At 46.7% G+C, this 115343-nt stretch carries 101 protein-coding genes, 1 tRNA gene, 3 pseudogenes and 1 other annotated feature (1 of these 106 running past the window's edge); of the genes and pseudogenes, 37 read left to right on the top strand and 68 right to left on the bottom strand.

What is annotated here, in order from left to right; genetic code table 11:
* Positions 1-111, top strand: the 3' end of a protein-coding gene (locus tag QZZ36_RS03580) for a sigma-70 family RNA polymerase sigma factor (protein ID WP_295076839.1). The gene continues 441 nt to the left of window position 1, outside the view; the window shows 111 of its 552 coding nt (coding positions 442-552); the start codon falls outside the window, past its left edge; the stop codon is at positions 109-111.
* Entirely contained in the window at positions 108-1100 is a 993-nt protein-coding gene (locus QZZ36_RS03575; protein ID WP_295076836.1) for a hypothetical protein, read from the top strand. The genes QZZ36_RS03580 and QZZ36_RS03575 overlap by 4 nt, the downstream gene beginning before the upstream one ends.
* Positions 1101-1153: 53 nt before the next feature.
* On the opposite strand, the gene QZZ36_RS03570 is transcribed toward QZZ36_RS03575, so the two are convergent.
* From QZZ36_RS03570 to QZZ36_RS03510, 13 genes are all read right to left on the bottom strand, one after another.
* On the bottom strand, positions 1154-2497 hold the full coding sequence (locus QZZ36_RS03570) for an FMN-binding protein (RefSeq protein ID WP_295076833.1): 1344 nt from the start codon (positions 2495-2497) through the stop codon (positions 1154-1156).
* A gap of 183 nt (positions 2498-2680) precedes the next feature.
* The gene (locus tag QZZ36_RS03565) at positions 2681-4174 is read right to left on the bottom strand and encodes a hemoblobin-interacting domain-containing protein (RefSeq protein WP_295076830.1); all 1494 of its coding nucleotides are present in this window, start codon (positions 4172-4174) and stop codon (positions 2681-2683) included.
* A gap of 12 nt (positions 4175-4186) precedes the next feature.
* Positions 4187-4591: a flavodoxin gene (locus QZZ36_RS03560; RefSeq protein WP_295076827.1), complete on the bottom strand. Its 405-nt coding sequence runs from the start codon at positions 4589-4591 to the stop codon at positions 4187-4189.
* A gap of 13 nt (positions 4592-4604) precedes the next feature.
* Positions 4605-5168, bottom strand: a complete 564-nt coding sequence (locus tag QZZ36_RS03555; protein ID WP_295076825.1) for a DUF3793 family protein — start codon at positions 5166-5168, stop codon at positions 4605-4607.
* On the bottom strand, positions 5155-5454 hold the full coding sequence (locus tag QZZ36_RS03550) for a DUF2325 domain-containing protein (protein ID WP_019680047.1): 300 nt from the start codon (positions 5452-5454) through the stop codon (positions 5155-5157). Before QZZ36_RS03550 ends, QZZ36_RS03555 begins: the two co-directional genes overlap by 14 nt.
* A gap of 88 nt (positions 5455-5542) precedes the next feature.
* Positions 5543-5713 (bottom strand): FeoB-associated Cys-rich membrane protein, encoded by a 171-nt coding sequence (locus tag QZZ36_RS03545; protein WP_295076820.1) that lies wholly within the window; start codon positions 5711-5713, stop codon positions 5543-5545.
* Between the two features lie 12 nt (positions 5714-5725).
* Positions 5726-8137 (bottom strand): ferrous iron transporter B, encoded by a 2412-nt coding sequence (locus tag QZZ36_RS03540; protein ID WP_295076817.1) that lies wholly within the window; start codon positions 8135-8137, stop codon positions 5726-5728.
* A 72-nt stretch (positions 8138-8209) separates the two neighbouring features.
* Positions 8210-8431, bottom strand: a complete 222-nt coding sequence (locus QZZ36_RS03535; RefSeq protein ID WP_295076814.1) for a ferrous iron transport protein A — start codon at positions 8429-8431, stop codon at positions 8210-8212.
* Positions 8432-8445: 14 nt separating this feature from the next.
* On the bottom strand, positions 8446-8655 hold the full coding sequence (locus QZZ36_RS03530; protein WP_365685541.1) for a FeoA family protein: 210 nt from the start codon (positions 8653-8655) through the stop codon (positions 8446-8448).
* 210 nt (positions 8656-8865) lie between these two features.
* Entirely contained in the window at positions 8866-9639 is a 774-nt protein-coding gene (locus QZZ36_RS03525; protein ID WP_295076807.1) for a hypothetical protein, read from the bottom strand.
* Positions 9640-9896: 257 nt separating this feature from the next.
* Positions 9897-11777 carry a heavy metal translocating P-type ATPase gene (locus QZZ36_RS03520; RefSeq protein WP_295076804.1) on the bottom strand — a complete coding sequence of 627 codons (1881 nt, stop codon included), beginning with the start codon at positions 11775-11777 and terminating at the stop codon, positions 9897-9899.
* Complete coding sequence (locus tag QZZ36_RS03515; RefSeq protein ID WP_295076801.1) at positions 11699-12112, bottom strand: hypothetical protein; 414 nt, start codon at positions 12110-12112, stop codon at positions 11699-11701. Before QZZ36_RS03515 ends, QZZ36_RS03520 begins: the two co-directional genes overlap by 79 nt.
* The gene (locus tag QZZ36_RS03510; RefSeq protein ID WP_295076877.1) at positions 12109-12492 is read right to left on the bottom strand and encodes an MptD family putative ECF transporter S component; all 384 of its coding nucleotides are present in this window, start codon (positions 12490-12492) and stop codon (positions 12109-12111) included. The genes QZZ36_RS03515 and QZZ36_RS03510 overlap by 4 nt, the downstream gene beginning before the upstream one ends.
* A gap of 12 nt (positions 12493-12504) precedes the next feature.
* On the opposite strand from QZZ36_RS03510, the gene thiS reads away from it, so the two are divergent.
* From thiS to QZZ36_RS12925, 4 genes and pseudogenes are all read left to right on the top strand, one after another.
* A complete protein-coding gene (gene thiS, locus QZZ36_RS03505; RefSeq protein WP_365685556.1) occupies positions 12505-12645 on the top strand; it encodes a sulfur carrier protein ThiS in 141 nt (46 codons plus the stop codon).
* Positions 12645-13457 carry a molybdopterin-synthase adenylyltransferase MoeB gene (moeB, locus tag QZZ36_RS03500; protein ID WP_295076799.1) on the top strand — a complete coding sequence of 271 codons (813 nt, stop codon included), beginning with the start codon at positions 12645-12647 and terminating at the stop codon, positions 13455-13457. Before thiS ends, moeB begins: the two co-directional genes overlap by 1 nt.
* Positions 13454-13867: a M67 family metallopeptidase gene (locus QZZ36_RS03495; protein ID WP_295076793.1), complete on the top strand. Its 414-nt coding sequence runs from the start codon at positions 13454-13456 to the stop codon at positions 13865-13867. Before moeB ends, QZZ36_RS03495 begins: the two co-directional genes overlap by 4 nt.
* A 6-nt stretch (positions 13868-13873) precedes the next feature.
* A pseudogene (locus QZZ36_RS12925) lies at positions 13874-14011 on the top strand (FAD-binding protein); the annotation flags it as partial.
* A 72-nt stretch (positions 14012-14083) separates the two neighbouring features.
* Here QZZ36_RS12925 and QZZ36_RS03485 read toward each other — a convergent pair.
* The gene (locus QZZ36_RS03485) at positions 14084-14806 is read right to left on the bottom strand and encodes a tRNA threonylcarbamoyladenosine dehydratase (protein ID WP_295076790.1); all 723 of its coding nucleotides are present in this window, start codon (positions 14804-14806) and stop codon (positions 14084-14086) included.
* A 162-nt stretch (positions 14807-14968) separates the two neighbouring features.
* On the opposite strand from QZZ36_RS03485, the gene QZZ36_RS03480 reads away from it, so the two are divergent.
* Complete coding sequence (locus QZZ36_RS03480; protein WP_295076787.1) at positions 14969-15211, top strand: hypothetical protein; 243 nt, start codon at positions 14969-14971, stop codon at positions 15209-15211.
* Positions 15212-15220: 9 nt separating this feature from the next.
* On the top strand, positions 15221-15430 hold the full coding sequence (locus QZZ36_RS03475) for a hypothetical protein (protein WP_295076784.1): 210 nt from the start codon (positions 15221-15223) through the stop codon (positions 15428-15430).
* 34 nt (positions 15431-15464) lie between these two features.
* On the opposite strand, the pseudogene QZZ36_RS03470 reads toward QZZ36_RS03475, so the two are convergent.
* The 3 genes and pseudogenes from QZZ36_RS03470 to QZZ36_RS03460 form a co-directional block, all read right to left on the bottom strand.
* A pseudogene (locus QZZ36_RS03470) lies at positions 15465-15665 on the bottom strand (GNAT family N-acetyltransferase); the annotation flags it as partial.
* The gene (locus tag QZZ36_RS03465; RefSeq protein WP_295076781.1) at positions 15583-16212 is read right to left on the bottom strand and encodes an MBL fold metallo-hydrolase; all 630 of its coding nucleotides are present in this window, start codon (positions 16210-16212) and stop codon (positions 15583-15585) included. The pseudogene QZZ36_RS03470 and the gene QZZ36_RS03465, both read right to left, overlap by 83 nt.
* Positions 16212-16943: a DUF134 domain-containing protein gene (locus tag QZZ36_RS03460; protein ID WP_295076778.1), complete on the bottom strand. Its 732-nt coding sequence runs from the start codon at positions 16941-16943 to the stop codon at positions 16212-16214. Before QZZ36_RS03460 ends, QZZ36_RS03465 begins: the two co-directional genes overlap by 1 nt.
* A gap of 131 nt (positions 16944-17074) precedes the next feature.
* Here QZZ36_RS03460 and QZZ36_RS03455 point away from each other — a divergent pair, with 131 nt between their 5' ends.
* From QZZ36_RS03455 to QZZ36_RS03440, 4 genes are all read left to right on the top strand, one after another.
* Complete coding sequence (locus QZZ36_RS03455; protein ID WP_295076776.1) at positions 17075-17353, top strand: DUF1905 domain-containing protein; 279 nt, start codon at positions 17075-17077, stop codon at positions 17351-17353.
* A gap of 75 nt (positions 17354-17428) precedes the next feature.
* Entirely contained in the window at positions 17429-17737 is a 309-nt protein-coding gene (locus QZZ36_RS03450) for a metalloregulator ArsR/SmtB family transcription factor (protein ID WP_295076773.1), read from the top strand.
* Between the two features lie 74 nt (positions 17738-17811).
* Positions 17812-18255, top strand: a complete 444-nt coding sequence (locus tag QZZ36_RS03445; RefSeq protein WP_295076770.1) for a C-GCAxxG-C-C family protein — start codon at positions 17812-17814, stop codon at positions 18253-18255.
* A 35-nt stretch (positions 18256-18290) separates the two neighbouring features.
* Positions 18291-18803, top strand: a complete 513-nt coding sequence (locus QZZ36_RS03440; protein WP_295076767.1) for a permease — start codon at positions 18291-18293, stop codon at positions 18801-18803.
* A gap of 1075 nt (positions 18804-19878) precedes the next feature.
* On the opposite strand, the gene QZZ36_RS03435 is transcribed toward QZZ36_RS03440, so the two are convergent.
* The 4 genes from QZZ36_RS03435 to QZZ36_RS03425 all read right to left on the bottom strand — a co-directional run bounded on the left by QZZ36_RS03435 (position 19879) and on the right by QZZ36_RS03425 (position 22399).
* Positions 19879-20961: a CagZ protein gene (locus QZZ36_RS03435; protein ID WP_295076764.1), complete on the bottom strand. Its 1083-nt coding sequence runs from the start codon at positions 20959-20961 to the stop codon at positions 19879-19881.
* On the bottom strand, positions 20958-22082 hold the full coding sequence (locus QZZ36_RS03430; protein WP_295076759.1) for a YaaC family protein: 1125 nt from the start codon (positions 22080-22082) through the stop codon (positions 20958-20960). The genes QZZ36_RS03435 and QZZ36_RS03430 overlap by 4 nt, the downstream gene beginning before the upstream one ends.
* 109 nt (positions 22083-22191) lie before the next feature.
* Complete coding sequence (locus QZZ36_RS12920; RefSeq protein ID WP_365685553.1) at positions 22192-22236, bottom strand: hypothetical protein; 45 nt, start codon at positions 22234-22236, stop codon at positions 22192-22194.
* A complete protein-coding gene (locus QZZ36_RS03425) occupies positions 22217-22399 on the bottom strand; it encodes an HNH endonuclease signature motif containing protein (protein WP_295076751.1) in 183 nt (60 codons plus the stop codon). Before QZZ36_RS03425 ends, QZZ36_RS12920 begins: the two co-directional genes overlap by 20 nt.
* A gap of 182 nt (positions 22400-22581) precedes the next feature.
* Here QZZ36_RS03425 and QZZ36_RS12915 point away from each other — a divergent pair.
* Positions 22582-22689, top strand: a pseudogene (locus tag QZZ36_RS12915) (transposase); the annotation flags it as partial.
* Positions 22690-22867: 178 nt separating this feature from the next.
* Positions 22868-25441 carry an ATP-binding protein gene (locus tag QZZ36_RS03420; RefSeq protein ID WP_295076748.1) on the top strand — a complete coding sequence of 858 codons (2574 nt, stop codon included), beginning with the start codon at positions 22868-22870 and terminating at the stop codon, positions 25439-25441.
* A gap of 55 nt (positions 25442-25496) precedes the next feature.
* Here QZZ36_RS03420 and QZZ36_RS03415 read toward each other — a convergent pair whose 3' ends face one another.
* From QZZ36_RS03415 to glgB, 4 genes are all read right to left on the bottom strand, one after another.
* Positions 25497-27059, bottom strand: coding sequence for an AAA family ATPase (locus QZZ36_RS03415; RefSeq protein ID WP_295076745.1), 1563 nt, complete (start codon positions 27057-27059; stop codon positions 25497-25499).
* Between the two features lie 318 nt (positions 27060-27377).
* Positions 27378-27680, bottom strand: coding sequence for an ArdC family protein (locus QZZ36_RS03410; protein ID WP_295076743.1), 303 nt, complete (start codon positions 27678-27680; stop codon positions 27378-27380).
* Positions 27681-28292: 612 nt separating this feature from the next.
* Positions 28293-28381, bottom strand: a tRNA-Ser gene (locus QZZ36_RS03405).
* Between the two features lie 105 nt (positions 28382-28486).
* Entirely contained in the window at positions 28487-30277 is a 1791-nt protein-coding gene (gene glgB / locus QZZ36_RS03400; RefSeq protein WP_295076739.1) for a 1,4-alpha-glucan branching protein GlgB, read from the bottom strand.
* A 264-nt stretch (positions 30278-30541) separates the two neighbouring features.
* Between glgB and aroC the strand changes: the two genes are divergently transcribed.
* From aroC to QZZ36_RS03370, 6 genes are all read left to right on the top strand, one after another.
* Positions 30542-31633: a chorismate synthase gene (gene aroC, locus QZZ36_RS03395; protein ID WP_295076736.1), complete on the top strand. Its 1092-nt coding sequence runs from the start codon at positions 30542-30544 to the stop codon at positions 31631-31633.
* A 142-nt stretch (positions 31634-31775) separates the two neighbouring features.
* Positions 31776-32012: a DUF3343 domain-containing protein gene (locus tag QZZ36_RS03390; protein ID WP_295076734.1), complete on the top strand. Its 237-nt coding sequence runs from the start codon at positions 31776-31778 to the stop codon at positions 32010-32012.
* The gene (locus tag QZZ36_RS03385; protein WP_295076732.1) at positions 31999-33135 is read left to right on the top strand and encodes an aminotransferase class V-fold PLP-dependent enzyme; all 1137 of its coding nucleotides are present in this window, start codon (positions 31999-32001) and stop codon (positions 33133-33135) included. Before QZZ36_RS03390 ends, QZZ36_RS03385 begins: the two co-directional genes overlap by 14 nt.
* A 130-nt stretch (positions 33136-33265) precedes the next feature.
* Positions 33266-34168 carry a diadenylate cyclase CdaA gene (gene cdaA / locus QZZ36_RS03380; protein ID WP_295076730.1) on the top strand — a complete coding sequence of 301 codons (903 nt, stop codon included), beginning with the start codon at positions 33266-33268 and terminating at the stop codon, positions 34166-34168.
* A complete protein-coding gene (locus QZZ36_RS03375) occupies positions 34165-35505 on the top strand; it encodes a CdaR family protein (RefSeq protein WP_295076728.1) in 1341 nt (446 codons plus the stop codon). The genes cdaA and QZZ36_RS03375 overlap by 4 nt, the downstream gene beginning before the upstream one ends.
* 255 nt (positions 35506-35760) lie before the next feature.
* Complete coding sequence (locus QZZ36_RS03370; RefSeq protein ID WP_295076725.1) at positions 35761-37974, top strand: D-alanyl-D-alanine carboxypeptidase family protein; 2214 nt, start codon at positions 35761-35763, stop codon at positions 37972-37974.
* A 551-nt stretch (positions 37975-38525) separates the two neighbouring features.
* Here the strand turns inward: QZZ36_RS03370 and pncB are convergent.
* The 11 genes from pncB to pyrR form a co-directional block, all read right to left on the bottom strand.
* Entirely contained in the window at positions 38526-39731 is a 1206-nt protein-coding gene (gene pncB, locus QZZ36_RS03365) for a nicotinate phosphoribosyltransferase (RefSeq protein ID WP_295076722.1), read from the bottom strand.
* A 19-nt stretch (positions 39732-39750) separates the two neighbouring features.
* The gene (locus QZZ36_RS03360; RefSeq protein WP_295076720.1) at positions 39751-40275 is read right to left on the bottom strand and encodes an isochorismatase family cysteine hydrolase; all 525 of its coding nucleotides are present in this window, start codon (positions 40273-40275) and stop codon (positions 39751-39753) included.
* Between the two features lie 247 nt (positions 40276-40522).
* On the bottom strand, positions 40523-42868 hold the full coding sequence (locus tag QZZ36_RS03355) for a cellulase family glycosylhydrolase (RefSeq protein WP_295076718.1): 2346 nt from the start codon (positions 42866-42868) through the stop codon (positions 40523-40525).
* A gap of 65 nt (positions 42869-42933) precedes the next feature.
* Complete coding sequence (locus QZZ36_RS03350; protein ID WP_295076716.1) at positions 42934-44838, bottom strand: cellulase family glycosylhydrolase; 1905 nt, start codon at positions 44836-44838, stop codon at positions 42934-42936.
* A 162-nt stretch (positions 44839-45000) separates the two neighbouring features.
* Positions 45001-46962 (bottom strand): excinuclease ABC subunit UvrB, encoded by a 1962-nt coding sequence (gene uvrB / locus QZZ36_RS03345; RefSeq protein WP_295076714.1) that lies wholly within the window; start codon positions 46960-46962, stop codon positions 45001-45003.
* Between the two features lie 308 nt (positions 46963-47270).
* Positions 47271-50462 carry a carbamoyl-phosphate synthase large subunit gene (gene carB, locus QZZ36_RS03340; protein WP_295076712.1) on the bottom strand — a complete coding sequence of 1064 codons (3192 nt, stop codon included), beginning with the start codon at positions 50460-50462 and terminating at the stop codon, positions 47271-47273.
* 142 nt (positions 50463-50604) lie between these two features.
* Positions 50605-51702 (bottom strand): carbamoyl phosphate synthase small subunit, encoded by a 1098-nt coding sequence (locus tag QZZ36_RS03335; RefSeq protein WP_295076709.1) that lies wholly within the window; start codon positions 51700-51702, stop codon positions 50605-50607.
* 121 nt (positions 51703-51823) lie between these two features.
* Complete coding sequence (locus QZZ36_RS03330) at positions 51824-52180, bottom strand: four helix bundle protein (RefSeq protein WP_295076706.1); 357 nt, start codon at positions 52178-52180, stop codon at positions 51824-51826.
* Between the two features lie 40 nt (positions 52181-52220).
* Positions 52221-53147 carry an orotidine-5'-phosphate decarboxylase gene (gene pyrF / locus QZZ36_RS03325; protein WP_295076703.1) on the bottom strand — a complete coding sequence of 309 codons (927 nt, stop codon included), beginning with the start codon at positions 53145-53147 and terminating at the stop codon, positions 52221-52223.
* 17 nt (positions 53148-53164) lie between these two features.
* On the bottom strand, positions 53165-54433 hold the full coding sequence (locus QZZ36_RS03320) for a dihydroorotase (RefSeq protein ID WP_295076700.1): 1269 nt from the start codon (positions 54431-54433) through the stop codon (positions 53165-53167).
* Positions 54434-54467: 34 nt separating this feature from the next.
* Positions 54468-54989, bottom strand: coding sequence for a bifunctional pyr operon transcriptional regulator/uracil phosphoribosyltransferase PyrR (gene pyrR, locus QZZ36_RS03315; RefSeq protein WP_295076697.1), 522 nt, complete (start codon positions 54987-54989; stop codon positions 54468-54470).
* 340 nt (positions 54990-55329) lie between these two features.
* Here pyrR and trmB point away from each other — a divergent pair, with 340 nt between their 5' ends.
* The 9 genes from trmB (at position 55330) to QZZ36_RS03270 (ending at position 64806) form a co-directional block, all read left to right on the top strand.
* Positions 55330-55992 carry a tRNA (guanosine(46)-N7)-methyltransferase TrmB gene (gene trmB / locus QZZ36_RS03310; RefSeq protein WP_295076694.1) on the top strand — a complete coding sequence of 221 codons (663 nt, stop codon included), beginning with the start codon at positions 55330-55332 and terminating at the stop codon, positions 55990-55992.
* 2 nt (positions 55993-55994) lie between these two features.
* Positions 55995-56207: a hypothetical protein gene (locus tag QZZ36_RS03305; RefSeq protein ID WP_295076692.1), complete on the top strand. Its 213-nt coding sequence runs from the start codon at positions 55995-55997 to the stop codon at positions 56205-56207.
* A 264-nt stretch (positions 56208-56471) separates the two neighbouring features.
* Complete coding sequence (locus tag QZZ36_RS03300) at positions 56472-57461, top strand: diaminopimelate dehydrogenase (RefSeq protein ID WP_295076688.1); 990 nt, start codon at positions 56472-56474, stop codon at positions 57459-57461.
* A 172-nt stretch (positions 57462-57633) separates the two neighbouring features.
* Positions 57634-58776, top strand: a complete 1143-nt coding sequence (locus QZZ36_RS03295) for a leucine-rich repeat protein (protein ID WP_295076683.1) — start codon at positions 57634-57636, stop codon at positions 58774-58776.
* 95 nt (positions 58777-58871) lie between these two features.
* Positions 58872-59690 carry a hypothetical protein gene (locus tag QZZ36_RS03290; protein ID WP_295076680.1) on the top strand — a complete coding sequence of 273 codons (819 nt, stop codon included), beginning with the start codon at positions 58872-58874 and terminating at the stop codon, positions 59688-59690.
* 46 nt (positions 59691-59736) lie between these two features.
* Positions 59737-60756, top strand: coding sequence for a hypothetical protein (locus tag QZZ36_RS03285; RefSeq protein WP_295076677.1), 1020 nt, complete (start codon positions 59737-59739; stop codon positions 60754-60756).
* Positions 60757-60796: 40 nt separating this feature from the next.
* Positions 60797-62371 carry an SEL1-like repeat protein gene (locus QZZ36_RS03280; RefSeq protein ID WP_295076674.1) on the top strand — a complete coding sequence of 525 codons (1575 nt, stop codon included), beginning with the start codon at positions 60797-60799 and terminating at the stop codon, positions 62369-62371.
* A gap of 233 nt (positions 62372-62604) precedes the next feature.
* Complete coding sequence (locus tag QZZ36_RS03275) at positions 62605-63609, top strand: SDR family oxidoreductase (protein WP_295076671.1); 1005 nt, start codon at positions 62605-62607, stop codon at positions 63607-63609.
* An 18-nt stretch (positions 63610-63627) separates the two neighbouring features.
* The gene (locus QZZ36_RS03270) at positions 63628-64806 is read left to right on the top strand and encodes an iron-containing alcohol dehydrogenase (protein WP_295076668.1); all 1179 of its coding nucleotides are present in this window, start codon (positions 63628-63630) and stop codon (positions 64804-64806) included.
* Between the two features lie 4 nt (positions 64807-64810).
* Here the strand turns inward: QZZ36_RS03270 and QZZ36_RS03265 are convergent, their stop codons facing one another.
* Positions 64811-65383 (bottom strand): hypothetical protein, encoded by a 573-nt coding sequence (locus tag QZZ36_RS03265; protein WP_295076665.1) that lies wholly within the window; start codon positions 65381-65383, stop codon positions 64811-64813.
* Positions 65355-65645: a hypothetical protein gene (locus tag QZZ36_RS03260; protein ID WP_295076662.1), complete on the bottom strand. Its 291-nt coding sequence runs from the start codon at positions 65643-65645 to the stop codon at positions 65355-65357. Before QZZ36_RS03260 ends, QZZ36_RS03265 begins: the two co-directional genes overlap by 29 nt.
* 130 nt (positions 65646-65775) lie before the next feature.
* Between QZZ36_RS03260 and QZZ36_RS03255 the strand changes: the two genes are divergently transcribed.
* A complete protein-coding gene (locus QZZ36_RS03255; protein ID WP_295076660.1) occupies positions 65776-66510 on the top strand; it encodes a polysaccharide deacetylase family protein in 735 nt (244 codons plus the stop codon).
* Positions 66511-66541: 31 nt separating this feature from the next.
* Here the strand turns inward: QZZ36_RS03255 and QZZ36_RS03250 are convergent, their stop codons facing one another.
* The 6 genes from QZZ36_RS03250 to QZZ36_RS03225 form a co-directional block, all read right to left on the bottom strand.
* Positions 66542-67399: a hypothetical protein gene (locus QZZ36_RS03250; protein ID WP_295076658.1), complete on the bottom strand. Its 858-nt coding sequence runs from the start codon at positions 67397-67399 to the stop codon at positions 66542-66544.
* Positions 67400-67500: 101 nt separating this feature from the next.
* Positions 67501-67914 (bottom strand): peptide deformylase, encoded by a 414-nt coding sequence (locus tag QZZ36_RS03245; RefSeq protein WP_295076656.1) that lies wholly within the window; start codon positions 67912-67914, stop codon positions 67501-67503.
* A 49-nt stretch (positions 67915-67963) separates the two neighbouring features.
* Entirely contained in the window at positions 67964-68776 is an 813-nt protein-coding gene (locus QZZ36_RS03240) for an amidohydrolase family protein (RefSeq protein WP_295076653.1), read from the bottom strand.
* 98 nt (positions 68777-68874) lie between these two features.
* Complete coding sequence (locus QZZ36_RS03235) at positions 68875-69672, bottom strand: GNAT family N-acetyltransferase (protein ID WP_295076650.1); 798 nt, start codon at positions 69670-69672, stop codon at positions 68875-68877.
* Positions 69669-70685, bottom strand: a complete 1017-nt coding sequence (locus QZZ36_RS03230; RefSeq protein WP_295076647.1) for a M42 family metallopeptidase — start codon at positions 70683-70685, stop codon at positions 69669-69671. The genes QZZ36_RS03235 and QZZ36_RS03230 overlap by 4 nt, the downstream gene beginning before the upstream one ends.
* Entirely contained in the window at positions 70682-71698 is a 1017-nt protein-coding gene (locus tag QZZ36_RS03225; protein ID WP_295076645.1) for a M20/M25/M40 family metallo-hydrolase, read from the bottom strand. The genes QZZ36_RS03230 and QZZ36_RS03225 overlap by 4 nt, the downstream gene beginning before the upstream one ends.
* A 240-nt stretch (positions 71699-71938) precedes the next feature.
* Between QZZ36_RS03225 and QZZ36_RS03220 the strand changes: the two genes are divergently transcribed.
* The gene (locus QZZ36_RS03220) at positions 71939-74791 is read left to right on the top strand and encodes an insulinase family protein (protein ID WP_295076643.1); all 2853 of its coding nucleotides are present in this window, start codon (positions 71939-71941) and stop codon (positions 74789-74791) included.
* An 86-nt stretch (positions 74792-74877) separates the two neighbouring features.
* On the opposite strand, the gene QZZ36_RS03215 is transcribed toward QZZ36_RS03220, so the two are convergent.
* From QZZ36_RS03215 to QZZ36_RS03170, 10 genes are all read right to left on the bottom strand, one after another.
* Positions 74878-75951: a radical SAM protein gene (locus QZZ36_RS03215; protein ID WP_295076640.1), complete on the bottom strand. Its 1074-nt coding sequence runs from the start codon at positions 75949-75951 to the stop codon at positions 74878-74880.
* 1 nt (position 75952) lies between these two features.
* Positions 75953-76789, bottom strand: a complete 837-nt coding sequence (locus QZZ36_RS03210) for a dockerin type I repeat-containing protein (protein WP_295076637.1) — start codon at positions 76787-76789, stop codon at positions 75953-75955.
* 318 nt (positions 76790-77107) lie between these two features.
* The gene (locus tag QZZ36_RS03205; protein WP_295076635.1) at positions 77108-78265 is read right to left on the bottom strand and encodes an FtsW/RodA/SpoVE family cell cycle protein; all 1158 of its coding nucleotides are present in this window, start codon (positions 78263-78265) and stop codon (positions 77108-77110) included.
* Positions 78266-78345: 80 nt separating this feature from the next.
* The gene (locus QZZ36_RS03200) at positions 78346-79872 is read right to left on the bottom strand and encodes a YifB family Mg chelatase-like AAA ATPase (protein WP_295076632.1); all 1527 of its coding nucleotides are present in this window, start codon (positions 79870-79872) and stop codon (positions 78346-78348) included.
* Between the two features lie 11 nt (positions 79873-79883).
* Positions 79884-80693, bottom strand: a complete 810-nt coding sequence (locus tag QZZ36_RS03195) for a hypothetical protein (protein ID WP_295076629.1) — start codon at positions 80691-80693, stop codon at positions 79884-79886.
* A gap of 154 nt (positions 80694-80847) precedes the next feature.
* Entirely contained in the window at positions 80848-81378 is a 531-nt protein-coding gene (locus QZZ36_RS03190) for a S1 RNA-binding domain-containing protein (RefSeq protein ID WP_295076626.1), read from the bottom strand.
* 45 nt (positions 81379-81423) lie between these two features.
* A complete protein-coding gene (locus QZZ36_RS03185) occupies positions 81424-81726 on the bottom strand; it encodes a hypothetical protein (RefSeq protein WP_295076623.1) in 303 nt (100 codons plus the stop codon).
* Positions 81716-82264 carry a spore cortex biosynthesis protein YabQ gene (gene yabQ / locus QZZ36_RS03180; protein WP_295076620.1) on the bottom strand — a complete coding sequence of 183 codons (549 nt, stop codon included), beginning with the start codon at positions 82262-82264 and terminating at the stop codon, positions 81716-81718. The genes QZZ36_RS03185 and yabQ overlap by 11 nt, the downstream gene beginning before the upstream one ends.
* The gene (gene yabP, locus QZZ36_RS03175; RefSeq protein WP_295076617.1) at positions 82261-82539 is read right to left on the bottom strand and encodes a sporulation protein YabP; all 279 of its coding nucleotides are present in this window, start codon (positions 82537-82539) and stop codon (positions 82261-82263) included. The genes yabQ and yabP overlap by 4 nt, the downstream gene beginning before the upstream one ends.
* Before the next feature lie 99 nt (positions 82540-82638).
* The gene (locus tag QZZ36_RS03170; RefSeq protein WP_295076614.1) at positions 82639-83835 is read right to left on the bottom strand and encodes a hypothetical protein; all 1197 of its coding nucleotides are present in this window, start codon (positions 83833-83835) and stop codon (positions 82639-82641) included.
* 216 nt (positions 83836-84051) lie between these two features.
* Here QZZ36_RS03170 and QZZ36_RS03165 point away from each other — a divergent pair, with 216 nt between their 5' ends.
* Positions 84052-85146 carry a DUF3810 domain-containing protein gene (locus QZZ36_RS03165; RefSeq protein ID WP_295076611.1) on the top strand — a complete coding sequence of 365 codons (1095 nt, stop codon included), beginning with the start codon at positions 84052-84054 and terminating at the stop codon, positions 85144-85146.
* A 46-nt stretch (positions 85147-85192) separates the two neighbouring features.
* Here the strand turns inward: QZZ36_RS03165 and QZZ36_RS03160 are convergent, their stop codons facing one another.
* The 4 genes from QZZ36_RS03160 to QZZ36_RS03145 are packed head-to-tail and all read right to left on the bottom strand — an operon-like array spanning position 85193 to position 89833.
* A complete protein-coding gene (locus QZZ36_RS03160; protein WP_295076608.1) occupies positions 85193-85786 on the bottom strand; it encodes a hypothetical protein in 594 nt (197 codons plus the stop codon).
* Between the two features lie 54 nt (positions 85787-85840).
* Positions 85841-87547, bottom strand: coding sequence for an NAD(P)H-hydrate dehydratase (locus QZZ36_RS03155; RefSeq protein ID WP_295076605.1), 1707 nt, complete (start codon positions 87545-87547; stop codon positions 85841-85843).
* Between the two features lie 37 nt (positions 87548-87584).
* On the bottom strand, positions 87585-89309 hold the full coding sequence (locus QZZ36_RS03150) for a hypothetical protein (RefSeq protein WP_295076602.1): 1725 nt from the start codon (positions 89307-89309) through the stop codon (positions 87585-87587).
* Between the two features lie 2 nt (positions 89310-89311).
* Positions 89312-89833 carry a hypothetical protein gene (locus tag QZZ36_RS03145; protein WP_295076599.1) on the bottom strand — a complete coding sequence of 174 codons (522 nt, stop codon included), beginning with the start codon at positions 89831-89833 and terminating at the stop codon, positions 89312-89314.
* A 677-nt stretch (positions 89834-90510) separates the two neighbouring features.
* Here QZZ36_RS03145 and pheS point away from each other — a divergent pair.
* Entirely contained in the window at positions 90511-91539 is a 1029-nt protein-coding gene (gene pheS / locus QZZ36_RS03140; RefSeq protein WP_295076596.1) for a phenylalanine--tRNA ligase subunit alpha, read from the top strand.
* A gap of 78 nt (positions 91540-91617) precedes the next feature.
* On the top strand, positions 91618-94074 hold the full coding sequence (gene pheT, locus QZZ36_RS03135) for a phenylalanine--tRNA ligase subunit beta (protein WP_295076593.1): 2457 nt from the start codon (positions 91618-91620) through the stop codon (positions 94072-94074).
* Between the two features lie 198 nt (positions 94075-94272).
* Here the strand turns inward: pheT and asnA are convergent, their stop codons facing one another.
* Together asnA and asnS are read right to left on the bottom strand one after the other, a co-directional pair.
* Positions 94273-95283 carry an aspartate--ammonia ligase gene (gene asnA / locus QZZ36_RS03130; protein WP_295076589.1) on the bottom strand — a complete coding sequence of 337 codons (1011 nt, stop codon included), beginning with the start codon at positions 95281-95283 and terminating at the stop codon, positions 94273-94275.
* Positions 95284-95497: 214 nt separating this feature from the next.
* Complete coding sequence (gene asnS, locus QZZ36_RS03125) at positions 95498-96868, bottom strand: asparagine--tRNA ligase (protein WP_295076587.1); 1371 nt, start codon at positions 96866-96868, stop codon at positions 95498-95500.
* Positions 96869-96936: 68 nt separating this feature from the next.
* Positions 96937-97235, bottom strand: a binding site (T-box leader).
* A gap of 233 nt (positions 97236-97468) precedes the next feature.
* Between asnS and QZZ36_RS03120 the strand changes: the two genes are divergently transcribed.
* Positions 97469-99058 (top strand): carbohydrate-binding domain-containing protein, encoded by a 1590-nt coding sequence (locus QZZ36_RS03120; RefSeq protein ID WP_295076583.1) that lies wholly within the window; start codon positions 97469-97471, stop codon positions 99056-99058.
* 60 nt (positions 99059-99118) lie between these two features.
* On the opposite strand, the gene QZZ36_RS03115 is transcribed toward QZZ36_RS03120, so the two are convergent.
* The 5 genes from QZZ36_RS03115 to QZZ36_RS03095 all read right to left on the bottom strand — a co-directional run bounded on the left by QZZ36_RS03115 (position 99119) and on the right by QZZ36_RS03095 (position 107223).
* The gene (locus QZZ36_RS03115) at positions 99119-100999 is read right to left on the bottom strand and encodes a leucine-rich repeat domain-containing protein (RefSeq protein WP_295076580.1); all 1881 of its coding nucleotides are present in this window, start codon (positions 100997-100999) and stop codon (positions 99119-99121) included.
* Between the two features lie 260 nt (positions 101000-101259).
* Positions 101260-104553: an AAA family ATPase gene (locus QZZ36_RS03110; RefSeq protein ID WP_295076578.1), complete on the bottom strand. Its 3294-nt coding sequence runs from the start codon at positions 104551-104553 to the stop codon at positions 101260-101262.
* Positions 104550-105686 carry an exonuclease SbcCD subunit D gene (locus QZZ36_RS03105; RefSeq protein ID WP_295076575.1) on the bottom strand — a complete coding sequence of 379 codons (1137 nt, stop codon included), beginning with the start codon at positions 105684-105686 and terminating at the stop codon, positions 104550-104552. Before QZZ36_RS03105 ends, QZZ36_RS03110 begins: the two co-directional genes overlap by 4 nt.
* Before the next feature lie 120 nt (positions 105687-105806).
* Complete coding sequence (locus tag QZZ36_RS03100; protein WP_295076572.1) at positions 105807-105974, bottom strand: hypothetical protein; 168 nt, start codon at positions 105972-105974, stop codon at positions 105807-105809.
* Positions 105975-106017: 43 nt separating this feature from the next.
* Entirely contained in the window at positions 106018-107223 is a 1206-nt protein-coding gene (locus tag QZZ36_RS03095) for an RtcB family protein (protein WP_295076567.1), read from the bottom strand.
* Between the two features lie 533 nt (positions 107224-107756).
* On the opposite strand from QZZ36_RS03095, the gene QZZ36_RS03090 reads away from it, so the two are divergent.
* Both QZZ36_RS03090 and QZZ36_RS03085 read left to right on the top strand, forming a co-directional pair.
* Positions 107757-109334 (top strand): SPFH domain-containing protein, encoded by a 1578-nt coding sequence (locus QZZ36_RS03090; RefSeq protein WP_295076563.1) that lies wholly within the window; start codon positions 107757-107759, stop codon positions 109332-109334.
* Positions 109335-109624: 290 nt separating this feature from the next.
* Positions 109625-110485: an AraC family transcriptional regulator gene (locus tag QZZ36_RS03085; RefSeq protein WP_295076560.1), complete on the top strand. Its 861-nt coding sequence runs from the start codon at positions 109625-109627 to the stop codon at positions 110483-110485.
* A gap of 38 nt (positions 110486-110523) precedes the next feature.
* On the opposite strand, the gene QZZ36_RS03080 is transcribed toward QZZ36_RS03085, so the two are convergent.
* The 3 genes from QZZ36_RS03080 to QZZ36_RS03070 all read right to left on the bottom strand — a co-directional run.
* A complete protein-coding gene (locus QZZ36_RS03080; protein ID WP_295076557.1) occupies positions 110524-112074 on the bottom strand; it encodes a hypothetical protein in 1551 nt (516 codons plus the stop codon).
* 1 nt (position 112075) lies between these two features.
* The gene (locus QZZ36_RS03075; protein ID WP_295076555.1) at positions 112076-112555 is read right to left on the bottom strand and encodes an RNA polymerase sigma factor; all 480 of its coding nucleotides are present in this window, start codon (positions 112553-112555) and stop codon (positions 112076-112078) included.
* A gap of 193 nt (positions 112556-112748) precedes the next feature.
* On the bottom strand, positions 112749-115343 hold a 2595-nt coding region (locus tag QZZ36_RS03070; RefSeq protein ID WP_295076552.1), incomplete at its 5' end, for an endo-1,4-beta-xylanase.

Here is a 115343-nt window from a genome sequence, read left to right as displayed (position 1 = left end):
GCCGAAATTGCAAGCAGAAATCACATTACGGAAGGTTCGGTCAGAATGATACTTCAGCGCGTAAGAGACAAGCTGAAAAAGTATTTGGAAAAGGAAGGTGCAGGTGTATGAAAAACATAGATATTCTTCTTGATTCAATCGGAGACGCCGGTGAAAAGTTTGTACCGGAGCTCTCCGGAAAAAAGAAAAAAATCAGTATATCCAGATCGGTTTCATTCGGCGGTGTGTGCGCAGCTGCAATTGTCTGTGCTGTTATCCTGCCGATAATAAAGCATTCCGGAACACATATCAACAAAAGCGCAAGCATAGCAGCTAACCAGGAGGATAATGCAGTCAATAACCCTGATAATGGTTTGCATATCCCTGCAATTAAATTGCCGGAACCGTCTGAATCCGCTAACATGGATATGATCGGACTTGTTGTGTATCAAGGACGCATTTACACTCAGTCAGAGTTTTATGATGGTGATGAAGCCCGGAAGATACTGCCTCTTTTGGGTGAACATCTCGGAACTGCAAAGGGTAATTTAGACGAATGGTCTTCTCAGGATGATTACGCATCGGAATTTGCATCATCAGTTGCAGGAGAGGTCTATTCAGTGAACGGATATGACACAGATTTCCGTATTTGCACATATGCAGAGACAGAGGACGAAAATCATAATAAAAATGACTGGGTTCTTTTCCTTGATTGCCTGAATGATATCACTCTGAAAAATGGTTCAGAGCTTTTTGAAGACAGGCTTCATGTCAGAGAAAGAACAGATACGATACAATTCCAGACTCACAGCGACTGGGACAAAGGCTTGAATAATATTCAGACTGCAGATATTGAACCCGATATATGGAATGAGTTCGTGGATCAGGTAGATAACGGCGAGTTCATATATACATGGGAGCCCGGTTTAAAAGGAAATAATACGATATATGACACCCCAAATCAGGCTCACATTGTATTGTCCATGAATGACGGAACTGTAGTCAGACTTCGTCTGATAGACGGTGGTTATGTCGGATATGATGCAATGGCATGGTACTTTGTGAAAATACCTGAAGACATATTCAATACTGTGTATGATATTTGCGGCGGAACGCACTGATCCTGAATCAAACAGTTCCTGCCATTCAGCTTATTTGATCTGCACGTCTTATATCAGTTCATCGCCTGTTCAAGTGCTTTCCGTGCCGCTTCGATGATACCGTTGGAGCTGTATGTAGCGCCTGAGCAGGCGTCAATGTTTTCGGCGCTGACCTTTGCTCCTATCTGAGGGATAACTGTATTCATTGCATCACTAAAATACTCAGGATCATCTTCGTCAGCCCATGCGGAAATGCTGGTAACAGAGTCGTTTTCAATTGACAGCTTAACGTGTACCTTTCCTGCATAGCCTTCGGATTCACCCTCATATTCTCCGTTGCGGTATTTGAAGCTTGGCTGAGGTTCAGCCGCAGGAATTTCCTCATGCTGCTCCTGTCCGGGCTCGTTATTATCGGACCGTTCTTCCTGTGCTTCGTCATTGACTGATGATGTTTTTTCATCATTTTCATTTGAAGTTACAGGCTCCGCAGATGTAGTTACTGATGCTGTACCCGCAGCTGCTGTGGTCTCAGAAGTCTTTTTGATGTCCTTTCCGGTAGTCACAGCGGCTTCAGTAGCAGCTGCAGTTCCGGGAGAAAATGTAAATGTTGCTGCGTTATTTTCAGTAACAACTGCCATATCTGCAGAACCTGTACCACTGTTATGAGCAAAAAATCCTGCAAGAGCTACAGGCAGAACAAATGCGCAGGCGCATACAGTGTTGGGAACAAGCTTCTTTTCAGGCTTTTTAGCTGCAATGTAATACTTTCTGACACGCATTACAGCATATCCGGCGAAAACAGCGCTGTATACAATGATACTGAGGAAGTATCCCTCCCTGCCCTTCTGAGCCTTAGGGATAAACAGTACAAGGATATGGATATAGACAAGAGCATAAAAAATATAAGCAAAGCGCTGTATCTTCTTCCATGTTCCGGGGTTCATCTTCCTGCGTATCTTCTTGAACGACATGACAGTCAGCGGCGTCATAATTAGCACCATCGCAATACATATGACACTTGTAAGAACAAAGTCCGGACCTGTTCTGCCCTTGATGAGATTTGATATATACGTCATACCGTATGTGATGATATGTGAAAACGTAAGTATAGCCGCAGTTATTGACAGCTCACCGCGTACCGGCATCAGCTTCTTTATGGGAGAAGAACCGTTCGGCAGAGCTCCTGCCCACATAACGACCGCCCAGAATGCAGTTCCGAGAGCACCTCTGGCGAATATACCGAGAACATAGTCGCAGACAAATCTGCTTGATACATTCACATCTGACTGTGTTACAACGACAGAAACAGCTGTGAGTACAGCTGCCGTGATATAAAATGCCCCAGGACATTTCTTCAGCGGCTTGCCAAGCAAAAATGCGACTATAAGCGCAATAGCAAGTGAAATAAGAAATAGCATAAAATTACCTCTTTGCAGTATTTGACCTCCGCAGCATAAGCACATTGCTTATATAGAATTTTTATGTGAACTATTGAGGAAGAACCCTTTTGAAAAAGGGTTCCTCCGATATTTCCGTATAAAGTTTCTATATTTGTATTGTGCTTTAACCGCAGAGGTCATTTTTATAGAATGGAGAGTTTATCAGGATCTCTTTTTTCTTAACGCAAATGCAGATGCACCTGCAAGCGCAAGGAACGCAACAGGCAGTGCAATGCCGTCTGTGCCTGTATTCGGGCTGTTGGAGCTTGTAGTCGTTTTTGCTGCTGTAGTAGTTGTCTTAGTTGTTGTAGTCGTATTTGAAGATGTTGATGCAGTAGTAGTTTCAGCAGCCTGCTCGTTTATCTCAAACTCATAATTCTTCTCATAGCCTGTTGATTCGACCGTGAGCTTGTATTTGCCTGAGCCGTCGAATACATTTTCTTCACCCGACTTTGCATCAAGCTTGATCTCGCCAGTCTGCGAGTCGATGATCGTTGCTCCGCGTCTGCCTGCGGCGTATCTTTTATCGCCAACAGTTACCGCTGAGATATTTTTCAGATAGTTTGCGGCGTCAGTCAGGGAAGCTCCGTCAGCTGCCACAAGCTTGCCGTCGGAATACTTTACAGGAATAGCGTCAGTTGTCAGCGCAAAGCTTCCTCTTACACCGGAGTATTTACCGCCCTCGTCCGAAACAGTGAGTGTGTAATTTCCGGGCTGAGCGTTGTTGTAACTTACCGTATTTCCCGATACGGTAAAGCCGTCAGCGACCTCGCCCTTTGCCTTGTAATCTGACGGAAATGCTGAATTGTCAAATGTTACAGAGCCCTTGCCCGACTTGCCGTTTTCAACACTGATGCTGTCGGCAAACTTTAAGGGGAGATATCCGTTCTGTCCCGAAAGTGTACTGTAACCGTTGAGTGTAATGAATGTTACGTCAGTGATAGTCTGTCCCTGAGAGGTCTTGTAGTGCTCCGATGAAAGAACATTACCGTGAGGTTCTTTCTCCTTGACACCTGCGCCCCATGATATAGCGCCGTTTCGCCATATGTTTTCAAGAGCGCGCATACCGTAGTCAGTGCCCTCCTTGGTCTTTACGATAACGCCGTAAATATCGCAGTTTGCGGGTATGCCCTTAACATTTATCTGATAGTCACCCCAGCTTGAAAGGCTTGATACTGTCATCTCACCGCTGAGTGCTTCCTCGCCGTCGGTATCTACCAGCTTGCCGAAGGCCGCCTTTCCGCTTTCAACTGTAACAGGCTTATATGCCTTCGGCTTCTCTGAAAGCTCCGTAAATCCCATTTTATCACCGAGGGCGTCAAGATCAGCCTTGGAAATCTCAACAGGATAGGTAACGCCGAGTATTTTTCCGCCGCCGTTTTCAGTCTCGGTATTGAAGGTGCCTGCGGCAAGTCCGCCGTTCTGCCATTTTCCGTCCTCGCCCATGCTGCCTGTGTTGTTGCCCTTCCACTTGTTTGTAGTTGCGGAGGAAACCGCGTCTACGGGAACGCTGTTGTTAAGCTCTGCTGCGTAGAAATCAGCATAAGGGATATTCATGGTGCCGTATACCTTGTCGCCGTCAGCTGCAGCAGCTGAGAACGGAGCCGCTGCCGTCATGCAGGCTGCGGCGCATAAAAAAGCTGTGATCTTCTTCATTGCCCTGTCTCCTTATGCAAGCTGTGAAGCAAGCTCTTTAAGCTTTGCAAGGTCATCGTCAGAAGCAGCTTCGTTTACGATAAAGCCCTCCTCGCCGATAAGCTCTGCTCCTGCTGCCTTTGTGCGATCGTACCAGTTGCGCATCCATTCACCGTCGCCCCAGCCGTATGAGCCGAAGAGAAGCACCTTTTTTCCGCTGAGCGAAGCCTCGATGTCTGTGAAGAAGGGCTCAAACTCGTCCTCCTCAAGAACCTCCGCTCCCATTGCGGGGCAGCCGAAGGCAAATGCGTCATAGTCCGCAGCGCTGCCCTTGAACTCCGATACCGTGAAGAGCTCTGCATTCGCACCCTCAGCTGCTGCCTTTGCCATAGCCTCGGTATTGCCGGTGCCGCTCCAATAAATTACTGCTGTTTTCATAAAAGTCCTCCTATTATTTTATGGCTTGAAATAAATTCATGCCGTGATTTAATCTATCGAACAGGATATTCCTGCAGCGATCATAGGTTTTAAATGTCTGCCGTGCTGTTTCGGCGTTTCCATACACTTTCCAGTAACCGCACAGCAGGCAGTTTTTGCCGCGGTTGCTTATAAAGCCTCTGACGTCCTCAACGGGATAACCGAGAAACGCTCCTATCTCATGAGGGAAGCTGCCGCAGCTGATACGGCATGAGAGCCTGAGGAGCTTTGCTTCGACGCTCAGGTCAAAGGTATAGCCGTACTCCGAAAGGAACTCTCTGACCTGTGGCATACTCAGCCATGCGGTCAGCATTTTCGTGTTGTATATATATACAAGTGTGCGTTCACGGCATTTGCAAAGCTGTATTGCTTTAAGTCCGCTTTTGAAAAGCTTGTACCTGAACTCATTCAGGTACTCCGCAATTGTTCCCTCGCACATATCAAAGGAAATAAGATTAGCACATTTTACTCCCATAAGTGTGGGTGCGCTGTGAAATGCAATGTCTTTGTCAATACTTCTGCGCTCAACTTCGGACATATTTTCTCCCCTTAATATCAGTAAGAAGCTGCTTCAGCGCACTTACGCTGGAGCTGTGAACGTGCTCGACAGGCACGCCGTTTTTCTCGGAGCTCTTCTTTACAGCTCCAAGCATTTTGTGGGAACAGGTCCCTGTGAAAACCACCATAAGATCAGGAGTACCAAGCTTGTTCTCGAAGTCCGCAGGCATCTGAGTAAAGACCTTGGACTTGTGATTGAATGATTTGCAGATATCCTGATAACGTGTTGCCATGCGGTCATTGCCGCCAACGATAACTATGCTCATTTTTACCTCCTTGTATTAGCTTATACTAACATAAGTGTTTTTGTATGGGGCGATGCGAGCATCGCCCCGTTATTTTGAATATTGGTGCTTATTTTGTATGACATTTTCCGTGCATAGCACAGTGCTCACAGCCGCAGCCGCATGAACCCTTACCCTGTTTTTTCCCTCTTACCATGCCTGTGATGACGACTGCCACCACACATATCAGTATCAGGGAAACAATGACAGTTCCAAGATTGTCAGCTAACCATGCGAGCATATTACCACTCCTTTACGCTTTTACCTTTACGTTGCCCTTAAACTTTGAAGCTTCATGATACTTTTTGATAAAGAGCATATAGCACATGAATGCAAGGATCAGAGCTGCCGCGATAACGCCGATGATGTTCGACTCCCCTGTGAAAAGTCCACCGAACTGTGTTATCATAAGCGCTATGGCATAAGCAAAGCTGCACTGATAAATGATAGCGAATGCCGTCCACTTTGCGTTGTTCATCTCACGCTTGATAGCTCCGATCGCTGCGAAGCACGGTGCGCAGAGAAGATTGAATACCAGGAACGAGAAGCCAGTAATACCTGTAAACTTTGAAGCAAGAGTCTGCCATACCGTACCGTCGCCTCCGCTGTAGAGAACACCCATCGTACCAACGATATTCTCCTTTGCAACAAGACCTGTAATAGATGCAACTGCAGCCTGCCAGTTTCCCCAGCCAAGAGGTGCGAATATCCATGCAATAGCCTTACCGAAGCCTGCAAGAAGCGAACTGTCAAGCTGATCCTCCTCAAGCATACCAAAGCTGCCGTCAACTGTTCCGAAGCGTGACAGGAACCATACAACAATAGTTGAGAGAAGTATGATAGAGCCTGCCTTCTTGATGAACGACCAGCCGCGCTCCCACATTGAACGGAGAACATTGCTCATCGTCGGCATATGATATGCGGGGAGTTCCATAACGAATGGGGCGGGCTCGCCTGAGAACATTGCCGTCTTTTTCAGCATGATACCTGATATGATTATTGCTGCCATACCGATGAAGTAAGCCGATACCGATATGAGCGGTGAGCCGCCGAAGATAGCTCCTGCTATCATCGCAATGAACGGTACCTTCGCACCGCAGGGAATGAATGTGGTAGTGATGATAGTCATACGCCTGTCGCGCTCATTTTCGATAGTTCTTGAAGCCATAATGCCGGGAACTCCGCAGCCCACGCCTACAAGCATAGGTATGAAGGATTTGCCGGACAGTCCGAATTTACGGAACACACGGTCAAGCACGAACGCGATACGAGCCATATATCCGCAGGCTTCAAGGAAAGCAAGCAGGAAGAACAGAACTAACATCTGAGGAACGAAACCGAGAACGCTTCCCACACCTCCTATGATACCTTTAATAATAAGTCCCTTTAACCATTCAGCTGCCCCTATCTTGTCAAGACCGCTTTCTGCAAGTGCAGGGATACTGGGCACAAACACGCCGTAATCGGCAGGATCAGGCTCATCGCCTATTCTTTCAACTGTGCTCAGCGCTTCATTGTAATCCTCAAGAGAAGCTGTTTCCTCTGTTGTCTCAAGAGTCTCCTCGTCCTCCACAGTATATGTGAACTCGCCTTCGGGAGCACTCCCATTTTCTTCAACGTAAGCGTCATAGCCGTCGATTATCTGCTGTGCGCCTGTATACTCGTCATTTATGTCATTATAATCTGATGTTCCTATGCCGAACAAATGAAAGCCTTCATCAAAAAGGTTGTCATTGGTCCAGTCCGTAGCCCATGCTCCGGGGCCCTTCATTGCTATAAGGTAAACAAGGGTCATGATGACCGCAAAGATTGGAAGTCCCAGCCAGCGGTTGGTAACGATCTTGTCTATCTTGTCGGAGGTCGTTAGGCTGCCTGCGTTTTTCTTCTTGTATGAAGCCTTAATGACATCAGCTATGTAGATGTAGCGCTCGTTTGTGATAATGCTTTCCGCGTCGTCGTCAAGCTCTTTTTCAGCGTCCTTTATGTCGTTTTCAATGTGCTTCAGAATGCTTTCCGGAATATCTAGCTTTTCAAGGACCTTTTCGTCACGCTCAAAGACCTTGATAGCGTACCAGCGCTGCTGCTCCTCAGGCATATCGTGAAGCACCGCTTCCTCAATATGAGCGATAGCGTGTTCAACAGGACCGCTGAATGTATGCTGTGGGATAGTTTTACTGTTTTTTGCGGCACTGATAGCCGCCCCCGCCGCTTCGTCAACGCCTGTGCCTTTCAGAGCGGATATCTCGACTATCTTACATCCCAGCTGCTTCGAGAGCTGAGAAATGTTTATCTTGTCACCGCTTTTCTGCACCACGTCCATCATATTTATGGCGATAACAACGGGTATGCCGAGCTCTACCAGCTGTGTGGTAAGGTAGAGATTGCGTTCGAGATTAGTTCCGTCGATTATATTCAGTATTGCGTCAGGTCTTGTTTCGATCAGATAATTTCTTGCAACAACTTCTTCAAGGGTGTAGGGCGATAATGAGTAGATTCCCGGCAGGTCGGTGATGATGACATCACTGTGCTTCTTCAGCTTACCCTCCTTCTTTTCAACTGTAACGCCCGGCCAGTTTCCTACGAACTGGTTCGAGCCGGTAAGCGCATTGAACAATGTGGTCTTGCCTGCATTCGGGTTTCCTGCAAGTGCTATTCGCAGTTCCATTTATATCTTCCTTTCAAGTTATTTGTAGCTAACAAGATATCAAAAACATAAGGACTGAAAAGTCCTTATGTATCATTCGACCTCTATAAGCTCGGCATCTGCCTTGCGCAGTGAAAGCTCATAGCCGCGAACCCTTATCTCGATAGGATCTCCGAGAGGAGCGACCTTACGGACAAACACCTGCGTACCCTTTGTAAGTCCCATATCCATTATACGGCGCTTTATCGCGCCCTCTCCGTGAAGCTTTTTAACCTTTGCCGTCGAACCGACAGCTGTTTCTCTAAGCGTTTTCATTATCCTCACTCCTGTCAGACCATTATTCTCCGCGCCATATCCGCACCTATAGCGATACGTGACTCCTTGACCTTGACAATGACGTTTTCACCAAGCACATTTATGAGCCTGACTGTTCCGCCCACGGTAAATCCGAGATTTTCCAGGTGCTGACGTATTTCGGGAGTACCTCCCAGCTTCTTGATAATCAGCTCTTTTTCAGGTTCTGCTAAACTAAGCGGCATCATTCTTCATCCTTCCATTCAGTTTATTATTATCATCATATTTTACTGTGATATAATCCTAAAAAAGTTAGTGCTTTATAACGATTAAATAATAGCACCTCAGCATTGATTTGTCAATGATTTGAAAAGATGCGTGATAAAAGTTTGTATACAATAACAAAATGTGAGTATATACTAACAGATGTTTTGTTTATAACCTGATATTTTATATCATTTATCCATTTCAGTAAGATTTTCCTCAACGAAAAGACTGATGCAATCATCTATCATCTTCTCATCGCAGTTTGCGGGAATACCAGCCGCAAGCCAGTAAGCATAAGCTCCTTTGCTATACTCCGCAAGATCATCCAGGTCGCTGCCATAGCGGAATTCTATGTGATAAGTTGTCGAAGGTGTATCCGGCATCATCAGAAAATACCTGAACTCTCCCGCATCGTTATCTGTAGTCTCATAGAGATATCCGTCCATTATTCCGCCGAAGGAAAAGTCCTCAACGTACTTGTATTCATGCTCAAACAGTTTTTTACCGCTATTATCGATACCTGAGATACTGCTGCCGTTAAATACGAACTGCTTTACGCCGTTGATGAAATAGCAGTCAAATCTCATATTCTCAGCATTGCTGTAAGCATTTACTGCGTCCTCACCGTAAATAGTTGCGGTGCAGGAGCCTTTGAGCATTTCGGCTGTGCTCTCAGCCATGTCCTTACCTGTAAAAGCTTCGCACCTGTCAAGCCATATCTGATCGTATTTCGTATCGCATATAACAGTAAACAACTCATAGTATGTGCCTTTTATATCTTCAAGAAGCTGTTCGGCAGGTGTGAGTTTTTCAGAAACTGTCGCAGGCTCCGTATTGGCGGAATCATAAGAGACAGTTTCTGATTTCGTTTTTACAAAGCTTGATTTGCCGCTCTTTGAACCGCAGGCACATAATGATAATGCCATTGAAAGAGCAAATGATAAACTAAGAATTCTTTTCATTTTAAATTCTCCTTTTAATGTTATATTATACTAACTCATTTGCAAAACAAACTGCAAGAAGCATATTTTTCTCCTTGCAGGATTTGCACTGTTGTATATGTTATCATACAATTTTTTTATTGTCAATAATGTAAAAGCAAATTTGTTATTACATACAAACAAAATTTCTTTTTAAAAATTATTTTGTTCCTTTGAAGCTTCAGGCTTTACCGTCGAAAAATCTGCTGTTTTTTTCTATGTACAAAGGCAGTGCATATTTATTTCAGCTCCGTCATGCTTTTTAGTCCTATAGCAAGCGTTGAGGCATTATGCAGCAATGCAGAAGCCGCAGGCGGCAATACGCCAAGCACACCAAGTCCGATAAGTCCGCCGTTAAAACCTATTATAGTTCGGTAGTTCCAGCCGATACGGGACATAAGCGCATTGCTCAGCCGTTTCAGCTCAACAAGTGAGTATAGATCATCTGCTGAAATAGTAATATCAGCTATTTCACGGGCAATAGCAGCTCCTGTGCTTATGGCTATGCCTGCATCTGCTTCACTCAGCGCAGGTGAATCATTTACGCCGTCGCCAATCATTACGACCTTGCGGCCTGCCTCATGCTCGGCACGTATGAACGCAGCCTTGTCCTCTGGAAGAACCTCCGCGTGATACTCGTCAACTCCTACTTTTTCAGCGACCGCTTTTGCTGTCCGCTCATTATCACCTGTCATCATTACTACCCGTGATATACCGTATTCATGGAGCTTTTTCACCACGTCAGCAGCTTCATCACGCAGCGGATCCTCTATGCAGATAACGGCTGCGACCTCGCCGCCAATGGCAAGATAAAGGTGTGAATACTCCTTTGGCAGATGCCTGAAAATGCGCTCATCAGGAGGAGTACAGCCCTCGTCCTCAATTATGAAATGGTGACTTCCGATGAGTACGCGCTCATTCTCGACCATACTTGATATACCATGTGCCACCACATATTCCACCTTCGAGTGGAACTCCTCATGCTCAAGCCCTTTTTCAGCCGCAGCAGCCACAACTGCATTTGCTATAGAGTGAGGATAATGCTCCTCAAGGCAGGCTGCCAGACGCAGCATTTCTTCCTCGTCGCGTCCACCGAAGGTTATGACCTGAGCAACTCTCGGACTTGAATGAGTGAGGGTTCCGGTCTTGTCAAAAACAACTGTATCGGCTTCCGCAACAGCTTCAAGAAAACGTCCGCCTTTAACGGTTATTCCCTCACGGCTGCAGTCACGCATGGCTGAAAGCACTGATATAGGCATTGCAAGTTTAAGGGCACAGGAGAAATCCACCATAAGTATGGACAGCGCCTTTGCTGCGTTCCTTGTCAGCAGCCATGTGAGCAGTGTTCCGCCAAGGCTCCATGGTACAAGCTTATCAGCAAGGTGTGAAGCCTTGTCCTCTGCGGAGGATTTCAGCTTTTCAGACTCCTCTATCATCTTGACGATACGGTCATAGCGACCGCCGCCTGCGGTGTTCTCGACACTTACAGTACACTCGCCGTCCTCGACCACTGTTCCTGCATAAACATACGCTCCCTCACATTTGTGGACAGGCACGGATTCTCCCGTCATGGAGGACTGATTTATCATTGCGTCACCAGATATGACCTTGCCGTCAAGGGGTATCATGGAACCTGTTCTGACTACTATAATATCACCCTTATGGACCTCGTTCACTGACACAAGGACTTCCTGTCCGTTGGCAGCTTTAGTCCAGACATGTTCTACTCCGAGAGACATAGTACGAGCAAGGTTGTCAATGGACTTCCTGTGCGTCCACTCGTCAAGGATATCTCCCATGTTCAGCAGGAACATCACCGAGCCTGCGGTCTTGAAATCGCCGCGGAGAAGCGATACTCCGATAGCAGTTGCGTCAAGTACCGACACTTCGAGCCTGCCCTTCAGCAGACATTTCAGTCCTCGGAATATGTACCTTGCAGCTTTGATAACAGCAATTATCCTGCGTATCGGCTGCGGCAGTATCAGCTTGTTTATAAATCTTCTTATCACAACAGCCGTCAGCTTTTCCTCATACTGCTTATTCAGTTTTCTGCCTGTCTGTTCGGGGACAATAGAGGTATTCCTTTCATCATCGAAAGAGAAGCATGAGAGCTTCTGCACGATTTTTTCTCTGTCACAGGTATATGCAATGCGGTTATCAGTGCGGGCATGAACTGTGCCACTATTCCGCAGTATCCAACGAGAAGGGCGGACAATATGCCTGTTGAGTTTTCCGATATGCAGAATCTCAGCAAAACCAGAGCTGCTCCGTAAAATATCAGGAATCGGAAAGCGGAAGCATATTTCCCCTCGGTCATAAGCAGGAATATCGGTATCAGAGTTACGATAATACGAATCGCCCATTCCAGGGGTGTGACAGCGTTTACCATGACGATAAATGATACCGCGAATATCATAAACAGCTTTGTACGGGGATCAAGGTTTATTTTCATCATACTATCCCGGCTTTTTCAAAGTGCTTCTTCACAACAGCCTTGCCGAGATGAGCTCCGATAACACCGAACACAAAACACAGGATCACCAGTACGCCAATGGTCTTTCCGTTTATGGCTCTGAACAGATTGTCACAGTATTCAGCGGAATATCCACCTTCAAGCATATTTTTGCGATAGCTTGACGCTGTAACGATAACAGGGAAATAATTCGCGCAGATCCACAGGCAGAATACTCCGTGACTAAGTGCGATAAGCTTGAAGCTCTTGTAATTTCCTTTTTTTGCGAGTATATCTGCGATAAATCCGGCTGTAACTATAAGAGGTGCGCCGAGCCAGCCCATGCCTGTCACAAACATGATTATCGCCAGTAACACTGACATGATTGTCAGCATATAGACGAAAAGGTCGAAACACCCGAATATGTAACTGTTACCGTCAACGATGATTTCGTAGATCACGGTCAGTTTGAAGAAACTGTGCTGAAAGACGGTGACAACATAGAATTCCTTTATTTCAAGGGAGGCGGTCAGTAATGGCATTCACAAATGAACAGATAGAGCGCTATTCACGCCACATTATCCTCAAAGAGGTTGGCGCGAAGGGACAGAAGAAGCTCCTTAACGCAAAGGTGTTTATCATCGGTGCAGGCGGTCTCGGCGCACCTGCTGCAATGTATCTTGCAGCCGCAGGTATCGGCACTATCGGTATCGCAGACGCCGACGAGGTCGACCTTTCCAATCTCCAGAGACAGATAATCCACCAGACAAAGGACGTAGGCAAGCCGAAGGTACAGTCCGCAAAGGAGACTATGGAGGCTATGAACCCCGACGTCAAGGTCGTGACTTACCATGAGTTCATAACCAGTGAGAATATCCTCGATATCATAAAGGACTACGACTTCATCATCGACGGCACCGATAATTTCCCTGCCAAGTTCCTTATAAACGACGCCTGCGTTATGGAAAAAAAGCCCTTTTCACACGCAGGTATAATCCGTTTTCAGGGACAGCTCATGACCTATGTTCCCGGTCAGGGACCCTGCTACCGCTGCGTATTCAAGGAACCGCCCCCGAAGGACGCTATTCCCACCTGCAAGCAGGCAGGAGTTATCGGCGCAATGGGCGGCGTTATAGGCAGCCTGCAGGCTATGGAGGCTGTGAAGTATATACTCGGTGTGGGAGACCTCCTCACAGGATATCTTCTCACCTATGACGCTCTGAAAATGCAGTTCAGAAAGGTAAAGCTCCCGAGCGATACCCACAGCTGTGCTGTATGCGGTGATAATCCAACTATTACGGAGCTTATCGACTACGAACAGGCAGAATGTGACGGTGTTGGTCTATGATAAAACTAAGCAAAAGCGACTATGACAAGATAGTTGCACACGCGCAGAGCGAAGCTCCCATAGAAGCCTGCGGACTTATCGCAGGAGAGCTCTCAGGAGATGACAAGATAGTGAAAAAGGTCTATATCCTTACAAATGTCGACCATGCCGAGGAGCATTTCACTCTCGACCCGAAGGAGCAGCTCTTTGCGGTAAAGGATATGAGAGCCAACGGACTCACTCCCCTCGGCAACTGGCATTCCCACCCTGTTTCGCCCTCACGCCCCTCTGACGAGGACAAGAGACTTGCCTACGACAGCAGTGCAAGCTATATGATACTCTCACTTATGGACGAGGAGCCTGTCCTCAATTCTTTCCATATCGAGGGTGACAAGGCCGAAAAGGAAGAGCTTGTAATAGTACAGGAATGAGTATTTATGTATGATGTTATGATTCTCGGCAGCGGTCCTGCGGGACTGTCTGCCGCTATATATGCCAGCCGTGCGGGACTGAGCTTTGCGGTTATCGAAAAGGATTACATGGGCACGGGTCAGATAGTCTATACCGAACAGGTGGACAACTACCTCGGCTACTGCGGCATCGACGGCTTTTCTCTCGGGGAGAAGTTCCGCGAACACGCTGAGGCTTTAGGTAAGAAGTCCAGCAACAGCAGGTACAAAAGCAGTACTTCCAGGGATATCACGGCGCTCAGTACATTTGTGCTGTGCTCCTGGAGGACATATACAGTGACTGCGGCAGCTTATGGAAATATCCTCACGAGGACGTATAGGCTGTTCATCTGAGTATACCACTTTCAGTTTCTTAACACCGCGCTTTCTCAGCTCGTGACGCATTACACGGGCAAGTGGACAGACCTGTGTCTCATAAATATCAGCTATTTTCATACGTCCTGCGTCCAGCTTGTTGCCTGCCCCCATTGTACTTATCACAGGTACATTCTTTTCCTTGCAGCGCATTATAAGCTCTAATTTTGCAGTAACGGTATCAACTGCGTCGATAACATAATCATATTCGTCAAAGGGAAAATCATCTGTGTTTTCAGGCAGGAAGAAGCATTTGTGTATGCGTATATCCGCTTCGGGATTTATTTCCTGCATACGTTCTGCCATGACCTCTGCCTTATGCTTTCCCACCGTTTTTCGTGTGGCAAGTATCTGGCGGTTAAGGTTGGTAAGACAGACCTTGTCGTCGTCGATAAGGTCGAAGTGACCTACTCCGCTCCTCACAAGAGCTTCGCATACATAACCGCCTACGCCGCCTATACCAAATACCGCAACTCTTGACTCCGAGAGCTTTTTTATCGCGTCTTCACCGATAAGGAGCTGTGTCCTTGAAAACTGATTAAGCATTATTAACCTCACTTTTTATAGTAAATACATACATATAGTATGATTATATATCGCATCATCAAAAAAGTCAATAGCAAATAAATAGAAAACATATTGACAAAATATGCATACCATGATATATTATATACATATTGATCCTGAAAATATCTGCGGAGGTGTAAAATGAAAAAGGTAGAAGTTATTTCCATTGACAGGATAGGTCTTGTGGGCGAGATCTCCAAAATATTAAGCCGTGTGAGCGGAAACATAATCACTCATACAGCCGATGTATCTTCTGACGGAACAACAGCCGTATCACATTTCATCGCAGATGTTGATCTGAATAGGGAGCTTGACAATGAAGCTCTTTCAAGAAGGCTGAAAAAGATAAAAAACGTCAGACAAGTAATAATTACCGATATATGAGGTGGAAATATGAGCGTAAATGAACTTAAACAGGCTGTTATCACTGAAAACGAAATTGCTTTTTCACATAACGGCAGTGATTATTTACTCTACGGCTGGGATCAGTGTGACGGCTATGTACTGAGCCTTGAATGCGGCGGAGAGCTCATATGGCAGTCCGCACCGCAGTCAAAAAAAGCCTGCATAGAAGAGTTTATCAGATATTATTCAGAGCTATAAAAAAGCTTCTTCAATTACGAAGAAGCTTTTTCTTTTACAGCTTATACTGCATGAAATTATTATTCTTTACGAATCCGAAATCAGTGTACAGCAAAACTCCCATATCCGAAGCAGTTATCTGAACAGTACCGCAGCCCTGTTTTCTTGCTTCATCAATGACTAATGACAGCAGCTTTTTGGCGATACTCTGCCGCCTGTATGACTTGTCCGTGAACATACTTGAAAGGAGTGCTACCGTTATGCGAACACCCCGACAGCAGCCAGTGCTTGCCGTTCTGATTTATGACAAGGAACTGTTCATGTGCAAAATCATCGGGGACTTTCTGTCCATTCTCCATACGGGACAATTTGCGGTTGCCCTGCGGATAGCAGCGCCTGCCGGTGATACCGCTGAACAGGAACAGTTCATCGTCAATCTTCATATCGCCGTCTATCAGCCGTACATTCGGAAGGTCAAGGATAGCCTTGTCGATACCGATGTAGCGTTCACCGTTGTAGTGCGGGTCGGCAGCTTTTTTCTGCATAATGATCTGTGCTGTATTATTTATATGCGAAAACGGCAGGATACCTCCCGAATGGTAATAATGACCATGACTGAGAATGACCGTATTGACTGCGGACAGGTCAATTCCGAGAATTTCCGCATTCTTTACAACTGCGTCAGTCTGTCCCATATCAAGCAGAAGCTTATGCTTCTTCGTTTCTATATAAACAGACAGCCCATGTTCAGCGATACAGCCCTCATGTCCGCAGGTATTCTCTACAAGGGTTACAATTTTCATCAGTGATTACCGCAGTTGTGACTGCCGCAGCCGTGATCTCCGCAGGAATGTCCCTCGACGTGCTCGTGAGCGTGGTGGTAGCAGGTGGGATTGGAGTTCTGCTCAAGCGTCTGCGCGAGGAAAGCCGCAACTGCTTCATCAGCACTGCCCATATTTCCGCCGTAAAGAGCGATACCAGCCTCCTGCATAGCCATCTGAACTCCGCCGCCGATACCGCCGCAGATAAGCACGTCAGCCTGAGCGTTCTTCAGAAAACCTGCAAGAGCGCCGTGTCCTGCGCCCATTGTTCCGACTATCTGCTCATTAATGATCTTGCCGTCGGCGACGTCGTAGAGCTTGAACTGCTCAGTTCTGCCAAAGTGCTGAAAAATCTGTCCGTTTTCATAAGTTACTGCAATTCTCATAATTGTGCTTCCTTTCTGAGTTATCTCCTCTGAGATAGTGTTATCAAGAGTATAATTTCCGCCCGAAATGACGATGCGTCTGCCCTCCACAAGAGCCTGTGCAAGCTTTTTTCTTGCTGTATCATATATCGCCGTGACAGTCGTTCTCGCCACGTTCATTTCCGCGGCGCACTGCTCCTGCGTCTTTGACTGATAGTCAATAAGACGTATGGTCTCGAACTCGTCAAGGGACATAATGACTGTATCGTTGGCTGTGTCCTGATCGGGAGCAAAGCTCCAGTAATCGGGATAACAGCAGATACGGCGTGACTTCTGCGGTCTTGGCATATCAGCATCTCCTTTCTGACTTATGTCGATTATAACATATTTATTGACTTATGTCAAGTATGATTTGTGTTTCCAATTATTGACTGATATTGCTTCATTTGGTACAATTTTCTTGTGGAGGTGATACTGCGATGATATACGAATATGAAACTATCCTGCATGAAACAAAAGACAACGGCGGTGCCTATGTCGTTTTTCCGTGGGATATAAGAAAAGAATTCGGCAAAGGCAGAGTGAAAGTTCACGCTGAATTTGACGGCATTTCATACGACGGAAGTATCGTGAATATGGGACTGAAAAATGAGGACGGCTCGGTTTGTTATGTTATCGGAGTACTGAAAGCCATTCGCGGCAAGCTAAAAAAGGGCAACGGAGACATCATTTCAGTTCGCATAGAAGAAAGAGAATAGAACTTAGAAAAAACATATTGACAAATCTCAATATGTATGCTATAATATAGAAAATCTTCAATGTGAGGTGAGAACGTGGAGCTATCAAACAAGCAGATCACGGTAATATTCAAAGCCCTGTGTGATGAAAACAGAGTGCAGATATTCAAAATTCTGCAAAACGGCGAGCTGTGCGCCTGTCATCTTCTTGAGGAGCTGCATCTGAGCCAGCCCACGCTTTCCCACCATATGAAGGTACTCTGCGACAGCGGACTTGTGGTCGGCAGGAAAGAGGGCAAGTGGATGCACTACTCTATTTCAGCAGAGGGCGCAAAAGTCGCTGTGGACTGCCTGAAAGAGATAACAGCAGTAACTGAAAATGATTGTAAATGCTGTAATAAATAAGCCGTATGACCATACGGCTTAAAACAGCCACCACAAATTGATATATCTAAATATAACTATTGGAGGAAATGAAAATGGATAATGTTTCAAAAGCAGTTCAGTATTATGAAAATGGCTATAAGTGCTCGCAGGCGGTATTCGCGGCGTTTGCGGAGCAGTTCGGCATTACCGAAAAACAGGCTTTTCAGATAGGCGCCTGCTTCGGCGGAGGAATGTGCAAAGGAGAGGTCTGCGGTGCGTGTACGGGAGCTCTTATGGTTCTTGGTATGAAGTACGGGCAGTTCGACCTCATCGACACTGAAAGCCGTGCAAAAAGCGGTGCTATGGCTGTCAAGTTCCTTGACGAGTTTGAGAAGCGCAAGGGCTCCTATGTCTGTCGTGATATTCTCGGCTGTGACCTAAGAACAGACGAAGGCAGGGACTTCGCAAGGTCAAATGGTCTGTTCAGAACGCTCTGTCTCGAAATGGTAAGGACGGCGGCAGAGATACTGACAGAAATGCTCGGAGGTGATGAATAAGAGTGTGGGACTTCATACAGGACGAAGTTTTCGGAATGAAATGGCTGAACAGGCTTATCGGTTCGCTGCTGAACGCCTGCGGTCTCGACACCGAAAGCAAGCTCGGCGGCAGTCTGCAATTCTTCATCTATGATACGATAAAAATCATGGTACTGCTGGGCTTCCTGATTTTTGTGATAACCTATATACAGAGCTATTTTCCGCCTGAGAAGGCGAAAAAGATACTGGGCAGATTTCACGGTATCGGTGAGAACTGTATCGCCGCACTGCTTGGCACGGTCACGCCTTTCTGTTCTTGCTCGTCCATACCGCTGTTCATGGGCTTCACAAGCGCAGGACTTCCGCTGGGAGTGACGTTCTCATTCCTTATCTCGTCGCCAATGGTGGACTTGGGCTCCCTTGTACTGCTTATGAGCATATTTGGCTGGAAGGTGGCTGTTATCTACGTGATAGTGGGACTTGTTATCGCGATCGCAGGCGGTACGCTTACTACAATACGCAAAGGATCAACAGTTTCAACGAAGGCGGTCTCCCACCTGTGGCATTAAGAACTTCAAATCAGCTCTCGCATCACGCCGCCTGACTCCTGCCTATCCAAGATTTTAGGTATTCTCCGACTGCACATTTCTTGACAATTCCAGATAATATGCAATACCTGTGGCATTAAATACAATTCCGTGTCATAAAATACATTTTTTGCGATGTTTTGTAAGTATATTATGCATTAAATTATACTTGCAGTTAACTCAATTATAATTATAATTATATAAAAAGCCGACCTTGTATGCTTCTTGTGAGAAACCAACAAAATTAGCTTTAAAATCAATTAAAAATTCTATATTCTATTTTCTCTTTTTCGGTTGAAAAAACCGTTTTTTGCTTCTGATGACCACTAAAACAACTCTGAAAAGACTACTTGGAAGGGTTCGAATCCCATTTTTTCGGTTTGGGATCAACGGTTGCACCTTAAAAAAAGCATCTTTTCCTAAACAAAAAACTCCCGAAAATTCGGGAGTTTTTAGCTTGGGATCTAAATTGATTCACCTTTTTGGCAAGGTGTTACAATATAAACCCAGATATATTTTCTAATAAAACAGCCGTTTTCAGCACTGTTTTATGGATATCAACTGTATTTTTAACATCTGCTATCTTAATGCAAATTATGTAATCATATAGGTATGTAACTTCTCGTCCGCAAGGTCACTGTTCATGAAAACGAGGACGACTGCTTTGATGTAAGCCTTGAATTCAACATTGACTTCAATGATACAAGCACGGTGTGCTTTGATATTACTGAATAGATATAAAAATAGCCGCAAGAATACCTTGCGGCTTATCTTGTGCCAACAACAATTTTTCTACATAAAACACACCTTTTGTTTTCCATTCCCACTCCACAGATTTCAAGTCAAGCTGAACCAATCTGCTTAGACAATTTGCTCTATGGTATCTCTATTATCCATTTTGCTCTGTACTACGCTGCCACGATGATGCCAAGTTATCAATTTCATATCGCCATGCTAACAAAACCAGCGACTTATAGGAGAATATGTGCCTGGTGGCTTGTTCCTTATTTGGTATTATAGCGCAGATTGGGGCGGTTGTCAAGGGGGATTGAACAAACTATTTGATTACTATATTAGGAAGTCCATGGTTAAGAATTGTATTTGTAATATTTGAAATTGGTATCAGCTCATTATCAACAATAACGAATGATATTTTTGAGGTTTCACCGAATTCCCCACCAAATTGAATAGTGGTAGATGTAACCATTCCAAATTCGTGTATATGATTGTTTGTACTATCATCACAATCCATCAGCAAAACATCTCCAACCAGATTTCCAACAACGCTGAATAATGCACCCTGAACAAAAACCTTATAAAAATTACAAATCTGCGAAGAAGTTCTATTCTCTATGTTTATAAGATTATCATTGTTTAGCACAACTAAATCGCCACCACAAATTGCTCCAAATAAAAGCTGGCACGCCATTCTTAATGATTCTTTAAGTGCATAAATCATTATAGCATATGCATATAATATATCTGGTGCATTCAATTGCTTATTCAGAAGTCTCATAGACAATGCGCTTAAATCAGATGGTATATCTTCATTATATCCTGTACTAAACTCCTTCTCAATAACTGCCATTAACGCCTGTAAGTTGTTCTTATTTATAATTTGAGAAAAACGATCAATATCAGAACCAAATAAAGCTTTATAAACTTTACCACTTTTGAAGGACTTTACCAAATCATCATATTCGCTGTCTTCAAATAATGAAATTGTATCATTATTCAATGAGACACCCTTATATAAGTAATATGGACTTATAGCATCGGCAATTATGGGGGATTTTTCTCTCATATCATTCAAACAAAGCTCAACAAATCGTGTTAATGTTTTATGACCTTTTTCAATAGCCATTCTTTCCTCGTTTGAAAGACGTTTAATGCTTAAAAAAGCCGGCAATTGTATTTTATCTGCATTATCATCAACAAATAGATATCCATGGAACTGATTATTGCTATGTTCCGCTAATTGTGCAAAATCTCCGTGAGGATTTCGTGGTATTTCTCCGGAGGAAATGTTTCCTTTTGTAATCTTTAATGCCATAATTGTGTTGCTTATTTCTTTAGCAGCCATATTTTTTTGCGCTTTTTTACATAGAGCGAAAACATCGTTACGAAATGATAAGCTCATTTTGCACCTCCGCCATTAAACATTCGATTGCTTTGCCGTATAGCTTCTTTTTCCATCCTACTGTTTATCTCTTTCCTTACCATCTCCTGAACTTGATGCTCTCCCACTAACTTAACGGTATCAGTAGGTTCATACTTTTTAGATGTATATTGAACATAATTATCTACGATTAAATTTAATACGATATTGGGTATCATTCTCCTTGCAAAAAAAAGAAATTTTTCTATAAGCAACCGTTCGCCGGTGGTATCTTTAAGAACAAATGGACTCCATTTTTCCGGATAATACCTACAAAGCGAAGCAAGAGAAAACAGCGTAATATACATATTCAATATCGTAGGGAGAGTAATCGTCTTACTGTTTTTGGTGTGTGAAGCTCTCAAAAATGGTTGCCCAGAATAGGATATCTCACTAATATCTTTTCCATTCAATTTATGTCGAAGAATAAAGAAGGCATTATTACTGAGATCATGCGAATCAACGGGATGTAAATACGATTTTGAAAAGCCGGTTACATTTTCAAGCAATTGTTGAGTAAGTTGCCTGTTTTCTTCATTAAAATATACCTTTTCGACCTTTCCTTCAGGTGTGTTAATAACTTCAAGCATTGCAATTCTGCTATTATATTTTTCATAACAGGTATTATATTCTCTGCTTATTTCAGCAATAGAGTCTAAAAAATCTCTTGTTTTCCAATCCCCAAATCCTGTCAAATCATCATTGAAGCCTAATATTCGTGCTATAACATGAACACCACCTGTTTCATGGCTAAGAAATCTTACATCCGTATCAGCTATAAACTCCATTTCATCTGGAATAATTATTTTCATTCCATGATTCTCTATATGATTTATTTCGCCTTTTATAAGATTAGCCATACCATAAAGAAGATTAGTTGAACCGTAATATAGTAGCAATGGTGCTATCTGAAGATTAGCTTCTTTTGCAGACTTATAGTATTCATATGCCTGTAATAAAGATCCGGCTATGCAAGCAATGGTATCCTCATCTATCTCTTTCCCATGTTTTTTTAAGTATCTTTTGATATTTGCTTCGTATGTGTACTGGAGTATTTCTCTCCACAAATCATTCTCTGGATTTTCAGAAAAATAAGTAATCATACTATTCACGCCCCCTATAAAAAAATCCCTTGAAGTGATACAAATATACAGTAACTATATTATACCACGCCATTTGTATTATTTCAAGGGAATTACCCTATATGTTCTATTATTCCTGCCCTGACTTTTTCAAATTACAATTCCTGCAAAGCATCTGAAGATTCTCCGGAACGGGTCTTTCTGCCTGCGTGCCAGGGCATGATATGGTCAGCGTGCATCTTCTCGAAGTCAAAGTTCTGACCGTAGATTAGACAGATGCCCTGCCGCTGTTCGTAAACAACTCTTTTGTCTTCGTCCTCAAATTGGCGAAAGCTCAAGAACTTCTACTTATCGTATTATGAATGCTCAAGCTGGCATATCGCTCTCTCAAGAGCATATGCGTAACTTCTTCAATGATTTTTGTGCCCGTGAGACAAGTATAGAATAAGTGAAATTTTTAGTAACGATATCCGGACAGAAGAGATGCGGGAATACCCTTCGCCGCCATCAAATACAGTACATCCATCGTGAACTGTCAAAGAAGGGTGTCACGCTCACGCTGCTATGGCAGGAGTATTGTGAAGCAGCTTATGCAAACGGTGAAACGCCATACATAAGCACACAGTTCGGTGGCAAGTAAAATACAATGTTTCTTGGCAAAAAGTACCCACTATCTGAAACCGAAGGTTCAGATAGGATTAGTCCTATCACTTTAAAGCAATCCCTATTTATATATTGTATTTATAACGATAATGTGTTATAATTAATATTATCGAATTCGAAACATAAGAAGAGGGAGTTAAATTATGTCAATATCTATTCCTGAACGATTTCAAAAATATCTCTATCCAGAGGTACAAGCACTTTTAATTAGTGACTTCATTAATGGATGGAATGGTTATGATACTTATTTCTCATCAACACCACATTATTTCCCAGAATATACTGTTCATGGAACGACACATATAAACAAAGTGCTCGAAAACGCGGATAAACTTATTCCAACTGATCCTGTAACCAAAGAGCCTGCTTTACACCAAGAACATATAAGAATTACTATATCAGCATTAGTTCTTGCAATTGTTCTACATGATCTTGGAATGTTTATCAAGCCTGAAGGTCTCAAATTCCTTATAGGCGAAAGTAAACAAAAGAGTTGCAATTGTGAAGAATGGCGTTCACTATGGGAAGAACATATAACCATTATGCGTCATGCTTCTGGTAATCAACTAAAAGATGTATTCATAGACGAAAAGCCTGAATTTAGTATAAATAGTAAACCTTTCTGCGCGGATTTTATCCGAAAGCATCACCATCGGCTTGCATATCAGATTGCCGTAGAAGGATTTCCTGGTGCTAATCTTAATGATAAAATAAAGAATATTGAAAATGAAGGCTTTGTTAAATTAGCAGGCATAATAGCTATGAGCCATGGCATGTCCCTTAGAGATCAAGAATTACAGAAAATGATTGAGAACTTTGGATATGAGGAGGATCTTCCTCTAAATGTTCCTGCTTATTATTTAATGGCTGTGCTTAGGATGGCGGATTTGCTTGATGCGAGCGTAGAAAGAGCTCCATTTCCACTATTCAACTCTGATTATTTTGCTTCTTCCTATTCACAGAATGAATGGGAACTCAATCAGAGTATAGAAAATTCGCAATGGATTATAGAAAAAGAAAAATTGCACATTGTTGCTTCACCCAAGAATTCCCAGCAGTATGTTAAGCTAAAATCATGGATTGATTGGTGGCAAAATGAACTTGACTTGTCTTGGGCTGTAATCGGTGAAAAATATCATAAAAACTACAGTCTCACTATTCGTCGCATTACATCAAATCTTGACAACACTGACAAATATGATTTTGTGACAAGAGAAATGTGCATTAAAGTCAACCCTAATATTACAAAACTCTTAATTGAACCGTTATATGATAATGATCCTCAATATGGCGTCCGCGAATTACTTCAGAACGCTATTGATGCTTGTAATGAAAGAAAAGCAATCGATAATACTGAAGGTCACATTACAGTTGATGTTGATACTGAAAAAAAGCTTTTCGTTATAAAGGATAACGGTATTGGAATGACTGGAAATATCATCGCAGATTATTTTCTTACTGCAGGTGCTTCATTCCGTGAAAGTTCTGAATGGCGTACTGACTATCTTGATAATGAAAACACCCCCAAATTAGCACGTAGCGGAAGATTTGGAATTGGCGCTTTTGCAGGATTTTTGATTGGTTCTAAAGTGTCGGTAACAACACGCAGCTTTAAAGAAACAATGGGATATAGTTTTGAATACTCCATCGAACCGGAGATCCTCAATGTAAAAAAAGTCCCGGATGCTGAGATTGGAACAGAAATAATGATTAATATATCAGATAGTTGCATTAGTAAATTAGGTTCTAATATTAATACAATTATTTCTACTATTCAAAATCTATGGTTTAATCAGTATCTTTTAAAGGCTCCTAATATTACCTATACCCTTAACGGAAATGAGGTTAGCCCCCGCAATATCTTTGATATGAAGAAAGGTGTAGATTCTGATGGCTGGATCTCACATGATTTACCAGAGTTTCAGAGTTTTCATTGGAGTTTTTCAAATCAAAAGTCTCTTTACAATGGTATAGTCATTGATGCAGCCCAAGCTATTGATAAAGACATATTAAAAAAACATGGTTATTTAAGCGCCTCGTTTCCACAAATTGCTGTCATGGATAATGAAAACCATATTGAAATTGATTTGTCACGTAAAAGAATTATTAGCCCAATTTCAATTCCAGATAGCTTGATTACCGAATTTTGTAAGTATAAAATTGCTTTGGCATTACTCCATCAAGCGACTCATGCAGGAACTGGTAGAGGGTTTATTCCATACGATTTTGCTTTTCTCAATAATACAAATGAAGAAAAAATTATCCTATGTCTTCGTAGAAAACAAGACATACGCGATACATTTGAAATCTATTCCGACTCCAAATACGTTATTTTTTCTCAAAGTGTTTATACACAAATACGAGACATCTCATCAATTAAAGAGCTATACCATCGTGAAAAAGAATTGACAAATAGATTCCTACCAGCAGCAATTGATGAAGATAAAGAAATTCAACTAAACAGTATGGAATTACCAGCCAAAATCAACAAGTCAGATGTTATGTATTATGCTAAATATGATCCGCTTGTAGCTAAAACTGACAATATAATGACTGAATTGTTGCATGAATATATTCCTAAAGGAGTTAATAACGGGTGGATACCTTTCGATATGGATAAACGTCAAGCGATGTACCCAAAAGCTTTTTCAGAACTAAAAAAATATATGGAAGTAATCAAACGCCATGAACACGAAAAATGGTTCATTGAAGAATAAACAATCTCTAAAATAATCCCCTCAAAACTATACTGTTAGTCTTGAGGGGATTAGATTATTTCGCTATTTTTTCGATTATGCAAGAATGCTTTTTAGTTTCGGTATCATAATTTATTCCCACAAGAAGCATTTCACCTGAATATTCGGAAATTTTCTCCGTATACTGCTTACGCTTTATCTGATCAATTGCAGTATCAGCGGACTTATCCCATTTTAACTCAATAACCATAGCAGGCTTATCGGAAGTCTTTCGCGGTATAAAAACGAGATCTGCAAAACCTTTTCCTGTCGCAAGCTCTCTATGAATTATATATTCTTTTCTTGCGGAGTAATAGGCAAGCGATATTACACAGCTCAAAGATGTTTCGTTGTTATATCCTATGATAGAAGCATTCTCGTCGTGAGCCTTTTCAACCATCCGAGCAACATTTTCCTCATCACCGTTGATCGTCGCTTCTATCAGTTCATCGGAGGAACGTATCGCATTCATGACAGTTTCCCAACCGCCGTCCTCGATAGAATTAATAAACTCCTGCTGTACTTCGCTGTTTGGTATCCATACCTTTCCGTCATTATAGGTTAGGTATCCAAGGTGAATAAGTAATGTGAGTACATCATCTGCGCTATTAAAGGTACTCATGTCGTTCTGAAACTTTCCTGTGTTTACGCTGACTTTTTCTCCTGCTATCATATCGACAACCTTTTCGCGAAGTCCGTCAAAATTCATCTGGATATATACCTTTAGTGCTTCATAGGTTTCGGTTGATGTCCAGTAGCTGTCAAAATCGTGTCCTGTCATAGACATTACAACAGAACGCGGATTATATATTGAAACGCCCTTTAAATCATATCCATCGTACCAACGCTTGGTTTCCTCAAACGGCATATCGTATTTTTCACAAAGCTCCTGAACCTCTGCTTCGGTAAATCCAGTGAACTCTGCGTATTCACGAGTATTTGTCATTGCTATCTCAGTGAACATATTGAGTGCTGAGTGCTTGCCATATTTTTTTATCGGCAGTATTCCAGTCATATATGCAAGAGCAACATAGCTTTGATCTTTCAGTGTATCCCTTAAAAAATCAAGATACTTCTCCTGAGATTCCTTATCATTTTTCAGTTCTCTGAATACGCAATCCCATTCATCTATTATGAATATAAACGAGATCTTGTACTGCGCAAAGGCTTTATTCAAAACATTAAGCAGTGTCTTTCTTCTTGGCATATTCAAATCAGGATACTGTTCAATGACCTCGTCAATAATATCCTCGCATATGAATTGTATCATTTCATCAATATTCTTTGATTCGCCAAGAAAATTCACCATGTTGATGTGGATAACATTATATTTATTCAAATGCTTTTCAAAGGTCGGATCGGTCGATATTTTATATTTACTGAACATTTCTTTAGAGTCACAACCTCTGCTATAATAAGCAGCAAGCATATTCGCAGCCATTGATTTTCCAAAACGTCTTGGTCGACATACACTGATAAACTGCTGTTCGGTATTGATAACTCTATTAGTATGCTTTATAAGTTCTGTTTTATCTACATATATCTCGGAATTGAGAGATTTTTTAAAGTCTGTATTATCAGGATTAAGGTATATTCCCATTGCCGTTCCTCCTTTGCACTTATATTACCTCTATTATACTCTATATCGCTAAAAAAATCAACTGTTTTTAGAAAAATAGGCGTTTGCACTGCCTTTAGGTCTGCTATGCCCCACACTGCCGCACAAACCGCTTTTATTGGCTTCTTCTCTTGCCGGTGGTATCCCCCCTATATTATGGCTTTATACCCATAAAATAGCTGCTCTTGTGCGATTTTGGCGTTCTCCGTTATATGAAAATACCGCCTGCATAGCAAGCGGCAATAAGCATAAACAAATTAAATTCAAGTATATAATTCAACCTTTATCTCATATCCGCCCTTAAAAGTGACGGTTATTTCTTCTGCTGTCTGTAACAGGCTGTTCCTTGAGTTCTTTAGACTTAAAGGACATAGGAGCAAGTATCGCTATGCCTTTTTCTCCTTTGTTGATAGTCCTGCCGAGCTCTTTCCACTTGCCGAATGCTGCCACAAGGCTTGCATCAGGCTTCTGAAGCATAATGAGAATACAATTGCCAGCAGAATAATTCGTAAATTTACTCATATACCGCAGACATTCCTTGTAACTATCAGACTCGAATACAGCCTTAACGCCGTCATCGATCTTTTTAAATAAGTTCTGCATTTCCTCACGCTTTTCAGTCTTATACTCAGCTTTCTGCTGCGGCGTGAGCTTTTTCTTCCATGCCAGTATTATCGACCTCCTAATAAATATGGAAGCTAATTCCGTAAATCACAAAATTAGCTTCCATCTATACCATATGTTAATATCCTAATGTTATTTTGAACTTTAAGTGCCTTCTTTAGTGGATTATCATATATTCATTCCTTGTATGAGCCGTAAAATTGCAACCAAAGCGAAGTTCCTAATCATTTTTTCTTATTTCTATCTTATCTGGATCAGGTAATGTTTCTGTTAAAGTATACTTGCGGTTTAACTCAATTATAATTATATAAAAAGCCGACTTTGTATGGCTTCTGTTAGAAACCAACAAAATCGGCTTTGAAATCGTTTGAAAATTCTCTATTCAATTTTTCTCTTTTTGGGGTGAATTATCCGTTTTTTGCTCATGACAACCTCCAAAGCAACTCTGAAAAGGCTCTCTGGAAGGGTTCGAATCCAATTTTTATGGTTTGGGATCTACTGCTTCACCTTGAAAAATTTTCTCTCTTGGAACAAAAAAACTCCCGAAAAATCGGGAGTTTTTGGGGCGGGATCTAAATCGATTCACCATTTTGGCGCAGTGGGTGGGATTCGAACCCACGTCCCTCAAGGGGCATCATGATTTCGAGTCATGTCCGTTATGACCACTTCGATACCACTGCATAAAATTACTATAATATTATATCACAACGTGATATTAAAATCAAGTGCTTTTGTAAAAAATAATATTATAACAAAAAGAGCAGGAACTTCTCCTGCTCTTGATATCATTTAGTCACAAGGAACATCATACTGCTGAACGGCGGTATATCAATATTGACCGTATCACTTGAATAGCTGAATTTAGTACCGCCGTCAGGCGTGGTCCCGCTGTATATCTGATTATCGGAATCAAGCAGCAGCTTCAGCGAGTATCCCTTTCCTATCCTCAATGAATAATCAAACTGGAACCAGTCTGAAAAATTAAAAACTGCCAGTATATCCCCGTGCTCTGATTTTCTGCGTACAGCATAAATGCACCTCTCCATGCAGTTGCAGTCATCCCACTGAAAGTTTGTAATATCATAATCATAATGAAGTGCGTCGTATTTCAGGTATATACTATTCAGTGCCTTGATGTATTCCCTGAAGGAATCATGCAGCGGATATTTAAGCATATCCCAGTCCTGCTGACGCTTTTCGTCCCATTCACGCAGCTGTGCGAACTCGCTTCCCATGAAATTCAGCTTTTTTCCTGGGTGTACCATCATATACATATAAAGCGCCCTTGCCTGAGGAAACTTGTCCGCATACTGTCCGTTCATTTTCTGTGCAACTGTTGCTTTTCCGTGGACTACCTCATCATGGGACAGCGGAAGAATGAACTTCTCATTATAGAAATACAGCATAGAAAACGTAAGCTTATGATAGTCACGGGAACGATACATGGGAGCGGTCCGGAAATAATCAAGCGTATCGTGCATCCAGCCCAGATCCCACTTATAGTCAAAGCCAAGTCCACCCTCAGACACAGGTGCAGTTACCTTTGGATACGCTGAGGAATCCTCCGCAGCGATTATTGCCGACGGGTGACGGAATTTCAGACCGCTGTTCATAGTTCTGATAAAATCCAGCGCGTTTCTGTTTTCACCGCGGCTCTCGTCACCGTTCCAGTATATCATATTGCGTATCGCATCCATACGGAGCCCGTCAAAATGGTATACGCTGAGCCAGTAATCTGCGGCGGACTGTATGAATGATCTCACCTCTCCCTTTGAATGGTTGAAATTGCGGCTTCCCCATTCGTTATAGCCTATATCGTCACTGGGATACTCATACAGCTTCGTTCCGTCATACTCTGTGAGCGCATAGTGATCGACCGCAAAATGCACAGGCACAAAGTCCACGATAACGCCTATTCCCTTTTTGTGGCACTTATCCACAAACTCCATAAGCTCTTCCGGAACGCCGTAACGGGAAGTCGGGGCAAAAAAGCCCGTACTTTGATATCCCCATGATTCGTCGCAGGGATGCTCGCTGAGCGGCATGAGTTCGATGTAATTATATCCGAACTCACGCACATAAGCTATAAGCTCGTCAGCTATTTCAGAATAGCTGTACCAGCCCTCGCTGTCCTCGTCGGAGCGTCTTTTCCAGGAGCCGAGATGTACCTCGTATATATTCATTGGCTTATCATAGCAGTCTGTCCGTTTACTGAGCCATTCGCCGTCCGAGAATTCATATCCGTCAATATTTCTTATGACCGAACAGGTGCCGGGACGCACCTCCATACCGAATCCGTAAGGGTCACAGTGGTCGGTAAATCCGCCTTTCTTTTCGTATATACGGTACTTGTAGCGCATTCCCTCTTTGGCTTCCGCTACCTCAAGACCGTAGAATCTGCCGTCAAGTATCTTTTTCATTGGCAGCTCTTCCCAGCCGCTGAAATCGCCTATAACTGATACCTTCTCGGCATTAGGCGCATAAGTGCGGAAAACCGTGCCTCCCGCGCAGGTATGAGCTCCGAGGTATCTGTAGGCTTCAAACTCATCGCCCCTGTAAAACTTCATTATGTCCATATCATCACCCCGTCTTTTTTCTGATTATAACACGATATACCTTACAAGTCAATCATGTATGTATTTATGCGGCAACCAAATCCTGAATCTGATACCTGACAAAATCACTATTTACTTTACTGCTTTTAATCTGCAAATCGTTAAATTGTTATGTTGACATAGCTTTTACAAGATGTTATAATTTAGTATATACCAAATAACTGCCTCACGGCAGTCAATGCCCCTGAACTTTACAGGAGCATATTTCCATAAGGAGATGAAAGCATGAAAAACACCTTCGGTTCAAGCGTTTCCGTAACGGTTTTCGGAGAGAGCCACGGTGCTGCCATAGGAGCTGTCCTCGACGGCATTGCTCCGGGTATACCTGTTGACGAGGATTTCATCGCCCACCAGATGAAGCTGCGTCAGTCAGTAGGCGTTCTTTCCACGGCAAGACGCGAAGCTGACAGTGTAAGGATAGTCAGCGGAGTATTCGGCGGCAGGACCACAGGTACTCCCATAACATTCATTATAGAGAATCAGGACACAAGAAGCAAAGACTACGGCGAGCTTGCATACAAAGCCCGTCCAGGTCACGCCGACTTTTCCGCACAGATGAAGTATCACGGCTTCCAGGATTTCCGCGGCGGCGGTCATTTTTCGGGAAGGATCACCGCAGGCATCGTGGCGGCAGGAGCTGTCGCTATAAGCGCTCTGCGCGGAAAAGACATAAAGATCGGCACACATATACTCTCATGCGGCGGAGTATACGACCGCCCGTTCAATGATCTGAACGCAGATACAGACAGGCTCAGCGATATGGAATTTGCCGTTCTCGACGATGATAGAGCCGTTAAGATGCAGGCTGCCATAACAGCTGCCAAGGAGGATGGAGACAGCGTAGGCGGCAGACTGGAAACAGCTGTAACAGGTGTTCCTGCCGGAGTCGGAGAGCCCTGGTTCGATACCCTTGAAAGTGTTCTCGCTCATGCGCTTTTCAGTATACCTGCGGTCAAGGGCGTTGAATTCGGCGCAGGCTTTGCCGCGGCAGATATGCTCGGAAGCCAGTGCAACGACTGCTTCCGGAACGAAAACAACAGTGTAACTGCTGCCACGAACAACAACGGCGGTATCCTCGGAGGTATCACCACAGGACTGCCAATACTTTTCAGGACAGCGGTAAAGCCCACCCCTTCAATATTCAAGGAGCAGCAGACCATCGACCTTAACTCACTTGACAACACCACCCTGCAGATAAAAGGCCGCCATGACCCTGCAATAGTACACCGTGCAAGAGTCGTCGCCGACAGCGTAACAGCTCTCGTGCTATGCGACCAGCTGGCGATGCGGTTCGGCACAGACTGGCTTAAAGCCTGATAAAATGACATTTTTTCCGGGACAAACTCTTATAAAAGCGTTTGTCCTTTTTTACTATCAGCCGGCAGCCTTTTTTCATATAATAAAATGTACCGCAGATCCTGCTGAACTGCGCAGTACGCAGCAGTCAGGGGTGATACTTTTGACGAAATGTATACTGGATATGCCCTCTTATACCTACGCCGTAAAGGCTCAGCGCCTTCTGAGAGCAAGAGGCTGTCCATGCACCATAAAAAGACGTGAAAAAAGCTCCGGGTACGGCTGCGGATTCTCTGTCATCGCAGACGAAAGCTGCCAAAGTGCCGCGGATGTACTGGATATGTACGATATCCCCTACTCCCTCAGGAACGGCGGTGGCAAAGAAGATGATAAACTTTGACAACGCCGCCACGACCTTTCCCAAGCCTGTGTCCGTATGCCGGGCAGCCGCAGAAGCCATAAGGATATACGGCGGCAACGCCGGCAGGGGCGGTCATGAGCTTGCCATGCGTACCTCTGAAGCATTATACTCAGCAAGGGAGACCGCAGCCGGTCTCTTAGGTGCAGAACCTGAAAATACTGTTTTCACCCTGAACTGCACCCATGCGCTGAATATGGCTATACAAGGCGTTATGTCCGGGGGCGGTCATCTTATAATAAGCAGTATGGAACACAATTCCGCTGCCCGTCCTGCCGCAGCCCTTGCTCTAAAAAAACAGATAACGCTTTCCGTCGCAGAGGTATACAATGACAGCGAACAGACAGCTGAAAGCTTCCGGAAGCTTATCCGCAGCGATACCAAAGCCATAGTATGCACTCTTGCAAGCAATGTGACAGGTCAGCTGCTGCCGTACCGCATGATAGCGGAGCTGTGCCGTGAACACGGTATATGCTTCATCGCAGACGGCTCACAGGTATGCGGTATATATGATATAAAGCTGTCCGACGGTATAAATATACTCTGTACCTCCGGACATAAGGGACTTTACGGTATAACAGGCACAGGTCTTCTTATAACCGACGGAAAATACAAAATAGCACCCATAATACAGGGAGGGACAGGAAGCGGCTCTCTCAGCCTTTTCCAGCCTGATATCCTCCCCGACAGCCTTGAAAGCGGCACTCCCAACATAATCGGAGCGATAACGATCGGGGCAGGCATAAGGTTCATACGCTCCTACGGCATTGACAGACTGCGTTCACACGAGGAAAAACTGTGTACCCGTTTCATCTCTGAGATGAATAAGGCGGATAACATCAGTATATTCCGTGAAAAAGGTGTGGAATACGCTCCTATAGTCTCATTCAACGCAGAAGGTCTCACGTCAGAGGAAACAGCCGCTGCCCTTACTGAAAAGGGCTTCTGCCTGAGAGCAGGCTATCACTGTGCGGCTCTCGCTCACGCAACTCTCGGCACAAAGGGCGGAACAGTCCGTTTCTCGCCGTCGGTCTTCAATACGGAAGCTGAAGTCGAAAAGCTTGTATACAATGTTAAAATATTGAAAAATTTGCAATATTCGTGAAAAACTATTGAAAAAATCTGAATTTGTGGTACAATAATAATATATGCGTATTGCGCAGTCAGCTATGAGGACAGCTGTCCTCATATTACATAAGAGATGAATTAGATATGTGTAATTTTTCCCCAAGGGGGTGTTGTTTATAAATCCGCAAGATACATTTGACGCTTTTTTAGGCTCTATCAGTACATTTTCCCTGATGGACGCAATAGACATCCTGCTGCTTACATACGTTACTTACCTGCTGCTCAGGCTCATTCGTGAAACAAGAGCCGGTCAGCTCATAAAAGGTATAATATTCCTTGTAGCGCTGTATTTCATTACAAGCAAAAGATTCATAGAGAAATTCCACCTGAAAGCGACCAATTTCCTCCTCGGAAAAGTCCTCAGTATGGGAATCCTCGCAATGATAATCCTCTTCCAGCCTGAGCTGAGAAGAGCTCTTGAAAAGGCAGGACGAAGCAAATTCGGTATACGTCTTTTCGGATTCGGACAGAGCAACAGCGAGATCAAGCTGCTCTGGGAGGACGCCATAGATATTATCTGCGATTCATGTGTAGAGCTTTCCGCAAGCTGTACCGGCGCACTAATAGTTGTTGAGCGTCAGGTGCGTCTCGGTGAGACCATAGAAACGGGTACTATACTCAATGCCACACCAAGCAAGGAGATATTCGGGAATATATTCTATCCCAAAACGCCTCTCCATGACGGCGCGGTCATCATGCGCGACGGCATAATACTCGCAGCTGCCTGCTTTCTGCCGAAGCCCGCAAAGGACGCTCAGATCAACAAGAAGCTTGGCTCACGTCACAGAGCTGCTATTGGTATGAGTGAAAACTCTGACGCTGTCGTGATCGTTGTTTCCGAAGAAACAGGACAGATCTCAGTTGCCGTCAACGGCAAACTCACAAGGGATTACACTCATGACAAGCTGAAAGCTTTGCTTGAGGACGCTCTGTTCAACGACAAGAAGGAAATAACTATCGGTCAGAAGGAAATCTTTTCTTCATTCTCCGAAAGGAGGAAGAAAAAATGAAATTTATAACTCTGAAAAAAGCAAGCAAAAACGATATATACGAATCAAAAAGCAATGCCATGATGCTGATAATCGCGTTCATTTGCGCGGTAACAGCATGGTTCATAATTTCAATGACCTACTATCCATCCGAAAATAAGGAACTGCTCAATATCCCGGTGGTCATAAGTACAGACGGAACTACCGCCGGCAAGAACGGTCTTGAAGTAATAAACAATACGGAACAATTCGTCAATATATCATTTGAATGCAGCCGTACCGATTATAAACGTATAAACAAATCAACAGTTCAGGCTTACGTTGATTTTGACAACATCACCATCGCAGGAGAGCATACCCTGTCCGTACAGGTCAAGACGACAAGGAACGGACTGACTATGATCGATCCTGTAGTCTCCCCCGAAACTATAACATTAAAGCTGGACAAGTATTCAAAGATCACAAAAAATGTCTCCACCGACCGTGAAGCGCTGATGCTCAGTCTTCCTGAAAACAAAACCATCATCGACGAGGAACTGTACTGCGATCCGACTGAAATATCAATAAAAGGTCCGGAATCAGATCTGAAGATGATCGACAGATGCGTTGCCGTTTCCGACAAGGCGATCTCTCTTGATTCAACAAAGAATATCACCAGCAAGAAGATACTGCTGCTCACAGAAGACGGAAAGGAAATACCTCAGAATAATATAACCATAACGCCGTCCGCGGTCAATATAAGCGCGGAAGTCCTGACGCTGAAATCCGTGCCTATACACCCGTCATTCAATTCAACTTCAGAGACCTTTGACACAAACAGCCTGAAATATCATTTTGAACCCAGTGAGATAACTATAGGAGTTCCCGATAATATTGAGGCGCCGTCTGCCATTGAGATACCTATACACCTGAACGACCTTGATATAGGCTACTCAAAACAGTATCCGCTCACCGACAAGCGCCTTTCAGGTACAAAGGACATCAATAATGTTGAAAGCGTGACCTTCACCCTTGAAGATGACGGTCTCGATTCAAAGGATATCACGCTTACAAAGAATGAACTCCTGACCACCCATGTTCCGAAAGATGACTGCGAATATTCTATCGAAAACAAACAGATAACAGTCAGGGTCATCGGTCCTAAGGATATTATCAGCAGCATAACCGCTTCTGATCTTCAGGCAGAGGTCAACCTTACCGGCGCAGACAAGCAGGTAACAAATCCGTTCCCGTATGACGTTGACGTTTCCTGCAAGACTCATAACAATGTTTGGGCGGTAACAACGCAGCTGAAGGTCAACATCTCACGAACACCGAAATCTGAAACGACCGCTCCGGCTGCAAGCAGGAATACATAAAACATTCATATCAAGGTATACCGTGCATCAGCACACAAGTTAAAAACACTCAAGAGCTGCCTCTCCATGGCAGCTCTTTTTTATTTAAAACACCGAAAATATATGTATCACCGTTATTTTTTCACATAACATCTTCCATTTGCCGCAAATATGTGATATAATTATCATTGTAATTTTTCTGCACATTATTCACAGAAAACATCACAATAAACTATGCTTTCTGCACAAACAGAAGCAGTAATGGAGGAGATTAAAATGAGAGAGAAGAGATTATTAGCGTCCGTGCTGTCTTTTGCCTTATGCGCCTGCAGTACAGCCGCTCAGGCTTCAGCCGCAAGCTGTACGCAGACTGTCCCGGATACATTCACCAGTGTCAGCGACACCGCAGCTCCGGAAACAGCCAAAACGGACAATTCCGTTTCAGTCATCACAATAAAGCTCGGTGACATAAACAACGACGAATTCATTGACGCAGCTGACGCTTCCGCAGTTCTTTCAGCATATGCAAAGACATCAAGCGGACTTTCATCAGAGCTCACTCCCATGCAGGCAGTGGCAGCCGACGTAAACAAGGACAATATCGTAGACGCAGTTGACGCTTCGTGTGTGCTGTCCTATTACGCTTATGCATCGACTGTTATTTCTGCCCCGCTTTCTATCGAATCCTATCTGAAAACCAGATCAGAAGCTGCTTCAACTACGACCGCAGCAACAACAACAACAACAACAACTACTACTACTACTTCAACTACAACAACTGCTGCAACTACCTCTTCTTCAGTTACGGCTGCAACAGCTTCCTCTACTTCATCAGCAACAGCCGCTTCACAAGTCACTTCAACATCAACTGCGGCTGCTTCTACTTCGACTGCAGTAACCACGGAAACGACCTCAGCTCCCGGCACGTCAGCAACTTCAGAGCAGACTACCACTGTGACCACGACAGTTCCCCCCACAACGACCACAACTGCCGATCCATATAAGGTCAGCGAAATAAAGCTCAGCAAGACTGAGATATCACTGAATGTCGGCGAGGGAGATATCTCAATGGTAACAATGCTCCCTGCGACTGCCGACAAGACTGAAAAATGGACAAGCTCTGACGAAAGTATCGCTTCCGTAAACTTCGAGGGCTGGATAACAGCTATTTCCGAGGGCGTATGCACCATAACAGTTCAGAGCGTCAGCAATCCGGACATAAAGGCTGATATAAATGTATCAGTAATTGATCCCACAAGAGTACGTGAAATAAAACTCAGCAAATCAGAAATTGTGATACCCACAGGAGGCAATGATATCGCAATGGTATCAATGCTGCCGGACAACGCTGTAAACAAGGGAGAAGTATGGCTCAGCTCTGACGAGAATATTGCCACAGTAAGCGAAGAAGGTCTTATTTCGGGAAAAGCTCCTGGAAACTGCACTATTACCGTTATAAGCAAGTCGAATCCCGACGTTAAGGCTGAGGTAAAGGTTAAGGTGACCGACCCTAAGCAGCCGCTCGGAATTAAGCTCACAAAATACGAAATGGATATACTCGCAGGCACTCTGGATATTTCCTTTGTAACTACTCTTCCTGACACTGCTGTTCCTATCACGGAAATATGGTCTTCCTCTGATCCGGCTGTCGCCTCTGTTGACAGATGGGGCAATGTTTACGGAGTATCCGAGGGCTCGTGCGTCATCACCGTATCAAGCAAGGAAAATCCCGATATCAGAGCTGACATACAGGTAAAGGTCCACAGCAGACCTGTCATCACAACAACAGCAGCAACAACAACTACTACCGCTGCTGAAACAACCACTACCGTCACGACAGCTTCAGATGCAGCTGTTTCTTCCACGACCCTTTCATCAACAGTAACATCTTCAGAAACGACAACAGTTTCCACAACTTCAGCACCTTCAGATACAACCACTGTCACTACATCACATCTTATACAGTCCAATAACGGAGCTACATACGTTGACGGTATCCTTATCGTAAACAAGACCTACGGTCTTTCAAAGGATTTTACCGCAGACGGGCTCAATCCCAACGCTGCCGAACAGTTCAGGCTCCTCAGTGAAGACGCCGCAAAGCTCGGACTGAAAATAGTATGCTCATCGGGCTTCCGTTCATATGAATATCAGGAACAGCTGTACAACAATTATGTTGCGGCAGACGGTATGCTCAAGGCTGATACTTATTCAGCAAGAGCAGGTCACTCTGAGCACCAGACGGGTCTTGCTATTGACGTAAACTCCATAAGCGACGACTTTATAGATACTCCAGAGTGCGAATGGCTCGCTCAGAACGCCCATAAGTACGGCTTCATAATACGCTATCCCAAGGGAAAGGAAGCATATACAGGCTTCAAATATGAACCGTGGCATATAAGATATCTCGGAACTGAGACCGCCACCAAGGTATATGAAAGCGGTCTTTCACTGGAAGAATACCTCGGTATCGACTCATACTACAGATAAAAGCTAAGGCTGCCGGAATATTTCCGGCAGCCTTTTTATATCAAAGCAGCCGTCAGGAGCCGCGCCTTTTGCCGGGAAGCTATCCGAGGGAGCCATTCTCCACCTCCTGACGGCGTGCTCATATTGCCGCTTATATTATATTATGCAGAAATCAAAAAAAGGTACAATGAAAATTCTTACAGTATTATTATCACCATTGTCAGAATTATGTAACCGATTTGACATATTCCGTAAGCATTTGATATCCAAACTGTATTCAAACCGAAATCGCTCTGTTATTGCATATTCTGAATGTACGCGCTATAATATAGACAGTAAGGGAAAAGAAATAAATAAACAACCTTCATTGTTCCTCGTTTTATGCGTCAGAACTACCTCCCGACGCAAAGATCACTCACACGACGGTGTCGCACACCACCGTCCTCTGAACACACCTTTCGGAAAGAGAATAAAACCGCCGGCGCAATAGCGTCGGCGGTTCTCTTTTTTGTCCGTTCAACCGGCATTCCATATGATCCTGACGGATAATTCCCGCACTTACAGATCAATACTTAACGATTTATATCAGCCTCACGCTGAAGCCTGAACTCAACTGAGCGTTTCAGGTATCCGAGGTACTCCTCATCACGGCACATAGCCTTGCCTATATCGTCAGATAGCTTTGCGACCGGTCTGCCGTTTACATACTGCAGCTTGATAACGATATTCAGAGCCTTTTCTTCGGTATCGTTGGAGCAGAATGTACCAATTCCGAAAGATACCTTCGCCTTATCGCAGAAGTAATCATAAAGCTTCTGCGCTCTGTCAAAGTCAAGACTGTCGCTGAACAGCAGGAGCTTTGTTTTCGGGTCAACCCCGTACTTTTTATAGTGGGCGATCATCTTTTCGCCCCATTCATAGGGATCGCCGCTGTCGTGGCGGACTCCCGTATAGTTATTGACCATAGAGCGGTTGAAGTCCAGAAGGAACAGATCAGTGGTAACCGTATCCGTAAGAGCTGTACCGTTATCGCCGTCATACTCGTCATACCAGTCCTTCATGGCATAGTGATTGGTATAGGCAAGAGGTATCGAGTCAATGCCCTGATACATCTGCACGAACTCATGAGCATAGGTACCGATAGGAGTAACATTGTACTTCATGGCAAGGTACACATTTGAAGTGCCGACACAGTTCTTTGTCTCGGTAACAAGACGTTTTACGACAACATCCTCCCACTCTCTCGAAAGTCGTCTGCGGCAGCCGAACTCAGCAAAGCTGAAGGTATAAGTGCCGTCGTTCATTGCCTTTATCTTCCTGTCAAGCCTTTCCTCAGCGGACTTTCTCAGCTTTTCGTAGTCGAACTTCATGCGGAAGTATACCTCGTTGACTATCTCAAGCAGGTATATCTCAAACTGCATTGCCGAGAACAGCGGACCGTTCACCTCGATATACAGTTCTCCGTTATCCTCACTTCTTACCGTTACATAGTCCCTGATAGGTCTCCACAGTCTGAGGAACTCAACATAGTCGTCCTTTATGAAACGGATCGAGCGGAGATAATCAAGCTCTTCCTTCCTGAAAGTCAGTGTGCAGAGGTGATCTATCTGATCGTTTATCTCCTGAACCATTTCCGGAGTAAAAACGATGTCCTTATTGCGGCACTTGAAGAAATACTGTCCGCATAGGTCGGTATGCTTATGGAATATCACCTGATCCATATTGAATTTGTAAAGGTCAGTGTCAAGCAGTGAAACAACGATAGGTTCAAGCTTCATAATAATCTTCCTTTCAGTATCAGAGTATATCTATCTGGCAGCTTCTCATAGTTTCTATGGCTGCCCTGTGCTTTTCAGGTGTAACTCCGGCGCAGCAGGCTTCGTCCACTGCGATTCCGGCTTCCGGGAAATTGGCTTTCAGCAGAAGAGCGTTGCTCACAACGCATATATCGGTGCAGAGGCCTATGAGCTCAATGCTGAATTCTTCCGTACCGGCAGCTTTGCTGATAAGCTCAGGCAGCTTTACAGAACCGAATGTATACTTTTCAACGGGCGTATAGTTTCTGCCTTTAAGAGCAGCCATGATATCCTTATTGAGCTGCCAGCCGTCCGAACCCTTTATGCAGTGCGGTACAGGCAGCTTTTTTCCCTCTGCCGTATCCATATAGTCGTCAAAGTGAGTATCATATGTTACGAATATCTCACCGTCAAACTCAGCTATTTTTCTTACAGCAGCCGGAATTATCGCCAGCGCTTCCTCAGAACCGAGAGCTCCGTCCACAAAATCCTTCTGCATATCAACTACTATCAAAAACTTTTTCATTGACCCATATCCTCCTTTGGTTGATAATAATTACTATTTTTATTATAACTCAGCACCGCATTAACAGTCAAGTGTTTTTTTACGCTTAAAGAGCTTTGCAGAGCGGTGTCCACCTCCGCGCACATACTCGTCAGTCTCTTCGACATATCCGCTTACAATACAATATCAGGTCATTTTTGAAAAAAGCTTCCTTTTTAATACGGCATAAAAATAAAGGCACGGTAAATACCGTGCCTTTAAAAATTTTTTAAGCCTTAGGATCAAGATTCTTGATCTTTCCGAGCAGGAAGAGCTGTATCTGGAGTGCGTCGTTTGATGTAAGTCCCTTTGTGCTTGTATCAACGTCAGCCTGCTCCGCACCCTTGCTTGTGATATGCTTAGAGTCTGTTCCTTCTGTGCCGTACTTATTCGGATTAGCAAGGCTCTGCATTATGAGAACAGCGTCTGCCATATCAATACCGCCGTCGCAGTTAGCGTCGCCCCATGTAAGAGCTTCGTCGGAATTGCCGGAATTTGTCGGACCCTGCTCGTCTTCCTTTATAGTGACCTTATAGGAGATATCCACGTCATAGCAGTAGGTATACCTGTAATAATCACCTGCGCTGCCTGTGATATTTACGGTGTATTCGCCTGCCGGAAGAGTTTTGAACTCTGAATCCTTATTGCTGTTGCCTTTGCTGTCCGTAATTTTTATGACACTCATTGAAAGGTCTTCGTCTGTGTATGCACCGCCGCCTGAGCTGCTTCCCGGCTGAGGAGTACCGGTGAATGCAAGACCGGACAGGTCGAGCTCTTCGCCTTTGACATACTCTGTCTTTGTGGGATAGGAAACGACCCTGCTGAATTTATAGCCCGGGTGAGTTGAAATTACAGGCTCGCTTGATGTAGTTGAGGTAGTGGTTGTAGTTGTAGCAGTCGAAGTAGTAGTGGTTGTTGTTGCGGAAGTTGTAGTAGTTGTAGATGTAGTTGTAGTTGTAGTCGAAGTAGTGGTTGTTGTTGTAGTAGAAGTGGTAGTTGTGGAAGTAGTAGTTGTTGTTGTAGATGTAGTTGTCTTTGAAGTAGTTGTTCTGTCAATGACAACAGGTGTACCGCCGCCTGACTTGCCGCCGTCAAGGTTGCTCTTGGCGCCGGAGGAATAGAACTCATTCAGTGAGAGACCGTTCTTTCCGAGAGCTGTCTGGTGGTCGAGACCGATATACTTGCCTGCGTCTGTTTGCCAGAGTGACTTCTCAAAGAGGTTGTACTTAGCGGTATCCCAGTTCATAAAGGTAGGATCGAGAAGTCCGCCTGTATCGCCAGAGTTGGGGTTTATGCACCAGAAGGTGTGGTTGATATGATGATCTATCATGTAATCGCGGAGAAGCTCCATCCATTTCTGGTTCTTTCCGCCGTCCATGTGACCGCCCCACTCGCCTATGAGGAGTGGAGCTATATCCTCGGCATTGATGTATGCCCATGTATCGTACCAGTAATCCTCAAGAAGCGTCTCGGTAGTGAAGTTCTTGTCGAACCATGTCTGCGCGTATACTGACGGACCGTAATCATGAGGCGAGTATACTATCTGGCTTGTGCCGCTTTCGGGAACTACAGGATAGTCTCTTACTCCGCGGAGATTTCCTCCCCACCATGCACCGTGCCATGGAGACTGGTCTGCGGGAGCATCCCATATATCAGGGGTATCATATGTGAATCCCTCTTCTGTCTTAGGGTACTGCTCAACTCCCTCAATGAAGATAAGAGCGTGAGGATTTACCTTCAGTATGGAATCTGCGCACTTCTTTGAAGCGTAAGCCCAGTTGTTCTCGTCAGTGGAGCCGTCCCACTTTGCAATGTCAGAGGGGCAGCTGTTACCTGTATAACCGCGCTTTCCGTGAGGCTCGTTCTTGAGGTCATAACCGATGAGAGTATCGTCGTTTGCGTACTTCTCGGCTATCCATGTGAGTGAATCTATCCATACCTTTGTACTAATACCTGCCTTGCCGTACCACAGCTCATAGTTGTGACCTGAGTTGTTGGCATCGGGGCTGTGAACGTCGATGAATACCTTGATACCGTACTTTTTGCACTTGTTCATTATGATATCGAAGATCTCCATGGAGTTCTTCAGGGTCTTTCCGTCAGACTCAACGAAATCCCTGTTGATGTCGCCGTACTTGCCGGCAGGAGTTATGGTGCCGTCCTCGCCCACTACGTCCTCAGGAGGATTGTAGCTTGCCTGTACGGAGCTTACCGGATCCGGCTTGCCGTTCATCCAAGAAACGAGCAGCTCTGAGGATATTGGCAGACGAAGGGTATTGATACCGTGGTCTGCGATAGTCTGGAGCATATCGTCCACATCTCTTGCATAGAGACCGTGAGCACAGTTCTCGGAGCAGTTGAAGCCGAACCAGTTGGCACCTGTGATCCATACCTCGTTGCCGTTCATGTCATAAAGACGGCTTCCCTTTGCATGGAGCCAGTCATCGTTGCCGTCGTCTGCAGCAAATGCCTTTCCTGCGACATCATTTACGAGGTACGGCGTGTAGGCAGCGCCCGTAAATGTGAGCGCTGCCGCGGCAGCTATCGCTGTCATTGAGCGTAAGATTTTTTTCATAATTTTTTCCCTCTCATTTTTATTTATTTTACCGCACAGCACCCTGAAGCTCTGCGGTCAAATGCTTATTCTACAGGAAGCTTGCTGTACTTTCCGAGAAGATACATCTGTATAGCCTGCGCGTCGTTGTTTGAAAGGCCGTTGCCGCCCTCAACATCTGCGTTCGCAGCGCCCTCTTCTGTCATATGTTTCGGGTCGGTTCCGTTCAGTCCGTATTTATTCGGATTCGCAAGCGCCTGCATTATGAGTACAGCGTCTCCCATATCGACCGTACCGTCGCAGTTAGAATCTCCGAAATTGCGATTACTGACATCGGATATCGTTGTTACTGTCGTTGTTGAAGTAACAGTCGTCTTTGATGTAGTGGTCGTGGTAGTGGTGGGCTCTGTCTTTGTTGTGGTAGTAGCCGAGGTCTTGTCAGCGTCCACAGGCTTGCCGCTGGATGTCTTTCCGCCGTCAAGGTTGCTTCCCTCAGAAGCAGCGTAGTTCGCATAGAAATCATTGAGCGAGATACCGTTCTTGCCCAGTGCCACCTGATGGTCGAGACCTATATACTTTCCGCTCTTCTGAGTCTGCCAGAGAGCCTTTTCAAGCAGTGCGTACTTGTCCTCTTCCCATGTTATGGTCGTGCCGTTGCTCGTATCCGAAACATCGTTGATAGAGTATGAGAAGTTCTTCCACAGTCCGCCGGTATCGCCTGAATTGGTGTTCAGGCACCAGAAGGTGTGGTTGATATGGTGATTTATCATATAATCGCGGAGAAGCGTCATCCACTTCTGATTCTTTCCGCCGTCCATGTGACCGCCCCACTCTCCGATAAGTTCGGGAGCGATGTCCTCGGCATTTATATATGCCCATGTGTCGTACCAGTAGTCGTCAAGGAGGGTCTTTTCAGTGAAGTCCTTGGCGAACCATGTCTGGTCGTATACCGACGGACCGTAATCATGAGGCGAATATACTATCTGCGAAGTACCCTGCTTCGGCTTGATGGGATTCTGTCTTGCGCCGCGGAAGTTTCCGCCCCACCATGCACCGATATAGGGTGAATTTGTCTTTCTGTCCGGCATACCCCAGTAGTCGCCCTCCTGAGCGCCGCTGAGAGACTGCTCAACGCCCTCTATGAGTATGAGCGCATTGGGATTAACATCAAGGATAGCCTCTGCGCACCTTGTTGCCGCATAAGCCCAGTTGTTCTCGTCTTTGGAGCCGTCCCACTTCGCAGCAGCTTCTCCCTCTGGACCCTTGCCGTGAGGCTCGTTCTTGAGGTCGTAAGCGATGAGGGTATCATTGTCCTTGTACTTGTCCGCGAGCCATACCAGCGATTCTATCCACAGATCGGTGGTTATTCCCGCCTTGCCGTACCAGAGATTGTAGTTATGTCCGGAATTATCCGTATGAGGACTGTGAACGTCGATGAAAGCCTTGATGCCGTACTTTTTCAGCTTGCCGAGGATTATGTCGAAGGACCTCTCCGTATCTATGAGGGTCTTTCCGTCAGCCTCCACGAATTCCTTGTTGATATTTCCGTAGGTGCCGGCTTTTATGATACCGCCGTTTCCGTCGTCCATATCCTCAGGAGGATTGTAGCTTGCCTGCATTCCGCCTCCGGAGAGCTGCGGCGGATCGCCCTTCATCCATGATACAAGGAGCTCGGAGGATATGGGGAATCTTATTACATTGATGCCCCTGTCCGCGACCTCTCTTACAAGGTCGTCGCAGTCTCCGCTCCAGAGATAGTGAGGAGCGCCCTCGATACAGTTGAGTCCGAACCAGTTGGCTCCCGTGAGCCATACCTCGTTGCCATTCATGTCATAAAGACGGCTTCCCTCTGCGTGGAGCCAGTCGTCATTGTTTGTGTCCACAGCGTTTGCAGTGGTAGTTGTTGTCTGACCAAAGCGAGGTGCTGCTCCCGTTAAGGTCAGTACCGCAGCAGAAATAACAGCTGCAGCAGCGTGTGCATATTTTTTCATTTTATATTTCCCCTCTCATAGTGCACATATCCAATGCACTTATAGTTGAGTATATTGTAACATTTCAACACCGAAATGTCAAGGGCTTTTGCGTGTTTTATAAGCATTTATGCATAAAATCTCATTTTCTTCTCATTATTGTTAAATGCGTAAATCTACTTATCAGCTTCCCTGAAGCTCCTTTATCTTGTCGCGGAGATAGGCGGCGTGTTCAAACTCAAGCAGCTTCGCCGCGTTCTTCATCTCCACGGTGAGCTTGTCTATCATGCGCTGCTTTTCCGCAGCTGAGAGCTTCTTCTTTCTGGTCTTTTCCTCCACCTTTGTCTTGGAGGTTATCTCCAGCACGTCGCGGACGTCCTTGATTATAGTCTTAGGAACTATACCATGCTCCTCGTTGAACTTCATCTGCAATGAACGTCTTCGTTCCGTCTCGGTTATAGCCCGTTCCATAGACCCCGTAACACAGTCGGCATACATTATTACCTGTCCGCCGGCATTTCTTGCAGCTCGTCCGATAGTCTGTATAAGTGAGGTCTCGCTTCTCAGGAAGCCCTCCTTGTCCGCGTCCAGTATGGCGATAAGACTCACCTCAGGTATATCCAGTCCCTCACGGAGAAGGTTTATACCCACAAGCACATCGAATACTCCCTCTCGGAGATCCTTGATTATCTCCATACGCTCGATGGTGTCGATATCATGGTGGAGATAGCGCACCTTCACGCCCAGCTTTTCATAGTAGGAGGTAAGGTCCTCAGCCATTTTCTTTGTAAGAGTAGTCACAAGCACTCTCTCATGGCGCTCAACTCTCTCGTTTATCTCCGAAAGAAGATCGTCCACCTGTCCGTTAGTAGGCTTCACGATTATCTCAGGGTCAACAAGTCCCGTGGGACGTATCACCTGTTCCACTATGGTATCGGTCTTTTCGCGCTCTATCTGTCCGGGAGTAGCGCTTACGTATATAGCCTGATTGATATGTGCGTTGAACTCGTCGAAGTTCAGCGGTCTGTTGTCCATAGCGCTGGGCAGACGGAAGCCGTATTCAACAAGTGTGGTCTTTCTTGCGCGGTCACCTGCGTACATAGCTCTTACCTGAGGCAGTGTCACATGGCTCTCGTCCACTATGAGCAGGAAGTCACCGGGGAAATGGTCCATAAGTGTAAGAGGAGTGCTTCCTGCCGGACGACCTGCAAGTATACGGGAATAGTTCTCGACGCCGCTGCAATAGCCCACTTCCTTCAGCATCTCCATGTCGTAGTGAGTGCGCTGCTCTATACGCTGTGCCTCTATGAGCTTGTTGTTCTTCTGGAAATAGTCTATACGCTCCGCAAGCTCCCTGTCTATCTCAGTGATCGCCGATTCAAGCTTGTCATCGCCCACAACATAGTGAGAGGCAGGAAATATCACCGCATGAGAGACTACTGCCTTTACCTCTCCAGTAACTACGTTGACCTCAGAGATACGGTCTATCTCGTCGCCGAAATACTCTACGCGGACAGCAGTATCAGTGGACATTGCCGGGAATATCTCCACAACGTCACCACGTACCCTGAACCTGTTACGCTCAAAGGCTATGTCGTTACGCTCATAGCGTATCTTCACCAGCTCCGAGATAAGCTGGTCTCTCGGCTTTTCAGCGCCCTGACGTATAGAAACGCACATGGAGCGGTACTCCTCCGGACTTCCGAGGGAGTATATGCAGGACACACTGGCAACAATGATAACGTCGCGGCGCTCCGCAAGAGCAGTAGTTGCAGAGTGGCGCAGCTTGTCTATCTCGTCATTTATGGAGGAGTCCTTTTCGATGTAGCTGTCAGTGCTGGGAACATAAGCCTCGGGCTGATAGTAGTCATAATAGGATACGAAGTACTCCACCGCATTTTCGGGGAAGAATTCGCGGAATTCCGAGCAAAGCTGAGCCGCAAGTATCTTATTGTGGGCAAGTACCAGTGTGGGCTTGTTGACACGGGCGATGACGTTTGCCATGGTGAAGGTCTTGCCCGAGCCCGTGACACCAAGGAGTATCTGCTCCTTTTTGCCCGAATTTATGCCGTCTACAAGTTTGTCTATAGCCTGGGGCTGATCGCCGGCAGGAACGTAGTTTGAACATAGCTTGAAGTGATCCATAGTTCCCCCTTTGGAAGTTGAGAGTTGAAAGTTAAGAGTTGAGAGTTAATGATGTAGGGGACGACGTCCTCGACGTCCCTCGTTAATAATGAATAGTAGGGGGCGATGTCCACATCGCCCCGTTAATATAAATTGTTATGTGTAGGGGCGGCGTTCCGCCGCCCCTGCAAAACGTGTATGTCACGGACGCGCAATGCGCGCCCCTGCAAGCTAACGGCTTGCGGGCGGATAATATCCGCCCCTACCGCGTATGTCATGTATATTTTATCGGTAATCGCGGGCTGTCGAGGACGCCAGCCCCTACAAATTTATATCTTGGTGATATCCACAAGCTCAACGTCGTTGATAGTTCTGCCCGATTCGAGGACTTTTACCAGCGATTTTGCCGTATCTACAGCAGTCAGGCTGCAAATAGAACGCTCTATGGACTTTCTTCTCATCTTAACGCTGTCGCGCTCTGGAAGTCTGCCCTTTGCGGAAGTGGATATTACATAGTGTATCTTGCCGCTGTCAAGAAGAGTTTCCACATTTGGCGTACCGTCAGATATCTTGCGGACAAGATTTGCCGCTATCATGTTCCTGTGGAGAACGCTCTGAGTACCCGATGTGGCATAGAGCTCGAAGCCCATGCGCTCGAACTTGTCCGCAATGGGAAGTATCTCCCTCTTGTCGCTGTCACGCACCGAGATAAGAACTCCGCCCTCGCGCTTGAGATCGAAGCCTGCGGCGATAAGTCCCTTCAGAAGCGCGTCCTCAAGGTTCCTGCCGATACCGAGACACTCGCCGGTGGACTTCATCTCAGGTCCCAGCATTGTGTCAACGTCTGTGAGCTTCTCAAAGGAGAATACTGGTACCTTTACCGCAACGTAGTCGCCTGCGGGATAAAGTCCGCTTTCATAGCCCATATCTTTAAGCTTTGCGCCGAACATTATCTTTGTGGCGATATCCACCATAGGTATTCCCGTGACCTTGCTGATATATGGAACGGTTCTTGAAGAACGTGGATTTACCTCGATAACGTATACCTCGTGGTTATATACCACATACTGTATATTCACAAGTCCGATAACGTTGAGCTCCTTTGCCAGCAGTCTCGTATACTCAACGATTATGCGCTTGATACGGTCTGAAAGGTGCTGTGCAGGGTAGATAGAGATAGAGTCGCCTGAGTGAACGCCTGCACGCTCGATATGCTCCATGATACCGGGGATAAGGTAGTCCTCGCCGTCGCAGATAGCGTCGACCTCCACCTCAGTTCCCATCATGTATTTGTCGATAAGAACGGGGTTCTCTATGTTATGGCTCATGATTATGCCCATATACTCCTTTACGTCCGCGTCGGAGTGAGCGATTATCATGTTCTGTCCGCCGAGAACGTATGAAGGACGGAGCAGCACGGGATAGCCAAGGTCGTTTGCCGCTGCAAGAGCCTCCTCGATGTTCATTACCGTATGTCCCGCAGGTCTCGGTATGCCGCACTTTTCAAGAACTTCGTCGAAGCGCTCCCTGTCCTCTGCCGCGTCTATCATGTCAGCAGAAGTACCGAGAATGCGAACGCCCATATCCGAGAGGTAGCGCGTCAGCTTGATAGCGGTCTGTCCGCCGAACTGTACCACAACGCCGTAGGGCTGCTCGGTCTCAATAATGGACTGAACGTCTTCTTTTGTGAGAGGGTCGAAGTACAGACGGTCGCCTGTGTCGAAGTCAGTGGATACGGTCTCCGGATTGTTGTTGCATATTACAGCCTCATAGCCAAGCTCTTTCAGCGTCCATACGCAGTGTACGGAGCAGTAGTCGAACTCGATACCCTGTCCGATACGGATAGGACCTGAGCCGAATACGATGACCTTCTTCCTGCCCTTGTCTGTGCGCTCGATGAACTGCTTTGCCTCGTTCTCCTCGTCAAATGTGGAGTAGAAGTAAGGGGTCTCAGCCTTGAACTCGCCTGCGCAGGTATCGACCATTTTGTATACGGCACTCTTGTGCTTGGGGCACTTCTGTCCGGAAATACGCTCGATAGTGCTGTCAAGATAGCCGTACTGCTTTGCGATGTCGTACTTTTCCTCTGTGAGTTCTCCCTCTGCGAGCCACTTTTCAAGCTCCACAAGGTTCAGGAGCTTGTACAGGAACCAGTTGTCTATCATTGTTATCTCGTGTATCTCCTCCGGAGTGATACCGCGTTTAAGAGCTTCAAATACGCAGAAGGAACGCTCGTCGTCGATGACGTGGAGCTTCTCGCGTATCTCTTCTGTTGAGAGCTTTGCGAGCTTTTTCAGGTTCATGGTGTCCATGCCCAGCTCTATGGAGCGGACAGCCTTCATCATTGCCTGCTCGAAGCTGGTGCCTATAGCCATTACCTCGCCTGTAGCCTTCATCTGAGTACCGAGGGTACGCTTTGCGTAAACGAACTTATCAAATGCCCACTTAGGGAACTTGATTACTACATAGTCCAGTGCGGGCTCAAAGCAGGCGTAGGTCTTGCCCGTTACCTGATTGATTATCTCGTCGAGGGTGTAGCCGATAGCTATCTTTGCAGCCGTCTTTGCGATAGGATAGCCAGTAGCCTTTGAAGCCAGCGCAGAGGAACGTGAAACTCTGGGGTTTACCTCTATAACGGCATATCTGAAGCTTGTGGGATGAAGTGCGAACTGACAGTTGCAGCCGCCCTCGACTTTAAGCTCCTTGATGATATTTATAGCAGCTGTACGGAGCATCTGATACTCCCTGTCCGTAAGTGTGACAGCAGGAGCGATAACGATACTGTCGCCTGTGTGAACGCCTACAGGGTCGAAGTTCTCCATTGAGCATACGGTGATGACGTTTCCCTTTGCGTCACGGATAACCTCAAATTCTATCTCCTTCCAGCCGCTTATGCACTTCTCCACAAGTATCTGTGTGATAGGCGAAAGACGGAGACCGTTGGTCGCAATGTCGCGGAGCTCCTCCTCGTTCTGTGCGATACCGCCGCCTGTACCTCCGAGTGTGAATGCGGGACGGACGATAACGGGATAGTGTATCACCTGTGCGAAGTCAACGGCGTCCTCAACAGTTTCTACCACCTTTGAGGGGATAACAGGCTCACCTATCTTTTCCATAGTGTCCTTGAAAGCCTGTCTGTCCTCAGCCTTGTGGATAGTCTCAGGGTCTGCGCCGAGAAGCTTTACGTTGTGGCTTTCGAGGAAGCCCTCCTCCGCAAGCTGCATGGACAGAGTAAGGCCGGTCTGTCCGCCGAGAGTGGAGAGAAGACTGTCCGGCTTCTCCATTTCGATTATACGCTTTATAACGTCAAGTGTAAGAGGCTCTATGTAGACCTTGTCAGCCATAGCCTTATCAGTCATTATGGTAGCAGGATTTGAGTTCACGAGGACTACTTCAAGTCCCTCCTGTTTCAGTGCGCGGCAGGCCTGTGTGCCTGCGTAATCAAATTCGGCAGCCTGTCCGATAACGATAGGACCAGAGCCGATAACAAGTACCTTTTTTATATCACTTCTGAGTGGCATTTCTATAACCTCCGTTTTTAATCAACAATCAAGATGTTTAATTCGGAATTCGTAATTAGGAATTATGGTGTCGGCTCTGCCGACTGATTAAAAAAATGTGAGCGTAAGCGAACACATTGATTCCGCATTCCGAATTCCTAATTCATTTAAGCATTGTATTTACAAAGTCGTCAAACAAGTAAGCTGTATCCAGCGGTCCACCGTGTGCTTCCGGGTGGAACTGGACCGTCCTTGCGTTGACTGAGGTATAGTGTATGCCCTCGCAGGTCTTGTCGTTTGCATTTATGTGGGATACTCTTCCCACGGAGGGGTCTATGCTGTCCCCTACTACCGCATAGCCGTGGTTCTGGCTGGTAACGTAGGTGAGACCGCTCTCTAAGTCTATAACAGGCTGATTGGCTCCTCTGTGACCGTATTTCAGCTTTTCGGTCTTTCCGCCGTTGGCAAGAGCCATGAGCTGATGTCCGAGGCAAATACCGAATATAGGTATGCCAAGCTTCTGTATCTCCTTTATATTCTCGATTATCTCAACATTTTCGGCAGGGTCTCCGGGGCCGTTTGAGAACATGATACCGTCAGGAGCAAGCTTTCTTATCTCAGCCGCGGTGGTATATGCAGGAACTACCACGACCTCGCAGCCGCGCTTTAAAAGCTCCTGTCTGATATTGCGCTTGTAGCCGAAATCGAAGAGAGCCACGCGGAGCTTCTTTTCCTCAGGCTCATAGGTAAGAGTTTCGCTGTTGGTAACACTCTTTACAGCGTCCTTTACCGTGAAAGCCCTTATCTTTTCAAGGAGCTCGTTCTTCTTTGCGTAAACGTCCTCGGTAGTGATAACGCCGTTCATGACACCAACTTCACGGATAATACGTGTAAGGCGGCGGGTGTCGATATTATTGATACCGACAATGTTATGCTCTTTCAGGAAATCGTTAATATTGCCCTCGCTGCGGAAGTTTGAGGGCGCGTTGCACCACTCCCTGACTATATAGCCGGTCACATAGGACTTTGCTGACTCGTTGTCCTCCGAGTTCACACCGTAGTTTCCAATAAGCGGAAATGTCTGTGTGACTATCTGTCCGTAGTAGCTTGGGTCTGTGAGAGTTTCCTGATAGCCTGTGACTCCTGTGGTAAATACGACTTCGCCTATGACAGTGCCCTTCGCGCCGAAGCTCCTGCCCTCGAACACCTGTCCGTCGGCAAGCATAAGATAAGCCTTTTCACCCATGTTGAATAATGACATTTTATTTTCCTCCTTGCGTTTTATAGAGGTCGAATTGCTGATGTTATGCACTCTGTTCCACGCCATTGTGGAGAGAGCGTTTTTAGAACTAAGAACTTAGATCTAAGAGCTAAGTTCTTAGTCATTGAATGCTTAATTTCTTTATGAAGCCGTTAAGAATAATCCCGACTTCATTTACAATGCTTAATGCTTCTCTGCATTGTTCTTCTGAAAGATAATCCAATTCAATACAAATGAACAACTGAGTTTCCAGTTCATACTTTGAACCACGGGCAATAGAAAGAAAATGAGCAAAATCTTTCTTTGAACCTCTTCCTGCTCCCTCAGCTATATTTGAAGGGATCGATACAGCAGCACGTCTCATCTGATCAGACAAAGCATATTGCTCATAATTGGGCATAAGACGTAAAAGCTTGTATATCTCTTTAACAAGCTGCATCGACTTCTGCCATACAATAAGGTTACGATAGTTTTCCATTTCTCACCTTTCTTAGCTCCAAGTTCTTAGATCTTAGTTCTTATTTCAAATTGATGTACTGGCAGATATCGTCTCTCATGCGGATAACTTCTCTTCTTGCTGCCTTTGCGAAGTCGCGCTCGTCGCAGCCTTCCTTCTTGTATGCACACATTACTGCACGTGATGAGTTGACTATAGCTCCCAGACCGTTCTCGTCGAAGCCGCCCTTCAGACCTTCCGCACCGCCGCCCTGTGCGCCGTAGCCGGGTACAAGGAACATTGTATGTGGAAGTCTCTGTCTCAGCTCTGTAAGCATTTCGGGGTATGTAGCGCCTACAACTGCGCCTACAGCGGAATAGCCATACTTTCCGCGGGTATCCTCGCCCCACCTCTCGCACATATCGCCCATGCACTCATATATTGTACGACCGTCAGCCAGCTTCATGTCCTGAAGCTCTCCGGAGGAGGGATTGGAGGTCTTTACCAGCACGTATATGCCCTTGTCGCGCTCACGGCATACTTTAAGGAGAGGTGCGATACCGTCAGTACCGAGGTAGCCGTTGACTGTGAGGGCGTCTGCGCCGAAGGGCTCTATCTCGCTGTCGCCTATAGTAACTGTACCGAGGTGAGCCTTTGTGTAGGCTTCCATAGTCGCGCCGATGTCGTTGCGCTTACCGTCAGTGATAACGAACATACCGTTCAGCTTAGCGTAACGGATAGTCTTTTCAAGTGTCCTTATGCCGTAATGGCCGTACATCTCATAGTATGCAGCCTGCGGTTTTATAGCGGGTACAAGGTCGTGTATCTCGTCGATTATCGCCTGATTGAAGTCGAATATAGCCTTTGCGGCTGCCTTCAGCGTCCAGCCGTCGCTGTCAAGGTAACGGCGCTGTATAAAATCGGGAACGTATTCCAGCTTGGGGTCAAGTCCCACCACCGTAGGATTTTTGAGTTCGATTATCTTTTCGATAAGTCTGTCAAATGACATTTCTTTTCCTCCTTGTATTATAATACATTGTATCTTATCTCGCCATTGGATATGGTAACGAGAGGTTTTCCTGTCAGCTCCATGCCCTTGAATACTGTATTCTTCGACTTTGAATGCAGCTTTTCAGGTTCTACTGTCCACTTTCTGTTTATGTCGGCTATGACGAGGTCGGCTGTGCTTCCCTCTCTGATACACGGTATATCAAGTCCCAGTATCTTACGGGGATTTATACACATAAGCTCCACTACCCTGTTAAGGCTTATCTCTCCTGTATGATACAGTGCTGTGAGGGTGGCAGCAAGAGATGTTTCAAGTCCCACAACGCCGTTGGGAGCCTTTTCAAAATCAGCCTTTTCCTCTGCGGCATGGGGAGCGTGGTCTGTGATTATGCAGTCTATGGTGCCGTCCTTTATGGCTTCTATGATTGCTTTCACGTCCTCAGGCGCCCTCAGAGGCGGATTCATTCTGTAGTCAGCGTCACGCTTTTCAAGGAGCTTATCCGTGAGCATGAAGTAGTGGGGCGCCGTCTCGCAGGTGACCTTAACTCCTCTCGACTTTGCAAAGCGTATCATAGCGGCGCTGCCCTCTGTGGAAACATGGCATATATGTATCCTTGCCCCCACTGATGAAGCAAGTATCATCTCACGAGCGGTTATGTAGTCCTCGGAGGCTCTGTCCATGCCTTTGACGCCGAGCTTTTCAGAGGTCTCGCCCTTATTCATTATGCCGCCGTTTATTATATTCAGATCCTCGCAGTGAGAAGCGACGAGCAGTCCGTTCTCCTTTGAAAGCTCCAGAGCCCTGCGCATATTTTCCGCATTCTCCACAGGTCTGCCGTCATCAGAAATACATATACAGCCTGCCGCTTTCAGCGCCTCGTAGTCGCAGAGACCGTTTCCGCTCATGCCGCCTGTTATGCAGCCTACGGGATATACGTCAACTCCCGTTCCCTTCGCCTTGTCAATGATATAGCTTATAGTCTCCGGATTGTCGCAGGGCGGCTTGGTGTTCGGCATCGCAAGGACTCCCGTAACTCCTCCTGCCAGTGCCGCGGCACAACCGGTGAGCACGTCCTCCTTATGAGTGAAGCCGGGATCGCGTAAATGCACGTGCATATCGAACAGCGAAGGCATAAGTACAAGTCCTGTTCCGTCAATGACCTGTTCCGCTCCATCAGTTATGCCGCTGTTTATCTTTGCGATGATCCCGTCCTTTATCAGTACGTCTGCTGTTGTATCCGTTACGTTGTCAACTGCACGGATATTCCTTATAAGGATAGATGACATATATACCTCCGTTTCGTATTCTGTGACAATTGCTTCAATATATGGTCACTCCGTCGCTGCCGTCGATCTCCTCAACGGATACCCTCACCACCTCGCTGTGAGAAGTGGGAAGATTCTTTCCCACATAATCCGGACGGATTGGGAGCTCCCTGTGTCCGCGGTCGATAAGCACAGCAAGCTGTATGGAGCGCGGTCTGCCACGCTTTATAAGGGCGTCAAGTGCTGCGCGTGAGCTTCTTCCCGTAAAGATAACGTCGTCCACTATGACCACGTTCTTGTCGGTTATATCGAAAGGAATATCTGTCTTTTCGTCTTCGCCTGCCGATTTGCTGTCGTCGCGGTATGGTGTGATATCAAGTGAACCGAAAGGCACCCTGTTTTTTTCGAGTTCGGAAAGCTTTTCGGAGATACGCCTGCCTATCGGCACACCTCTTGACAGGATACCGACTATGCACAGATCCTCGGTGCCCTTGTTCCGCTCGATTATCTCATAGGAGATACGGGCGATAGCACGCTGAACAGCCTTATCGTCCATGATAATGCGCTTTGACTCCATACACTGTTCTCCTTTCAGCAACAAAAAATGCCCCCCGTGCGGCAGGGAGCATACTTATAGTTATAGCTATGTTGTTATAATTACAGTATCGTTAACTCGCCTTGCCGACCTCACGGGATCGAATTAAAGGGTAGTTTCAATCAACAGAAATATTATATCACATTATGTTTCTCTTGTCCAGTGATTTCAGTAATATTATTATTTATTTACAAAAAGCCGCTCTTAAAGCTGCCGCTGATTGTAGGGCATTTCGGTATACGAAAAATTTTCGCAGACTATTGGAATTTACAGAAAAATGTGGTATAATTAATTGTTATCAGTACGATCACGGAGGTAATTTATGAGGATACGACATAAACCCTGGGCAAAGCCTGAGCTTGAGGCTTGTCCGTTCTATATACATGAACCGCAGAAGCAGATAGGTCACTGGAGAGAGCTCTTCTCCGAGCCCGAAAAGCCGCTGTACGTTGAACTGGGCTGCGGAAAGGGCGGCTTCATATCACAGGCAGCTCCTGCTCATCCGGAGGTAAACTTCATAGCTATGGACATCAAGAACGAGATGCTGGTCCTCGCAAAGCGCAAGCTTGAAGCCGCCTATGCTGAAAAGGGAGCTTCTCCCGATAACGTCCGCATAGCGATACAGAACATAGAGCGGCTCGAACTGGCATGGGACGAAAACGACCGCGCAGACCGTATATACATAAACTTCTGCAATCCGTGGCCCAAAGCCAAGCACAAGAAACGCCGCCTCACACATACACGTCAGCTTGTGAACTATAAAAAGTTCCTCCGCGGCGAACTGTGGTTCAAGACCGATGACGACGAGCTTTTCGAGGAGTCATTCGAGTACTTCGCTGAGGCAGGCTTCAGGATAAAGTACAAGACCTACGATCTGCACGCAGAAAGTCCTTATGAAAATTTTGTCACCGAACACGAGAAGATGTTCTCGGATGAGGGAAAGAAGATAAAGTTCCTAATCGCCGAGCCTGTAAGGGAGGATTAAGTATGGAATTCAAGAAAGATTTCCACGGCATACATATCGAGGGCGGTTCGGTAAAAGCCGCCGGCAAGGGCAATCTTGCGGTATCAGAGGAAGTTCCGCAGGATATCCGCACTAAGATAGTTCCAAAGAACGTAGTAAAGACTGCCGCAAAGGCTGCCGCTCTTACGGGACTTGTCCTGCTCAAACACAAAGCAAAGAAAAAACGTAAATCATAATTTAGCTTTGCTAAATTTTGATTGAGTTGAGAATTGAGAGTGGAGAGTTAAGAGTTAATGAGTTCGCTGCGCTCATATATTTAATTATATCGCCGCAGGCGATACACCACAACTGTCAACTCTCAATTCTCAACTCTAAACTAAATCATAATTTTGCTGCGCAAAATTATGATTTAAAGCTTTACAACTCTAAAAAAAGGTGCTATAATGTTTATAAACTGTGTTCAATGGCGAGCACAGTAATTATAAGGAGGTAATTTCCAAATGGAAAAAGTAAGAATAGGTATCGCAGGCTACGGCAACCTCGGCAGAGGCGTTGAGCTTGCTATTCGTCAGAACGATGATATGGAACTCGCAGGCATCTTTACACGCCGCGATCCTTCAACAGTCAAGCCCCTCACAGCAGGAGCCGCTGTTTACAAGATAGACGACGCCGAAAAAATGGCAAAGGACATAGACGTTATGATAATCTGCGGAGGAAGTGCTACAGATCTTCCCAAGCAGACTCCGGAAATGGCTAAGCTCTTCAACGTCATCGACAGCTTTGATACACACGCAAGGATCCCAGAGCATTTCGCTAATGTTGATAAGGCAGCAAAAGAGAGCGGTCACCTCGCATTGATCTCTGTCGGCTGGGATCCGGGTCTCTTCTCACTCAACAGACTTTACGCTGAGTCCATACTCCCTAACGGCAAGAGCTACACTTTCTGGGGCAAGGGCGTAAGTCAGGGACACTCCGACGCTATCCGCCGCGTTGAGGGCGTTAAGAAGGGGATCCAGTACACTGTTCCGATAGAGTCAGCTATGGAGGCTGTCCGCAGCGGAAGCCAGCCTGAGCTGAGCACCCGTCAGAAGCACCTCAGAGAGTGCTGGGTAGTTCCGGAGGAAGGCGCTGATCTCGCTAAGATCGAGAACGACATCAAGACAATGAAGAACTACTTTGACCAGTACGATACAACAGTAAACTTTATCAGCGAAGAGGAATTCAACGCAAAGCACAACAAGATGCCCCACGGCGGTTTCGTAATGAGAAGCGGCGTTACAGGTGACGGCGAAAAAACTCATCAGATGATAGAGTATTCACTCAAGCTTGAGTCAAATCCTGAATTTACCGCAAGCGTACTCATCTGCTACGCAAGAGCTCTTGCAAGACTCAAGGCAGAGGGCGCTACAGGCTGCAAGACAGCTTTCGACATCGCTCCCGCTTACCTTTCAAGGCTCAGCGGCGAAGAACTGAGAGCTTCAATGCTTTAATAAAAATATTTTACAGGAGCTGCTTCGCGCAGCTCCTTTTCTGTATGCACATGGTACAAATAGCAGCAAAGTCTTCTGTGTATTTTGTGAGTTTTGCTCTGATTTTATTGACAATCGCCCCTGCAAGTGGTACAATTATTATATAAAATATGGCAATAATAGGGGGATAATTATGGTACAGACAAACGCTATATGCACTAATTGCGGCAAAACAGTCGAAGTCGATAAAACCAAGGACGCCTGGGTATGTCCTCACTGCAGTACTCCTTTTATAGTCAGCAAGGCTGTAAACAAATACAAGTCGCAGCATAAGGAAATTGCAAGGAAGGTAAAGGCTGTCAAAAAGCAAAGCAGTGACTTTGAGGTTCAGGACGGCGTACTCACCGCCTACAAGGGCAGCGCCGAAAATGTAACTATACCGGGAGAGGTGCGAAAGATCGCCAACCACGTTTTCGAGAACAACACCACTCTGAAGCATATCACCTTCCATGACAAGCTGGAGGAAATAGGCGGCTACGCTTTCCGTGGCTGTACGTCCCTTGAAGAAGTGAGCTTCCCGGACAGCATCGTATCAATTGATATATGGGCTTTCCGCGGCTGCAGCGCTCTGAAAAGCGTCGTGCTTCCTCCGCATATCCGCAGTATATCCGATGCTCTGTTTGCAGACTGCACAGAGCTCACATCAGTTGAGCTCCCCGAACCGATAGGCGAGATAGGCGCATTTGCTTTCTCAGGCTGCAAAAAGCTGTCTGACATCGAGATACCACAGTACGTCTCGCAGATAGGAAAATACGCTTTCTCAGGCTGCGAAATGCTTGAAAGTCTGAATATCCCGGAGGGCGTTTCGCATATTCAGGAATGTACCTTCGCAAACTGCTCAGCCCTGTCGGCGATCGGTATACCGAGAACTGTCAGGACCATCGGTACATCTGCTTTCCAGAACTGCGTCTCTCTCAGAAGCGTAGAGATCCCTGCAGGAGTGCTCAGCGTTGACGGCTTCAGCGGCTGTACGGGGCTGAGAGCCATAGAAATACCTGCCGGAACTACCTCGCTGGGCGATTTCAGCGGCTGTGAGAACCTTGAGAGCATACGCATACCTGCTTCCGTCAAGAAGATAAGCGGCGGCTTCAATAACTGCCCTAACCTTCTGACCATAACTTGGCCAAATCTCTCAGACAACGCTTCAAACTTCCCGGCTTACTACGAAACAGTTATCGCGAGCCGCAAGACTGCCGGAAAATGTCCGTACTGCGGCGGCGATTTCAAGCTCATCACCAAGGTATGCAAAAACTGCGGCAAGAAAAAAGACTACTGATGCACGGCGGTTTCTGCTGTTTTTGATCAGACTATTGACGAAAACGGGTTTTAGAGCTATAATACTATTGTATCAATCAGCACAAGGAGAATTATATGAAGCTCTTTTCCCGCATCACTGCTATTATCACAGCATTTCTGCTGCTGTCTTCAGCATGGAGCTGCAACAGCACGGATAATAAAAAAAGCAATATCACAAAGAACGAATCAGCTGCCACAGAAGCTTTGACTGCTGCCTCTACTGAAGCAGAAGGCACAACAGTTACTTCGGTAACTGTTACAGCATCAGGCACTGAAACACCGGCGGAGACTTCTTCCACTGTCACGGAAACTGCCGCGGCGACTACGGAGACTGCTGCTACCGCAGTCACCACCGAGCCTAAGACAGAGGCTCCGCAGAAAGGCTTTGCGACCTGCATTGACGCCGCAAGAGCTTATTACGACGCATATCTTCACGGCAATCCTGACGCCGTATACGATATGTTCTGCGCAGACGAGATAGCAGGCTATCACGCATATCTCGACACTTCAAGATCAGAACTCCTTGACGGCAAGAACGCGCAGGTACTCTTCAAGCGCTCAAAGGTAACAAGCGCTATCAATGACTCTATTAAAAAAGTACATTCCATTATGGCTGAAAAGTCTGACGTTCCTCCCGAAAAGTGGACCACGACACTCGATGAACAACTCCTCAAACCTACAGATGAAAACGCTCTGAAAGATTTCAACAAACAACTCGGAACAAACTTCTCGAACGCTTCAGACTGCGGCATCGTTTATTACAGAGACGGCAATGAGGAACACGATTTCATCGGAAACGGCTGCGGCTTCGTCGAGCTGAACGGAAGATGGTATCTTTCTTATACGACCGTGATGAAATGCGAGCTGATCACATATATGGATATTTACAGATAAAGGGCGGGATTCTGCCCTTTTCTTCTGAAAGCAAAGGAGAGGTATTATGTCTGTATTGGAAAAAACAGGTATATTTATCATTGGTTTTCTCCTTCTCGCACTTATAGCCGCAGAAATAGTCGGTCTTGTTTCAAATCTTATTTTTGCTCCCGTCTTTGGCATGAGGGTAACCACTATATCTTTTTTCGGTCTGGAATTCGCTGTTTCCGATAACAAGTGGATCGTGACCTTTCATAAGTTCAGTCCTTTAATACAGTACGATGTGCGTTTCGACAACCGTAAGTCGGTGGAGAGCTTCAGCAACAAAAAAGGCGATATACTGCAATTCGTAAGTATCATCGCTAAATTTGCCGCAGCTGCCGCGCTCTGCTTCGCATTCCGCGGACTGCTCACCAAGCCGGAACGGTACACACTTCCGGAGCTGCTCCTGTTCTCATTTACGGCAGGAATGCTGTTCCATGCACTATTTTCATTTGCTATATACCTGTATTCGGAACTCGTCCTTATGAAACAGCTGAGCGGCTGCATAGATTCCATACTGAACAGGCTCAGGCAGGGAGAGAGCTACGCTTCCCTAAATATGAAACCGATGGAAGAACTCGGCTTCAAGGACTCCACAAAGACTGAGCAGCTGCTTTACTATCAGCTGTATATGGGGTACCTTGCCGCCCTGAAAAATTACAACGGTATGCGCGATCCCTCTCACAAGGCGATGAATATCCTTCTGGACCGCGGATACTTCGTTCAGGAAACAGGCAGCTACTACTGGCTGATATACTTCTTCTCCGAGGTCGAGCCCAATCCGCAGATCACCGAAATGCTGCTCGAAAGGCTCGGAAATGTGATAAACAAGGATAAGGACGCCAATGCAAAGCGCGTTCTCGCCTACTACCTTTTCAATATAAAACAGGACTTTCCCGGCGCTCAGAAAATGGTGAACGAGGGCTTCCGCGCCCTTAATTCCGATTCCGGTCTCGCAACCGAGCGTGACCTTGAACGGCTGCTGCTCACCGACCTGAATGAAAGGCTGCAGGTAATAAATCAACCTGCCGCTGTCAGCTGCTGAACTCTTTCCTTCAATAAATACCACACGGAGGCTCTCCATTATGGACAACAATCTGCTAACTGAAACTTCCAAAGCCGCAAAAGAGGTCATTGACCGTTTCGGCATAGATATACTCTCAGACCACAAGAAATTCTGCTCGGCTTTTTCGGACTTTGCTCCCCGTCTTTCAAAGGAGAACAAAGCCTTCTTCGTTGCACTCAGCGAGGATATCGGAGATATTTTCATACGTGAGAACGAAGCAGTCATCTCAGGCACAAAGCTTGCCGATGACATAGTACAGCGTGCTTCCTCGGAGCTTAGCGAATACCTGAACGCCGAAAAAGCCGATCTCGTAGCGTTCAGTATCGCTTCCGCTCTTGGCTGGCAGCTCAGGAACAATATCTCCGCTCCGTCTCCCGGCAGTGATGAGGTATTTACAGGCGGTTCCTCTGCCTCACTTATCGAAGATCTTTTCAGACGCGCTCAGAACGGCGACAACGACGCAAGCTTCAACCTCGGTGAACGCTTTTTCTACGGAAGAGGAGTCAAGCAGGACTATGCAAAAGCCGTAAAATGGTATATCCTGTCCTCTGACCGCGGCGACTGCAGTTCACAGAAAAAGCTTGCCGACTGCTATTACCTCGGTCAAGGTACGGAACGCAATGTCGCACTGGCTGCAAAGCGCTACGAACAGGCGGCAGAACAGGGCGACTACGATTCGCAGAAGGCTCTTATACGCTGCTTTACCATTGGCGGCGCGGGTCTCTCTCCTGACAGGACAAAGGCTTTGTATTACTCTCAGAGATACGGTATACATATTGAAGCCAATACCTCTGACGGTCTCCTGAAATCCGCTTTGTCAGGCGATTCAGAAGCACAGTTCAAGCTGGGAAATATGTACCTCAGAGGCGTCGGCATTGAACAGGACAGCGAAAAGGCTCTTTACTGGCTGAAAACAGCCGCAAGTCAGGGAAATACCGACGCACAGTTCAATGTTGCCTGCTGCTATCTTTCGGGCATCGGTGTACCGCAGGATAAAACATCAGCAGTCATAATGTTCAGGGAAGCCGCTGACAAAGGCGATCTCGACGCTCTCAACAATCTTGCCGGGTGCTGTATGCGCGGCGATGGAACTTCAAAGGATCAGAGCACAGCCGCAAAGTATTATAAACAGGCAGCTGAACAGGGTCACGCCAAGGCGCAGTACAATTACGGCGAGTGTCTTTTTAACGGCTACGGAGTACCAAAAGATCCCGCAGCTGCCGTAAAATGGTACCAAAGAGCCGCCGAACAGGACGACCCCGACGGTCAGTACTCCTACGGCTGGTGCCTTATCAACGGTGTTGGTACGGCTGAGGATCCGGTGACCGGAAAAAAAATGCTTGAACTTGCCGCAGACAAGCACCATACTGCTGCTCAGAAGGAACTGGGCTACTGCTACACCAACGGCACAGGCACATACAAGAACTTTTCCCTTGCCGCAAATCTTTTCAGTAAGGCTGCTGCCGGCGGAGACAAGGAAGCTGCCGAAGCGCTTATCACCTGCTACAAGTACGGCGGCGAGTACCTCGTTCCCAATGAGGCTAAAGCCTATCGTTACGCTGAACAGTACAACATTGATTACTATGATATATAAGCTCAGCCCCGCAGCAATGTCACGGGGCTTTCGTTTTATTATCCGGCTGCCGGAAGGACGATCGACAAATTCCGCTGTTTTTTATTTTTAAGTGCAAGAATTTACATAAGAAACAATATATTTAATATTTTTCCCGAATTCAGATATTGCTTTATTTATAAATCTGTGTTATAATTAATCCAACAGTTTTACAGCGCAATATACAAAAATTACTCTGAGAGGTGAACAAATACTTGAAGATACTACTCATCGGCGGAACAGGCACTATAAGTATGGCAATAACAAAGCTCCTTGCTCAGCAGGGACATGAGGTCCTGCTGCTGAACCGCGGCGGCAGGAACAGTGAACTGCCTGAAAATGTACGTACCATACAGTGCGATATCTCAGACGAGCCGGAAGCCGCAGAAAAACTCAAAGGTATGAGCTTCGACTGCGTCGGAGAGTTCATAGGCTTCGTACCGTCACAGGTGGAAAGGGATTTCCGGCTTTTCAGCGGCAGAACGAAGCAGTACATCTATATCAGCTCCGCTTCCGCTTATCAGAAGCCACTTGCGGACTGCGTCATTACCGAGAGCACTCCCCTTGCTAATCCCCACTGGCAGTACTCCCGTGACAAGATAGCCTGCGAGGAATACCTTATGAAGCAGTACCGCGAAAACGGATTTCCCGTAACTATTGTACGTCCCAGCCACACCTACGACGAGAGGTCGGTGCCCCTCGGAGTACACGGAGACAAGGGCAGCTGGCAGGTGGTCAAAAGGATAATGGAGGGCAAGCCGGTCATAATACACGGCGACGGCACCTCACTCTGGACTATCACCCACAACAGCGACTTCGCAAAGGCATATGCCGGACTTGTGGGAAATATCCACGCTATCGGACAGGCTTTCCATATAACCTCTGATGAAAGCGTCACATGGAACCAGATTTATTCAATAATTGCCGACGAGCTGGGCGTTGAGCTGAACGCCTGCCATGTTTCGTCGGAGCTGCTCAACGCCATAGGTCCCTACGATTTCGAGGGCACTCTTACCGGCGACAAGGCAAATACAGTTATATTCGACAACTCAAAGATAAAACGCGCAGTTCCCGGCTTTACCGCAACTGTACGTGCAGACCAGGGCATAAGGAGCACTATAAGATACATACTCGCCCATAAGGAGTGCCAGACTGAGGATAGAGAATTCGACAGCTGGTGCGATAAGGTCGCTGAAGCAATAAAAAATATAAAAATATAATAAAGGGAGGAATACATAATGGATAATTTTCAGTTTTACAGCCCCACGGAGTTCATATTCGGAAGGGATACGGAATCAAAAGCAGGAGAAATGGTAAAGAAGTACGGAGGCACAAAGGTGCTCATACACTACGGCTCAGGCTCCGCGGTCAAGTCCGGACTCATCGCAAAGGTCAAGGCTTCACTCAGCGAGTGCGGAATAGAGTTCACAGAGCTTGGCGGAGTACAGCCCAATCCCCGTGATACTCTCATCTACAAGGGAATTCAGCTCTGCCGCGATGAAAATGTTGACTTTATTCTCTCCGTAGGCGGCGGCTCATGTATAGACTCCTCAAAGGCTATCGCTCTCGGTGTGCCGTATGACGGAGACTTCTGGGACTTCTACGGCACAGGCAAGGAAGTTGAGAAGGCTCTCCCCATTGGTACTGTGCTAACTATAGCGGCTGCCGGAAGCGAAGGCTCAGGTGCGTCGGTCGTCACCAAAGAAGACGGAAGCTTCAAGCGCGATGTGGGCTCTGACAAGCTCCGTCCACGTTTTTCCATACTTGACCCTGAGCTTACCTGCTCTCTTCCTGCTTATCAGACAGCCTGCGGCGCAACGGATATAATGGCTCACGTTTTTGAGCGCTATTTCACAAACACTCACGAGGTCGAGATCACAGACCGTCTCTGTGAAGCTGTACTTCTTACAATGATAAAGGAAACTCCCCGTGTTATCGTACAGCCCGACAATTATGAGGCAAGAGCAAATATAATGTGGGCAGGTACGGTCGCTCACACTGACATAGTCGGCGTAGGAAGAGCTCAGGACTGGAACAGCCACCGCATAGAGCACGAGCTTTCAGCTCTCTATGACTGCGCACACGGTGCAGGACTCGCTGTAGTCATGCCCGCATGGATGGAATTCGTATACAAGCATAATGTAATGCGTTTCGCTCAGATGGCTGTCCGGGTATGGGGCTGTCAGATGAATTTTGAGAATCCTGACGAAACAGCTCTTGAGGGCATACAGTGCTTCCGCGGCTTCCTCCGCAGCATAGGTATGCCGATAAACTTCAAGGAGCTGGGCGCAAAGGAAGAGGATATCCCGAAGCTGGTGGACAAGCTCGGCATCGGTGACGGAAAGACCGGCGGATTCGTTCATCTCTCGGCTCAGGATATCGCAACCATATACCGTATAGCTGCTCACGCAGAATAAAGGACTATCTACGGATATCCCCGGTATACAGAGCAGCTGAAGCTATGAGCAACGGCAGGGCTGTAATACCGCAACGCAGGACAGCCGCTGCGGAAAGAGCTGTCATCATGATCCCCATAGCTTTCACGGCAAGAGCAGCTGTGCGTTCACAGGCTCTTCCCTCTGTAATGCAGGCAATGACCGCTCCGCCGTCAAGGCTGTAATATGGCAGCATATTATAGACAGCTGCGGAAAGATTCAGCAGCGGAAATATACCGCCGCAGCCTGCGAGCTTCATAACAGAATAAACAGCAATATTGGCGGCAGGTCCCGAAAGCAGCACGAATACGCTGCTGCGTGTCGGGAACGTGCCGCCTTTTCGTGTTACGATACGGATCCCCGCTCCGCTTATCTCAACAGCTCTGACCCTTCCGCCGCACAGCGCAAGAGCCGCAAGATGTCCTGCTTCGTGGAGGGCGCATACCGTATAGAATGCAAGTATGAGACTGCTGCTGCGGAACAGGAATATCAGCGCGTTGAATACAAAAAAAGAAAAATGTATACGGACATCAGTTCCGCATATCCTGATTCTTATCAAAATAATCTATCAGTATATCTATGGGATTCGGCATTACCTCTGCCGTGTCAGCCGCAAGACTTTTTATCCGTCCGAACACCCCGGCAGTCACTTCAGGACGGAATATCCTGCCTCCCGCGAGCAGAGCCGCAAGAAGTATGCATATCACTGCCTGCGTGGCTATAATATCATCTGCCTTGTTTCTTCGCTTTCTGTCGTATTCCGCCATAAGGGCTTCCGTGCTGCCGCTGTCGTACTCCTCTTTCGCTTCATCATTTCCCATAATATCACCTCAGTAATAATTATGCAAAAAATTGCGAAAAATGCAAAAATACCCATGTTTTTTCTCATTTTCACAGCTCATAATACTATTGCGGAGTTATTCCGCACTCAGAAATCAGAGGTAAATGCTTATGAAAATAAACGCTTCCGCTGCATTGCTTACCGCCGCTGCTTTGCCATGTACGGCAGTATATGCTGCCGACTGTACAAAGAAAGGCTACGGTCAGGGAACGGCAGTCGATGAGATGAACCGCCCCGTTGACGCAGTGCAGTTCAACAGCCGATTCGGCGACCTTGATGCCTTCGCCCTGTCGGATGACGATAAAAGAATAATCATCACCTTTGATCAGGGCTATGAAAACGGCTATACCGCAAAGATACTGGATACTCTGAAGGAAAAGGACGTCCATGCGATATTCTTCCTGACAGGTCCCTACGCAAAAACAGAGACAGCGCTGGTAAAGCGCATGATAGACGAGGGGCATATCCTCGGAAATCACGGCATGACTCATGCAAGTCTGCCGGCTCTGTCCGATGAGGACGCAAAGAATGAGATACAATCCCTGCATAACTATGTAATGAACAATTACGGCTATCAGATGCAGTTTTTCCGCTGTCCCTGCGGTGAATACTCCGAGCACGCTCTCGGTATCGCAAAGGACTGCGGCTACACCACTCTTTTCTGGAGCAGCGCCTATGTTGACTGGAAAACAGACTGTCAGCCTGATCCGGCTGAGGGTCTGAAAAAGCTGACCGACGCAGCTCACGGCGGAGAGATACTGCTGCTTCACTCTGTTTCAGCTACAAATGCAGAGATACTGGGAGAGCTTATAGACAATTTCCGCGCAAAGGGCTTTACGGTATAAAAAATGGGACACTTTCGTGTCCCATTTTACTTTATGCCAGTCTGCCCCTGATAACAAGAGTGCTTACTCCTGCCTGCGCAGCCCACTCACCTGTTGTATCTGACTGTGAAAAGCTTGCCGCGGGTACAGTTACCTGTCCGTCAAGGCTGGTGAATACTCCAGTATCGGGATCATAAGCGTAGTTGGTTCCCGATACCCAGGTCGTTCCGTTGAACTCAGCCGTAAGTCCGCTGAGGGCAGGTGTGAAGGTATCGCTGAATATCACGTTATCCGCAGCCTCTGCCGGAGCTGTTCCGAAATTCTGGATAATAAAGGTGTAGGTCACCTCACCGTTCTCCTCAACAGCAGCAGGACTGAGAGACTTGCTGATAGCAAGGTCGATGCCGTCGCTGTAGGAGATAGTCTCGGATACTGTCACAGGCTCAAAGCCGGCTCCGCTTATAACTGCGGTGTTCTCTATATCAGCGTCGGCTCCCATAGGGGCGAAGCTGTTTGCGGAAGCTGCGTATACCAGCATAGCATTGCCGCCTGCCGGTACATTTATACCCGTCACCGTGAGAGGTGAGACCGATGTCACCGCAGGTTCGGGCTGCTGAACGCCATTTACATAATAAGCAAGAGAGCCGTCCCTGTAGGTCAGTGGAACAGCGGTACCTGTCTCACCGAAGCTGTAGGCACCGAGGTCGTCTGTGACAGTGAGTCCGCTGTAGCAGACAGAACCTGAATTCACGATACTTATCATATAGACGTTTTCACTTCCCTGCGAGTAGCTGTCCGAAACAGCACTCTTCTCCGCGGAAAGCACCTCAAGTATCTCGCCTGAGGTTATATTTGAGCTTGCAACTGTACCGTTATAGGACAGAGTAGCCTGATTATAGAAAGTCGCCATACATATACCTCCATATGGCGGAAAACCGCCGTATTAAGGGAGGGAGACTCCCCTCCCTCAATGTATTATATGACAACGCAGAATATTGCGTGATTCCAGTCTCAGATTATGATACCGCTGAAATGGTCTATCTCGTGCTGTATTATCTCCGCCTCAAAGTCCCGGAATATCCCCCGGCGGCGCTTGAACTTCCTGTCCGTATACTCCACTGTTATGATACGGTGACGGGTCACGGGACGTACTCCGCTGAGGGAGAGGCAGCCCTCCTCGGTATCGTAGGTCTCCTTTGAGCGGTCAACTATCACGGGATTTATCATTGCGATATATTCATCGCCTATAAGCGCCACAAGTATGGTCTTGTGTACACCTATCATATTCGCAGCCATTCCCACACAGCGCTCCGCGTTTGCCTTTACCGTATCGAGAAGGTCGCGGACGACCTGTATATCCGCTCTCGTTGCAGGCTCAGACTTTACTGCGAGGACAGCTTCGTCCCTTACTATATCCTTTACCATAAAGATATTCCTTTCCAAAGAAAAACGGGACAGCTGTGTCCCGTTTCTGTTATTTTATCTCAAGAAACTCCTTGAAATTGTCTGCAAGTATCATCTGATTTTCTTCCTCGGTGAAGCCAAGCTTCAGGAAGCGCATAAGCTCGTCCTCATGGCTCCACATTGGGAAATCAGAACCGAAGAAGCAGTTTTCGATACCATACTTTCTTACTATCCCTGCGGCTCTCTCAGGAGTCAGGAATGCCAGCGAGCTGCTGACGTCAAATCTGACGTTCTCAAGTCCCGGAAGGATCTTTTCCGCAGCGTCCCACTGCTGATATCCGCCGAGATGTGCGGCAAGTATCTTCAGCTTCGGGAAATTGTCGTGTATCCTCTTTATGCGCTCAGGCGCGGAGTAATCATATCTTGCGTCGCCGCAGTGTATGAGCAGAGGAAGTCTTCCCTCCATGAGCTCGTATATCCTGAAAGCCTCAGGAGAATCGGCGTTGAACTTCTGAAAATCAGGGTGCAGCTTCACACCGTGGAGTCCGAGGGATATTATCTGCTCTATATCGCCTTCAAGGTCCTCGGAATCCGCATGGGTTGTGCCGAAACCGTAGAAGCATCTGTGCTTCTCGCACTCTCCTGCGATATATATATTGATATTGCTTGTCTGTCTCGGACTTGTGGCTGTTGAGCACACAAGATACTTTTTAACGCCTATCCTGCTGCCGGCTTCGATGAGCTTCTCGCTGAAGCCTCTGTTGTTCATGGGCAGACCGTAAAAATGTCCTATGCTGTCCGTCGCAGTATCGGCGATCTTTTCGGGAAATATATGGGAATGAGCGTCTATTATCTCATATTTTCCGTAAACCTCAGGGTTCATTATATCCATCTCCTAAAATACAGATTCAATGAACATTATACCCTATCCGCCGGTAAAAGTCAAGACGTTATATAATACTTATAGCCTATAGGCAGCTATCACCTTTCCTCAAGGCGTCCCTTTGCAGCGCTTTCCTTCTCGATGTCGATACGTTCAAGGACTATCTCACGTCCTGCGATACGGAAGCCTATCTCCTGATAGAAGCTCACTCTGACGTCGAGAGCAAGGAGATACGCCCTTTTTCCGAGTCCGTTGAAGAACTTCGCCAGCCATTTCAGGAACTCCCTTGCGTAACCCCGTCCTCTTGCAGCCTTGTTTGTAGCAACCTGTCCGATAAGGACTGTGCTGCCGATATCAAATACTGCCGAAGCCGTTGTGGAGTTGCGGTAGGTAAACACACGGCTGATACCGTGGCGGCAGCGGTGGGAGGTATCCGTGTACCAAAGAGAGAAATCCGCTATATTCGGGAAGCCCTCACAGAGTATCTTGTATACGTCAGGAAGGCTGGGATTGAACTCAACGTGCTCCTCGATAGCTTCAAGAGGCGTATCATCTGGGATAAGCTCGAAAATAGTACGGTTGAGCACCTGATAACGGTCCGGTATGGTTATACCCTCCAGTATCTTCTGGTCGCCCTCGATACGGAAAGGCAGGTTCATGCTTACAAAAAGGTCTATCTCGTCATTGGGTTCAAGCTTTCCGTCGCCGCATATTATCAGTGTGGAATTGATGATAAACATGAAACCCGTACCGATACCGTCAGTTATCTTGTAGAAACGGCAGAATTCATAATTCGGACCGTAGGCTCTCATATAGGCAAGCATTTTCTTGCCTGAGAGGGTCTTGTTGAGCAGTACGCGGTCAAGCTCGTGCTCATGTTCGATAAGCTTTATCATATCTCATGTATCCTTCCGATAAGAGATTTTACCAGTTTATATGTATTTTCAAGGTCGGTGCAGGCTATGACCGACGACGGTGAATGAAGATATCTGCATGGCAGCGATACAGCCATTGTACGCACTCCGCCGCCGCTTATGTGTATTGCTCCGGCGTCATTTCCACCTGCTATCATGGTCTTTGTCTGACAGGGTATGCCCTGCTCCTCCGCGATATCAAAGGCAAGGTGGTAAAGCTCCTTGTCATACATGGTATGCCTGTCCATGAAGGAAACCACCGGTCCCTTACCGACCTCGCAGACCCTTTTTGCGCCGGAGGCTCCGTCGATGTCCGCAGCCGTGGTGGATTCGAGGACTATGGCATAGTCCGGGGCTACAGAGTATGCGGAAGCAGCTGCTCCGCGGAGACCTATCTCCTCCTGCACGTTGAAAACAAAGTATGTGTCGTATTCAAGCTCCTCATGCATTAGCTCTGTCATCATAACGCAGCCTGCACGGTCGTCGATCGCCTTGGACTTGATACAGCTGCCTATTTCAACAAACTCCGAATCAAAATAAGCGCAGTCTCCGGGAGAAACGTATTTCTCAGCCTCAGCCCTGTCCGCAGCGCCGATATCTATGTAGAGACTGTCGGTCTTTGGAGCCCTTTCGCGCTGCTCCTTGCTGAGATTGTGTACAGCAGTAGAGCCCACAACTCCGCTGATACGGCTTTTTCCCACTCTGACCTGTCTGCCGATGACCACAGAGGGGTCGATACCGCCCACATTGCCGAAGCTGAGCGTACCGTCGGGACGGATATATGTTATTATAAAGCCCACCTCGTCCATGTGTGCGCACACCATGAGCTTCTTAGCGGGAGTTTTCCTTCCCTTTTTGAAGCAGATCAGATTTCCGAGATTATCTGTCCTGTACTCGCATACGTCCTTTATTTTGCTTATTATAAGCTCGCGCACAGCACTCTCGTCGCCTGAAACTCCGTCCATAAGACACAACTCTTTAAGCAGCTCTTTCATTTTACACCCTCCCTTATGAATCCTGCAAGCAGCTTCGCGGTCATTTCAACGTCCTCGAGGTCTATCACTTCAACGGGAGTGTGCATATTCCTCAGCGGTATAGATACCGTACAGGTCTTTGCGCCGCAGCGGTTCACTGAATAACGGTCGGCATTGGTGGAGGTAAGTCCGCTCATTACCTCTCTCTGATATGGTATATCTTCAGCCTTCGCCGTGCTGATGAGGCTGTCGCTTATCTCGCGTGAAAGGGAGGGAGAAATGCCTATCATGGGTCCCTTTCCAAGATAGCCGCACTTGCTCTCGTCCTCGCCTATAGCGTAGGCAAAGCTCACATCGACCGCAATAGCGATATCGGGATCCAATTCAAAGGCGCCGATCTTGGCACCGCGCTCACCCACTTCTTCCTGAGTGGAGAATATAACAGCAGTATTGTAAGCCAAGGGCTTATCCCTGAGGAGTTCCAGCGCATAAAGTATGGAAGCAACTCCGCAGCGGTCGTCAAGAGCGCCCCCTGTGATACGGCTGCCGATAAGGTCACGGCAGGTCACATCAAAGGTTATGCTGTCTCCTGCTTCGATCACCTCTTCAAGCTCTGCCTTTGTCAGTCCGGTATCTATAGCCACGTCCTCCATTTCAAGGACCCCGCTGTCTCCGTTGGTGAGATGAGGAGGAACAGAGCAGATAACTCCCTTAACATCACGCTTTCCGTGTATCACAACAGGCTGCGCAGGCAGGAGCCTGCGGTCTATGCCGCCTATATTTCCGACCTTCACAAATCCCTCGTCCGTGATATATGTTACGATTAATCCCACCTGATCTATATGAGCGTCAAGCACCAGCAGAGGAAGTCCCTCCTTATGAGTGCCGAAGCGTCCGATCACATTTCCGTTTATTATCTCTGCGTCGGGACAGTATTCCCTGAGCATCGACAAAGCAAGCTCCGCTGCGCATTTCTCGCTGCCGGAAGCTCCGCAGGCTTCTGCGAGCGAGATAACAGTCTTTTTTATATCCATTGCCTTTGTCCTTTCGTAAGCTGATTTGAGTTCAGTTTCTATTATACCACATCATGCGGTAAATGGCAATATTCGCAGAGAAAAAGTTGCTGTTTTTTCACAGCCCGGCTCAGATCAAACATACACAAGCTGTACGCCGCTGCACAGTTGACGGAATAATGTTGTGCGTCTGAAACTTCTCTTGCATAAATGCGGTAAAAATGGTATAATCATAATATGAATATACTCAGGAGGTACTGTATGAATATAAACGATACTATACACGGCTTTAAGGTTGTACGCACCGCTCCTGCCCCTGACAGTGGTTCGCAGCTCATAGAGATGTGCCACGAAAAGACAGGAGCAAGACTGATATGGATGAAGAACGACGGTGAGAACAAGCTCTTCTCAATAGCTTTCAGGACTCCGCCCTCGGACGATACGGGAATATTCCACATACTTGAGCACTCCGTCCTCGGCGGCTCAAAGAAGTACCCCGTGAAGGAGCCTTTCCTTGAACTTATGAAGGGTACCATGAATACATTCCTCAACGCGATGACCTATCCCGACAAGACCGTATTCCCGGTTTCCAGCAGAAACGATACGGACTTCATGAACCTCACAAGGGTCTACCTCGACGCTGTGTTTGATCCTGCCATATACTACAACCCCAACATCTTCTATCAGGAGGGCTGGCACATAGAAATGCGCAGTGAATCTGATACTCCGGTATACAAGGGAGTAGTCTTCAACGAGATGAAGGGCGCTATGTCATCTGTATACAGCCGTATGGAATCAGAGATAATGAACGTGCTATACCCCGACAGCTGCTACCGCTTTGAATCCGGCGGACTTCCGGAAGCCATTACCAGCCTTACTTATGAGCAGTTCATAGAGGGTCACAGGACTTACTACCACCCCTCAAATTCATATATATACCTTGACGGTCCGGTGAATATAGACGCGGTGCTCGGACTTATCGACGGAGAGTACCTCAGCCGCTTCGGCAGACGTGAGGTAATGAGCGAGATACCTTTACAGAAACCGATAAAAGCTTCCGTCAGAAAGTCGTACTATGAGATATCCGCAGACGAGGAGGAAGCTGCGCATACATATTATGTCATCGGAAAGGTACTCGGCAGCTATCAGGAACGCGAAAGGATAACGGCAGCCGCCGTGCTCGGCGAAGCCCTTACAGGCTCAAACGACGCTCCCCTGAAACGTGCCGTCCTCGATACGGGACTCTGCCTCGACGTTTCACTTGAAGTAAGCGACGGCATATTCCAGCCATTCGGCTGTCTCTGTATAAACAATACCGACGAGGAGAACTGCAGCAGGCTGAAAGAGGCTGTCCGCGCCGCTGTTACGGAGCTCTGTGAGAAAGGTATCGACCGTAAGCTCCTTGCAGCTGCTATAGACCGCCATGAGTTCCGCTTCCGTGCAGGCGGAGAGCCGAGAGGTCTCACAAGGAATATTTCCGCCCTATCAGCATGGCTTTACGGTGGTGACCCCCTCTCCTACCTTGAACTCGGCGAGGTATATGATTCTCTCCGCAAAAAGGCTGACACAGGCTATTTTGAGGAGCTCCTCAAAGAATGGCTCCTTGATGAGAACAGCCGCGGCGAGCTGTACCTTCTCCCCTCACGGACCTACGGAGAGGAACAGAAAAAAGCCGAGGAAAAGCGCATAGCTGAGGTAATCGACCGTCTTGCCTGTGAGGAGCGCTCGGTCATCGTTGAACAGAACAGAAAGCTTGACGAGTGGCAGCAGTCCGTAGATACTCCCGATCAGCTCGCCACCATGCCTCATCTTGCTATTTCCGAGGTAAGCGACAAGCCGCTCCCGTTTGAGACTGTGACAGACAGCTGCGGAAATGTTACCATACTCCGCCACCCTGCCTCAGATAACGGCATAACAGCGCTTAATCTCTATTTCTCCCTTTCTGACCTCTCTGAAGATGAGCTGTCCGCCGCTGCAGCAGCGACAGAGCTTTACGGAGAGCTGCCCACAAAAAGAAGCTCAGCCGCTGAACTACAGCGCAGGATAACAGGTACTCTCGGCGAGATAATCTATTCCATAAAGGTATTCTCACCCAAAGGCGTTACCGACAGATGTACCCCATACTTCATGGTGAGCACACGCTTCCTTGACAGAAACACTACTGACGCACTTGAACTCATAGCTGAAATACTCACAGAGACAAGTTTTGATAACGATGATACCGTCCGCGAGCTCCTGATGCAGTCGGACGAGAATTTCAAGCAGTCAATTATCGCAAACGGTCATAGCTACTCAATGAGCCGCGTCCGCGCAGCGCTGTCGGCAGAAGCTGCCGTTTCCGAGCTTGTTTCGGGCTATGAGGCATACAAGCGCCTTCACGAAGCAGTAAAGGCTCCGGAAAAGCTGACAGAAACCATAAAGTCACTCAGCCGTATCTTCTGCACATCGCGTCTCTGCGCAAGCGTAACAAGCACAGGCAACGTCTCGATAGAGCCCCTTCTGAACGCTCTCCCCACCGGTGAAAAGCCGGCAAGCGAGGAAATGGGCTTCAAACTTGATATACCCGAAAAACAGGGTATCATAATACCCTCAGGCGTATCCTACTCGGCAATGGCTTTCCCTGACAATTCAGCTGACAAGGCTGTACGCAGCGTTCTCTTCCGTGCCCTCTCCCTCGAATACCTCTGGAACGAGGTAAGAGTAAAGGGCGGAGCTTACGGCACGGGCGCTTTCATGGACGCAAAGGGAGAGCAGACCTTCTATTCATACCGTGACCCCTCCCCTGCAGCTACTATAGATACATACCGCGGATCAGCAGACTTCATAAAGGGCTACTGCGACGGAGAGCCCGATATAACACAGTATATCATCAGCAGCATCGCCAAGGACGAACCCCTGATGTCAGACGGCAACAAGAGCCGTCAGGCTGACGGACTCTGGTTCAGAGGCATCACCTTTGAAGAAAGGGCAGCTGAAAGAAAGCGTATGCTCGGAGTTACCGCCAGCCAGCTCACAGAAGCAGCAGAGAAGCTCCGCAGCTTCGGAGGTATATGCGTAATGGGCAGCGAAGCCGCAATGGAAGGTCTCGGTCTTACAGCCGAGAGCCTGACCTGAACCGGTAATAATCAAAACAGCCATAAAGAAGTAAAAACTTCTTTATGGCTGTTGTTGTAATAATATTTTCTCAATGCTCCGTGCTATCAGAACAGTATGTCCTTGAAGCAGAGCTGAGGTTCGTTTTTGTCAAAATCCCAGCTGTGATATGAGTCTCCGTGACAGAACTCCTTCTGGTCGCACTTCTGACAGACAGCATTGTCATCAGAAAGGTCACGGCGGAATATCTGGAATTTATTCTTCCATACATCGCTGAATCTGTCCCGGAGGATATTTCCCTGTACGAACTCCGGACGGCGTTCGATATCAAGACAGGCAACGATATCACCGTTAGTGCTTATACTTGCAGTGTACAGACCTGCCGTGCAGAGATAATACCAGTCGCGCACCTCGCGCTCGTACTCCATGCCGAGGTAATGGCTGCAGCCGTAAGCTACTGGCTCTCCTGCTATACGCTTGTTCCTGATGAACTCAAAAAGCGTTCTGTAATCGTCGTCCGTAAGAAGAAGCTCCGGGAAGTCCTTTGCGCGTCCCATAGGCTCCATATTAACGACTCTCCATGAGTCGATATCCATTTCGTTGAATATTCTGAAAAGCTCGTCAAGCTCGCTGATACTCTTATGAGTAACTACTGTCGTGACCTGAACGTGCTCAAATCCGCCCTCGCGCAGCAGACACTCGATACCGTTCATTGCTTTTTTATAACCGCCGGGAGTTCTTCTGAAAGCGTCATGTGTATCTTCAAGACCGTCGATACTTATGGAAACAGTCTTCATTCCCACTCTTTTCAGCTCACGTGCGATATTGTCATCGATAAGTGTACCGTTTGTGGTCATGCCCCACTGAAAGCCCAGTTCATTTGCAGCTCCGAGGATATCGAAGAAGTCCTTTCTGAGAAGCGGCTCTCCTCCGGTTATGTCCAGCATTTTTCCCTCTACTGACATATCCTCTTTCAGTTGTGTGAGGAACTGACGATACTGCTCAACTGTCAGTTCGTCCGAAGGAACATCACCGCATTTGCTTCCGCAGTGAAGACATCTCTCGTTGCAGCGAAGAGTAAGCTCAAGGAACAGGTTGCGCAGCTGAGGTTTTTTCATAAGAGCCTTGCGATAGTCTCTCATCTGTTCAAGATGAGCGCGTTTCATGTTGACATCGAGCATATCAGTCTTCCTCTTCCTCGCGCTCTGATTCATCAAGTATTGCGCCGGCGTCCTCGATATCCCTCACAGCCTGCTCTACAGCTTCCTTTGATATCTCGATAGAAGGCTTTATACCGTAAAGTGATATAACAACATCGCCTCTCGGATCATATGTAGTAGTTTCAGTTGTGAATATCGGGTCATCCTTCAGCTTTGCGGTAGTCTTTGTGGTCTTGATACTGCTGTTGTCAAACTCACGGAAGTCCTTGATAGCTCCGAGAAGGAATCTCTGGAGAAGAACAAGGTCTGAAACATCGATCTTGCCGTCGGAATTGATATCGCTGAGGAGCTTCGCCCTCTTGTCCTTGTATTCGCCGAAGAGTATGGCTCTTCTGAGAGCTATAGCGTCAAATGTATCAACGATCTCATCGCCGTTCACATCGCCCTTCATCTTGGTATCAACATTCTCACCATCGTCAGGGTCGCTTACTGTAGTAGTCGTTGTGGAGCCGAATACCCATGGCGGACCGTAAAGAGTCTGAGTAGTCGTTGCAGTCAGATAGTCAAGATCCGATGTTGTAGGCGTTGTAGTCGTACCGAACATCCACGGAGCGCCGTAAAGAGTCTGTGTTGTCTTGTTGGTAAGATTTGTCAGTGTGGTCGTGGTAATAGGATTCTTCTGCTCCTTTTCATATCCCTTTTCCAGATCCCATTCGCTGTCTGACAGAGTGATCGTCTCAACAGGGTCTACCTTCGGGCGGTTCATTCCTTCATTCTCTGCACAGCCGGCGGGAAGTGACGACAGATTTGCCGCTGCAAACATAGCCGCAGTCATAACAGTATAGATGGTTTTTTTCATTTTTTACCTCTCCTCTCATAATTTAACAGTGCTTTTTTTACGCCATAGTATTTATATTTCCGTGAAAACGGACCTTCTGTTTCCCATACAGAGCTCCGCTTCTCGTAGTTAATTATATTTTACTCCATATATAGTGATTTGTCAACTATAAACGTCAAAAAAGGCAGATTAAAACTATAAAAAATGCTCCGGTATGTGTGATATTCATACAGAAGTTTTTATAACTATTATTGAGGGAGACCCTTTTGAAAAAGGGGTCTCCCCGATTAATAACTATAAAACGCTTTATGAGAAACGCACATATGACAGGAGCATTTTTTAATCATCATTTTCTTCATCATAGAATACATTATAGTTGACTGCGCGGTGACTGTAGGTGCTCAAAACAAGACCTATCATAGCGTACATACTGAGCAGAGCGGTACCTCCCGCGCTGAGGAACGGCAAAGGTACTCCGATAACCGGAGCCACCTTGAGGACCATACCTATGTTCATGATACAGTGAGTGAAGACCAGTCCGAAAGCGCCCATGCATATGAACTTTCCGAGGTGGTCTCGGCAGATACGGCTGTCTCCGAATATTTTAAGACATATATACGTCAGGACTATGATTATTCCCAGAGTGCCGATAAATCCGAATACCTGTCCTGCATATGTGAATATGAAGTCATTGTGTATCTCCGGCACGGTTATATAGTCGTCGGGCTTGCCGAAAAGACCTTTTCCGAAAACTCCGCCGGATTTCAGGGCTGCAAGTCCGAGATCCTGCTGATATTCGATATACTCCGGGTCTGTTCCGGGGTGGAAAAGAATAAGGATACGCTTTTTATGGAACTCGCTCAGCGCAAAGAACCACATACCGATAACTCCCGCCGCAACGACAAACGGCGCAGCAACGAGGTATTTCCAGGATATCTTTGCAGAACATATCATGAAGGCGAATATTCCCGCAAAGACTATGGCAGTTCCGTAATCTCCCTGCAGTCCGACGATTCCCAGCGGTATCATTCCGTGTATAATAATAAGCAGCATATGCAGCGGTTTGTTCATTTCCTCCTCGTCACGGGAAAGGTGATAAGCAAAGGTAAGTATGAACACCAGCTTCAGCACCTCCGAGGGCTGGAACTGTATAAAGCCGAGGTTGAGCCATGCCTGGTCGTCAGCGCCCTCACGCCTGTAACCGAGTCCGGTAAATGTAAGAGCGGTAAGACCGAGAGCCAATGGTACGAATATTACCCAAAGCTTTACAAGCTTCCGGTAGTCTATGAAGGATATAATCACAGCCGCGACAATACCTGCTACCATGGAAAACGCCTGTGTTTTCCAGTAGCTCGGACCAACTGTATCAAGTACCTTGTTATAGGTTATGGAATATATCAGCAGAGTGCTTATCGCAGCACAAAGCGTAACAGCAAAGATCAGTCCCGCGTCGATGCTGTGCTTGCCCGAAGGCAGTTTTTTGAATGCAGATTTCATTGTATCTCCTTAGTTCCTTTATATATCTTATCTTTGCAAATTGCAGCAGAGCGGATAATTAACTCTTCACTCTCAGCTATTTATTCGTTCCAGTACTTGCGGTCAAGGCTCCTGTACTGTGCAGCCGCCGCAACGTGAGCTTTCTGTATCACCTCAGAGCCGTTTATATCCGCGATAGTCCTTGCGACCTTGAGTATGCGGTCATAAGCTCTCGCGCTGAGTCCGAGCCTGTCAAAAACGCTCTTCATAAGAGCTTCGGCAGCGTCGTCCATAGGACAGAATTCCTGAAGCTTGTCCGGAGTTATAAGCGCGTTGCAGGCTATACCTGTACCTTTGAAGCGCTCCTCCTGTATCGCCCTTGCCGCTGTGACACGCTTTCTTATTTCAGCGGAGCTCTCCTCATTTGCCTTTGAAGAGAGATCACCGAACTCCACCGGGGCCACTTCTATATGCAGGTCGAAGCGGTCGAGCAAAGGTCCTGATATCTTTGAAAGGTAGCCTGTGACCTTGTTTTTCGGGCATATGCACTTTCTTTTCGGATGTCCGTAATATCCGCAGGGACATGGATTCATAGCGCCTATCAGCATTATCGTGCAGGGATAGGTAACAGTTCCGGATGCACGGGCGATAGTCACCTTCCTGTCCTCCAGCGGCTGACGGAGTATCTCAAGGGTCTTGCGGTCAAACTCCGCAAGCTCGTCCAAAAAGAGGAGACCGTTATGAGCAAGTGATACCTCTCCGGGATGAGGTACAGTGCCTCCGCCGGCAAGTCCCGCTGAGGAGATCGTATGATGAGGCGAACGGAACGGTCTTTTGGTTATTATGGGCATTTCCGGAGTAAGTAATCCGGAAATGGAATGGATTTTTGTAGTTTCGAGGGCTTCCTCGAAGGTAAGTGGCGGAAGTATGGAAGGCATACGCTTTGCGAGCATACTTTTTCCGCTTCCCGGCGAGCCTATGAGCAGGGCGTTATGTCCGCCTGCCGCAGCGATCTCCAGAGCCTTCTTCGCTGACTGCTGTCCTCTTACATCTGAAAAATCAAGAGTCTCATTATAAGCAGCCGCCGGCGGAACATAGTGTTCGCAGGGGGCAAGTGCTTCTTCATTCCTGAAATGACGGATCAGCTCCTCGGCATTTTTGACCGAATATATATCCACTCCGTCGATAACAGAAGCTTCCTTTGCGTTGTCAGCCGGTACAAAGACAGACTTTATACCTGTCTCACGGGCGAGCATGACCATAGGCAGGACACCGTTTATGCGTCTTATGTCTCCGTTGAGAGATATCTCGCCTATGAAGGCACAGCCGTCAAGAACATCGTCTATCATTCTCATGCCGCGGAGAATAGCCATAAATATTGCCATATCATGCACCGAACCGCTCTTTTTGGTATCGGCAGGCGCAAGGTTTATCATCACGGAAGCAACAGGGAAACTTATGCTGCATGAACGAAGAGCAGCCCGTATTCGCTCGCGGCTCTCCTTCACAACAGTATCGGGCAGTCCGACCACCTCAAACTGAGGATTGCCGCGGCTGATGTCTATCTCAACGTCAACAGGAAATGCGTTCAGTCCGAAAAGTCCGAGACTTGATACCTTTGCAAACATATTTTATCCCCCTATCTGAATTTCATATTACTGTCCGAGATCTTCTCAGCTTTTCCTGATCTTGACCTGAATCTGTCGGCATGAGAAGTGTCATGTACGCTTCCGCGCACCGTGATCTCCGGCATATCGCCTATACCCGCTGAAAGATCCTGCTCCTTGGATGCAGACTGCACATACTGGTTGTTATATTCGGGAACTTTCGGGATTTCCTCCGCAGCAGGTACAGAATTATCAGCCCCGCTGCCGGAATGAGCCCTCTGCTGTCTTGAAGAATACCATTCCTCGAACTTTTTCTGCTCATCCTTTTTCTCGTCATACTCTGTAAGTATGAGGCTGAACTGCGGGAAGCCCTCAGTCTCTCTGATCTGCTTGTAATCAAAATAGTCGGCGTAAGCGTTATATCCGAAAGCTACTCCCATACCGCCTATTATAAAAGTAAAAATATCCAATGCAGTATATCTGTGAGCAATGCAGCTTATAAACATAGTACCGTATATAATCAGCAGGACAAGGTGCAGTATCTTGCGCCTTCCGCATCCAAAAAAAGCCATGATCGCAAGACTGAGGCTTATGAGTGACTGAAGGAAGCACAAGCCCACGGAAAGGGATCCGGAACTGTCGCTTATAAGCAGAGGTATCCAGCCTACAACCTGGATAGGATTTCCTAACATTGAAAGAACAGCCAGCAGGAAGCTTGCTACAATTGTATACATCATCAGCCTGAAACCGTTTTTCTCTATCGCCTCAAGCCTTCCCCTGCACGCAGGATAATGCGCATGATCCGGCTTTTCCTCAAGAACAGGATTCTTTATACCAAACATATCTTATCTCCATTGAAAAAATAATGCGTAACAGCGCCCTATATCCATACAGCGCCTAAAAAATTACTATACAGTATTAGTATACCACTTTTTGCCTGTAATGTAAATAGTGTGTCAAGCATAAAAAAGAGCCGTCGCACAGACGGCTCCAGACTTATTTTCTTCTTGTACCGTTTTTTCTGTCAGTGCTGCGCTTCAGGTCGCACATACGCTCCTCACTGGTCTGCTTGAAGCGTGACATCATATCCTCAAAGGTCATTTCTGACGGAGGAACGGTCTTTTTAGGCTCCCATACAACAGGCTTGCTGCGCTGACCGCGGTCGCCGTTTCTTTCACCCTTATCGTAAGGACGCTCACCCTTATCGCCCTTGTCGAAGCTCTTTTCGCCGTTTCTCTCAAACTTGCCCTGGCCCTTGTCAAAGCGCTTCTGACGAGGCTGTGAGTCGCCGTTTTCTGACGCTTTCTTGATAGAAAGGCTGACCTTGCCTGCTTCATTGATTCCTATGACCTTGACCTTGACATCCTGCTCTTCTGAAAGATGCTCACGGATATCACTGACATATGTATTTGCGATCTCGGAAATATGTACCATTCCCGTACCGCCCCCGTCGATATCGACGAAAGCGCCGTACTGTGTTATACTCTTGACCTTGCCATTATAGATCTTTCCAATTTCCAGCTGCATACTTATTTATAACTCCTTTTTTTAGACCTGTCTCCGCAGATCCGATTAATCCCTGGTAGTGTCGTAGAACCTGCGCTCGTCAGGATAGGCATAGTTTCTGTCCTCAAGGGCGACCTTTTCCATATAGGCATGGAGATCATCACTGTCGAGAACGCGCTGCAGCTCGGCATTTTCAGTCTCATAAGCATTTATCTTGGTCTGTATAAGCTTCATCTGCTCTTCTTTTTCGCTGCAGTCCTTCTGTGTGGACGCAATAAGAACGCCGCAGCCGATCACAGCCGCAACTGCTGCGAGCTTAACGAGTCCGCTGTTGAACAGACCTTTTTTATTCTGTTTCTCATGTTTCATTTTTTTCGACAACGTTATTCACGTTCTTTCTCTTTTTATTTTCCATTTTATTATACAACAGGAACTGCCTGTTTAGCAATACTATTTTTATTTTTTTAAATGGTTTAACGATAATTTGGAGATTTCTAACAAATTTAACTGTTGCTTTTTTACACAAAGGTGCAAAAAAAGTTCTGAACGGTCGTGAAATAAGCTTGAAAACAGCCCCTGCAGCGTTAAAAAGCTTCCTCAGAGTCTTCATAACGACGCTTCCCACTGTACACTGATACACGGCGAAGCCAAGTATATTTCCTATAACGAAATACAGCCGCATCTCCCCTCTTGCCGCCGCTGATGAAAAGCCCGCGAGAGCCACGCCGTAAAGTCCGAAAAAAAGAATATCCTCAGCAGCCGCAAGTATATCATTATGGCGCAGTATAAGCCTGAAAACCCGCAAAACATCGAAAGCAGCTCCCATAACAGCACCGCCAATGCATGAAAGTCCGAACAGTCTGACTTCCTCGCTCAGTGTGAAATATGTATCGGGAACTATCATCATCTGAACAGCCTTCCAAGTGCGGATATCGGTCCTTTTTTATCCTTGTCGCCGTATATCAGCGCCCATATGTCGCCGGTTATGGTCATATCACCCGTTTCAACGCTCATTGCGTCGATATGCAGCTCTCTTCCCTGCACTGTCAGCTCACCTAGCTGTGTATAGAGGCTTATCTCCCTCTCGTCAAAGCTGTCAACGTCGGTTATTCCCGAAATGCTCAGGCTTTTTCGGTTTTCAAGTATTATATTGTGATTCTGTTTTACAGTCTTGTCCTGCATGGTCTTACCTCCGGTATTTGATACTTCAATTCTATTCGGAGATCCGGCTGAATATGCAGAAAGCTCCCTGCTGTAACAACAGGGAGCTTATGTACTTTATCAGAATATTCCCGCACAGATGTCGTAGAGCTCATCAAAGGACTGTTGAACGACGCTTTCATCGTTCTCGGCAGAAAAACCGGGTTTAAGTATGCATTTTGGAGGACACGTGCCTATCTGCTTCTTTCCCTTTTCAGCGACAACTGTATAGATAACACTGCCGCCTTTTACAACTATCAGCCAGTCAAGGTCAATATTCTTACTGTAATATCTATCCAGCTTTTTGATAAAATCCTCAACATCAAAATCTGCCGGAACATTTACGTTCCTTCCCTTGTCAGAGCATATCATCATCGGTTCGGACGGAACGCCGCTGTTCTCCTCATCGATCTCAACAAGAGCAGTATTTGCCGCATTCATAAGAGAGCTTGCATTGTTGTTTGCGGAAGCCTGCTTTGACTTTCTGCTGTAAGCCATCATAGCGTTATCTATGATCCAGTCCCCGCCGTTTATGCGGTAAACGCAGAACTCCTGCTCCCGGACCTTATCTTCGCCGTCATAGCTGTACTCGACTGTAATATACTTTGCGTCATCAACTTCGACCGAATCCTTAAAATCCGCAGGATCAGTGTCTTTGAAAGCCTCTTCCAGTTCACTGATGTCCACATTTTCCACACCGCCGTGTTCATTGATATAATCAGCAAGCACCGTATATGCGGAACAAGCTTCTTTCAGAATGTCAATATCGTCGTCGTCAAAATCTTCCGCACTTACAACTTTATGATACTTGATCTTTTGTTTTTCACTCTGAAGGCTCTTCGCGTATTCCTCAAGCATTTCATCAACATCGGCCTTTTCTCCGGTCATCTGTGCCTGAGACAACAAAGTAAGCTTGACAACATCTATACCGCTCTCCGGCATACTGAGCTCCATGACCTTCGTATAATCGCCGCTGTTCAGCGCGTCGAAGTATGTGTCCAGAGCCTCCTCATAAGAACCTACATTTTTGTTTTCTTCCTTTTTGTTCTTATCCTTGTCTTTTTCTTCCTTTTTATTCTCTTTTTCCTTTTTGGACTTCTTATCTTCCTTTGTTTCCTTTTCGCTGCCTGACTCCTTGGTATTTGTTACGTCATTTTCCGCTGTAGCTTCAACAGCATTTCCGCTCGTATCATCTTTTTTGCCGCCGGTCTTTCCGCAGCCTGTAAAAGTACCTAATAAAGCTGTCAGTGCTATAATGCCTGCAAGTATTCTTTTCATAATTATCCTCCTTATCGGGTCATGCCCATTTCAGTTATTCAAACTATATCATACTTGCGGCAAAATGTCAATTAAAAAGCGATTACATTCATGTTAATTTTCTTCTCGCGCTTTTGTAAAAATCTTCCTTTTCCCTGCGGATATTGATTTATCACGTGTTTTATGCTATAATGAATTCAAAGCATTCATTATAGCATAAAACGGAGGGCAGCTTTTATGAAAAAAAGATACAGTATACCGCTCGGTATTATTGTTTTTATGATACTTCTCAACGTACTTGCTCGCTTCTGCAGACCGTTCGCAGACTTTTACGTTACTCACATTTTCCGGTACATATCAAACGCTGTTTCCTTCGTTACAGGTCTTCTGCCATTCTCTCTCGGTGAAATGCTGACTGTTGCGGCAGTCGCACTTGTTATACTCGGCGTACCGCTTTTCCTGCTCCTTCTTATATTCAGGAAGGGCAGGCGCCGCAGCACCGCTGCTTTCGCCGGTACCCTCACTCTGTGGATACTCTGCTACATAGTCACTACCGAGACCATGAACTGCTTTATAATGTATCAGTGTACTCCTTTTGCGGAAAAGTATTTCCCGGACGCACATGAGCATACAGACGAAGAACTCACGGAGCTTTACGGTATGCTGATAGACAAATGCAATGAGCTTTCAGAAAAGGTCCCCCGTGATGAACACAACAGATTTGAACTCACCTGCGACTTCCTTAGCGAGTCAAAAAAAGCGATGAAGCGGGCAGGAGAGGTCTATCCCCAGCTTGACGGTTATTACCCCAGCGCCAAGCCCATACAGTTCTCCTACTTCATGAGTCAGACAGATACCACAGGCATATACCTTCCCTATACCATCGAAGCCAACTATAACGATGATATGGTCAGGGCGCTCCTGCCGTCCACCGTCTGCCATGAGCTTTCGCACCTTAAAGGCTTTATACAGGAGGACGAAGCCAATTTCCTCTCTTTTATAGCCACCACCGGCAGCGACAATATCGAGTTCCAGTACTCAGGCTATCTGGACGCACTTGAATACGTCGATATCGCAGTCTGGAACAACGGTATAGAATCGGCTATGACTCTTTCCGGCGGTATATCTGATGAAGTCCGCAATGACTGGTTCAGGTTCCTGCCCGAAAACTACTGGGAAGAGAACGCCGGAAAGGAGATAATCCCCACCGAGGCAGTCAGCGAAGCATCAACAGCTTTCATAGATACCAATATCAAAATGAACGGACGTGAGGAAGGCATAAGGACCTACTCACTGGTGGTAAAGCTGCTTCTCGATTACTATTTTCAGTAAAAAACAACGGACAGCCGGAGAAATGCTCTCTCCGCTGTCCGTTTTGTTATTGTATAGACGAAGCTGTCTCTGTAACGGCTTCTGTTGTCTGGAGCGTCGTTCCCTGCTCCGCAGATATTTCAGCTGCCTTCATCTCCGTAAACCGCATGGTAAGCTTGTGGTTTGGCATTCTGAAACCGCTGAGGAGTCCGTTTTCATCGACATCAAGGATATAATCGCCGCCATCAAGGCTACCCTTCACTCTGAAAACGCCGTCGCTCTCCTCTCCTGTAAGTTCAGCTGCTCCCGCATTGTCATCAACAGCCTTTATAAGATTCAGCATCATTGCCTTTGCAGGTATCGCCGACTGGGGTACAGAAAAACTCAGACCTTTATATGAGGCTATCACATTTCCCTCGCTGAATTCAAGCTTAACGCCGCTAAGTGTATTCGGCTCCGAGAACTCTATCTCCCATACTCCCTCGCCGAAGCGCTTTATTATACCGCTCGCTTCAAGACGGTCTATTGTCATGGTCACTTCTGACGAAAATGCGCAGCCAAGACTGTTCCTGTGCGCTGAACCGCTGCTCCCCGGCACGGAACAAGCCGTCAGGAATACAACAGTAACAACCGAAAGTACGAATGTAAAAATCCTTTTCATAATACCAGCTCCAATCAAAGTATCGAAAATCCATTTTCACATCCGGCCGCCGTGTCAGACAGTCATATTATTCTTCTTTTCCCTTAGTATTCCGAATGCCTCAGGCAGATTGCCGATGATATCCCTCGGCAGCATAGCCTCCATGCCCAGCTTCTGTGCAGCAGCGTCGCCTGCAAGTCCGTGCATATACACGCCTGCGCAGGCTCCGTCAAATATTCCGCAGCCCTGAGCGACAGCAGCTCCTATCATTCCGGCAAGGACATCACCGCTTCCGCCGACGCTCATGCCGGCATTGCCGGTATGGTTCGCAGCGGTAGAATGACTGTCGGCAACTACAGTTCCCGCACCCTTGAGCACAACGGTTATACCGAACTGCTCTGCGTACTTTTCCGCCGCAACGAGCCTGTTCTCGGCTATCATGTCAATACCGCAGCTGAGCAGACGCGCCATTTCACCCATGTGGGGAGTTATTATCACATCAGTCTGCTTCTTCATTAGAATATTTATGTCCTTTGCAATGCAGTTTATTCCATCTGCGTCAATAATCACAGGACATTTTGCAGTCTGCGTTATATATTTCATAAGCTCTATGGTATCTGTGGTAACTCCCATGCCGCAGCCCGCAACTACCGCGTCTGCATTCTTCATAGCCTCCGCAAGGGCTTCCTTGCTGCTGTCATAGAGCATGAATCCGCGGTCATCGCAGTCAAGCTCGATAAATGTTGCTTCGGGAGCAAGCACGGAAACAGTATCTATGCATTTCTCAACAGAAGCCAGCCTTACAAGTCCTGCTCCGCTTCGCAGAGCTCCAAGCGTCGCAAATGCGGCTGCTCCGCGCATGGAAGAGCTTCCCGCCACAACGAGCACCGTTCCGAAACAGCCCTTATGAGCGTCCCTTTCTCGCTTGGGAGGATAGGACGCAAGGAAATTTCTCTCTATGCGTATATACTTTCTTTCACCGTCGAGTATATCCAGCGCACTCTTGGGGATACCTATATCTGCTATCGTTACCTTTCCGCAGAACTTTTTCAGCGGGAACTGCGACATTCCCGACTTTATAAAGCCGAAAGTGACAGTTTCATCCGCCTTGAATATGCCTGCGGAGGCGGTACCTGTCGCGCTGTTTCCGCCGCTGGGAACATCTACCGCAATGCGGTACGCACCGGAGCCGATACTGAAAATGCCCATTATATCCTTGTCAAGCTGTCCGTGGAAGCCTGTTCCGAAAACTCCGTCCACCAGCACCTGAGCGCCTATGATAGCTCCTTTTATAAGTCCCATTCTCCGCTTCTCGGAAAAGAGTATATCATCAAGAGGATTCCTCTCGTGTTTATCTCCGGAGTTATCCGCATTTCTGGGCTGTATGGTCATATAATCCAGTTCCGCAGCCTCTATGGCAGCTTCTACATTTCCGCTCCTGAAGCCTTCGATAAAGCTCATGCGCTCCCTCGGCAGCCTGCTCAGCATCTCCTGAGCAAGAACGGTCCTCGGAAGGCCGCCTATATGGATAACAGTTATCCTGTAGCCCTTGTAAACAAGTATATCAGCTGCAGCAAAACAGTCACCGCCGTTGTTGCCGGTACCCGCAAGGAATACGACCGAGCATTCCTCCGGCGGCAGCTTGGCTTCATTGCGGCAATAGCCGTCGATAAGCTCTGCCAGCTTTCGGCCTGCATTTTCCATGAGCTGTCTTTTGGTAACTCCTATCCTTTCAGAGCGTTCCTCGATCCTGCTCATCTGCTTTGGTGTAACGATCTGCATATATATGACCTCCCCTTATATTAATATCAGTTTCAGATTAATAATGATTGTCTGTCTGGTCATCTATCCATTTGAACTGCGGATAATCGTCCAGAAGGTCCTCACGTATATATAACCTCTCATAAACCGGCGATGAATCAAGCTTATACAGCAAACTATATTCAACGACCTGTATCGGAAGATATCTTACTCCTTTGAGTTCTTCCTCACTGTATACCTCGTCAAGCGGACAATAGCCTATTATAAAGTCAGGCAGTCCCTTTTTGCGCCATTTTGCAAATACCTCTTCAGGATCTTCTTTGTATTTGTAGTGCATATACAGATCATCGGGACAGTCCACGTTGAAGTTCATAAAGATGTTTTTGTCAAAATACGGCTGAAGGATAGCTGCTGTACCAATGAGGTGGGTCCGGTTTTCACGGATCACGTCATGAGGAGAAGGCATTTCCATAAAATTGAACATATATTTATCGAAAGCCTCTTCAGAGCCTTTCTCAAGATTATCATACAATACGGTCCACCTGATTAAGATCTTTTTATCTTCAAGATGGTTTTCTTTTATTGTGTCCGCCAGAGGCTGAGGACTGCAGTTTCCCTTTATATCACCGACTGAAGCTCCGATGCTGTAGAATATCGGTGCGATGCATATCAGCCCTGCTGCTCCGTAAACCAGCTTCCTGACAAGCGGCGTCCTCAGTTTCTCATTCATCTTCTTCATGAAGTCGGGTATCACGATACCGCCTTCCTGCTCCGCCATTATCCAGAAAATGAAAACGTGTACCAGAGCGCCTATACCGAAATGATGTGCAGACGAATACTTGAACGACATAAAACCGCACATAAGGGCGTAGGGCACAAAGAACACAAAGAATTTCCTGTTTTTTAAAGCTACAGCCGATATACCGAACCACATAACAGCTCCGCATATTGCTTCAAATACTATCAGAACAGGCATATCCTTGAAGCCGTTCAGTCCCACCATCACGCCGCTCCAGCTTTCAAAAGGCATTGCTGCAAAATTGCACCATGACCTTAGTAAAAGAAGTCTATCCTTTAACGAAAGGCCGCTGTCAACACCGCTGTAATAGCAATCCTCAGCGGGTATCATCATCAGAATAAGCGCTACCGCGACGGCAAGAATGAAGCAAAGCGGATAGAAGCGCTTATCCTTCCAGAAATAACGCAGCCTTTTGCTGCGCAGCAATTCAGCAATTATCTCACACGTCCATACTATGCATAGTCCGCCTGATATCATGATACCGAAAGCAGTTGTAAGACAAATGAACACAAGGGATAAAATATATCTCCACGGATGAGCATTACGGTCACGGAATGTTATCGCCGCAAGAAATACGGCAAGCATCGTCATGGAATATGGCCGGCAGTAAACTCCGTAATGATAAAAGAAAAAATACGTGAACGGCAGCAGGTATCTTACCGGCTTAGGGAATGGCGACCTGAATATCAGCAGCGCCATAGCAGCAGTACAGAATACAAGGTTCACCGACTTCAGCGACAGCTCAAAGGGGGCGCCGCTTTTGGCAAATACAGACAGGACAAGGTGCCAGAGCGGAGGATGTCCCTCATAGTGAGGGATATACGTAAAAATTTCCTTGTATGAAGCACATCTCGCTATCAGCCATGCCTGAGTCTCATCGAACCACGGCTCATGAAAAAAGTCAATAAATGCTATTAACGCAGCATACAGCAAAAGAACTGCTAATCCTGTGCCGATGTTCTTATTGTCTTTTCGTGCGTCCATACTCATTGCTTTGCCCTGAGTCTTGCAGGCAGAAATTTACGGATATTCTCAAGCATTCTGTCGTCCGGCACGAAAATGAGTCTGGCTTTTCCCACGGTCTTGTCGGTAAAATCAGCATAGTATTCATGTGAAGCTATATTGTCAGTTGCCAATATCACAGTCATATCATCAGTCTCATCCATGCCGTTGTCATACTTTCCGAAATCAGTGAACTGTCTTATACTGGTGGAAAGCATCTCACGCCGTTTCTTCTTTGCGATTATCTTGTCAACATCAAGCTCGCCGTTTGTGAATGTATATTCATACTCAACATAAGTATTCTGAACAAAGTAATAAGTTCCGTAACCAGCTGCGGCTGCGAGGAACAAGCCAAGGAACGACACTACCGGACGTCCGGACTGAAGCAGCGAAAGCAATGCAAGCGAAACAGTGAAGAGCACACCCACTATCAGCATGACTACTCTTCTTGCCTTATCAGAAGATGTTTCGTTCTTTTTTACAAGCTGTTCTGCGAAATTATCCATTATATCTACTCCGTTTCCTGTTTATTGATCAATTAATCAATGTCTGCCCAGCAATAAAAAACTTACGCGCAAATCCCATGTTTTATTAAAGATCATGCGCTCCCTGAACAAATTCAGGGCAATGACCGCCTTACGGCGGTTATTGAGGACACATCAATTATATGATAACACATTTTCCGTCAGATTGCAACAAATCCCTTTAAAATTTTCAATTGCTTCATCTTTTTTTCACAAGTGTTGCTTCAGGGGCAAAAAAATTTCGGAAAAGCCCTTGATTTTTTCAGGAACGGCGTATATAATATGATTATAACCCGATGACTGAGAGAGTAAGAATGTCAGAGTTTCTTCAGAGAGGGGCGGAAAGGTGAAAGCGCCCTGTAACGATGTATTCCGAAGTTCACTCACGAGGGGCGGAGCGGAAGCGGCTGTGTTCAGCTGTGGTAGGTTACTGACGTAGGTCTGCGTTAAAGGCAAGAGAGTGTCGGCTCTCCTGACAATGGGTGGTATAAAAGCAAGGTTTAAGTCTTGTCCTGTTGGACAGGGCTTTTTTATTTGGTCACGACACGTAAACCATTTGTAGGGGCTGATGCCCACATCAGCCCGCGCATTATACGATTAATCAAACGTGGCGATGTGGGCATCGCCCCCTGCACCAAAACATATTTTGAGGTGAAACAATGAAAGAACAGCTTGAAAAAATCGAAGCGCTGGCTAAGCAGGAGCTTGCTTCCTGCACCGAGATCAAGGCGCTGGACGATCTGAGGATACGTTTCCTCGGAAAAAAAGGCGAGCTCACCGCCATACTCAAACAGATGGGACAGCTCTCCGCAGAAGAAAGACCGGTCATCGGTCAGCTTGCTAACAAGGTAAGAGCTGACATTGAAGAAGCTCTCGGCAGCAAGCTCGCTTCACTGAAGGCAGACGCACAGGCTTCAAAGCTGGCAGAGGAGAAGATCGACATTACCCTCCCCGGCAAGCACACTCCTTTCGGAAAGCTCCACCCGCTCACAAAAGTGGAGAACGAGATCAGGGAGATATTCATCGGTATGGGATTCAACATCGCTGACGGTCCAGAGATCGACGACGATTACCACGTATTCGAGGCTCTCAATCTTCCTCCCGATCATCCCGCAAGAGATACCCAGGATACATTCTATATCGAAGGTACAGATGAATCTGTACTTCTCCGTACACAGACCTCCTCTGTACAGGTACACGTTATGGAGAACCAGAAGCCGCCTATCCGTATCATATCTCCCGGAAGAGTTTTCCGTTCCGACGCCGTTGACGCTACTCATTCTCCCCTCTTCCACCAGATAGAGGGACTCGTAGTGGACAAGGGCATCACAATGAGCGACCTGAAAGGCACACTCGAAATGCTCATGAAGAAGCTCTACGGCAACGACTGCAAGCTCCGTTTCCGTCCTCACCACTTCCCATTTACCGAGCCAAGCTGCGAGGTGGATATCAGCTGCTTCAACTGCGGCGGAAAGGGCTGCTCAATGTGCAAGGACGAGGGCTATATCGAGCTTCTCGGCGCAGGCATGGTACACCCGAAGGTACTGGAGAACTGCGGTATCGACCCTGAGGAATACTCAGGCTTTGCGTTCGGTCTCGGACTTGAGCGTATGGTAATGGGACGCTATGATATCAACGACCTCCGCCTCCTCTACGAGAACGACGTAAGATTCCTGGAACAGTTCTGAACTAATTTCTAATTAAGCTATAAGCTAATGGCTAAAGGCTAACAGCTAACGGCTCAATAAATCGAAAGGAAAAAAGATATGAATTTATCTATGAAATGGCTCGGCGACTACGTAAAAGCCGATATGCCGATAAAGGATTTCTGCCATGCCCTCACAATGAGCGGCTCAAAGGTGGAATGCTACGAAAAAGAGGGCAGCAATATTTCCAACGTAGTAGTTGGTAAGATACTGTCAAAGGGCCCTCACGAGAACGCTGATGCGCTGTTCGTATGTCAGGTGGACATCGGCGCGGAAGCTCCCATACAGATAGTTACAAACGCAAAGAACGTCAAGGAGGGCGACCTCGTTCCCGTTGCTCTTGACGGTGCTGTTCTCCCGGAGGGCAAGATAAAGAAGTGCAAAATGCGCGGAGTTGAAAGCTTCGGTATGTTCTGCGGACTTGAAACTCTCGGTCTCACAGCCCATGACTTCCCCTACGCAGACCCTGAGGGCGTTTTCGTTATCGAAGAGGACTGCAAGCTGGGCGAGGATATCCACACCGCTATCGGACTTGACGATACTTCCGTAGAGTTCGAGATAACCTCAAACCGCCCCGACTGCCTCAGCGTTATCGGTCTTGCAAGAGAGACTGCCGCTACCTATGGCACAGAGCTGAAAGTCAAGGCTCCTGAGTTCAAGGGCGTTGACGGCGATATCAACTCCATGCTGAAGGTGGATATCCACAACACAGAGAAGTGTCAGAGATACTGCGCAGGTATCGTTAAAAACGTAAAAATTGAACCCTCTCCCCGCTGGATGAGAGAGCGTCTCCGTGCAAGCGGCGTTCGTCCTATCAACAACTTCGTTGATATCACAAACTACGTTATGCTTGAATACGGTCAGCCTATGCACGCATTCGACCTCCGCTACGTTGAGGGAGCTCATATCAATGTCCGCAACGCTAAGAACGGTGAGAAGATAATGACTCTCGACGGCGTGGAGCGTGAGCTCACAGAGGATATGCTCGTCATCGCAGACGAGAAGAAGCCCGTTGCCGTTGCAGGTATCATGGGTGGCGAATACAGCGGTATCATGGACGATACAACAACTGTTGTATTCGAGTCGGCATATTTCGAGCCCACACAGGTAAGACGCACCTCAAAGGCTCTGAAGCTGAAATCCGACGCTTCAGCACGCTATGAAAAGGGCGTTGACAGACTTATCTCCATGACCTGCCTGAAGAGAGCCTTCGAGCTCGTTGAAGAGCTGGGCGCAGGAGAGGTGCTCAACACAGTTATCGACCGGGACTACACAGACAAGACTCCCGCTTCTGTAGATTTCAGCGCAGACTGGATAAACAATTTCCTCGGCACAGATATCTCCGAGGCTGACATGATAAAGTACCTCGAAAGACTTGATTTCAAGGTAGAAAACGGCAAGGTCATCGCTCCGTCATTCCGTATAGACATCGGCTGCAAGGCTGATATCGCAGAGGAAGTTGCACGCATATACGGCTACAACAATATACCCTCAACAGATTTCCGAGGCGTTGCAAGAGCAGAGTTCACAGAGGAACAGAAGTTCACACGTATACTCAGGAATGCCGCAGCTGCTCTCGGCGGCTATGAGATAGCTACTTATTCATTCGTATCTCCCAAGTACTTCGACAAGATAAAGCTCCCTGCCGACAGCAAGCTCCGCAAGGTAGTAAGGATAGTTAATCCTCTCGGTGAGGACACCAGCGTTATGAGAACATCTACTATCCCCTCGATGCTGGATGTTCTCTCCTTCAACTACAACAACCGCAATGACAAGGCCTGCCTCTTTGAGATAGCCAAGGAATACCTCCCTGCTTCCGAGGAAAAGCCCTTCATAAACGGTGATACTCTCGCAAACAGCGGCAAGCAGAAGCACAGATACAGCTATTCTCTCCCCGATGAGCCTCAGAGACTCACTATCGGTATGTACGGTGGTGACGCTGACTTCTATACTCTCAAGGGTATGGTCGAGCAGATACTTGGTGAACTCAAAATTGATGACGTTGAATATATCCGCGCAGCTGACAGCGATATATTCGACGAAAAGTACGCTCTCCACCCGGGCAGAAGCGCAGTTATACTCAAAGACGGCGCTCCTCTCGGTATAATGGGCGAGGTCCACCCCGATGTACAGGAGACCTACGAGATAGGCGTAAAGACCTATGTTGCAAAGCTCAATATCCCTGAGCTCATGGCAGCTGCCGCAGATAAAATAACCTATCAGCCACTGCCTAAGTTCCCAGCAACTACCCGTGACCTCAGTCTCCTTGTTGATGAGGATATGCCTGTTGCAGAGCTTGAAAAGGCTATCAAGGGAGCTGTTGGCAAGATACTTGAAAAGGTATCTCTCTTCGACGTATACCGCAGCGACGAAATGAAGCAGAACGGCAAGAAGAGCATAGCTTACTCTATCTCAATGCGTTCACATGAGGGAACTCTCACTGACGAGCAGGCTGACGGAGCAATGAAGCGCGTACTGAAAGCGCTCAGCGCTATCGGAGCAGAGCTCCGAGGTTAAACAGCCATTAACCTTTAGCTCGCAGGGGCGGATATTATCCACCCGAAAAAGCGAATATAACAAACGAAGCCCGAAAGCATATGCTTTCGGGCTTTTTGCTGTGTGTAGGGGACGGCGTCCTCGACGTCCCGTTTGTTATATAACGTGTACCTGCGGACGCGCAATGCGCGTCCCTACCATAAGCTAAAGGCTAATAGCTTAAAGCAATGTGATACCGCTTGCAGCGCACTTCTCGATCATCTCATCAGACCAGATAGATGACTGTACCTCGCCTATATGAGCCTTTTCAAGCAAAAGCATACACAGTCTTGACTGACCGATACCGCCGCCGATAGTAAGAGGCAGAGTGCCGTCCGCTATCATCTGATGGTACTTGTACTGCATTCTGTCCTCAGCTCCGCACTCAGCCAGCTGCTTTTTCAGTGACTCAGCGTCAACACGGATACCCATAGAGGATATTTCCAGAGAATCGTCCAGAGTTTCGTCCCAGAAAAGGATATCGCCGTTCAGCGACCAGTCGTCGTAATCGGGAGCTCTTCCGTCATGCTTTTCGCCGCTTGAAAGCTTGCCGCCTATACCCATGAGGAATACGGTCCTGTGCTCCTTTGTGATAAGGCGCTCACGCTCATGACCGGTCTTGCCGGGGTACATATCCTCCAGCTCCTGAGTAGTTATAAAATATGGTTCGTCGCATATCTTTGCGGATAACTGAGGATAGCGGAGACTTACCTTTCGCTTTGTATAGGCGATAGCCTTTACAACAGACTTTACAGTATCCTTCAGGAACTGGATATTTCTCTGCTCACGGGTTATGACCTTTTCCCAGTCCCACTGGTCAACGAATATGGAGTGTGTATTGTCAGTATCATCATCACGGCGGATAGCGTTCATATCGGTATAGATGCCCTCACCTGCATTGTAGCCGTAGCGGTAAAGAGCCATACGCTTCCACTTTGCAAGAGACTGAACGACCTCTGCTTCTGAAGCTATCTCCTTTATGTCGAAATCTACCTTGCGCTCAACGCCGTTGAGGTCATCGTTGATACCGCTTCCCTTTTTAACGATCAGGGGAGCTGATACTCTGTCGAGAGTCAGGGCAAAAGAGAGCGCCTGCTGGAAAACGTCCTTGATGTACTTTATTGCGTGCTGAGTTTCTCTCAGCGTGAGGGTCGATTTATAGCCCTCAGGGATATACAGCGATCTTGACATGATAATCACTTTCCTTTACTTGATATTTTTACGGCGATCGGCGCCATTGACGAAAGCCGTGCTGTACTTTTTGGGAGTTGAGAGTTTAGAATTGAGAGTTGAAAGTTGTGATATCGCCTACGGCGATATGATTTGAATAATGTAAGCAAAGTGAACACATTAACTCTCAGCTCTCCACTTTCAACTCGTAACTTTTAACGGCTTTGCCGTTATATTATCTGATAGAACCCACTGTTCTCGGGAAGAGTATAACGTCGCGGATATTTGCCATACCCGTTGTATACATTATAAGTCTCTCAAAGCCGAGACCGAAGCCGCCGTGAGGTACGCTGCCGAACTTTCTGAGGTCGAGGTAGTCACTGTAGAGGTCGAGGTTCATCTTTCTCTCGTTCATAGCAGCGATAAGCTTCTCATAGTCAGCCTCACGCTCACTGCCGCCGATTATCTCGCCTACTCCGGGTACAAGGAGGTCAACAGCCGCAACTGTCTTTCCGTCGGGGTTCTGCTTCATATAGAAGGACTTTATGTCCTTGGGATAATCAGTTACGAATACTGCCTTCTTGAATACCTTCTCGGAGAGGTATCTCTCGTGCTCTGTCTGGAGGTCGCAGCCCCACTCTACAGGGTATACGAAGTTCTCCCCTGACTTTTTGAGGAGGTCGATAGCCTCTGTGTAGGTAACTCTTGCGAAGTCGTGGGAGATAAGCTCCTCAAGACGCTCGATAAGTCCCTTTTCAAAATGAGCGTCGAAGAACTGCATATCGTCAGGGCAGGTATCAAGGAGCTTGCGGATAACATATTTCAGCATATTCTCAGCTATCTCGATAACGTCGTCAAGCTCTGCGAAGGCTACCTCCGGCTCAACGTGCCAGAATTCGGCAAGGTGCTTGGGCGTATTTGAGTTCTCGGCTCTGAATGAAGGTCCGAAGGTATATATCTTGCCCATAGCCATTGCAGCCATTTCGCCTTCAAGCTGTCCGGATACGGAAAGTCCTGCCTTTCTGCCGAAGAAGTCGTTTGCGTAATACTCCTCCTCATTCTTGTAGTCCTTGCTGTAGCCGATAGTAGTTACCTGGAACATTTCTCCTGCGCCCTCACAGTCGCTGCCTGTGATAAGAGGAGTATTTACGTATACATAGTTGTGTGTCTGGAAGTATTCGTGTATAGCAGCAGCAAGTACGGAACGTACACGCCATACTGCGTTGAATGTATTCGTTCTGCCTCTGAGATGAGGGATAGTACGGAGAAATTCAAGTGTATGTCCCTTCTTCTGGAGGGGATAGTCTGTAGGAGCGTCGCCCAGTACGGTTATGCCCTCTGGAGCAGCGTTTATCTCGATAGTCTCGTTTCTTCCCTCAACTGCGGTACCTGTTACCTTTACGGACATACCTACTCTCGGCTCCCTGAAGTCGCTGTCGCCCTTGTCAACTACGACCTGAACATTTTTGAGAGAGGTACCGTCGTTTACCTCTACGAAGGCAACGCTCTTGGAGTTGCGTGAGGTACGTACCCAGCCGCATACAGTCACCTGCTTGCCTACATAATCCTTTGTGGAGATTATCTCCTTTACATCAATGTGCTTCATAATAATTTTTCCTTTCATTATATAATTCGCACAGGACGAGCAGGAATACAAAAAGCCCCGTCCTGAAACTACAGGACGGGGCATAATACCCGTGGTGCCACCTGAATTACCGCAAAAGCGATCACTTTTGAGCCGCTGTAACGTGCGGGACACGTCGCCCCTACTCGGATACCTGAGATGCTGGACTGTTTTTTATAAACAGCACCCCTTTCAGAAAACCGCCCTTAGGCAAGCCCACCAAAAAACGCACCCTTTCGGTTTGCTGCTCTGGAGTGTTATTCACACAGACTCTGATATGCGGCTCGCACCATGCCCGCACTCTCTGGGAACGAATTTCTGTGATACTTCTCTCCGTCGCTGCATTTGTTGTTTGTATTATAACACTTTTGATACGGGTTGTCAATAGTCAAATTTGCAAAAAAATGTGTTTTTTTCACATTTCTGTCAGATTATATGCGGCAAATTCCACATTCGGGCTTTTTTTCACACAAAGCTTTCCGTTTTATTTCACTTGACAATACGCTTATTCACAAAAAACAGGTGTATATTATAACCATGGAAACAAAAGCCACACTCAAATATATGAAAGGGTGCATATAAATGAAAAATACATGGAAAAAAACTATCGCCGGACTGGCGTTCCTTACCTTGGCTCTCAGCGCCTTTACAGGCTGCTCGGATCAGAACGGTTCAGGCTCCGCTGTAATAAAGAATACGGCTAATACATATAATGAAGCAGAGGATGCCGGTGAAGCGGCTACAGCATCTAAGGCAGCAAAGACCTCAAACAAGAGCCTGTCCGCAGCTGTCATAGATACGTCGAATATCTTTTCAGACCGTGACCTCACTCAGTCGCCGGATACGGCTGCGGCTGTGAAGCTGACAGCAGAGGACGGAAAAACCATTGATATCACCGAGGAAGGCATATATATCCTCAGCGGAAGCGCTTCTAACTGCACTATAAAGGTCGACGCCGGCAAGGAGGCAAAGGTACAGCTGGTGCTTGACGGAGCTGAGATAGAAAATGACGACTTTCCTGCAATATATGTAGTATCAGCGGACAAGGTATTTGTCACCACTACAGCAAAGGAAAGCTCACTTGCCGTGAACAAGGAGTTCAGGGCTGACAGCGAAACCAATACCGATGCGGTCATCTACTCGAAATCAGACCTTGTGCTCAATGGTACAGGCACTCTTACGGTATACTCCGCATACGCAAACGGAATATCCTGCAAGGACGATCTCAAGATCACAGGCGGTACATACAAGGTGACCTCCGCTAAGGACGCCTTTGAGGCAAACGATTCACTGTCCGTATATAACGGCGACTTCACCATAAAGACCAACAAGGACGGCTTCCACTGCGAGAATTCCGACGACGATACCCTCGGTCAGATCTATATCGCAGAGGGCAGCTTTGTGATAGACTCCGCAAGTGACGGCATACAAGGCACAACCTATGTCCAGATAGACGGCGGTACCTTCGATATCACCTCCTCCGAGGGCATTGAAGCTACTTATGTTCAGATAAACGGCGGAAATATCACTATCGACGCTTCCGACGACGGTATCAACGCTTCACGCAAGAGCACTGCCTGCGATATCATTATTGAGTTCAACGGCGGCGATACAAAGATAACTATGGGTCAGGGCGATACCGACGGCGTTGACTCAAACGGAAAAATAATCGTAAACGGCGGTACTATCGACGTTACTGCTCAGCTTTCCTCTTTCGACTATGAGACTTCAGCCGAATTCAACGGCGGCACTATCATTGTCAACGGCGAAGAGGTCGACGAGATACCTCAGTCCATGATGGGAGATCCCGGCGGAATGGGCGGTTTCAAAGGCGGCAGGGACGGAAACAGCGGCTTTAACGGAACTCCCGGCGGTGATTTCACACCTCCTGAGGGATTCACAGGCGGAGACTTCACACCACCCGAAGGCTTCAAGGACGGCGATTTCACACCTCCGGAGGGATTTGACGCTGAATCCGGAGCTACTGAAAAATTCAGAGAGCGTAAAGATTTCGGTGAAAAGCCCGATGAAAACTCTACTCCCGGCGAGAACGGTGAAAACCAGTCCGGCGGCAGAAAAGGCGGCTTCATGGGCGGTCAGGACGGCGGCTTTCCCGGAGGCTTCGGTGAAAAAAACAAGTCTGAAACCGGCGGCTACATCGAAAGAACATAACACTTCTCATTTCACTTCTCATATAAATAAAAAACGGGAGCTAAAAACTCCCGTTTTTTATTATATAAACAATGTACTGAAACCGTGCTCGCGGGCATAGCGCTCCGCTTTTTTACGGTTTATCTGTTTAAGTATCTTTATGGTCTGCTTGTGGCCTTTTCTTATAAGGTCAAGCGGGATATTCTTATCTTCAAACTCGCTGATATTAATATTGCAAAGGCTCTCACAGCCGCAGAATGCGTCCTCCTTGATGTCCTTTGTATACATACTTATTTTCAGATCCATAAGATTCTGACAGCCGTAAAACGCCCAGTTGCTGATAGTCTTAACATTGTCCGGAATAGTCACTGACTCCAGGGATCTGCACCATGAAAATGCACTTTCACCGATAGTTACCACTGAATCCGAGATAATGACCTTTTTAAGACTGTAGCACTCTGAAAAAGCCGCGTTTCCTATGGCTTCCACCGCACCTGAGAAAACAACTCTTCTGAGACGCTTGCATGAAAAGAACATAAGATCACTTATCTTTTGCAGATAAGCCGGCAGTATAACACTTTCAAGGGAATTGCAGCGTCCGAAAGCGCCCTTGCCTATCCTTTTAAGTGACTCAGGGAAGCTGAGTTCCTTGAGATTAAGGCATTTCAGGAATGCGTTTTCGCCTATGGATTCAAGATTCCGTGAAAAAACTATCTCTTCGAGGTTGAAGCAGTGACAGAATGCAAATTTATCTATAACACGGACGCTGTCCGACATGACGATACGCTTTACTGTCTCGTTTCCGCGGAAAGCATATTTTCCTATGACATTTACCTTGTCAGGGATAGTAATGGCTTCGGTAGTACCTACATACTTTACAAGGGTACCGTTCTTGTCGATAGCCATATTGTAAACATCATCTATCTCGATATTCTCATCATGGATAAGATCGCCGTATTTCTCGTAATCGTCCTTGAGATCAGCTTCGGATTTCTTTTCTTCTGCCTTGACTTCCTTTTCGGGAAGCTCCGGCTTCTTTTCCTCTGCCTTGACTTCCTTTTGGGGAGCTTCCGGCTTCTTTTCCTCTGCCTTGACTTCCTTTTGGGGAGCTTCCGGCTTCTTTTCCTCTGCCTTGACTTCCTTTTTAGGAGCTTCCGGCTTCTTTTCCTCTGCCTTTACTTCCTTTTTAGGAGGCTCCGGCTTCTTTTCCTCTGCCTTGGCTTCCTTTTTAGGAGGCTCCGGCTTCTTTTCCTCTGCCTTTACGTCCTTTTTGAGAGGCTCCGGCTTCTTTTCCTCTGCCTTTACGTCCTTTTTGGGAGCTTCTGGCTTCTTTTCCTCTGCCTTTACTTCTTTTTTAGGAGCTTCCGGCTTCTTTTCCTCTGCCTTTACGTCCTTTTTGGGAGCTTCCGGCTTCTTTTCCTCTGCCTTTACTTCTTTTTTAGGAGCTTCCGGCTTCTTTTCTTCTGACTTGACTTCCTTTTTGGGAGGCTCCGGCTTCTTTTCTTCTGCCTTTACTTCTTTTTTAGGAGCTTCCGGCTTCTTTTCCTCTGCCTTTACTTCTTTTTTGGGAACTTCCGGCTTCTTTTCTTCTGCCTTGACTTCCCTTTTGGGAGGCTCCGGCTTCTTTTCTTCTGCCTTGACTTCCTTTTTGGGAACTTCCGGCTTCTTTTCTTCTGCCTTGACTTCCTTTTTGGGAGGCTCAGGCTTCTTTTCCTCTGCCTTGACTTCCTTTTTGGGAGCTTCGGGCATATTTTCAACAGGCTTTTGTACGGGCTTTGCTTCTACCGGCTTTACCTCTGCTTCAACAGGGGGATGAGCCTTTACAGCCCTTACCTTCACGATCTTTGCTTTCTTGGGAGCTTTACCACGCTCTGCCGCTCCGTTTTCTCCTGAGCAGTAGGGACAGGTCTCGTATTTATCAGCATCATAAAGATGCTTTTCGGGACATCTTGTCATTTTCATTCTGTTATCACTCCATGTCTCATTTTCTGCATTTCAATTTTTACAAAAAAATGAATTCAACAATATAATTATATCATTTCGGAAATAAAAAATCAACAAACTGAGCACCAGCAACCAGATTTTTGTGAGAAATAACAGAATCTCCCTTTTCACCAACCATAAAACAGGGCTTTAATGCACCCTTTTTGCAGGTGCTTTATACATTGTGCACAAAGCAAACATCATACAAAAAGTCCGCAGTAATAGAACTGCGGACTTTTTCATACTATAAGCTCTGCACGGCTTCCGCCGTTTTTGTCCTTTGTAACAACGATCTGCTTGTCGATACGCTGTTTCAGCGCCTGTACATGGGAGATTATACCCACAAGCCGGTTTCCGTCGGAGAGACCTGCAAGAGCCCTCATCGCCTGTTCTATGGAATTCTCATCAAGAGAACCAAAGCCCTCGTCAACAAACATGGTATCAAGCCTTATACCGCCTGCGGAGCACTGTATCTCATCTGACAGTCCCAGCGCCAGCGAAAGCGACGCCTTGAAGGATTCACCGCCCGAAAGCGTCTTTACGCTCCTCACCGAGCCGTTATAATGGTCAATAACGTCAAGTTCAAGTCCGACCTGAGTACGCTTGTCATCATACTCCGTTCGCCTTGTAAGTGTGTACTGTCCGTCGGACATAACACTCAGCCTCTGATTGGCACGGCGTATTATCCTGTCAAAATAAGCGGTCTGTATATAGGTCTCCAGCATGAACTTGCTCTGCTCGGAAAGCTTTCCGTTAGCGGTATCCGCAAGATTTTTCACCCATGCGTACTTCGCTTCAAGCTCTATAAGTTCCGATGAACCGTTTACAATATTATCAAGAGCTGTACTGTTCATCGTAACTCTTGTATGCAGCTGCCTCAGCTGTGACATAATATTCGTCTTTTCAGCCGTCAGCCGCGACCTTTCGGCTTTCTCCCTTTCAGCGTCCAAATCGCCGTAATTCTCAAGCTGCAGAGTTAGCTGGTCCAGCTTTCCGGACAATCCCGAACATTCCTTTTCACCGTCGTTGACCGCTTTTTCAGCAGCTTCGTAAGCCGCCTTCAGCTCGGCACTTCTCTTCTGCAGCGCAGCAATACGGATACCCGCATTCTCTCCGCTCTCAAAGCGCAGACCGCTGTGCAGCTCCATGAGACGCATACTCATTTCGTTAAGTCTGCTGTCCAGAGCAGCCTTCTGTGCGGTCAGCTCCGTTAACCTGCTGTTCAGCCCGTTTATCCCGTTCTCAAGCTCTGGTATAAGCTTTTCAAGCTCTTCCTTGCGGGCAGCTCTTTCATTTTCAGCCGCAAGCTGCGACTCTATGCCAGCCATTCTCGCTTTCAGAGCAAGTCTTTCAGAAACGATACAGTCACGGGCATTTTCAAAAAGGCAGTCACCGATAGTCTCCTCGATCCCCTTTTCTGCCGCCGCACGGAGCTGTTTCAGCATTCCGTCAGCCGTATCGCACATACTTCGGCGCTGTGACAGCTCTCTGTCCGATTCCGATACAGCCGTCATAGTACCTTCTTCCTGTTTTTCCTTCGATTCTATCTCAGCCGTAAGCCTTTCTTTCTCGGAGATAAGCTTTTCAGTTTCAGTAAGCTTTTTTGCAAGCTCGCTGAGCTGCACTGTACAGCTTTCAAGCTCCATTCCGCACTGCTCCGCGCCGGTTTCAATTCCGCAGCCGAGAAGCCCGGACAGTCTTGCGGTCAGCGACTTTTCAAGCTCGTCTGCTTTTGCCTTGACGGCAGAGGCTTCGGTACTGTTCTTTTCGGCGGTACGGCGTGCCTTTTCAAGCTCCGCCTTCATTCTTTCGAGCTCATGCTCTGACGGTGCTCCCACCTGCTTTCTGGCAGGAGAAGGGTGTTCCCTTGAACCGCATACCGGACAGGGCTCGCCGTCTTTGAGCCCCTCAGCAAGCACTCCTGCTCTGTCGTCGATAAATGCCCTGTAGTTCTGCTCATATTTTTCAGAAAGACGTTTCACCTTATCTGCCGAATCAGTATAAAGCCCGGCTGCTTCTTCACGCTCGCTGCAGCGTTTTTCCCATTCCTGTATGTCTGCCGAAACAGCTTTCAGTTCGGCAAGACGCTTGTTCAGCCCCTCGCGGCTGCGCAGGAGCTTTTCCTTTTCCGCGTCGCAGCCTTCTATCTCGGAGCGCCGTTTTTTCAGCGCGTATACCTCTCCCGTAAGAGCCTCGCATTTTTTCACAAGGCTGTCGTGTTCAGCCTGATACTCCTTGAATTCGGCAGTTTTGTCCCTAAAATTGATACTGCCGCTCTCATAATCGGTGAGAAGCTTTGAAAGCTTATAGAGCTCCTCGGCTCTGCTGACAAGCCTTTCACGCTCCAACGTCAGCTGCGCCTTATTCTCACCTGTACCCTCCAGTCCGGAAAGCTCATTTTTAAGCGATAAACGCTTTTTCTCACGGTCATCCTTTTCAGCTATGCTGCTGTCAAGCTCCGAAGCGACAGCATTGAGCGACTCCTTAACTTCCGCAAGAAGCTTTTCCTGCTCCTCAGCCTTTGCGTACTGAGGCATTTCCGCTTCGAGAGCCGCTATTTCGTTTCTTACCTTTTCAAGCTCCGGCTGACGGGCTTTTTCCTTCTCAAAGCCTTCTTCAAGGAGCTTATGACGTTTTTTCAGGTCGCTCAGCTGCCTTGCAGTACGCTCCTTTTCAGCCAGAAGCTTTGCCTTTTCCTCCGCCTTTGAGATACGTCCGTTTACCTCCGCAAGCTTTTCATCAAGCTCCTCCCCTTCACGGGTATATACCTCTGACTGAGCCTTGTCCCGTGTTATGAGCTTGTTTATCAGCTCCCTGACGAACTCGGCGGGCGGAAGCTCCTCTTTCAGCTTTGCAACCTCGTCAGAGTATTCGTCATCATCTCCGCATACTATCCCGCCGGCATACTGTCTGAGACTTTCCCTGCGGCTGCTGCACTCGCTTTTAAGTGTACTGCTCTCCAGTCTGAGAGCTTCCTGCAAAGTCTGATAATTCCTTGTTTTGAAAATATGCCGCAGTATCTCACGGCGCTGTGAGGTATCCTCAGTTATGAGCTTCATAAAATCGCCCTGCGCTATCATTGCTATCTGCTTGAACTGCTTCTCGGAAAGTCCGATAACATCAGCAACTGCGGCTTCTACCTCTCTTTTTCCGGATAATACCCTGCCGTCAGGATAAACAAATTCCGCGCTTGCAGGCTGCTGCGCAACTCCGCCGCCCCGCTTAGCCTGACGTTCATAGGCAGGATTTCTTCTTATCCTGTAGCGCTTGCCGGCGTAATCAAATACAAGCTCCACATATGTGGGAGTATCAAGTGCAGCGTATTTGGAACGCAGCATACTGTCGTCGTCGCGGTTTTCACCGCTGGCACTGCCGTAAAGCGCATAGGTTACAGCGTCAAAAATGGTGGTCTTTCCTGCGCCTGTGTCTCCGGTTATGAGGTACAGACCCTTGTCGCCGAGAGCTTCGAGATCAAGAACGGTCAGTCCCGAATAGGGACCGAATCCTGATATTTCAAGTCTTAGTGGTCTCATTGCTCTCCCTCCCATATCTTCCCGATAAGCGACTGAACGAGCTGTCTCTGCGGCTCAGACATATCTCCGCCGTTGCTGAACCTGTAGAATTCCTCAAACAAATCGACAGGCAGCTTTTTCTCTGCCTCCGCCGCTTCTATACTGTCATGAGCGCTGCGGGTACGTCGGTTGTCGTACTCTATCATCATTATATTAGGATATACAGTACGGAGTTTTCCCATAGCTTCGGGGATCTCCTCTTCATCGCAGAGTATTATGCGCATATAATCCTCTGAATTGCCCTTTTTGCTGTACTCGACCGAGCTTATCCGCTCAAATGTGCCGCGGACCTCCCGCATATCGCGCAAAGGCTCAAGAGGAACGGTCCTGACGTCAAGACTGCCCTTTTCACGCATCTCCACAACGGTTACGGACTTGACCTGATTTGCCTCTGAAAACGAATACTTCAGTGGAGTACCGCAGTAACGTATGCGCTCACTGCCCACGTTCTGCGGACTGTGGATATGACCAAGGGCAACATAGTCAAAACCGTCAAAGGCGGAGCTGTCAACATTGTCCGTACCGCCTACTGATATCTCCTCGGAGTCGCTTTTCTGCGCTCCGGTCACGAACTGATGGGTAACGATTATATTACGCTTTGAAAAATCTATATCCATTGCGTCAACAGCGGCATTTACCGCGTCGGTATAGCTCTCTATAACGGTATCGGGAAAAAATCTCCGTACCGAAAGCGGCTTTATAAACGGGAGCATATACACGCAGAACTCACCGTACTCGTCGCTGAGAACAGCAGGAACTGTCTTTCCGTTGTATACAGGCGACATATAAATGCCGCTCTTTTCCATTATGTGGCAGCCGAAGGCTATCCGCTCCGCAGAGTCGTGATTTCCGCTCACAGCGAAAACACGGTCCGTTATGGACGAGATCCTTGTGAGAAAATCATCAAAAAGGCGCACTGCCTCCGCAGAAGGCACCGGCTTATCGTATATATCCCCCGCTATAATGACGAAATCCGGCTTTTCTACAGCTATAATACTGCATATCTCATGCAGTATATACTCCTGATCCTCTATGAGTGAAAACTCATTCAGCCTCTTTCCGAGGTGAAGATCTGACAAATGCACAAACTTCATACAAACCTCCTTGACGCTTGCTGTTAATAAAATTATATCCTGTTTGCGGATCAATGTCAACGGACTTTCAATATGAAAAAATAAACAAATGCACAGTCATGCGGCTGTGCATTATGACAGTTATTCTTCAAAGCTTTCCGGGTGCTTGGGCTTGCGCCTGTAGCGCCTTTTGTCGGTATCCACCACCTTTGTGGCAGGGTCAACGCCGTTCCAGCTGCCCCGTTTTGAGGAGTCAATCTTCTTTTTCTCCTTTTTGCTCATTTTATCATAAGAAACGAATTTATCCATATTTCCTCCTTTAAATCAAAATTTAGCAAAGCTAAATTTTGATTTACTCTTCTCCTGCCTTGAAATTGTATATTGGCTTGATGACCTCGTTTATCTCAACTGTATCACCGATATTGTCAACTATATCTTCCATTGACTTATACGCCATTGGACATTCGTCCAGCGTCTGCGCATTGACCGATGTTGTGTAAATACCGTCCATCTGCTTTTTGAACTCCGAAACCGTGAAGCTCTGCTTTGCCTGTGAACGTGACATAAGTCTGCCTGCGCCGTGTGGAGCGGAACAGTTCCAGTCCGGATTGCCCTTTCCTGTGCAGATAAGGCTGCCGTCACGCATATTTATGGGTATGAGGAGCTTCTCACCTGCCTGCGCGGACACTGCTCCCTTCCGGAGTATCATCGTCTCTGTGTCGATATAGTTGTGTATCGTCGTGAACTGCTCCTCAGCATGAACGTGCATACCCTTGATTATCTCGTCCATCATTGCCTGACGGTTCAGCATTGCGAACTGCTGTACTATCTTCATATCGTGGATATACTGCTCAAAGAGCTCTCCCTCGCAGTAAGCAAGGTGCTTTGGAACGTCAGTGGTCTTGGTATTTTCAAGCTTTTTCAGCTCAGACTGTATCTGCTTCTGCTTTCCCTCTGCCTTGAGCCGTGCAATAAGCTCATTAATTTCCTTGTCGGAACTCTTGTTCAGGCGTCTGTACGCCTCATTCTGATAGTACCTTGCTACCTCCACTCCAAGATGACGGGAGCCTGAGTGGATAACTATATATATGCTGCCGTCCTCACCCTTGTCGGCTTCGATGAAGTGGTTTCCGCCGCCGAGAGTGCCGACGCTCTTCTCTGCACGAAGCGGATCAATATGCTCAATGCAGTAAAGCTCTGCAAGGTCGATCTTTTCGGTATAGCGGTGAGACTTTTCACGTATTGAAAAGCCCGATGGTATCTTTTCATATATGAGCTTGTCCAGCTTCTGCAGCTCAATATGCTTTTCCTTCAGTCTTACGGTCTCCATGCCGCAGCCGATATCTACTCCCACAAGATTGGGTATCACCTTATCGGTTATAGTCATAGTAGTACCTATAGTACAGCCTGCTCCCGCATGAACATCTGGCATGATACGTATCTGCGCCCCCGCACTCATCGGCTGGCTGCAAAAGGCTATGATCTGAGTTATTGCGTCCTGTTCGATCACATCTGTGAAGACCTTGGCAGTATTGTATTTTCCGTTTAATTCTATCATACTCTTTCCTTTCCGGTCTGCCCGCACGCAACAAAAAAAGCACCCCCGCAGGAGTGCAGAATGCTCTGTATACGCAAAAGCTCAGCACATGGCTGAACACTTCGGGCAAACTCCATGCTTGTTTTCAATAATATTAATTTTTGGCATCTTATAAAAGCTTTTGAACATTGTCATGGTGTTCACCGTCCTTTCGTAGAATATGGAACTATTATAATAGTGAATGTTTTTAAAGTCAAGGAATATGAAAAACTGTAATCAAACTGTAATAATTAGCCGAAGAGGATAAAAACGACCTGTTTCACGCGCTCTCAGTTCTATAAACTGTACAAAAGGTTCATATGAACTCATTTTTAAAATACACTCTTCTGTGCATTATGCATAAAAGCAATACAAAGCTTATACGAAGCGTAATTTTTGTATTCTATTGACAAATATGTAAAAATCATATATAATAACATCATGCAGTTGAAACACGTCAGCTGCTATAGTTTGGTGCTCCGCATAAGCACATTTACTATGATATGGAGGTTTATATGTTAAACAAGATCAACATGATGGCTCTTATGACAGAGGACATCAACTGGGGCGCGATCATTCCTGTCGGAATCGGTATCATCGTCCTTCTCATTATTATTTTCACCGGTTACATCAAAGCTCCCCCGGATACAGCTTACATCATTTCCGGATTAAGAAAAAAGATCATAATCGGCAAGGCAAGTATCCGCATCCCGTTCTTTGAGCGTGTGGATAAGCTGAAACTCCAGCTCATAGCCGTTGACGTAAAGACTTCAAGTGCTGTTCCTACAGCAGACTATATCAACATAAATGTTGACGCAAACGTAAACGTAAAGGTAAGCAGCGATCCGATGCTCATAAAGCTCGGCGCTGAGAACTTCCTCAACAAAGACACCGCTTATGTTGCGAAGGTTGCAAGAGAGGTGCTTGAAGGTAATATGCGTGAGATCGTTGGTCAGATGTCCCTTGAGGCTATGGTCAATGACCGTAAGGCATTTGCTGAAAAGGTTCAGGAAAACGCTGCTCCCGACCTGAACAGAATGGGACTTGAAATAGTTTCCTTCAATGTTCAGAACTTCACAGACGACCAGAACCTTATCGAGAATCTCGGTATCGACAACACCACAAAGATCCAGAAGAAGGCTGCTATCGCACGCGCTGAGTCCGAAAAGGAGATCGAGATCGCCAAGGCTCAGGCTAAGAAAGAAGCCAATGATGCCAAGATACTCGCAGAGACCGAGATAGCTCAGAAAAACAATGAGCTTGCTATCCGTCAGGCTGAACTCAAGAAAGAGGCTGACACACAGCTTGCTATCGCAGACGCTGCTTACGAGATCCAGAGAGAGGAACAGCGTAAGTCCATTGAGGTATCAAAGGCTAACGCAAACATCGCCGCTTCCGAAAAGGACGTTGAGCTCAAGGCTCGCGAGGCAGAAGTAACTGAAAAGGCTCTCGACGCTCAGATCAAAAAGAAAGCCGAGGCTGACCGCTACAGGGCTCAGCAGGAAGCAGACGCAAAGCTCTATCAGCTTAAAAAGGAAGCTGAGGCTGACCGTTTCCAGCGTGAGCAGGAGGCTGAGGCTCAGAAGGCTGAAGCTGAAGCTCAGAAGTTCGCAAGAATGCAGGAAGCTGAAGGTATCGCTGCCGTAGGTAAGGCAGAGGCTGACGCTATCCGCGCTAAGGGACTTGCTGAGGCAGAAGGTATCAATGCAAAGGCTGAGGCTATGAAGAAGTACGGCGAGGCTGCTGTGCTTGAAATGTACTTCAAGGCTCTGCCTGAGGTTGTCAAGAACGCTGCTACACCTCTTGCAAATGTTGACAAGATCACAATGTACGGCGACGGCAACTCCAGCAGACTTGTAGGCGATATCATCGGTTCTACCACAAAGGTAACAGACGGTCTTACAGCTGCTACAGGCGTTGACATCAGAGCTCTGCTCGCAGGCTTCCTCGGCGGAAAGGCTGCAGCTCAGCCGGCTGAGGAAAAAACCGAAACAGCAGATAATTCCGGCGACTATCAGGAATACACAGACTACGGAACTGACTATACAGACTACACAAACTATAACCCCGATCCTGATACTCCTGAACTGTAATACTTTTTGCATAAAATATCATCCCCTGACGATATGCGGTCGTCAGGGGATTTTTGTCGTAATGCTGTAATTTAGCTGTCATAAAGCTGTAATTTTCTAACTGTTTGTACATCTATATTGCGCAAATTTTGGTTAGTCTATTTGTATAGTTTTCACAAAGTTGTACAAAAAGCATTTACAAAACACGACATATAGGTTATAATGGTATTAGTATATAAGCGAAGTTTAAGGAAAACGATAGCAATATTTGGTCATATCCTCTGACCAAAGTTCAGAGGGGGGGTATTAAAATGATAAAACATCTTTCGGGTGAATTTGAAACTGTCGAATATGACACTCAAAAATATGCAATGCTGTATGATAATGTTCAGACTGAAGAATATCCTGTACACTGGCATAACGCAGTCGAGCTTATCATGCCCATGAAAAATGAGTATACTGTAACTGTAAACGGGATAGATTATCTAATCCCCGAAAACGATGTTCTTATCGTTCCGCCATGCGAGCTGCACAGTATGCCTGCTATACCGGGACGACGTATCATTTTCCAGTGCGATAACAGTATTCTCGGCGAGATATCTGCTCTTGAACCGGTCATGCGTTCACTCAACGCTCCCGTTCTCATAAACGGCGATCTTGATAAGGAGCTTCATGTACTCGCAAAAAAGACAATGCTTGATATCCTTTCTCTGTACAACTCCAAATCAGAGCTTGCAGACGTGAAGATATATGTCAAGGTCATTGAACTTTTCATGGCTCTGAGAGAGTATCAGCTCGAACAGCAGAAGATAGTCATGGACTGCGACGACGAAAAGATAGACGAGTACAGTGAAAAGTTCGGTACCGTTCTCAAGTATATCGACAATAACTATATGTACGATATCACTCTTGAACAGCTTGCCGATGTGGCAGGCTACAGCAAGTACCACTTCTCACGTATCTTCAAGCAGTACAACGCTATGTCATATTTACAGTACATAAACGCAAGACGTACAAAAGCTGCGGAGCTTCTCCTGCTGGATCCCAGCGTACCTATAACTGAGGTCGCTATGCGTTCAGGCTTCAAGAGTCTGACAACCTTCAACCGTATCTTCAAGGAGATAAAACACTGTACGCCTACGGACTTCAAAAAATTATATGCATTAAGGTAAAAGACAACCGCACATCTTACGATGTGCGGTTGTTTATTTTAATCCATATCATATAAAAAATTCAATTGTTCTGCATCGGGTAGTTCGACCACTTCCACATATTTAGCAACTCCGCCGTAATAATAAACTGCATATCTCATATCTCTTGTAAATGCAAACCTGCCGTCACCGAACACCGTATCATCCGAAAAGATATTGAGCGCAAACCCAAATGGTCCGTCATCATCTATTTCCCTGAAATCATCAGGAACACCGGGGATAACTGTTTTTGTGTCTCTTTCGCCGAAATCATGGCTTTCAATGTAGCTTAACAGCTTTTCTTTATCATCGCTGTAAAGAACTCTCTTATTTTCGCCATTGAATGTCGAAACGCTGAATCCTGCCCTGTCAGCTTTCAGCCAAACAGCAAGTGATTCCATGCAATTCTTGCATTCTTTGATTTTCTGATCTGTTTCTTCACGTACTCTTAACTCTTCGTTCAAATTGGTATTGTTCTCAGTTCCCGTAATATTGCTTTCTGCGCCAAGCTCTTCAAGCTTGCTGCCGAACTCGTCAAGGTCAATATAATAGCTTCCAACCCCTGTAGGTTCATCATCAGTATATGTGGAATAGCCTACAACACCATTTTCAAGGATACTAAACTGTAACCTCCGTGTTTCATGATCATTTTCCCGGAATTCATATTCAATATTATACTTTAAATAATTTGAATCATAATCAATTACAGGCATATTTACCAGCAGCATCGGAACAAAATCATTTTTCAGGAATTCACCGAGCTTTTCTTTTCCTTCGCCATTTTTACTTGAATACAGCATATTATTATCCTGATCAAGCAGCTCAACTGATGTCATCTCACCATTTATGAGACTGTCAACATCACTCTGTGTGATATGCTCCTCAATAGAAACGATCTCGTTATATCCGTTTAAAAAAGCGTCAAAATCTATCCGGTATGATCTTTTGTTTGATTCAATGATTTTATCGAAATTGTCATCGTATTTATCTTCCGTATATATTACATAACCGTCTTTCGCAATAAAGATCCATGAAACAATGTTATTCACATCCCATGAAATAGAAAAATCATAATCATTCAGAACAATTGGATCTTTTATTTCCTTAGTATCTTCACCCCAGTCGAAATTATTGAAGAAATCCGCAAACCTGTTATAAATGCTTCCGGGTCCATATTTGCCATAGCACGCTATTCCCGCATTAAAAGTATAGTCGAACTTCCTGAAATCTCCGAACGGAGATATCTTATAAGCCGCCGGCTCGGTAGTCACAGTGGTCATCTCCACACCGCTGTCTGCAAACCCGTTATTTTTCTGTCTGTGGAGCAGAAATCCCGTTGTACCAATGCCAGCTGCAAGCACTGCGCAGGCAGCGATCGCGCTGATAGTCCTGATAATGTTTCTTCCTGACTCAACGCGCTCGATTCCGCTTGCGACTTCCGTATATCCGTCATCATTGTCTTTACGTATGATATTGTTCTTCTCAAGAGACTCGCAATTCCTTATGATACGCTCCTTCATATCCTCAGGCATTTTTATCTTATCTGCCGCTTTTTTAAGCTTCTTATCCATACTACATATACTCCTTTCTGTATTTTTCCTCCAGCAGCTTTCTGCCTCTTGACAAGCGCATTTTTGCTGCCGAAAGACTTATTCCCATGATATCTGCCATCTCGTCTACCTTGTACCCTTCTATATAAAAGAGCACGAGCGGTGTTTTGTACTTTTCAGGAAGCTCCATAAGAGCGTCAAGTATCCCGCTTTCCTCTTTCTCTACAGCATAACCGAGGAGAATCTCCTCACTTTCGGTCTTGTGTCTTGTACGATATCTCAGCATATCACGGCATTTGTTTGTGGCTACAGTTATAAGCCATGCTTTTTCATGTTCGCTGTCGCTGAAATCGGGAGACTTCTGTACGTATTTTATTAATGTCTCCTGCACAGCGTCCTCTGCGTCGGCAGTATTCTTCAGAGAAAGCAGACATATCCTGTACAGCATATCGCCGTATCTCTCGACCGCCTCACGAGCGCAGCCGCATTTTTGCATCTTCATCAGCTCCTTTCACTATAGACACGCATTGGAGTATGATATGGTCACATATATTATATCATTTTCTGAAAAAAATGAAAAGACAGCCGATTTTCACCGACTGCCTTTCAGGGGATATTAAAATTTGGAGAAATCTTAATTAGTGTGCCGGTCACCGATACTGCGACCGGCACGATTTGTTATTCCCAATAGCGGATTATGCTCTTGTATGAACCTGACCGCCTGCAAGGGTCTTGCCGTGAGCTGCAGCCATATCAGAGATGTTTACATTCTGGTAACCATTCTGAGCGAGCCAAGGAAGAACTTCTTCCATAGCCTGTGCTGTTGACTGATAGTTCTCGTGGCAGAGTACGATAGCACCCTCAAGTGAACCGTTCTGTGCAGCCTGCTTGATCGTGTTAACGATCTGACCTGCTGAAGCGCCGTTCCAGTCCTGAGTATCTATAGCACAGCTGATAAGCGGGATATCATAAAGTGCTGACTGAACTGTTCCGTTGCTCTCAAGATAAGGTAATCTCATGAGGTGTGAAGGCTCAGTGCCGATGATGCTCTTGAGCTTGCTGTTGCACTGCTCCCACTCACTTCTTACCTGTGAAGAACCGAGCTGACCGAGGTGAGGATGTGACTGAGTATGGTTTGCAACTTCCATGCCGTTCTCAAACTCATACTGAATCTGCTGATTTGTCTTGATCCAGCTTCCTACGTTGAAGAAGGTAGCTGTCATGTTGTTATTGATAAGAGCGTTTATGATTCTGTAACCAGGATCATTTGTGCTCTGAGCTGATGCACCGTCGTCGAATGAGATAGCGCAGAGCTTTTTGGAAGTATCAACTGAAGCACCGCCGCCCTTAGGAGGTTCGCCTACAGTACCCTTGCCTGTCTCAACTGATGACTGTACGCCCTCAGTACCTGCAAGCACTTCATCAAGGTAGAAGTTCATTGTGTCGCCTGAGCTCTCGATAGTCTCTACATAAAGGAGCATATCGCCTGAGTTGTCAGGGATCGTGAACGATGTATTCTCAAGCTTTGTCCATACGCCGTCCTTACAAGTTGCCTTAGCGATAGGAGTATAAACTGCTGAGTTGCCGTCACCCTGCTGGAGTGAAAGCTGGAATGTAGCGTCCTTTCCGGACTGCTGGAGAACTGCTGCGCTGAAGCTGTATGTCTGACCTGCTACGAAGTCTGAACCGAGGCTGTATGCAGCGCCGTTCCACTCAGCTGATCTGCCGGAAACGTAAAGTGACTTACCTGAATAGAAGCTGTCTGAGCTTACATCTACAGAAGCATTACCTCTGCCTGACCAGCTGTCTGTGCTTGAGTCGAAAGAGCTCTTGAAGAGAGTCTTTGCAGCGGGCTTGGTTGTGGTCGTAGTCGCTGTAGTTGTAGCTGTTGTAGTAGTTGTTGTTGAGGACTTGGGAGCCTCAGTAACTACTGTTGATATATTATCAGAGTAGCTCTCAGGGAGCTGCTTGATAAGACCGAGGAGGAACTTCTGGATAGAAGCTGCATCGTTGGTTGTTATGCCGCCGCCTGCCTCGTAAACGTCTGCATTGTATTTGCCCTTTTCCGTGAGCTGATACTTATTGGGGTTAGCAAGTGACTGCATGATGAGAACTGCGTCGCCCATATCAATACCATTATCACAGTTAGCGTCGCCCCACTTTGAAACCTGAGCATCAAGTGCGCCCTTAGGATCCTGTGTGGTAGTTGTAACTGTTGTGGTAGCGGAAGTTGTTGTTGTTGTAGTTGTTGTGGTAGTAGTTGTTGTAGTTGTAACCACGCCATAGTTAGGATCGGGCGGATCAATCTTGCTTGCCAGAGCTATAATGTCTTTATAGAACGACTTAGCCTGGTAGTTGCTGAACGGAAGCGGTGAACCACCATTCTGGTTAGCTCTCCAGCTTCTCTCATCTGTTGTACCCCAGAGAGTAAGAGTTGAGATGTTAGCAGCATTCTTCATAGCTACCTCAAAGATCTGAGGATAAAGCTGACCGTTTGTACCCGTGCTGTTTGTGATATCGAGCTCTGTGATCTGAACGTCGAGACCGAGAGCTGCGAACTTCTTGAGAGCTGTCTCAAACTCGCTTGCTGAAGGATACTTGGAGTCAAGGTGAGCCTGCATACCGATACCGTCGATATAGTTACCTTCCTTCATGACTGTCTTAGCCATATTTACAAGGTCGTTTGTCTTTGCGCTCATGTACTCGTTATAGTCGTTGAGGTAAAGCTTACAATCTGCAGGAGCATACTGTCTTGCATACTTGAATGCGTTTACAACGAACTCTGAGTTGCCTTCGCCGTATACTCTTACCCAGTTTGAGTTGCTGCCGGGTCTCATTCCGCCGCCATCGTTAACGAAAAGCTCGTTACATACGTCGTAGGAGTGGAGCTTGAGGTTCGGGAACTGGCTCTTGAGTGCACTGAATGTGTTCTTGATCATGCTCTCAAGACGCTTGTTCATTCTGTCCTTTGAAACAGTACCGCCGTTATCCTGGAACAGTGAGCCAGGAGTCTGGCTGTACCATACGAAGGTATGACCACGAACGCCGATGCCATTCTGCTCTGCGAATTTAAGGATGTTGCTTGCAGCATTGAGGCTGATATTTACGTTATCGCCGTTTACGCCTGCAACGATAGAATCTGGCTTCATTTCGTTCTCACAGGTGATAGAGTTGTAGTTCTTCTTGATGAACTGCTGAGCCTGTGAATTGCCGATCTCGTTTCCGCTTACAGAAGTACCGAGACGGAAGTACGGTCCCATGTAATCCTTGAAGCCGTCGCCGCCCTTTGT

This window comes from Ruminococcus sp., assembly GCF_016287535.1.
Classification (GTDB): domain Bacteria; phylum Bacillota; class Clostridia; order Oscillospirales; family Ruminococcaceae; genus Ruminococcus.
This window is presented reverse-complemented; position numbering and strand designations above follow the sequence as displayed.

Bases quoted from the DNA above. Each gene is read 5' to 3' on its own strand.
- QZZ36_RS03575 (WP_295076836.1), top strand. From the start codon at position 108: ATGAAAAACATAGATATTCTTCTTGATTCAATCGGAGACGCCGGTGAA.
- QZZ36_RS03570 (WP_295076833.1), bottom strand. From the start codon at position 2,497: ATGCTATTTCTTATTTCACTTGCTATTGCGCTTATAGTCGCATTTTTG.
- QZZ36_RS03565 (WP_295076830.1), bottom strand. From the start codon at position 4,174: ATGAAGAAGATCACAGCTTTTTTATGCGCCGCAGCCTGCATGACGGCA.
- QZZ36_RS03560 (WP_295076827.1), bottom strand. From the start codon at position 4,591: ATGAAAACAGCAGTAATTTATTGGAGCGGCACCGGCAATACCGAGGCT.
- QZZ36_RS03555 (WP_295076825.1), bottom strand. From the start codon at position 5,168: ATGTCCGAAGTTGAGCGCAGAAGTATTGACAAAGACATTGCATTTCAC.
- QZZ36_RS03550 (WP_019680047.1), bottom strand. From the start codon at position 5,454: ATGAGCATAGTTATCGTTGGCGGCAATGACCGCATGGCAACACGTTAT.
- QZZ36_RS03545 (WP_295076820.1), bottom strand. From the start codon at position 5,713: ATGCTCGCATGGTTAGCTGACAATCTTGGAACTGTCATTGTTTCCCTG.
- QZZ36_RS03540 (WP_295076817.1), bottom strand. From the start codon at position 8,137: ATGGAACTGCGAATAGCACTTGCAGGAAACCCGAATGCAGGCAAGACC.
- QZZ36_RS03535 (WP_295076814.1), bottom strand. From the start codon at position 8,431: ATGAAAACGCTTAGAGAAACAGCTGTCGGTTCGACGGCAAAGGTTAAA.
- QZZ36_RS03530 (WP_365685541.1), bottom strand. From the start codon at position 8,655: ATGCCGCTTAGTTTAGCAGAACCTGAAAAAGAGCTGATTATCAAGAAG.
- QZZ36_RS03525 (WP_295076807.1), bottom strand. From the start codon at position 9,639: ATGAAAAGAATTCTTAGTTTATCATTTGCTCTTTCAATGGCATTATCA.
- QZZ36_RS03515 (WP_295076801.1), bottom strand. From the start codon at position 12,112: ATGATGAAAATAAACCTTGATCCCCGTACAAAGCTGTTTATGATATTC.
- QZZ36_RS03510 (WP_295076877.1), bottom strand. From the start codon at position 12,492: ATGTCAGTGTTACTGGCGATAATCATGTTTGTGACAGGCATGGGCTGG.
- moeB (WP_295076799.1), top strand. From the start codon at position 12,645: ATGGCATTCACAAATGAACAGATAGAGCGCTATTCACGCCACATTATC.
- QZZ36_RS03495 (WP_295076793.1), top strand. From the start codon at position 13,454: ATGATAAAACTAAGCAAAAGCGACTATGACAAGATAGTTGCACACGCG.
- QZZ36_RS03485 (WP_295076790.1), bottom strand. From the start codon at position 14,806: ATGCTTAATCAGTTTTCAAGGACACAGCTCCTTATCGGTGAAGACGCG.
- QZZ36_RS03480 (WP_295076787.1), top strand. From the start codon at position 14,969: ATGAAAAAGGTAGAAGTTATTTCCATTGACAGGATAGGTCTTGTGGGC.
- QZZ36_RS03475 (WP_295076784.1), top strand. From the start codon at position 15,221: ATGAGCGTAAATGAACTTAAACAGGCTGTTATCACTGAAAACGAAATT.
- QZZ36_RS03465 (WP_295076781.1), bottom strand. From the start codon at position 16,212: ATGAAAATTGTAACCCTTGTAGAGAATACCTGCGGACATGAGGGCTGT.
- QZZ36_RS03460 (WP_295076778.1), bottom strand. From the start codon at position 16,943: ATGCCAAGACCGCAGAAGTCACGCCGTATCTGCTGTTATCCCGATTAC.
- QZZ36_RS03455 (WP_295076776.1), top strand. From the start codon at position 17,075: ATGATATACGAATATGAAACTATCCTGCATGAAACAAAAGACAACGGC.
- QZZ36_RS03445 (WP_295076770.1), top strand. From the start codon at position 17,812: ATGGATAATGTTTCAAAAGCAGTTCAGTATTATGAAAATGGCTATAAG.
- QZZ36_RS03440 (WP_295076767.1), top strand. From the start codon at position 18,291: ATGAAATGGCTGAACAGGCTTATCGGTTCGCTGCTGAACGCCTGCGGT.
- QZZ36_RS03435 (WP_295076764.1), bottom strand. From the start codon at position 20,961: ATGAGCTTATCATTTCGTAACGATGTTTTCGCTCTATGTAAAAAAGCG.
- QZZ36_RS03430 (WP_295076759.1), bottom strand. From the start codon at position 22,082: ATGATTACTTATTTTTCTGAAAATCCAGAGAATGATTTGTGGAGAGAA.
- QZZ36_RS03420 (WP_295076748.1), top strand. From the start codon at position 22,868: ATGTCAATATCTATTCCTGAACGATTTCAAAAATATCTCTATCCAGAG.
- QZZ36_RS03415 (WP_295076745.1), bottom strand. From the start codon at position 27,059: ATGGGAATATACCTTAATCCTGATAATACAGACTTTAAAAAATCTCTC.
- QZZ36_RS03410 (WP_295076743.1), bottom strand. From the start codon at position 27,680: ATGCAGAACTTATTTAAAAAGATCGATGACGGCGTTAAGGCTGTATTC.
- glgB (WP_295076739.1), bottom strand. From the start codon at position 30,277: ATGGACATAATGAAGTTTTACAGGGGCGATGAGTTTGAAGCCTACAGA.
- aroC (WP_295076736.1), top strand. From the start codon at position 30,542: ATGAAAAACACCTTCGGTTCAAGCGTTTCCGTAACGGTTTTCGGAGAG.
- QZZ36_RS03385 (WP_295076732.1), top strand. From the start codon at position 31,999: ATGATAAACTTTGACAACGCCGCCACGACCTTTCCCAAGCCTGTGTCC.
- QZZ36_RS03375 (WP_295076728.1), top strand. From the start codon at position 34,165: ATGAAATTTATAACTCTGAAAAAAGCAAGCAAAAACGATATATACGAA.
- QZZ36_RS03370 (WP_295076725.1), top strand. From the start codon at position 35,761: ATGAGAGAGAAGAGATTATTAGCGTCCGTGCTGTCTTTTGCCTTATGC.
- pncB (WP_295076722.1), bottom strand. From the start codon at position 39,731: ATGAAGCTTGAACCTATCGTTGTTTCACTGCTTGACACTGACCTTTAC.
- QZZ36_RS03360 (WP_295076720.1), bottom strand. From the start codon at position 40,275: ATGAAAAAGTTTTTGATAGTAGTTGATATGCAGAAGGATTTTGTGGAC.
- QZZ36_RS03355 (WP_295076718.1), bottom strand. From the start codon at position 42,868: ATGAAAAAAATCTTACGCTCAATGACAGCGATAGCTGCCGCGGCAGCG.
- QZZ36_RS03350 (WP_295076716.1), bottom strand. From the start codon at position 44,838: ATGAAAAAATATGCACACGCTGCTGCAGCTGTTATTTCTGCTGCGGTA.
- uvrB (WP_295076714.1), bottom strand. From the start codon at position 46,962: ATGGATCACTTCAAGCTATGTTCAAACTACGTTCCTGCCGGCGATCAG.
- carB (WP_295076712.1), bottom strand. From the start codon at position 50,462: ATGCCACTCAGAAGTGATATAAAAAAGGTACTTGTTATCGGCTCTGGT.
- QZZ36_RS03335 (WP_295076709.1), bottom strand. From the start codon at position 51,702: ATGTCATTATTCAACATGGGTGAAAAGGCTTATCTTATGCTTGCCGAC.
- QZZ36_RS03330 (WP_295076706.1), bottom strand. From the start codon at position 52,180: ATGGAAAACTATCGTAACCTTATTGTATGGCAGAAGTCGATGCAGCTT.
- pyrF (WP_295076703.1), bottom strand. From the start codon at position 53,147: ATGTCATTTGACAGACTTATCGAAAAGATAATCGAACTCAAAAATCCT.
- QZZ36_RS03320 (WP_295076700.1), bottom strand. From the start codon at position 54,433: ATGTCATCTATCCTTATAAGGAATATCCGTGCAGTTGACAACGTAACG.
- pyrR (WP_295076697.1), bottom strand. From the start codon at position 54,989: ATGGAGTCAAAGCGCATTATCATGGACGATAAGGCTGTTCAGCGTGCT.
- trmB (WP_295076694.1), top strand. From the start codon at position 55,330: ATGAGGATACGACATAAACCCTGGGCAAAGCCTGAGCTTGAGGCTTGT.
- QZZ36_RS03305 (WP_295076692.1), top strand. From the start codon at position 55,995: ATGGAATTCAAGAAAGATTTCCACGGCATACATATCGAGGGCGGTTCG.
- QZZ36_RS03300 (WP_295076688.1), top strand. From the start codon at position 56,472: ATGGAAAAAGTAAGAATAGGTATCGCAGGCTACGGCAACCTCGGCAGA.
- QZZ36_RS03295 (WP_295076683.1), top strand. From the start codon at position 57,634: ATGGTACAGACAAACGCTATATGCACTAATTGCGGCAAAACAGTCGAA.
- QZZ36_RS03290 (WP_295076680.1), top strand. From the start codon at position 58,872: ATGAAGCTCTTTTCCCGCATCACTGCTATTATCACAGCATTTCTGCTG.
- QZZ36_RS03285 (WP_295076677.1), top strand. From the start codon at position 59,737: ATGTCTGTATTGGAAAAAACAGGTATATTTATCATTGGTTTTCTCCTT.
- QZZ36_RS03280 (WP_295076674.1), top strand. From the start codon at position 60,797: ATGGACAACAATCTGCTAACTGAAACTTCCAAAGCCGCAAAAGAGGTC.
- QZZ36_RS03270 (WP_295076668.1), top strand. From the start codon at position 63,628: ATGGATAATTTTCAGTTTTACAGCCCCACGGAGTTCATATTCGGAAGG.
- QZZ36_RS03260 (WP_295076662.1), bottom strand. From the start codon at position 65,645: ATGGGAAATGATGAAGCGAAAGAGGAGTACGACAGCGGCAGCACGGAA.
- QZZ36_RS03255 (WP_295076660.1), top strand. From the start codon at position 65,776: ATGAAAATAAACGCTTCCGCTGCATTGCTTACCGCCGCTGCTTTGCCA.
- QZZ36_RS03250 (WP_295076658.1), bottom strand. From the start codon at position 67,399: ATGGCGACTTTCTATAATCAGGCTACTCTGTCCTATAACGGTACAGTT.
- QZZ36_RS03245 (WP_295076656.1), bottom strand. From the start codon at position 67,914: ATGGTAAAGGATATAGTAAGGGACGAAGCTGTCCTCGCAGTAAAGTCT.
- QZZ36_RS03240 (WP_295076653.1), bottom strand. From the start codon at position 68,776: ATGAACCCTGAGGTTTACGGAAAATATGAGATAATAGACGCTCATTCC.
- QZZ36_RS03235 (WP_295076650.1), bottom strand. From the start codon at position 69,672: ATGATAAAGCTTATCGAACATGAGCACGAGCTTGACCGCGTACTGCTC.
- QZZ36_RS03230 (WP_295076647.1), bottom strand. From the start codon at position 70,685: ATGAAAGAGCTGCTTAAAGAGTTGTGTCTTATGGACGGAGTTTCAGGC.
- QZZ36_RS03225 (WP_295076645.1), bottom strand. From the start codon at position 71,698: ATGGATATAAAAAAGACTGTTATCTCGCTCGCAGAAGCCTGCGGAGCT.
- QZZ36_RS03220 (WP_295076643.1), top strand. From the start codon at position 71,939: ATGAATATAAACGATACTATACACGGCTTTAAGGTTGTACGCACCGCT.
- QZZ36_RS03215 (WP_295076640.1), bottom strand. From the start codon at position 75,951: ATGCTCGATGTCAACATGAAACGCGCTCATCTTGAACAGATGAGAGAC.
- QZZ36_RS03210 (WP_295076637.1), bottom strand. From the start codon at position 76,789: ATGAAAAAAACCATCTATACTGTTATGACTGCGGCTATGTTTGCAGCG.
- QZZ36_RS03205 (WP_295076635.1), bottom strand. From the start codon at position 78,265: ATGAAATCTGCATTCAAAAAACTGCCTTCGGGCAAGCACAGCATCGAC.
- QZZ36_RS03200 (WP_295076632.1), bottom strand. From the start codon at position 79,872: ATGTTTGCAAAGGTATCAAGTCTCGGACTTTTCGGACTGAACGCATTT.
- QZZ36_RS03195 (WP_295076629.1), bottom strand. From the start codon at position 80,693: ATGTTTGGTATAAAGAATCCTGTTCTTGAGGAAAAGCCGGATCATGCG.
- QZZ36_RS03190 (WP_295076626.1), bottom strand. From the start codon at position 81,378: ATGCAGCTGGAAATTGGAAAGATCTATAATGGCAAGGTCAAGAGTATA.
- QZZ36_RS03185 (WP_295076623.1), bottom strand. From the start codon at position 81,726: ATGAAACATGAGAAACAGAATAAAAAAGGTCTGTTCAACAGCGGACTC.
- yabQ (WP_295076620.1), bottom strand. From the start codon at position 82,264: ATGATGATAGTTCCCGATACATATTTCACACTGAGCGAGGAAGTCAGA.
- yabP (WP_295076617.1), bottom strand. From the start codon at position 82,539: ATGCAGGACAAGACTGTAAAACAGAATCACAATATAATACTTGAAAAC.
- QZZ36_RS03170 (WP_295076614.1), bottom strand. From the start codon at position 83,835: ATGAAAAGAATACTTGCAGGCATTATAGCACTGACAGCTTTATTAGGT.
- QZZ36_RS03165 (WP_295076611.1), top strand. From the start codon at position 84,052: ATGAAAAAAAGATACAGTATACCGCTCGGTATTATTGTTTTTATGATA.
- QZZ36_RS03160 (WP_295076608.1), bottom strand. From the start codon at position 85,786: ATGAAAAGGATTTTTACATTCGTACTTTCGGTTGTTACTGTTGTATTC.
- QZZ36_RS03155 (WP_295076605.1), bottom strand. From the start codon at position 87,547: ATGCAGATCGTTACACCAAAGCAGATGAGCAGGATCGAGGAACGCTCT.
- QZZ36_RS03150 (WP_295076602.1), bottom strand. From the start codon at position 89,309: ATGGACGCACGAAAAGACAATAAGAACATCGGCACAGGATTAGCAGTT.
- QZZ36_RS03145 (WP_295076599.1), bottom strand. From the start codon at position 89,833: ATGGATAATTTCGCAGAACAGCTTGTAAAAAAGAACGAAACATCTTCT.
- pheS (WP_295076596.1), top strand. From the start codon at position 90,511: ATGAAAGAACAGCTTGAAAAAATCGAAGCGCTGGCTAAGCAGGAGCTT.
- pheT (WP_295076593.1), top strand. From the start codon at position 91,618: ATGAATTTATCTATGAAATGGCTCGGCGACTACGTAAAAGCCGATATG.
- asnA (WP_295076589.1), bottom strand. From the start codon at position 95,283: ATGTCAAGATCGCTGTATATCCCTGAGGGCTATAAATCGACCCTCACG.
- asnS (WP_295076587.1), bottom strand. From the start codon at position 96,868: ATGAAGCACATTGATGTAAAGGAGATAATCTCCACAAAGGATTATGTA.
- QZZ36_RS03120 (WP_295076583.1), top strand. From the start codon at position 97,469: ATGAAAAATACATGGAAAAAAACTATCGCCGGACTGGCGTTCCTTACC.
- QZZ36_RS03115 (WP_295076580.1), bottom strand. From the start codon at position 100,999: ATGAAAATGACAAGATGTCCCGAAAAGCATCTTTATGATGCTGATAAA.
- QZZ36_RS03110 (WP_295076578.1), bottom strand. From the start codon at position 104,553: ATGAGACCACTAAGACTTGAAATATCAGGATTCGGTCCCTATTCGGGA.
- QZZ36_RS03105 (WP_295076575.1), bottom strand. From the start codon at position 105,686: ATGAAGTTTGTGCATTTGTCAGATCTTCACCTCGGAAAGAGGCTGAAT.
- QZZ36_RS03100 (WP_295076572.1), bottom strand. From the start codon at position 105,974: ATGGATAAATTCGTTTCTTATGATAAAATGAGCAAAAAGGAGAAAAAG.
- QZZ36_RS03095 (WP_295076567.1), bottom strand. From the start codon at position 107,223: ATGATAGAATTAAACGGAAAATACAATACTGCCAAGGTCTTCACAGAT.
- QZZ36_RS03090 (WP_295076563.1), top strand. From the start codon at position 107,757: ATGTTAAACAAGATCAACATGATGGCTCTTATGACAGAGGACATCAAC.
- QZZ36_RS03085 (WP_295076560.1), top strand. From the start codon at position 109,625: ATGATAAAACATCTTTCGGGTGAATTTGAAACTGTCGAATATGACACT.
- QZZ36_RS03080 (WP_295076557.1), bottom strand. From the start codon at position 112,074: ATGGATAAGAAGCTTAAAAAAGCGGCAGATAAGATAAAAATGCCTGAG.
- QZZ36_RS03075 (WP_295076555.1), bottom strand. From the start codon at position 112,555: ATGAAGATGCAAAAATGCGGCTGCGCTCGTGAGGCGGTCGAGAGATAC.